The organism is Shewanella sp. 6_MG-2023 (assembly GCF_030547195.1).
Taxonomy (GTDB): Bacteria; Pseudomonadota; Gammaproteobacteria; order Enterobacterales; family Shewanellaceae; genus Shewanella.
The window spans coordinates 1-91,768 of record NZ_JAUOQU010000020.1; the positions used below are offsets into that span (position 1 = coordinate 1).

The 91,768-nt window shown below is 42.5% G+C and carries 72 protein-coding genes, 1 tRNA gene and 1 other RNA gene; 50 read left to right on the forward strand and 24 right to left on the reverse strand.

Annotation, left to right across the window (positions count from 1 at the left end; all coding sequences use genetic code 11):
* The 8 genes from Q4533_RS12555 (at position 1) to Q4533_RS12590 (ending at position 9,331) form a co-directional block, all read left to right on the forward strand.
* Positions 1–77, forward strand: a tRNA-Arg gene (locus Q4533_RS12555).
* Positions 78–836: 759 nt separating this feature from the next.
* Positions 837–1,085, forward strand: a complete 249-nt coding sequence (locus Q4533_RS12560) for an OadG family protein (protein ID WP_303446272.1) — start codon at positions 837–839, stop codon at positions 1,083–1,085.
* A gap of 17 nt (positions 1,086–1,102) precedes the next feature.
* Entirely contained in the window at positions 1,103–2,890 is a 1,788-nt protein-coding gene (oadA, locus tag Q4533_RS12565) for a sodium-extruding oxaloacetate decarboxylase subunit alpha (RefSeq protein WP_303502852.1), read from the forward strand.
* An 8-nt stretch (positions 2,891–2,898) separates the two neighbouring features.
* On the forward strand, positions 2,899–4,029 hold the full coding sequence (locus Q4533_RS12570) for a sodium ion-translocating decarboxylase subunit beta (RefSeq protein WP_102438094.1): 1,131 nt from the start codon (positions 2,899–2,901) through the stop codon (positions 4,027–4,029).
* A 725-nt stretch (positions 4,030–4,754) separates the two neighbouring features.
* Entirely contained in the window at positions 4,755–6,071 is a 1,317-nt protein-coding gene (locus tag Q4533_RS12575; protein ID WP_227006757.1) for a CmpA/NrtA family ABC transporter substrate-binding protein, read from the forward strand.
* A gap of 170 nt (positions 6,072–6,241) precedes the next feature.
* Complete coding sequence (locus tag Q4533_RS12580) at positions 6,242–7,150, forward strand: ABC transporter permease (protein ID WP_241901093.1); 909 nt, start codon at positions 6,242–6,244, stop codon at positions 7,148–7,150.
* Between the two features lie 38 nt (positions 7,151–7,188).
* Positions 7,189–8,031, forward strand: a complete 843-nt coding sequence (locus Q4533_RS12585; protein WP_102477193.1) for an ABC transporter ATP-binding protein — start codon at positions 7,189–7,191, stop codon at positions 8,029–8,031.
* 139 nt (positions 8,032–8,170) lie between these two features.
* On the forward strand, positions 8,171–9,331 hold the full coding sequence (locus Q4533_RS12590) for an alginate export family protein (RefSeq protein WP_303446298.1): 1,161 nt from the start codon (positions 8,171–8,173) through the stop codon (positions 9,329–9,331).
* A 108-nt stretch (positions 9,332–9,439) separates the two neighbouring features.
* On the opposite strand, the gene Q4533_RS12595 is transcribed toward Q4533_RS12590, so the two are convergent.
* Positions 9,440–10,687, reverse strand: a complete 1,248-nt coding sequence (locus Q4533_RS12595; RefSeq protein WP_102438103.1) for a dicarboxylate/amino acid:cation symporter — start codon at positions 10,685–10,687, stop codon at positions 9,440–9,442.
* A 362-nt stretch (positions 10,688–11,049) separates the two neighbouring features.
* Between Q4533_RS12595 and Q4533_RS12600 the strand changes: the two genes are divergently transcribed.
* The 6 genes from Q4533_RS12600 (at position 11,050) to Q4533_RS12625 (ending at position 19,151) form a co-directional block, all read left to right on the forward strand.
* The gene (locus Q4533_RS12600) at positions 11,050–11,472 is read left to right on the forward strand and encodes a YqaA family protein (RefSeq protein ID WP_102438105.1); all 423 of its coding nucleotides are present in this window, start codon (positions 11,050–11,052) and stop codon (positions 11,470–11,472) included.
* A 163-nt stretch (positions 11,473–11,635) separates the two neighbouring features.
* Positions 11,636–14,467 carry a pitrilysin family protein gene (locus Q4533_RS12605; RefSeq protein ID WP_102438107.1) on the forward strand — a complete coding sequence of 944 codons (2,832 nt, stop codon included), beginning with the start codon at positions 11,636–11,638 and terminating at the stop codon, positions 14,465–14,467.
* A 254-nt stretch (positions 14,468–14,721) separates the two neighbouring features.
* On the forward strand, positions 14,722–16,344 hold the full coding sequence (gene gshA, locus Q4533_RS12610; RefSeq protein WP_303502870.1) for a glutamate--cysteine ligase: 1,623 nt from the start codon (positions 14,722–14,724) through the stop codon (positions 16,342–16,344).
* Positions 16,344–16,772: a hypothetical protein gene (locus Q4533_RS12615; RefSeq protein ID WP_102438110.1), complete on the forward strand. Its 429-nt coding sequence runs from the start codon at positions 16,344–16,346 to the stop codon at positions 16,770–16,772. Before gshA ends, Q4533_RS12615 begins: the two co-directional genes overlap by 1 nt.
* Positions 16,773–17,077: 305 nt before the next feature.
* On the forward strand, positions 17,078–17,695 hold the full coding sequence (locus Q4533_RS12620) for a hypothetical protein (RefSeq protein ID WP_102438112.1): 618 nt from the start codon (positions 17,078–17,080) through the stop codon (positions 17,693–17,695).
* A 277-nt stretch (positions 17,696–17,972) separates the two neighbouring features.
* Entirely contained in the window at positions 17,973–19,151 is a 1,179-nt protein-coding gene (locus tag Q4533_RS12625) for a methyl-accepting chemotaxis protein (protein ID WP_102477195.1), read from the forward strand.
* Positions 19,152–19,242: 91 nt separating this feature from the next.
* Here Q4533_RS12625 and purK read toward each other — a convergent pair whose 3' ends face one another.
* On the reverse strand, positions 19,243–20,367 hold the full coding sequence (gene purK, locus Q4533_RS12630; protein WP_303502853.1) for a 5-(carboxyamino)imidazole ribonucleotide synthase: 1,125 nt from the start codon (positions 20,365–20,367) through the stop codon (positions 19,243–19,245).
* Positions 20,367–20,858, reverse strand: a complete 492-nt coding sequence (purE, locus tag Q4533_RS12635; protein ID WP_076542981.1) for a 5-(carboxyamino)imidazole ribonucleotide mutase — start codon at positions 20,856–20,858, stop codon at positions 20,367–20,369. Before purE ends, purK begins: the two co-directional genes overlap by 1 nt.
* A 409-nt stretch (positions 20,859–21,267) precedes the next feature.
* Here purE and Q4533_RS12640 point away from each other — a divergent pair, with 409 nt between their 5' ends.
* The 4 genes from Q4533_RS12640 to Q4533_RS12655 all read left to right on the forward strand — a co-directional run bounded on the left by Q4533_RS12640 (position 21,268) and on the right by Q4533_RS12655 (position 27,511).
* Positions 21,268–22,356, forward strand: coding sequence for a von Willebrand factor type A domain-containing protein (locus tag Q4533_RS12640; RefSeq protein ID WP_303502854.1), 1,089 nt, complete (start codon positions 21,268–21,270; stop codon positions 22,354–22,356).
* A 209-nt stretch (positions 22,357–22,565) separates the two neighbouring features.
* On the forward strand, positions 22,566–23,129 hold the full coding sequence (locus Q4533_RS12645) for a sigma-70 family RNA polymerase sigma factor (RefSeq protein ID WP_303502871.1): 564 nt from the start codon (positions 22,566–22,568) through the stop codon (positions 23,127–23,129).
* Complete coding sequence (locus Q4533_RS12650) at positions 23,122–23,985, forward strand: hypothetical protein (protein WP_303502855.1); 864 nt, start codon at positions 23,122–23,124, stop codon at positions 23,983–23,985. Before Q4533_RS12645 ends, Q4533_RS12650 begins: the two co-directional genes overlap by 8 nt.
* A gap of 241 nt (positions 23,986–24,226) precedes the next feature.
* Entirely contained in the window at positions 24,227–27,511 is a 3,285-nt protein-coding gene (locus Q4533_RS12655) for a S41 family peptidase (RefSeq protein WP_303502856.1), read from the forward strand.
* 107 nt (positions 27,512–27,618) lie between these two features.
* On the opposite strand, the gene Q4533_RS12660 is transcribed toward Q4533_RS12655, so the two are convergent.
* A complete protein-coding gene (locus tag Q4533_RS12660) occupies positions 27,619–28,062 on the reverse strand; it encodes an OsmC family protein (protein WP_102438126.1) in 444 nt (147 codons plus the stop codon).
* 411 nt (positions 28,063–28,473) lie between these two features.
* Here Q4533_RS12660 and Q4533_RS12665 point away from each other — a divergent pair, with 411 nt between their 5' ends.
* From Q4533_RS12665 to raiA, 3 genes are all read left to right on the forward strand, one after another.
* Positions 28,474–31,467 (forward strand): TonB-dependent receptor, encoded by a 2,994-nt coding sequence (locus tag Q4533_RS12665; protein WP_303502857.1) that lies wholly within the window; start codon positions 28,474–28,476, stop codon positions 31,465–31,467.
* 78 nt (positions 31,468–31,545) lie between these two features.
* The gene (locus Q4533_RS12670) at positions 31,546–35,874 is read left to right on the forward strand and encodes an alpha-1,6-glucosidase domain-containing protein (protein ID WP_303502858.1); all 4,329 of its coding nucleotides are present in this window, start codon (positions 31,546–31,548) and stop codon (positions 35,872–35,874) included.
* Between the two features lie 497 nt (positions 35,875–36,371).
* Positions 36,372–36,728 carry a ribosome-associated translation inhibitor RaiA gene (gene raiA / locus Q4533_RS12675; protein WP_102477203.1) on the forward strand — a complete coding sequence of 119 codons (357 nt, stop codon included), beginning with the start codon at positions 36,372–36,374 and terminating at the stop codon, positions 36,726–36,728.
* A 110-nt stretch (positions 36,729–36,838) separates the two neighbouring features.
* Here the strand turns inward: raiA and Q4533_RS12680 are convergent, their stop codons facing one another.
* On the reverse strand, positions 36,839–37,561 hold the full coding sequence (locus tag Q4533_RS12680) for a YebC/PmpR family DNA-binding transcriptional regulator (protein ID WP_102438132.1): 723 nt from the start codon (positions 37,559–37,561) through the stop codon (positions 36,839–36,841).
* Between the two features lie 326 nt (positions 37,562–37,887).
* Between Q4533_RS12680 and Q4533_RS12685 the strand changes: the two genes are divergently transcribed.
* Positions 37,888–38,151: a TIGR02922 family protein gene (locus Q4533_RS12685; RefSeq protein ID WP_102438134.1), complete on the forward strand. Its 264-nt coding sequence runs from the start codon at positions 37,888–37,890 to the stop codon at positions 38,149–38,151.
* A gap of 333 nt (positions 38,152–38,484) precedes the next feature.
* On the opposite strand, the gene Q4533_RS12690 is transcribed toward Q4533_RS12685, so the two are convergent.
* Positions 38,485–41,121, reverse strand: a complete 2,637-nt coding sequence (locus Q4533_RS12690; protein WP_303502859.1) for an EAL domain-containing protein — start codon at positions 41,119–41,121, stop codon at positions 38,485–38,487.
* A 498-nt stretch (positions 41,122–41,619) separates the two neighbouring features.
* Between Q4533_RS12690 and Q4533_RS12695 the strand changes: the two genes are divergently transcribed.
* Positions 41,620–41,961 (forward strand): zinc ribbon domain-containing protein YjdM, encoded by a 342-nt coding sequence (locus Q4533_RS12695; RefSeq protein ID WP_076542642.1) that lies wholly within the window; start codon positions 41,620–41,622, stop codon positions 41,959–41,961.
* Positions 41,962–42,137: 176 nt separating this feature from the next.
* On the opposite strand, the gene ssrA is transcribed toward Q4533_RS12695, so the two are convergent.
* Positions 42,138–42,492, reverse strand: a transfer-messenger RNA (tmRNA) gene (gene ssrA / locus Q4533_RS12700).
* 73 nt (positions 42,493–42,565) lie between these two features.
* Complete coding sequence (gene smpB, locus Q4533_RS12705) at positions 42,566–43,063, reverse strand: SsrA-binding protein SmpB (protein WP_076542647.1); 498 nt, start codon at positions 43,061–43,063, stop codon at positions 42,566–42,568.
* A 204-nt stretch (positions 43,064–43,267) separates the two neighbouring features.
* Here smpB and Q4533_RS12710 point away from each other — a divergent pair, with 204 nt between their 5' ends.
* The gene (locus Q4533_RS12710; protein WP_102440491.1) at positions 43,268–43,705 is read left to right on the forward strand and encodes a type II toxin-antitoxin system RatA family toxin; all 438 of its coding nucleotides are present in this window, start codon (positions 43,268–43,270) and stop codon (positions 43,703–43,705) included.
* Positions 43,695–44,030, forward strand: a complete 336-nt coding sequence (locus tag Q4533_RS12715; RefSeq protein WP_102440492.1) for an RnfH family protein — start codon at positions 43,695–43,697, stop codon at positions 44,028–44,030. Before Q4533_RS12710 ends, Q4533_RS12715 begins: the two co-directional genes overlap by 11 nt.
* Positions 44,031–44,134: 104 nt before the next feature.
* On the opposite strand, the gene Q4533_RS12720 is transcribed toward Q4533_RS12715, so the two are convergent.
* Complete coding sequence (locus tag Q4533_RS12720; protein ID WP_102440603.1) at positions 44,135–44,650, reverse strand: outer membrane protein assembly factor BamE; 516 nt, start codon at positions 44,648–44,650, stop codon at positions 44,135–44,137.
* A 322-nt stretch (positions 44,651–44,972) separates the two neighbouring features.
* On the opposite strand from Q4533_RS12720, the gene Q4533_RS12725 reads away from it, so the two are divergent.
* The 4 genes from Q4533_RS12725 to aceB all read left to right on the forward strand — a co-directional run bounded on the left by Q4533_RS12725 (position 44,973) and on the right by aceB (position 50,278).
* Positions 44,973–45,794, forward strand: coding sequence for an SAM-dependent methyltransferase (locus Q4533_RS12725; protein WP_102520548.1), 822 nt, complete (start codon positions 44,973–44,975; stop codon positions 45,792–45,794).
* Positions 45,795–45,884: 90 nt separating this feature from the next.
* A complete protein-coding gene (locus Q4533_RS12730; RefSeq protein ID WP_102477204.1) occupies positions 45,885–46,094 on the forward strand; it encodes a hypothetical protein in 210 nt (69 codons plus the stop codon).
* Between the two features lie 10 nt (positions 46,095–46,104).
* Positions 46,105–47,853: a GGDEF domain-containing protein gene (locus tag Q4533_RS12735; protein WP_303502860.1), complete on the forward strand. Its 1,749-nt coding sequence runs from the start codon at positions 46,105–46,107 to the stop codon at positions 47,851–47,853.
* Positions 47,854–48,640: 787 nt separating this feature from the next.
* Positions 48,641–50,278: a malate synthase A gene (gene aceB / locus Q4533_RS12740; RefSeq protein ID WP_102440609.1), complete on the forward strand. Its 1,638-nt coding sequence runs from the start codon at positions 48,641–48,643 to the stop codon at positions 50,276–50,278.
* 695 nt (positions 50,279–50,973) lie between these two features.
* Here the strand turns inward: aceB and Q4533_RS12745 are convergent.
* From Q4533_RS12745 to Q4533_RS12760, 4 genes are all read right to left on the reverse strand, one after another.
* Entirely contained in the window at positions 50,974–51,462 is a 489-nt protein-coding gene (locus Q4533_RS12745) for a nuclear transport factor 2 family protein (RefSeq protein WP_102440600.1), read from the reverse strand.
* Positions 51,463–51,531: 69 nt separating this feature from the next.
* On the reverse strand, positions 51,532–52,356 hold the full coding sequence (locus Q4533_RS12750) for a zinc-dependent peptidase (protein ID WP_102477205.1): 825 nt from the start codon (positions 52,354–52,356) through the stop codon (positions 51,532–51,534).
* Positions 52,357–52,509: 153 nt separating this feature from the next.
* The gene (locus Q4533_RS12755; RefSeq protein ID WP_133126441.1) at positions 52,510–52,908 is read right to left on the reverse strand and encodes a CopG family transcriptional regulator; all 399 of its coding nucleotides are present in this window, start codon (positions 52,906–52,908) and stop codon (positions 52,510–52,512) included.
* Entirely contained in the window at positions 52,868–53,614 is a 747-nt protein-coding gene (locus Q4533_RS12760) for an AAA family ATPase (RefSeq protein WP_076542673.1), read from the reverse strand. The genes Q4533_RS12755 and Q4533_RS12760 overlap by 41 nt, the downstream gene beginning before the upstream one ends.
* Before the next feature lie 444 nt (positions 53,615–54,058).
* Here Q4533_RS12760 and Q4533_RS12765 point away from each other — a divergent pair, with 444 nt between their 5' ends.
* The gene (locus tag Q4533_RS12765; protein WP_102440597.1) at positions 54,059–54,271 is read left to right on the forward strand and encodes a DUF3820 family protein; all 213 of its coding nucleotides are present in this window, start codon (positions 54,059–54,061) and stop codon (positions 54,269–54,271) included.
* 75 nt (positions 54,272–54,346) lie between these two features.
* Here Q4533_RS12765 and Q4533_RS12770 read toward each other — a convergent pair whose 3' ends face one another.
* The 4 genes from Q4533_RS12770 to Q4533_RS12785 all read right to left on the reverse strand — a co-directional run bounded on the left by Q4533_RS12770 (position 54,347) and on the right by Q4533_RS12785 (position 58,460).
* Positions 54,347–54,871: a GNAT family N-acetyltransferase gene (locus Q4533_RS12770; protein WP_102440596.1), complete on the reverse strand. Its 525-nt coding sequence runs from the start codon at positions 54,869–54,871 to the stop codon at positions 54,347–54,349.
* Positions 54,872–54,944: 73 nt separating this feature from the next.
* Positions 54,945–55,247 (reverse strand): NrfJ, encoded by a 303-nt coding sequence (locus Q4533_RS12775; protein WP_102440595.1) that lies wholly within the window; start codon positions 55,245–55,247, stop codon positions 54,945–54,947.
* Positions 55,248–55,407: 160 nt separating this feature from the next.
* Entirely contained in the window at positions 55,408–57,168 is a 1,761-nt protein-coding gene (locus Q4533_RS12780; RefSeq protein WP_102440594.1) for a bifunctional UDP-sugar hydrolase/5'-nucleotidase, read from the reverse strand.
* Positions 57,169–57,377: 209 nt separating this feature from the next.
* A complete protein-coding gene (locus Q4533_RS12785; RefSeq protein ID WP_102440593.1) occupies positions 57,378–58,460 on the reverse strand; it encodes a CNNM domain-containing protein in 1,083 nt (360 codons plus the stop codon).
* A gap of 159 nt (positions 58,461–58,619) precedes the next feature.
* On the opposite strand from Q4533_RS12785, the gene Q4533_RS12790 reads away from it, so the two are divergent.
* The 15 genes from Q4533_RS12790 (at position 58,620) to Q4533_RS12860 (ending at position 73,782) form a co-directional block, all read left to right on the forward strand.
* On the forward strand, positions 58,620–59,741 hold the full coding sequence (locus Q4533_RS12790) for a bifunctional tRNA (adenosine(37)-C2)-methyltransferase TrmG/ribosomal RNA large subunit methyltransferase RlmN (RefSeq protein ID WP_076542685.1): 1,122 nt from the start codon (positions 58,620–58,622) through the stop codon (positions 59,739–59,741).
* Between the two features lie 34 nt (positions 59,742–59,775).
* Entirely contained in the window at positions 59,776–60,558 is a 783-nt protein-coding gene (pilW, locus tag Q4533_RS12795) for a type IV pilus biogenesis/stability protein PilW (protein ID WP_102477209.1), read from the forward strand.
* Positions 60,558–61,541: a RodZ domain-containing protein gene (locus tag Q4533_RS12800; protein ID WP_303502861.1), complete on the forward strand. Its 984-nt coding sequence runs from the start codon at positions 60,558–60,560 to the stop codon at positions 61,539–61,541. The genes pilW and Q4533_RS12800 overlap by 1 nt, the downstream gene beginning before the upstream one ends.
* A gap of 52 nt (positions 61,542–61,593) precedes the next feature.
* Complete coding sequence (gene ispG / locus Q4533_RS12805) at positions 61,594–62,709, forward strand: flavodoxin-dependent (E)-4-hydroxy-3-methylbut-2-enyl-diphosphate synthase (RefSeq protein ID WP_076542693.1); 1,116 nt, start codon at positions 61,594–61,596, stop codon at positions 62,707–62,709.
* A 98-nt stretch (positions 62,710–62,807) separates the two neighbouring features.
* Complete coding sequence (gene hisS / locus Q4533_RS12810; protein WP_102440590.1) at positions 62,808–64,082, forward strand: histidine--tRNA ligase; 1,275 nt, start codon at positions 62,808–62,810, stop codon at positions 64,080–64,082.
* A gap of 52 nt (positions 64,083–64,134) precedes the next feature.
* Positions 64,135–64,752, forward strand: a complete 618-nt coding sequence (locus Q4533_RS12815; RefSeq protein WP_076542697.1) for a tetratricopeptide repeat protein — start codon at positions 64,135–64,137, stop codon at positions 64,750–64,752.
* A gap of 12 nt (positions 64,753–64,764) precedes the next feature.
* Entirely contained in the window at positions 64,765–65,952 is a 1,188-nt protein-coding gene (bamB, locus tag Q4533_RS12820) for an outer membrane protein assembly factor BamB (protein WP_076542699.1), read from the forward strand.
* A gap of 79 nt (positions 65,953–66,031) precedes the next feature.
* On the forward strand, positions 66,032–67,498 hold the full coding sequence (gene der / locus Q4533_RS12825; RefSeq protein WP_076542701.1) for a ribosome biogenesis GTPase Der: 1,467 nt from the start codon (positions 66,032–66,034) through the stop codon (positions 67,496–67,498).
* A gap of 214 nt (positions 67,499–67,712) precedes the next feature.
* Complete coding sequence (locus tag Q4533_RS12830; protein WP_303502862.1) at positions 67,713–68,279, forward strand: cytochrome b/b6 domain-containing protein; 567 nt, start codon at positions 67,713–67,715, stop codon at positions 68,277–68,279.
* A 333-nt stretch (positions 68,280–68,612) separates the two neighbouring features.
* Positions 68,613–69,092, forward strand: coding sequence for a TlpA disulfide reductase family protein (locus Q4533_RS12835; RefSeq protein WP_102440588.1), 480 nt, complete (start codon positions 68,613–68,615; stop codon positions 69,090–69,092).
* 4 nt (positions 69,093–69,096) lie between these two features.
* Positions 69,097–69,336 carry a DUF4266 domain-containing protein gene (locus tag Q4533_RS12840; RefSeq protein ID WP_102440587.1) on the forward strand — a complete coding sequence of 80 codons (240 nt, stop codon included), beginning with the start codon at positions 69,097–69,099 and terminating at the stop codon, positions 69,334–69,336.
* The gene (locus Q4533_RS12845; protein ID WP_102440586.1) at positions 69,327–70,637 is read left to right on the forward strand and encodes a DUF3570 domain-containing protein; all 1,311 of its coding nucleotides are present in this window, start codon (positions 69,327–69,329) and stop codon (positions 70,635–70,637) included. The genes Q4533_RS12840 and Q4533_RS12845 overlap by 10 nt, the downstream gene beginning before the upstream one ends.
* 153 nt (positions 70,638–70,790) lie before the next feature.
* A complete protein-coding gene (locus tag Q4533_RS12850) occupies positions 70,791–71,618 on the forward strand; it encodes an FAD:protein FMN transferase (RefSeq protein ID WP_303502872.1) in 828 nt (275 codons plus the stop codon).
* Positions 71,619–71,691: 73 nt separating this feature from the next.
* Positions 71,692–72,351, forward strand: a complete 660-nt coding sequence (locus Q4533_RS12855; protein WP_303502863.1) for a response regulator transcription factor — start codon at positions 71,692–71,694, stop codon at positions 72,349–72,351.
* Between the two features lie 33 nt (positions 72,352–72,384).
* The gene (locus Q4533_RS12860; RefSeq protein WP_303502864.1) at positions 72,385–73,782 is read left to right on the forward strand and encodes an ATP-binding protein; all 1,398 of its coding nucleotides are present in this window, start codon (positions 72,385–72,387) and stop codon (positions 73,780–73,782) included.
* A 153-nt stretch (positions 73,783–73,935) separates the two neighbouring features.
* On the opposite strand, the gene Q4533_RS12865 is transcribed toward Q4533_RS12860, so the two are convergent.
* The 4 genes from Q4533_RS12865 to Q4533_RS12880 form a co-directional block, all read right to left on the reverse strand.
* The gene (locus tag Q4533_RS12865; RefSeq protein WP_303502865.1) at positions 73,936–75,396 is read right to left on the reverse strand and encodes a DUF3300 domain-containing protein; all 1,461 of its coding nucleotides are present in this window, start codon (positions 75,394–75,396) and stop codon (positions 73,936–73,938) included.
* 127 nt (positions 75,397–75,523) lie between these two features.
* Complete coding sequence (locus tag Q4533_RS12870; RefSeq protein WP_303502866.1) at positions 75,524–76,900, reverse strand: ATP-binding protein; 1,377 nt, start codon at positions 76,898–76,900, stop codon at positions 75,524–75,526.
* Between the two features lie 7 nt (positions 76,901–76,907).
* Entirely contained in the window at positions 76,908–77,585 is a 678-nt protein-coding gene (locus Q4533_RS12875; RefSeq protein ID WP_102440581.1) for a response regulator transcription factor, read from the reverse strand.
* Positions 77,586–77,645: 60 nt separating this feature from the next.
* Positions 77,646–78,017, reverse strand: coding sequence for a PepSY domain-containing protein (locus tag Q4533_RS12880; RefSeq protein ID WP_133126440.1), 372 nt, complete (start codon positions 78,015–78,017; stop codon positions 77,646–77,648).
* Between the two features lie 232 nt (positions 78,018–78,249).
* Between Q4533_RS12880 and Q4533_RS12885 the strand changes: the two genes are divergently transcribed.
* Positions 78,250–79,161, forward strand: coding sequence for a choice-of-anchor H family protein (locus tag Q4533_RS12885; RefSeq protein WP_303502867.1), 912 nt, complete (start codon positions 78,250–78,252; stop codon positions 79,159–79,161).
* Positions 79,162–79,244: 83 nt separating this feature from the next.
* On the opposite strand, the gene xseA is transcribed toward Q4533_RS12885, so the two are convergent.
* Complete coding sequence (gene xseA, locus Q4533_RS12890) at positions 79,245–80,573, reverse strand: exodeoxyribonuclease VII large subunit (protein WP_303502868.1); 1,329 nt, start codon at positions 80,571–80,573, stop codon at positions 79,245–79,247.
* 121 nt (positions 80,574–80,694) lie between these two features.
* Here xseA and guaB point away from each other — a divergent pair, with 121 nt between their 5' ends.
* The 3 genes from guaB to tadA all read left to right on the forward strand — a co-directional run bounded on the left by guaB (position 80,695) and on the right by tadA (position 84,664).
* Entirely contained in the window at positions 80,695–82,167 is a 1,473-nt protein-coding gene (gene guaB / locus Q4533_RS12895; RefSeq protein ID WP_303502869.1) for an IMP dehydrogenase, read from the forward strand.
* A 116-nt stretch (positions 82,168–82,283) separates the two neighbouring features.
* Complete coding sequence (gene guaA, locus Q4533_RS12900) at positions 82,284–83,861, forward strand: glutamine-hydrolyzing GMP synthase (protein WP_076542725.1); 1,578 nt, start codon at positions 82,284–82,286, stop codon at positions 83,859–83,861.
* A gap of 128 nt (positions 83,862–83,989) precedes the next feature.
* Complete coding sequence (gene tadA / locus Q4533_RS12905; protein WP_102440607.1) at positions 83,990–84,664, forward strand: tRNA adenosine(34) deaminase TadA; 675 nt, start codon at positions 83,990–83,992, stop codon at positions 84,662–84,664.
* Between the two features lie 297 nt (positions 84,665–84,961).
* On the opposite strand, the gene mltF is transcribed toward tadA, so the two are convergent.
* Positions 84,962–86,419, reverse strand: coding sequence for a membrane-bound lytic murein transglycosylase MltF (mltF, locus tag Q4533_RS12910; protein ID WP_102477228.1), 1,458 nt, complete (start codon positions 86,417–86,419; stop codon positions 84,962–84,964).
* 369 nt (positions 86,420–86,788) lie between these two features.
* Here mltF and purL point away from each other — a divergent pair, with 369 nt between their 5' ends.
* The gene (purL, locus tag Q4533_RS12915; RefSeq protein ID WP_303502873.1) at positions 86,789–90,670 is read left to right on the forward strand and encodes a phosphoribosylformylglycinamidine synthase; all 3,882 of its coding nucleotides are present in this window, start codon (positions 86,789–86,791) and stop codon (positions 90,668–90,670) included.
* A 256-nt stretch (positions 90,671–90,926) separates the two neighbouring features.
* Here purL and Q4533_RS12920 read toward each other — a convergent pair whose 3' ends face one another.
* Positions 90,927–91,274, reverse strand: coding sequence for a hypothetical protein (locus Q4533_RS12920; protein ID WP_102440604.1), 348 nt, complete (start codon positions 91,272–91,274; stop codon positions 90,927–90,929).
* Positions 91,275–91,768: the final 494 nt, after the last annotated feature.

Here is a 91,768-nt window from a genome sequence, read left to right on the forward strand (position 1 = left end):
GCGGATGTAGCTCAGCTGGATAGAGTACCTGGCTACGAACCAGGCGGTCGGAGGTTCGAATCCTCCCATCCGCACCAGTATTAGAAAAAGCCCTGTAGTTATCTACAGGGCTTTTTTTATGCCTAAAATCCAGTCAGTCATATAAAGTGACTTTAAGTTTTCCTGCCAATATACCTACTTCACACTCACTCAAATGTCGCTAACCTGCTTTAGATCTTAAGTCAAAATGAACCACATCAAAATTTGGATAAATCCTTCAGTCATGCTGGTTAGTAGGTTCACTCTAGTTGATTAATTGTACTTAGCTTGGTTAATTAGTTTTGTATGCTTTTATTTTAACTACAACTTGATGATGAGCCATAAATTACAAAAACCACTACATATTTATGCTAAATAGAGCATCTGCACAATTTTGGTGAATATAGCTGTTCTTATTTCTGATATCTCTTTTTATATAGATCTTGTCATGACCTTATCATTTTCCTGATAAAGTAATCAAAAATGAAGATTCTTCATTATATGTGAACTATTTTTATCGAATTATCACCAAGGTGGGCTTAATCTTATTAACTTTGGTCTGACCAATTTACAAGGTGTTGGATTAATTGTTATAGATTGGTTATATTTTTCGTCGGTAAAAAATCACAGGGTAGTTTAATCGCTGAACTGGTGGATTTTAATGGAATAAAAACAGCTTATGCTGAATGAATAATTATTCCTTTTGTTGATGCCGCATCGTTTTGGTGCAATTTATTCAGCAGACGTTATTGACGTGTAAACATTGGAACTGATCCTGTGGGCAATTTTTAATTGCACATAATGACAAGAGAGGGTTTATGACATCATCAATATCCGAGCAATTATTGGATGCCTTGGGCATGATGATAATGGGGATGAGCTTAGTTTTTATATTTTTAAGCATATTAATTATCGGCATTAATCTTGTAGCTAGATTATGTCAGTCAGACATTCAGCCTGTTGTTGCTAATGCGCCTACACCTGCACCCGCAGCTGCGACATCAATTGATCCTAAGTTAATAGCAGCTATCACTTCTGCTATTCACCAGTATCGTGCCAAAGATTAAATCGTTTAGGAGTTATCATGAGCAAGCCTTTAGCGTTAACAGATGTAGTATTACGAGACGCCCATCAATCTATTTTAGCCACGCGCTTACGTTTAGACGATATGTTACCTATTGCACCTTTACTGGATAAAATTGGTTTTTGGTCTTTAGAGTCTTGGGGCGGTGCTACGTTTGATTCTTGTATTCGTTATTTAGGCGAAGACCCTTGGGATCGTATCAGAGAGCTGAAAAAGGCGATGCCAAATACACCACAGCAAATGCTATTGCGTGGTCAGAATTTATTAGGCTATCGTCATTACGCTGATGATGTGGTGACCCGCTTTGTTGAGCGTGCCCATACCAATGGTGTTGATGTTTTCAGAATTTTCGATGCCATGAATGATGTGCGTAACTTAGAAACTGCGGTTAAAGCAGTTAAGCAAGTCGGCGGTCATGCACAAGGTACGATTTCATTTACTAGCAGCCCAGTTCATAACGTAGATACTTGGGTTGATATGGCTAAAAACCTTGAAGACATGGGCTGTGACTCACTGTGCATCAAGGATATGGCAGGCTTACTTAAGCCAATGCAAGCTTATGACCTTATCAGCCGTTTAAAATCTCAAACTGACTTAACCGTTTCTATGCATTGTCATGCTACAACGGGTTTAAGTACTGCAACCTATCAAAAAGCCATTGAGGCTGGTGTTGATATTCTTGATACCGCGATTTCAACCATGAGCCAAACCTATGGCCATTCAGCTACTGAAACATTAGTTGCTATGGCAGAAGACTCGGGCCGCGCCACGGGTTACGACATGGCAGCATTAGAAGAAATTGCCGCTTACTTTAGAGAAGTACGTAAGAAATATGCCCGTTTTGAAGGGGCGCTTAAAGGCATTGATTCACGTATTCTTCGTGCACAAGTGCCAGGTGGCATGTTAACTAACATGGAAAACCAGCTCAAAGAGCAGGGCGCTGCAGATAAAATGGATGAGGTGTTAGAAGAGATCCCTCGTGTGCGTGAAGATCTTGGCTTTTTGCCATTGGTTACACCAACCTCGCAAATTGTCGGCACCCAGTCAGTGATTAATGTCTTAATGGGCGAGCGTTATAAAACCTTAGCTAAAGAAACCGAAGGTGTACTGAAAGGCGAATACGGTGCAACGCCGGCTCCGGTTAATGCCGAGCTGCAAGCACGGGTATTAAATGGCGCAGAGGCTATTACTTGTCGCCCTGCAGATTTAATTGAACCTGAATTAGATAAGCTTCGCCGCGAGCTTGCTGACATCGCTAAGAAAGACGGTATTACATTAGCCGCAGAAACTGATGATGATGTAATGACCTATGCCCTATTTAATCAAATTGGTCTTAAGTTCCTGACTAATCGCGGTAACCCTGATGCCTTTGAGCCAGTGCCAAGTGCTGATGATATGGCCGTGCCTGCGGCTAAAGCTGAAAAAGGCGCTGAAACCTACACTGTTAATGTGCAAGGACAAAGCTTTGTGGTTGAGGTAAGCGAAGGAGGCGATATCAGCCAGATCGTGCCGACATCAGCAGCACCTGCTGCCGTTGCTCCAACTGTTGCTGCTGCACCTGTGAGCGATGAAGTGAAAGCCACCATGAATGCACCGCTGTCGGGTAATATTTTTAAAGTATTGGTAAACGATGGCGATCACGTCAATGAAGGTGATGTGGTGTTAATCCTTGAAGCAATGAAAATGGAAACTGAAGTGCGCGCAGCAATAACAGGTTTCATCAAAAATATTTCAGTTAAGCAAGGTGATGCCGTTTCGGTTGGTTCACCATTGTTAGCATTAGCGTAGGAGATAGCATGGAAGGATTACTGGCCTTTTGGTCTGAGACAGGCATTGCTAACTTCGCTCTTGATCAATTATTTATGATGGCAATAGGCGGTTTATTACTGTATCTCGCAATAGCAAAAGGCTTCGAGCCATTACTATTATTGCCTATTGGGTTTGGTGCCATACTGGCGAATATTCCAAATGCGGGTTTCACTGAAGAAGGCGGCTTACTTTGGTACGCCTACCATGTGGGCATTGAGACCGGCATATTTCCATTACTGATTTTCATGGGCGTGGGGGCATTAACCGATTTTGGTGCATTAATCGCTAACCCAAAAACCTTATTGTTGGGCGCTGCAGCCCAATTCGGGATATTTGCGACTTTATTAGGTGCAATTGCTCTTAATGTGGTGCCGGGTTTTGAGTTCAGCATGACTGACGCCGCAGCCATTGCGATTATTGGTGGTGCAGATGGTCCAACTGCGATTTTCTTAGCCTCAAAACTAGCCCCTGATTTATTAGGTGCGATTGCTGTTGCAGCTTATTCATACATGGCATTAGTGCCGTTAATTCAGCCGCCAATTATGCGTCTATTAACCAATGAGTCAGAGCGTAGCATCAAAATGGAGCAGCTACGTGAAGTCAGTAAGAAAGAGAAAATTATCTTTCCCTTGATGGTTGTCGGTCTGACGATTTTGTTCCTACCAGCGGCGTCGCCTTTAGTGGGCATGTTCTGTTTAGGTAACTTAATGCGTGAGTCTGGCGTGGTTGATAGACTATCTTCTACCGCGCAAAACGAGCTTATCAATATTGTGACTATCTTTTTAGGTTTAGCTGTAGGCTCTAAATTACAGGCAGAACAGTTCTTACGCATTGAAACCTTGGGTATTCTTATTTTAGGTGCCGTGGCATTTAGTATTGGTACTGCTTCAGGGGTATTAATGGCGAAGTTCATGTCTAAGCTATCTGGTGGCAAAGTTAACCCATTGATTGGCGCAGCAGGAGTTTCTGCAGTGCCGATGGCGGCGCGCGTTGTTAACAAGGTAGGTCTTGAAGCTAATAACCAAAACTTCTTGCTGATGCATGCTATGGGGCCAAACGTGGCTGGTGTATTAGGTAGTGCTGTTGCTGCAGGTGTACTACTTGCGGTATTAGGCTAACCAGAGTTGTTTCAACAAGAGTAACCATCAGCTAATGCGTCTCAATTAGCTTAAGTTAGTGATTCAGATTAGTTACTCGCATTAGTTGCTAAATAAAAGCCACTTAATCACCAGATTAAGTGGCTTTTTTATATCGGTAGCTCAATTTCATTTGCTTATCTATCGGTTTAGTTATCGACACAGCCATGACTTAATCATTTACTCTGCGACTAACACAAACACAAACACAAACACAATCACAATCACAATCACATACACAATCACATACACAATCACATACACAATCACATACGCAATCACCTACACAGTCAGCAACTAAACCCCAAGTTCCGGTGCTAGTCTAAAGTTAAATGCTGCCCAAAAAAGTGCAACAGTATTTTATCTTGCACCGTTACGGACGCTTAGGGGCAATAGGTTTTTCAGTTGCAAACACATTTAATCATTTATAACAGTGGTTTACATTTGTGGCATGGTTACTGAATGGACTATGACAACAATACTCGTCATTGAGACTATTTATTGGTTTAATCTGCAGTTTGTTGAATATTTATGCAGAGCGACAAGATGGAACACATTAACGATAAAGCAAAGGCGCTTTAATTATTCCTTAGGGATAATTAAAGCGCCTTTTTTGTTTTAAGTCATTTTAAACTTAAAAGGGATAAACGATGAACTGGAAAACGTCTTTTAAACAGCTTGCGGTCGCGCTAAGTATTGGTGCAGCGATGCAAGTTAATGTTGCCACTGCAGAAGTAGGCTTTCCTGAAAAAGAAGAGCTGACATTTGGTTTTATTAAACTGACCGATATGGCGCCTATCGCTATCGCTTATGAAAATGGTTATTTCGAAGAAGAAGGCTTATACGTCACCATCGAAGCTCAAGCTAACTGGAAAGTGTTACTGGACGGCGTGATTGATGGCCGCTTAGATGGGGCGCATATGCTAGCAGGTCAGCCTATTGCAGCCACGATTGGTTATGGTACCAAAGCCCATATCATTACGCCTTTTTCAATGGATTTAAATGGTAATGCTATTACTGTATCCAATGATATTTGGGCGCAAATGAAGCCTAACATCGCTAAAAATGCTGATGGTAAACCGGTTCATCCCATTAAAGCAGACTCGCTCAAACCTGTGGTAGATAAATATAACGAGCAAGGTAAGCCCTTTAAAATGGGCATGGTATTTCCAGTCTCTACCCACAACTATGAACTACGTTATTGGTTAGCCGCTGGTGGTATTCACCCCGGTTTTTATGCGCCTCACAAAGGTGATACTTCAGGACAACTTGACGCTGAAGCTTACTTATCTGTTACGCCGCCACCGCAAATGCCATCAACCCTTGAAGCTGGCACCATCTATGGCTACTGCGTTGGTGAGCCTTGGAACCAACAAGCGGTATTTAAAGGCATCGGGGTGCCAGTGGTTACCGATTATGAAATTTGGAAAGATAACCCTGAAAAAGTATTTGGTATTACTGCAGAATTTGCTGAAAAGTATCCAAACACCACTATTCGCTTAACTAGAGCATTAATTAAAGCGGCTAAATGGTTAGACGAAAACAACAATGCTAACCGCCCAGCAGCTGTGAAAATCTTATCTCAATCTAACTATGTTGGCGCTGATTACGATGTGATTGCCAATAGCATGACGGGCACCTTTGAATATGAGAAAGGTGATAAGCGCGCGGTGCCTGATTTCAACGTGTTCTTTCGTTATAACGCAACCTACCCATATTACTCAGATGCGATTTGGTACTTAACCCAAATGCGTCGTTGGGGACAGATTTCAGATGATAAGCCTGATACTTGGTACAAAGAGATAGCTGCCAAGGTTTACCGTCCAGATATCTATGCAAAAGCGGCGCAATCGTTAATTGATGATAAAAGTATTGATGCCAAACATTTCCCTGACTTTGCTACTGAAACGGGCTTTAAAAAGCCGCAGCAACATTTTATTGATGACATTGTGTATGACGGTAGTGCACCGAATGCCTATATCAACAAGTTCAGTATCGGATTAAAACAAGGCGACAAACTGTAAGCCTGAGCTTAAGTACTTTATCTCGAGTTTTATGTCGAGTTTGATTCAGATTTTATGCAAGTAAGAGCTATCGAAGTGAGGATAGACCTATGACAACCATTGCAAGATTAGCGCAGAGACTCCCTATGGATAAGTCGGCTGTAACTTCGTTGTTAGCCAAATCAGCGGCAATGAGCAAAGCATTATTATTACCGCTCATCGGTATTACCGTGTTTTTGGTTATTTGGTCAATTACAGCCAATAATATTAATACATCCCTAGGTAAGTTTCCTGGTCCTGTGGCTGTTATAGGTCAGTTCGATGGGCTTTACCAAGAGCATAATGCCGAGCGAGAAAAGGCGGCGGCTTTTTATGAGCGCCAACAAGTTCGCAATAATGCAAGGCTGGCTGCCGATCCCAGTTATCAAGCGAAAACCAGAACGTATACCGGTAAGGAAACCTTCTTCGATCAGATAGTGACCTCACTTATCACGGTTATGTCTGGGTTTATACTAGCCGCCATTATTGCTATCCCCATGGGGATCTGGATGGGGTTAAGTAAAACCGTTAATGCAGCGGTTAATCCGATAGTGCAAATATTCAAACCTGTGTCACCACTGGCATGGTTGCCGTTGGTGACCATGGTGGTGAGCGCGTTATATGTGTCACCAGATCCTATGTTCTCTAAATCATTTATCAACTCCATGTTAACCGTCACCCTCTGTAGTCTGTGGCCGATGGTCATCAATACCTCAATAGGGGTGGCATCCATTGATTCTGACTTACTCAATGTCAGCCGGGTGCTGCGCTTATCACCGTTAACCCACGTACAAAAAATCGTGCTACCAGCATCAATACCACTGATTTTTACTGGCATGCGTTTATCCCTAGGAGTGGCATGGATGGTGTTAATTGCCGCAGAAATGTTGGCGCAAAACCCTGGGCTTGGAAAGTTTGTTTGGGATGAGTTCCAAAACGGCAGTTCAGAATCTCTGTCACGAATAATGGCGGCAGTGATTGTGATTGGCTTTATTGGCTTTTTGTTAGACCGTGGCGTACTGGCACTACAGCGCTGGTTCTCTTGGGATAAAAGTCACTAACTGGTTGAAGAGTTCGTTGAGGAATAAGGATAAATCTTATGAGTGTATTTTTAGACATTAGTAATATCGACATGGACTTTCCAACCCCAAATGGGCCGTTTAAGGCGCTAAAGGAAGTCAATTTAAAAATTAATAAAGGTGAGTTTGTCTCGCTTATTGGTCACTCGGGGTGTGGTAAATCAACCGTACTCAATATTGTGGCGGGGCTATATCAGGCCACCAAAGGTGGGGTGATTTTAAATAGTACTGAAGTCTCAGAGCCCGGCCCTGAGCGAGCTGTGGTGTTTCAAAACCACTCTTTATTGCCTTGGTTAACCTCATATCAAAATGTGGAATTAGCAGTAAAGCAGGTGTTTAAAGGCACTAAGTCAAAAGCTGAAATGAAGCAATGGATTGAATACAACCTGAGCCTAGTGCATATGGATCATGCGATGCACAAACTGCCCAGTGAAATATCTGGCGGCATGAAACAACGAGTGGGCATCGCCAGAGCCTTGGCAATGGAACCTGAAGTGCTATTGATGGATGAGCCTTTTGGGGCGCTCGATGCTTTGACCCGAGCCCATATGCAAGACTCGCTGATGGAAATTCAACTGGAGCTTAATAATACCGTCATCATGATCACCCATGACGTGGATGAAGCGGTATTGCTGTCAGACAACATTGTGATGATGACCAATGGCCCAGAAGCAACCGTGGGTGAAATTCTTACAGTTGATTTACCCCGCCCAAGAGATCGTCTGGCGCTAGCAGAAGATCCTGAATACAACCGTTTGCGGGCCGAAGTACTGAAGTTTCTTTATGAGAAACAGCGCAAAGTAGAGCCTATTAATATTAGTAAGTCATTAACTACATCAGATGAACAGGCTGAAGCGGTTTAACACTGATGCATGGAACAGTTTAGTTATAAATATAAAAGGAAAGATGATGAAACAGAAGCAACTCGCTGCACTGATTAATAGCAAATTAACCAAATCGATAGTAAGCCTTGCGGCGCCGCTATCATTAACCTTGTTGGCCATGGGCTCGGCTCATGCTGAAACGACCCAGTCCGTTGCTGATGCGGTCACCCAAGGCAGCGTTAAGGTCGACTTGAATTTGCGTTATGAAATGGTTGATCAAGATAATGCCTTAAAAGATGCTGATGGTTTAACCCTTCGCACTCGTCTGACTTATGCCACAGCTGATTACTATGGTTTTTCGTCCACCCTTGAGTTTGAAGATTCACGTGTGGTTGCCGGCGTTGATGATTACAACAATACCTTAGGTAAAAATCCGCAATATTCAGTGATTGCCGATCCAGAAACCACCGAGTTTGATCAATTCTTTTTAAAATATAACTATGAAGGCTTTACCGTTAAAGGTGGTCGCCAAGTCATTACCTTTGATAACCAACGCTTTGTGGGTCATGTGGGCTGGCGTCAAGATAGACAGACCTTCGATGGGGTGATGTTAGAGTACAAATTTAACGATGTATTTAAAATTGACTACGGCTATATCAGCCAGCGTAATCGTATCTTTGCACAGGAAAAAGATATCGATTCAAAAGATAACCTGATAAATGCTTCACTAAAAACCGATTTTGGTACCTTAAGTGGTTATGGGTATTTACTAGAAGAAGATAGCGCCATTGATAACGGCCTTGATACCTATGGTTTACGCTTTGCTGGTAATACCGATGTGGGTGATATCAAAGTATTGTATTCAGCAGAGTATGCCACCCAGGATTCTGATAACGCAGACTTGTCCTATTCAGCTGATTATATGAGCGTTGAGGCTGGAGTCGGTTTTTCGGCGATTACTATTAAAGTGGGTTATGAAGTATTGGGATCAGACGGCGGCGACTATGGTTTCCAAACACCTTTAGCGACCTTGCATGGCTTTAATGGTTGGTCAGATCAGTTTTTATCAACCCCTAAACAAGGCTTAGCCGATCTTTACGCCTCAATTGGCGGTAAGGTGATTGGCGGTAAATGGGCGCTGGTATATCACGATTTTGAGGCTGATGAATCATCGGCTTTAGTGGATGATTTAGGGTCTGAAATTAATGCAGTCTTCAGCGTGCCGGTGACAAAAAATTATACCTTAGGGATTAAATACGCCGCGTATTCAAAAGGCGATACTGCTGCAGGTAAAGTCGATACTGATAAACTGTGGTTATGGGCTAATGCTAAGTTCTAGCCGTAGCTTTTAAGCAGTTGGTCTGAACAGTTAACGCTTAAATAAAAACGGCTAACTCAGTTTGAGTTAGCCGTTTTTTAATAAATTTTCGCTGCTGAGCGACTCGATTTAAGCCGCTTGATTTAGCGCTTTTTCATCTGAATAAAACTGTTGCTCATCGAATTGGCCTTCGCTTTTGCCAACAACCACAGCTGTCATCATGTCACCAGTGACATTGGTTGCGGTGCGGATCATATCAATAACGCGGTCAATAGCGGCGATAAAGGCAATGCCTTCAAGGGGTAAACCAACCACGCCCAAGGTCACTGTTAGCATCACCATCGCACTACCTGGAACACCTGCTGTACCTACTGACGCCACAGTTGCCGTTACCGCAATGAGCATGTAGTCGGTCATATCCAGTGGAATACCGTAAATTTGCGCAATAAATATCGCCGCAATAGCAGGGTAAATACCGCCACAGCCATCCATGTTCATGGTAGCGCCTAACGGCAATACAAAGGCGCTATAGCGCTTTGATACACCCATAGACTCAGTACATTTACTACTTGCTGGTAAGGTGCCAAAACTTGATGCGGTGCTAAATGCCACTAGTTGAGCAGGCATGGCTTTACGGAAAAATTGTACAGGGCTTAGGCCGGCAGCAAACTTCACTAAACCACCATAAACAAAAATAATATGAATTAATGCAGCCACATAAATAGCCACAATAAACTTACCTAATGGCAGTAAAGTTGACAGGCCGTATTCACCAACAACCCATGCCATCAAGCCGAACACGCCGATAGGGGTAAGCTTTAATACCATACGGGTTAGTTCAAACATTACTTCTGAACCTGCTTCAATGGTGCGCTTAAGTGGCTCTGCCTTTTCACCAACGGCGTTAATTGCAATACCAACGAGCGCTGCAAACACAATAATTTGCAGGACTTTACCTTCAGCTAATGATGCAAAAGGGTTTACTGGGATCATATTAAGTAACACTTGGGCAAACCCTGGGATATCACGGTCGCGCACTTCTGAGGTCGCTAGTTCTAAACTGCCGCCCATATCAAATGAGCTACCAATGGCTAAACCAATAAACGATGCCATGGTGCCAGTAAACATGAACATGCCTAAGGTTTTAAAGCTTAAGCGCTTTAAATTAGCTTGTGAGCCTAATGAGGTAATACTGACAACGATGGCGCAAAAAACTAAAGGTGCAACCAACATTTTGATGGCGCTAATAAATAAATCACCTAAAGGTTTTAGTATTACTGCACTTTCGCCTAAAGCTACACCTGCAAGGATACCTAAGGCAAAGCCTGCGAGTACTTTTTGCCAAAAAGGAATGCGTTTCAAGGTTTGAAAAATCATCAAGGTTCCAACTATTTATTATGCTTGCCAGTCGTTACCAGCAAGAGGATTATTATTTCAATAACCTTATACAATCACACAAAAGGCCATTGAATAGTCATTGTAGCTATGTATTACGTTAGCGGTATAAACTGAGTTTAGCCATTGACTTCAGGCTATTTTAAGCCAGCCTAATTAGAGTCTTTTAGGTAATATTTTTCGAATTGTATTCAGCGAATATCGTCGGGACAAACCGTTTTTAATATAACTTATATCATTTTTTCAATTTGTTAATTACATATTGAAATTCAACAGCTTGTTAACTCGTTTTTATATTACGAGTTTAATGGCTAAAACACTATAGATATCATTAGGTAAAGTAAATGACTGCATTGTGGTTAATGTTCAGCGGGGCTTTTTTAGCGGCAACTTTGTTACCAGGAGGTTCAGAAGTTTTACTTGTAGCCTTACTTACGGATCAACCAGAAACCTGGCTTGCGCTGCTGGTGGCTGCCAGTGTTGGTAACACCTTAGGAGCAATAAGCAGTTACTATTTAGGCTATTTAGGTCGCTTTGCTAAGACGCCAGAGGATCTAGCGAGTAAGAAATACCAACATGGATTAAAATTAATTGAAAAATATGGCTATTGGGCGTTGCTGCTTTCTTGGTTGCCATTAATTGGCGATATTCTATGTTTACTCGCTGGCTGGTTAAAGCTACCTATTATCCCGTCTACTGTCATGATGTTAATTGGTAAAACGATTCGTTACTCATTAATAGTGGCTGCCTTTATGTTGGCATGGTAAAACAACTGTTATTGGTTTTTTTTATAAAACCCTATGGTGATCACTGTTGTTAGCTATCTGATTGGAGAGGATATTTTTATATGCGATTGAACCAACAAGGTATAAAACGACTCATAGCATCACATTGACTGATTTCATTGGCTAGATTTCAAGGAGTATATAAGTGAAGAAATGGATCTTGGCAGCAGCGATCTCTATCGCCATTAGTGGCTGCGCACATGAAGCAACAATTTCCCCTGCGTTACCTCAAGGGGTCACATTAGTTGAAACCGTCGCTCAAAGTGACTCTGTGGGTATTCCTTATAAGAAATATCAGCTAGAAAATGGTCTTACGGTGATTTTACATCAAGATACCTCAGACCCTCTCGTTCATGTTGACGTCACTTATCATGTGGGCTCAGCTCGTGAAGTGGCGGGGCGCAGTGGCTTTGCCCATTTATTTGAGCACATGATGTTTCAGGGCTCGCAAAATGTCGGCGATGAGCAGCATTTCAAAGTCGTTACTGAGGCTGGTGGCACCTTAAATGGCACCACCAATACCGATAGAACCAATTATTTTGAAACTGTACCCAGCAACCAGCTGGAAAAAATGCTCTGGCTTGAATCTGATCGTATGGGCTTTTTATTGCCAGCATTGACCAGTGAAAAATTTGAAGTCCAGCGTGAGACAGTTAAAAATGAACGCGCTCAGCGAATTGATAATCAACCTTATGGCCGTTTGAATGAGCGCTTTAACCAAGCAATGTATCCTGCTGGGCATCCGTATTCGTGGCCAGTGATAGGTTGGCCAGAAGATTTAGAACGTGCCAGTGTTGATGATGTGCGTAATTTCTTTAAGCGCTGGTATGGCCCTAATAACGCTACCTTAACCATTGGTGGTGATTTCGATGAAATGCAAACACTAGCCATGGTGAATAAGTATTTTGGTGAGCTAAAACGTGGTCCAGAGGTGTCAGCAGATCCTAAAACCCCAGTGGTCTTAGATAAAACCCGTTATATTTCAATGGAAGATAAAGTTCATTTGCCGCTGATTTATATGGGTTTCCCCACAGTATACGCTCGACATAAAGATGAGGCCGCGCTGGATTTATTAGCCAATATTCTCGGTGGCGGTAAAACCTCACTGCTATACAAAAACTTAGTCAAAGATGGTTATGCAGTACAAGCCTCGGTAGGTCATCCATGCCAAGAGTTAGCTTGTAGCTTAACCTTGTATGCACTGGCTAATCCCGCTTCGGGGGCAACGCTTGCGACGCTTGAGCAGAAAATTAATGACTCTATTAAGGAGTTTGAGCAGCGTGGCGTGACAGATGATGACTTACAAAAGGTTAAAGTACAGTTTGAAGCCGATACTATTTTTGGCATGCAAAGTGTAAAAGGTAAGGTATCAACTCTGGCCTACAATCAAACCTTTTTTGACAACCCTGACATGGTAGCCAGTGACTTGGCCCGTTATGCCAGTGTCACCAAAGATGATGTAATGCGGGTGTTTAATACGTATATCAAAGACAAACCTATGGTGGTCATGAGCGTTGTACCTGAAGGGGCAAAACAATTAATTGCCGCTGAAGATAACTTTACCCCAACCATGATGCCGGTAGCGCCAGAAGCCGTGAGCGGCGTCGATAACGTCAGACAAATTACCTCAAACTTTGATCGTACTATTATGCCAAAGGTGGGTGATGCGCCAGTACTAAAAGTGCCTGAGTTATGGAATGCTTCACTGACCAATGGTATTGAAGTCATGGGTACTGAGAGCCATGAAACTCCAACCGTTGAATTACTGATTTATCTTGAAGGCGGCCACCGCGTTGCGCCCCAAGGTAAAGCGGGCGTGGCGTCATTAACGGCATCTATGCTCAATGAATCAAGCGCTAAACGTTCAACTGAAGAACTAGCTGGCGCATTAGAAATGCTTGGCAGTAGTGTGTCCTTTGGTGCATCGGGCTCACAAAGCTATATTCAGCTTTCAAGTTTGACTGAAAATCTCGCGCCGACTTTAGCGATATTACAAGAGAAGCTATTTACCCCAGGTTTTGTTGAGGCTGACTTTCAGCGCCTTAAACAGCAGCAATTACAAGGTTTACAGCATCAAGAGTCAGATCCTAACTTTTTAGCGCGCCAAGGCTTTTCATCGTTACTTTATGGTGAAAACAGCCCGTTAAGCGTCAATGCTTCTGGCACCTTAGAAAGTGTTGCCGGATTAACCCTTGAGGATGTTAAACAGTTTTATCAGCAGCAGTATCGAGCGGGTAATGCCAAAATGGTGCTGGTATCTGATTTAAGCAAGCAACAAGTGCTGCCGTTATTAAGCCCGTTTGCAGCTTGGCAAGGCAGTGCCAGCTCGCCATTTGTATTACCGCAATTACCAGAGCTTGCTGGTGGCACCATTTACATTATTGATAAACCAGATGCGGCGCAGTCGGTTATTAATATTGGTAAGCGGGCGTTAACCTATGATGCAACAGGCGACTACTTTAAGTCTTACTTAATGAATTACCCATTAGGTGGCGCATTTAATAGCCGTATAAACCTCAATTTGCGGGAAGACAAAGGTTATACCTATGGTGCTCGCAGTGGTTTTAATGGTGATAGCTTAGTGGGGCGATTTATGGCTTCAGCCAGTGTCCGCACTGATGTGACTGCAGAGTCACTTATTGAGTTTATTAACGAGATTAATCTATATCAGCAGCAAGGTATGAGCGAAGAGGAGTTAACTTTTTTACGTAGCTCAATTTCACAAGGTAAAGCATTAGACTACGAAACGCCTTATCAAAAAGCGGGCTTCATGCGGATGATTCAGCGTTACCAACTTGATGACAACTTTACTGAGCAGCAGGCAAATATTGTTCAACAAGTTTCGCGTGCTGAGCTAAATGAGTTAGCTGCCACGCAATTAGACTTATCACAGATGGTGATGCTGATTGTGGGCGATAAAGCTGCTATTCTGCCTAAGTTGCAAGCTTTGGACTATCCTATAGTTGAAATAAAATAAGCATCGCAGTTGTTTTTAGGATAAAAAACCTTATATAGATCAGATATAGGGTTTGATAGCCATTTAAAAATGCTAGAATTTAGTAATTAACGGTGACAGGTTAACTGTTACCGTTTTTTATTTGTAAAACATAGTGAGTGTAGAATGGCTGAAAATGCTTTTTACTGTGAGCTCATATGTGTTTAATAACATGCTTTTAATTGGTTTAAAGAAATGTTAGTGCTAAATATCAGGTCTAGCAGTTTGAATGTCGCATAAGCGAGTCACTACAAGAGAACAGCAAATTGAATTCATTCAATGAAACAGTCGATTATCTATCAAATGCCCAAGGGCGTGAATCTTTACTCGGCATGGTACGAGGCATTGAGCGCGAAGCGCTGCGCATCGAAAGCACTGGCCACCTCGCGATGGATAGCCATCCGCAAAAGCTCGGCTCAGCCTTAACGCATTCTCGTATTACCACTGATTATAGTGAGTCTTTACTTGAGTTCATTACCCCGGTGAATACTAATATTGACACCTTACTTGAAGGGTTAACTCAAACTCACGCCTACAGTGTTAAAAACATGAATGGCCAGACGCTATGGCCTGTGAGCATGCCGTGTTATGTCGGCGATGAAAAAGATATTCCTATTGCCCGTTATGGCAGTTCTAATAACGGTCAAATGAAAACCTTATACCGTAAAGGCTTAACCCATAGATACGGCGCACTCATGCAAATTATTGCAGGGGTGCATTTCAATTTTTCAGTCTCTGAACAATTGTGGGATAGCTTATATGAACGCACTGATAAGTCAGTGTCGCGCTGTGAGTTCATCTCAGAGTCTTACTTTGGCATGATCCGTAATTATCGCCGTTTAGTTTGGGTATTACCGTATTTCTTTGGTTCATCTCCTGCGCTGTGTGGCTCGTTCATTAAAGATAAAAACGTCGGATTTGATTTTAAGAAAACCGGTAAGGGCACCTTATACCTGCCATATGCGACTTCACTTCGTATGAGCGATTTAGGTTACACCAATAAAGAGCAAGAACGCTTAAACATCAGTTACAACTCACTGCCTGAATATTTACAAGGGGTGGGCGAAGCCATTCGCATGCCTTCTGCCAGTTTTGAGAAAATCGGCGTTAAAGTCGATGGTGAATATCGTCAGCTCAATAGCAATGTGCTGCAAATTGAGAATGAGTTTTACTCGCCAATTCGTGCCAAGCGAGTCACCAAAGCAGGTGAGAAACCTTCAGAGGCATTGTCTCGCGCTGGAGTTGAATACATTGAAGTGCGTGCATTAGATGTAAACCCTTATAGCCCAATTGGTATTGATGCCAGTCAGGTAAGATTTTTAGACTTATTCTTGCTGTACTGCTTGCTGTCGTCATCAGAAAAAAGTGATTGCGCTGCAGAGCAGGAAATCGCCGCTAACTTGCAAGCTGTGGTAGTTGAAGGTCGAAAGCCTGGGCTTGAGCTAATTAAAAATGGTCAGTCAATTAGCCGCACTCAATGGCTGAATGACATATTTGAACCTCTGTCTCGCCTCGCTAAGTTGTTAGATGGTGATTCTGGTAATGCATACCAACAGGCATTATCGCAATGGCAAGCCGCTATCGACGATCCAAGTTTAACCCTATCGGGTCGCGTGCTGGACGATGTGGTTAATCAAGGTCAAGATCATAGCAGTTGGGTGAAAAAACTGGCGCTAGATTATCAGCAATATTTATCTGACTACCCATTATCCGCTGAGGTGGAAGCTGGCTATGTTGAAGAGTCGGCACTATCACTTGCTCAACAGCATATGGCGGAAGCGTTACCGAGTGTCGGCTTTGATGAGTTTTTAGCTGATTATTTTGCTGACTTATCCAAACCTGCCGCAGCGTGTCGTTAATGAAAAGGCTAGCTTTATCTGTGGTGGTGCTGGGTCTATTACAAGGCTGTGCATCATCAGTGGATGAGCAAGCTATCTGTGGCTCGGTGGCGAGTTATATAACCCCACCGACCTCGCAGAGTCTTTATCGCGTGGTGGTGACTCATCTTGATGGTAAGCCTGTTATCTCAAGGCCTTATTATAAATTAACCGCTGGAAAACATGAGTTTACCGTGGCAGAGCTCATTGAGTCGCCTGAGTTAAAAGTTAAGCTTGCTGCCCGTAAGCCTAAAAATATTGATGTTGATGTGAAAGCGCACCTGCAGCTTCATTTAGCGGCTGAATTTAATCAAGATAGAATTTATACTGGCGAGAATACCGATTACTGGCAACCCGTCATATGGCAGCAAGAGCCCCATGAATGTGAGTTTGCCAACCCCGATAATTAATGTGCCGCTTAGGCGCGATAAGTGTCCCCAATTAGGCAATAATTTAATGGTTTAGTTACTCATTTATTCCGATATTAAATGTTACCTTGATAGTCTTTTTAGAAAACCTTAGCCGCTGAACCTCCCTCTAGCCCAGCTTTATTGTCAGACTTGAGTTCAAGTATTTTTTGACTAATACCAATGGTCGCATTCTAGCGACAGATTAAGTTCTATTTTTTAACGCCGTGGTTTGCATCTAGTTTATTTTGATGTGAAAATCGAATCGCTTTAGTTAACTCCTGATATTGATTACTTTAAGGGCATTTATGACGTGGTTTTTTCGTGCTTTGGGCGCAATGTTTCTTTTACAGCTTACGGGCTGTGCAACTCCGCCACCTAAAGAGCCTGATAATTTATGCTCAATATTTCAAGAAAATCGCTCTTGGTATAAATCGGCGGTAAAAACGCGCGAAAAGTGGGGCGTACCAGTACATGTGCCTTTAGCTATGATGTTCCAAGAAAGCTCGTTTAAACATAATGCCGCGCCACCAATGGAATACTTTTGGGGCTTTATTCCTATTGGCCGCGCCAGTGATGCCTATGGCTATGCTCAAGCAAAAACCATGACATGGGATGACTATGTACGTGAAACCGGTAATTCATGGTCAAGTCGCAGTAATTTTGATGATGCGATGGATTTTATGGGCTGGTTTATCTATAAAACCCATGCCATTAATGGGGTGTCAAAATGGGATGCGAAAAATCAGTATTTGAATTATCACGAAGGTTGGGGCGGCTATAAACGTGGCAGCTATAAAGCTAAAGCATGGCTTGGACCTGTTGCTAATCGTGTTGATGCTCGCGCCAGAAATTACGCTGCTCAGTATCATACCTGTAAAGAAGATCTCGACTCTTCCTGGTTATGGCGGTTATTTTTCGGTTAATACGCATTAGTTATTGTCATTCTCATCAGCCTCGCATTCGCGGGGCTTTTACTTTCTCTTGGTTAGATCAGTTTTTATACTTAACCTTGTTCATAAATATTTAACAATTAACGCTAAACTTTTTGCAGCTTATTCCGATAGTAATAAAACCGCTTGTGACAATTTGTAACCCTTGAGGCTATATGGCTTTTGGGGGGGATCAATGTTAAGCACCGCTAGCGCTAAAAGCTCATGACGAGTTGCTAGAAAAATATAATCACTACTTTCGGAACTGTATATGCAATCTCACAATAATAATAAATTACAGGCAACACTGCTTTATCCGTTAATCTCGTTGGTGCTGGTGGCATTGGTCATCATTGCATTTTTACCTTCTCAAATTGATAAAACCACGCTGTTACTCATTGTCGCGCTATTAGGTGCGGCGCAAACGATAGTAGGTCTGTATTTATTTAAGCAGTTTTTACACACACGCTTGAGTCAACTGGCTGAGTATCTAAGTTTAGTTATTAGTACGAAAGCCGCCCCTAAAAAGCCGCTAATCGATAGTGGTAATGATTTACTGGCGAAAATCACCAACGACCTTAGTGGTTTTATTGAAGAACTGAAATTGGTTTTAGATGACATTAAGCAAGATGCCAATAATTTTCACCATGGCTCGCAGGAGTTGGCGCAGCAAATGAATTCGGCTGAATCATCCGTTGCCAAAAGCACTGCTGAAACCGAGCTTATTTCAAGCTCATTAGCAGACATAGTGAAAACGGCAGATGAGTTATCAATCAATGCCGACGAATTTAAATCAACCTCTACGGAAGTGAAGCAATTACTTGAGCTCGGTAATAATGATGCGTTAAGTAATCAAACTGCCATGACCACCTTTGCCAATGGCATTGAAAGTTTGGTATCTGATTTAGATTTATTAAACAGCGACAGCCAGAAAATTGGTAATGTTTTAGAAGTGATTAAAAGTATTGCCGAGCAAACCAACCTATTGGCGCTAAACGCTGCCATTGAGGCCGCTAGAGCCGGTGAGCAAGGCCGCGGTTTTGCGGTTGTGGCTGATGAGGTTCGCGCATTAGCTCATCGCACTCAGGAGTCGACGGTAGAAATTCAAACTATTGTTTTAGAGCTGCAAGCCAAAGCGGGTAATGCTGTTAATGCCATTAGCGACAGTCAAAGAGTGACTAATGAAAGCGTGCAACAATGCCTGCGGGTCACCCAAGCATTTACTGATATTGGCGGCGCATTTGAGCAACTTGATAGTGTTGCCAGTAATATGACCTACAGCATTCAAGGGCAGCAATCTTCCACTAACAGTATCAGTAGTCGAGCGCTGGAAATTACCCGTTTGAGTCATGAAGTGCAGCAGAGCTTAAAAGCGATTTCAGACCGCGCTTATAGGCAACAAACCAGCTCTGAGCATCTTGAGAAAGTACTCACTCGAGTGTGTATTTAAACCCTAGCTAAATCATTACTTGCAAATCAATAGTCCATAAAAAAGGAGCCTTAGCTCCTTTTTTATGGGTTACGATTAAGTGCCATTGATCTTAATCAGCGCTAAATTCATCTAAAACCCAGGCTAATGGCGCTTGATACAGCTGCGGCATCCATTGTTGTAGCTGACCAATACTGTCGGTTAGCATCGCGCTATTATGAACCGATAAGTTTAAGTGACCCACTTTACGACCGACGCGAACTTCTTTGTTGTACCAGAATAACTCAGCGTTGGGTAAGCTTAACCAGCGGTCATCTTTATCAACACCAATTAAGTTCACCATCACACATTGATGATTCACTTGTGGGGTATGTAAAGGTAATCCGCACAAGGCACGCAGGTGCAATTCAAACTGATTGATATGACAACCTGATTGAGTCCAGTGACCAGAGTTATGAACCCGAGGGGCTAACTCATTAATCAGTAATTCATCACCAACCCGGAAACATTCCATCGCCATCACTCCAACATACTCAAGCTTATGCATAATTTTACTTAGCATGGCTTCAGCTTGGGCTTGTAAGTGGTTTAAGCGCGATAATGGCGCAATCGATGCCATTAAAATACCGTCTTGATGGAGATTTAACGCTAGCGGGTAAAATAAGCATTCGCCGGTTTGGGTTCGTACGCCCACTAATGACACTTCTTCATCAAAATTAATCGCTTGCTCAGCAATGGCTTCATTACGCCAATCAGCAGGGATGGTGGTTGATTCAGCTTGTTTTAACCAGTGTTGACCTTTGCCGTCGTAGCCACCGGTGCGGCGCTTTAATAATACTCGCTCGCCATATTGCTGATGCAACTGCGCCGTTTGAGTATTATCGTCAACCAGCTCCCAAGGTGACGTTGGTACAGCTAACTCATCCAATAAGCTTTTTTGGGTAAAACGGTCTGCCAGCAGGCCAAAAACCGGGCCATTAATGAAATGCTTATGCTTGCTAAGTTGCAAGCTTAAGTTTGATTCAGGCCATTGCTCTCGTTCTGCGGTGATGACGTCAGTATCGCTAAGAGGTAAACGCTCATCTGATGGGGTCATAATATCAACCGGACGAACATTAATCGCTAAAGGCTGCCCAGCATGGGACAACATAGCGCCTAATTGACCATCACCTAAAACCCATACATTGTGCTGTGTAGCGTGGGTTTGATTTTTTTGCTCACCGTCCTGCTTAGCCATTAAGCTTCCCTCGGATCTGGATTTTCAAGGATTGAATTAGTTTGCTCTTCACGAAAAGCATCCAAACGCGCTGCAAGTTCACTGTCTTCAACCGCAAGAATTTGGCTAGCAAGTAAGCCGGCATTAAACGCCCCAGCAGTACCAATAGCAAGGGTACCAACTGCAATACCTTTAGGCATTTGTACGATAGACAGTAAGCTGTCCATGCCTGATAACGCTTTGCTTTGCACAGGCACACCCAGCACTGGAAGGCGGGTTTTTGAGGCAATCATACCGGGTAAATGTGCTGCACCACCGGCGCCGCCGATAATGACTTTAAAGCCTTTACCAGCAGCAGTGCTAGCAAAGTCCATGAGTTTGTCAGGAGTACGATGCGCTGAGACAACTTCAACGTGATATGGCACCTGCAGCTTATCCATAATTTCTGCGGCGGCTTCCATGGTCGGCCAATCACTCTTAGATCCCATAACTACGGCAACAAGGGCTTGCATGATAACTCCTTAACACACTTATTATATTAGAATAATTTTACTTATACCTGCATAGGGTACAGGCATTATAGGCTGCATTTTTGCGCCTATAAAAAAGGGGCTAGATAATATCATGTTGGCTCACATTTCGCTGCATTTCAGTGTTTTTTGGGGCTGAAACTCAGTTTGTGATTACGAATGCTTATACTGGCTTTTGGTAAACATCGAACAGCAATCGTGTACTGCAAGTTTTGGGTTATTGATAAGGTAAAAATTAACCCGTTAACGTTACGCATAATTAATGTGCTTTTGGGTTTATGGTATTGATTTATATTGTTTTGTTTTGGAGGTGATTAAATGTGAAAGATAAATAACCCTTTTTTAATCTGAGCACGTTAATAATAGTATTGTGGTTATTACGGAGTCATAGATGAGTAAATGTACAATTTATCAGGCGTGCAAACTAAGCCTATTGCTGCTTGTAAGCGTTAATGGGGTTGCTGAAACTCTAACATTACAGCCAAACTGCGTGGCTGCTCAGCAGGCTGTTGTGAGTCATGGCGGCAACATGGTTAGTGGTGAAACGCCATTATCCCTGCTGACATTTAATACGGATAGCAGCGGCTGTATCAGCGACTATAACAGGCTAAAGCACTTACTCAACCAGCAAATCTGGCCTGAAAAAAATACCATCCAAAGCCAGAATTTACTCAATGCATTTCAATATGACTTTAGTCAATATCAGCCATTATCTGAAAACTATCAGATACATACTGAACTGGCGCCATCGCCTTATAATAATGACACCTTGCTGCTGTTGATTAATATCAAACAGAGTGACAAGGCCACAGAGCCTGCAAAGCAAGGCTTAGCTTATTTACAAGCCAAGTTACGCTTCAATCCAAGGTTGATTACGGAATACCGACTGATTGGTTTTGAGCGAAATTATGGCAACCCCGTTAATAAACAAATGTCCAAAGGCCATGCTCGATTGCAGGCTCAATCAAGTGGCCAATATAGTGCCTTGTATGAGTTGCGCATCGATGATTCAGCTGCTTATAAATCACCAGCCCATAAACCAAGTGCTCAGCAGCGCTTTAGTGCCGATAACCTCGCCACATTGTCATTGCAGGACATGCGTATAACAAGCCAACAAGCTTTGCTTGGCCAGTTTGATATTGACATTGCTCAACAAGACAAATTCTTTCAACAAGCCAGTGATGAGTTTCGTTTTGCTGCAGCGGTGGCGGGTTTAGGGCAATTAATTAATCAAAGTAATTATGTTCATGGCTTTGATTATCATGAGTTAGTTAATATCGCTCTTGATGCTAAAGGGGCAGATAGCCAAGGTGAGCGCAGCGAGTTTATTGCCCTTGTTAAGCAGGCGATGCTAGTGTCTGTTACAAACAATGTCGGGATAAAAAAGCCCCATCAACGACAAGCTTATCCGATGCCGCAGCCTATTTATGATACTCCGCCAAAGCAGGGCAGCATTATTGGCAAGGCTATTTTTAACTAGCCTATTATTAACTCGGCTATTATTAACGAGCTCATTGTCGACAGGAGTATTAATGATAAGGTGCTGTGAATAATATAGCTCAATTGCAGAGTATTAATAGACAATCGCATTTACGCTGGGCAAACTGTTTAAAGTGATTAAAAACAGTCTATAAACCAAGGTTGCCGGCGGTGAAGGATAAAATAACTGCATTATCAGATGAGCAATTAATGTTGAATTATCAGCAAGGGGACTCGCTTGCTTTTGAGCAGCTGTATAGCAAACATAAAGGGCCTTTGTATCGCTATTTTGTGCGCCAAATCAACGATAAGCAATTAGCAGAAGATCTATACCAAGACACGTGGGGCAAGGTGATAAAAGCCGCCAGCAGTTATAAAGTCACAGCCAAGTTTACCACTTGGATTTATCGCATTGCCCATAACTTACTGATCGATCATGTGCGGGCGGTGAAACCACTCGATAAGCTTGCTGAAACCGCAGAAGAGGGCATGGATAGCTTTGATGCCAGCACACTGGATAGTTCTCATCGCAGTCGTCCTGATGAGCAACTGCTTGATAGCCAAAAAGGGCAATTATTAAAGACCTGTATTAGTAAATTGCCTCAATTACAACGAGAGGCTTTTTTGCTGAATATTGAATTGGGCTTAACAGCTACGGCAATCAGTGAGATTGCCGATGTAACCTTAGAGGCCACCAAAAGCCGCATTCGCTATGCCTATCAAAGTATTAAGCAATGTGTAGCGCTGAAATGGCAAGGGGCGGATCATGAGTGATTCTAAAGATAAAAGCTCAGTCAACGATAAGACTGATGAACAGTTTGTGGCTTTGCAGCAAGAAATTAAAACCCTGTATCAGCAGGATTTAGAAACGCCCCCCAAAGCGATGGATAAGGCTATCTTAGCCCAAGCTAAATTGAGCGCCGCTCCAGTTGAGCAGGCAAGAGCATCTCAAGGTTATTCAGCAGCCACAAATGTCGTGCAAGTGAGTTTTTGGCATAAGCATCGTTTAGGGCTGTCAACCGCGGCATCTGTAATGATCATTGCCAGCGTGATATTAGTTAATCCAAACTTTACCCAACATGCCAATATAGATGCGGGTGACAGTGTGCCAATGGCAACGAAAGCCACTGAAACGCCTATTTCAGCAACAGTAACGCCAACAACTATTTCAGCAACGCCAACGCCAATGACGGCAACGACAGTTGAGTCTGCCGCTGATGTGCTCCCAACTGTGACAACTAAAGTTATGCCTCAACAGCAGCGTGAATCTATGTCTGCGGCTCAATCACAACCACAATTACAATCACAACCAGAATCTCAGCCTCAAGCTCAATTACCAACGCCAGCACAAACTCGTTCAGCAGTTACTGTCATGAGCTCAGCTAACGACATTAACTCAGCTAACACGACTAGCGCAGCCAACGCAACTGGCGCAGCTAAGGCAACAAACTCCATTAATGCAATCAAGCATTTAGCTGAACTGTTAGATAACAAACAATTGGAGCAAGCTCAGGCATATTCGAAGGTTATTGAGCTGCAATTCCCTGAGATTATTCAGCAGCAGCATCCTCAATATCAGCAATACCAACAATTACAGCAGCGCTTAAGCTTGCAACAATCGATTCAATAATGGCACTAGTGCGCTAACAGTAACATTGGCTCTAGCTTGAAGATTTGTTGTCGAGCTAGGTGTCCAAAGCACCAAGGGTAACAACAAAAGTTGTTACCCTTTTTTTGCGGCGAATAAGTTAATTGTTACAATTTGTTAAACTTTTATCGCAATAAATACTGGGTTTTATACTGCTAAATCAGTTTAAGTTTGCTAGTTTGATTGCTTGAAAATAATAATATTTACAAGGACTTTTCTGACTATGAAACTTCGCCATTCTGTTAGCGCCTGTTTATTAGCTCTTGGGCTGTTAAGCACATCCGCTCTTGCGGTTAATTCAGACAATCAAGGCTATTACCGCGCGCCAGCGCTACATGATCAAACCTTGGTATTTACCGCCGAAGGCGATCTTTGGCTTAGTCAGTTAAATCAAACTTCAGCAACACGATTAACCACCCAAGCAGCAGAAGAAATCGATGCTGTGATTTCAAAAGATGGTAATTGGCTTGCCTATAGCGCGAACTATGATGGCGCTACTGAAGTGTATGTCATGCCGATCAAAGGCGGCGTTGCCAAGCGAGTAAGCTTTGAAAATAGTCGCGTCAGATTGCAAGGCTGGACAGCCAGCGGGGAGATTTTGTATGCCACCGATAATGCTAATGGACCGGCAAATTACTGGGTTCTTAAAACGGTAGATCCACAGACGCTGCAATTAACGGATTTACCCCTAGCAGATGCGATTGAAGGCACCATTGATGATGCGGGCGAGTATGTTTATTTTACTCAGTTTGGCCTGCAAACCAGTGGTGATAACGCCAAAGTTTATCGTGGCGGCGCTTTAGGTAAAATTTGGCGATTTAAATTGGGCAGTAATCAAGAGGCGCAAAAGCTGACAGCAGCTCATCAAGGCTCAGTAAGACAACCCATGCTGTGGCAAAATCGGCTTTATTTTATTAGCGACCAATCTGGCAATGATAATATTTGGTCGATGACGCTTGATGGTCAAGATGCTAAGCAACATACCCAATTTAGTGCTTGGCAAGTCAGAGATGCACAGTTAAATGATGGTCGAGTTGTGTTTCAGCATGGGGCAGATATTAAAGTCTTTAGCATTAATGATGGCAGTTCATCCTTAGTCGATATTAGCCTGACTTCAGATTTTCCCCATCGCCGTGAACATTGGTTAAAAGATCCAATGGCATTTGCTACCTCAGTGGAGTTAGCCGCCAGTGGCGATAAAGCGGTGATCACCGCTAGAAGCCATGTAGCCATAGCAAGTCATGATGGCCGCCGCTTAATCCAAGTGCAATCACCCGCTAACGCCCGCATTAGAAATGCGTTATTAAGTACGGATGGTGATTGGGTTTATGGCATCAGTGATGCATCAGGCGAGCAAGAGATCTGGCAATTCCCCGCTGATGGCAGTGCAGGGGCAAAACAACTCACTAAAGATGGCAGTAGCTTAAGAACCAGTCTGCATTTATCACCCAATGGCCGCTATATTGCCCATGATGACTACGATGGCAATGTGTGGTTACTGGATTTAAACAAAGGTAAAAATACTAAAATCATCACCCATGGTGAAGGGTTAGGAGAATATCCGGATATCGTTTGGTCTGGTGATAGCCAATTTATTGCCTTAACCAAATTGGAAATGGGTCAACAGCGCCCGCAAATCGTGCTGTATTCGGTTAATGATAATAAAGCCCAATCCATTACCAGTGATAAATACGAGTCACATTCACCTAGCTTTAGCCCTGACGGACAATGGTTATATTTTTTATCAGCGCGGCACTTTAAAGCGACTCCAGGTTCGCCTTGGGGTGATAGAAATATGGGACCGGTTTTTGATAAGCGCACTGAAATCTTTGCCATCGCATTAACTGAAAAGTCGGTATTTCCCTTCGTAAAACCAACCGAGCTCAATAGCAGTATCATTGCCGATGCCAAAGAGGCTAGAAGTCAGGCTGATAGTAATCAAAAAGTCAAAGTGGATTGGGATAATATCAGTCAAAGACTCTGGCAAGTTCCGGTGGCATCAGGCAATTATTCCAGCTTAACTGCCAGTAAAGATAAGCTATATTTGCTCGATACAGTGGCAGATAAAAGCAGCTTAAAACTGGTGAAGTTTGATAACTTGTCGCCTGAGGTAACCGAGTTTTCCGCTGATATCAGCGACTATCAACTTTCAGATGATGGTGAAAAATTACTGCTAAGAAAACAGGCTAATCCAAGTGAGCTGCATATTGTTGATGCTGGCGATAAAATAGCCACAGAGCTTAAAAACACTCAGGTTGATACCGCCCAGTGGCAGTTATCTATAGCGCCAATGCAAGAGTGGCAGCAGATATTTGAAGATGCCTGGTTAATGCACCGTGACTCCTTTTTCGACAAGAATATGCGCGGGGTTAATTGGCAGCAGGTGAAGCAAAAATATCAGCCGTTATTAGCCCGCTTAACCGATAGAAATGAGCTTAATGATTTGTTCAAGCAAATGATGGGCGAGCTTGATTCATTGCACTCGCAAGTGCGCGGTGGTGATATAGCTAAAAACGACACTGCCACAGGGGCAAGTTTAGGGGCACGGTTAGCGCAAACCTCAAAAGGGGTGCTGATTAACCATATTTATCGTAACGACCCAGAGCTACCAACGCAGGCATCACCGCTGGCCCGTATTGACGTTGACGCCGCAGAGGGCGACATCATCAAAGCCATTAATGGTAAGCCTGTCAGCAGTCTTGCTCAGGTTAGTCAACTACTGCGTAATCAAACCAATAAACAAGTGTTGTTGGAGTTAACTCGTGGTAAAAAAAGCCATCAAACGATTGTTGTGCCCCATGATAACCGCACCGATGCCAAGCTGCGTTATTTAGACTGGGTCACCAATAATGCCGCTAAAGTCAGCAGTGCCAGTAAAGGCAATATTGGTTATTTACATTTGTATGCCATGGGGGCTGGGGATATTGAAAGCTTTGCCCGTGAGTTTTATACCAATTATGACAAAGACGGTTTAATCATTGATGTGCGTCGTAATCGTGGCGGTAATATCGATAGCTGGATTATTGAAAAGTTACTGCGCCGTGCGTGGGCTTTTTGGCAGCCCACCCATGGCACTGCTAATACCAATATGCAGCAAACCTTTAGGGGTCACTTAGTGGTGCTCGCGGATCAAATGACTTATTCAGATGGCGAGACCTTTTCAGCAGGCATTAAAGCCTTAGGGTTAGCGCCGTTAATTGGTAAGCAAACTGCGGGTGCAGGGGTTTGGCTTTCAGGGCGCAACAGCCTAACGGATAAAGGTATGGCAAGAGTGGCGGAGTATCCACAATACGCTATTGATGGCAGTTGGATTGTTGAAGGCCACGGAGTTGAACCGGATATTGAGGTAGATAACTTACCTTTTGCCACATTCTCGGGCCAAGATGCCCAACTTGAAACCGCCATTCGTTATTTAAAAGATGAGCTGATCCAAAAGCCAATCGCGCCGTTAAAAGCTAAGCCAATTCCTGCAAGCGGATTTGCGGCAGATACTAAAGCGCAATTTTAAAGGCGCTAACTTGAGTTAAGCTTGGTAAATAAGTGTAAAAAAACCGATATCAAGTCAAGTTGATATCGGTTTTTTTATTTGTAAATACAGCCTTTAGCAGGTATTTATCAGCCGTTAATTGCTACTTCAGAATTAACACTATTGGCGATAAAGCAATTGGCGTGGGCTTTGTCATGGATTTTATTTATCACTTCCTGACTGACTTCAATGCCTTCTGCAAAAGTTACCACTGGATTTAAGGTCATTTTGGTGACTGACAGCTTACCGTTATCATTTTTGCCTAGTTCTGCTTTGGCATTATCAACATAGGTTTCAACTGTTAGGCGTTTTAAATGGGCAATGGCTAAAAAGGTTAGCATGTGGCAAGAGGATAAGGCCGCAAGCAAACTTTCTTCAGGATTCACTTTGGCTTCATTGCCTTTATATTCAGGCGCTGAAGAAGCGTGAACAACTTGACCTGTACCAAATTCGATTTGGTGATCCCGGTTAAACTCTGGCGCTTGATGATCAAAATGATCTGCTTGCCATTTTACCGTTAACTTAAAACCCATCATTTATCCTTTGTATACATTTTCAAACACTTAGTGAGTAATATTTTAATGTTGTCATTAGAAAGTTTACTCAAATAGTTTCGCTGAAAAAGTATTCTACCTGAGTGAGTGACGAAATCTACCTCCCCTTAGATATTTAATGAATAGCCTAGATCTAAAAGCGGAACTGTAGCCGCAGTGTAAATTTCAAGCAAGATAGTTTAATAGATTTTAGCATTTAACTTCATAAGCTTAGCTGCGATAGCCTTAATTTAAATGTTAACAGAATGTTATGAATACGTATGCAGTAAATTGAGACTAGCGCAAATCCATGACTAGTATATCGGGATAATAATGCCTGATATTCCATTAGTCTGAGTGGTATAACTGAATGTTGGGTGACTAAAAAGCCACTATGGTGAGGGAAACTCAATGTTCAATTGTAAACCTAGTGTTTTATCGCTAGCGCTAGCTGCTGCGGGGGTCGGATTAGCTTTTTCATCCGATATTGCGTTTGCTGCCGATGAAATCAATACAGAAAAAAACCAGGTCGCTGATGCGGTCAATAATAACACTACGACCGATAACAGTAGTGCTAGCAATGCTGTTGCAGATAATGCTGAAGCAAACAGTGTCGCAGAAGATACTGACATTGAAGTGATCAGTGTTACTGGCTACAGCCGTAGTTTGATCGATTCTCTTAACTCAAAACGCTATGGGGATACCGTTTCTGAGCAACTATCAGCAGATGACTTAGGTGCACTGCCTGATGTATCAATGGCCGATGCATTAACGCGATTACCGGGTATTTCAGCGGTACGAACAGGCGGTCAGGCGGCTGAGATTAATATTCGTGGTATGTCAGGCGACTTTGTTTTCTCAACCTTGAATGGGCGTGAGCAAGTATCCACCAGTGGTTCTCGTAGCATTGAGTTTGACCAATACCCTTCAGAGTTAATTAGTTCAGCAGCCGTTTATAAATCGCCAAAAGCTTCACTGATTGAAGGTGGTGTAGCAGGTACTGTTGAACTGACGACAGTCAGCCCATTAAGTAAAGAAAAACAACATAACTTTACCGCCAATGTACGTGGCATGTATAACGACCGCGCTGATGAAGTTTATGGTGCTGAAGAGTTCGGCCACCGCTTAAGTTTCTCATACCAAGGCAAGTTCCTAGAAGATACTCTAGGTGTGGCAGTGGGCTATGCCCGTCTTGAACAGCCAAGCGTCGCGACGCAATTTGTAGGTTTTGCTTATAATGGCTTGTTAGATGTTGATGGCTTAGAGAATGATACTAATGGCCCTGTTGGCGATGACGGTGACATGAGCAATGTTCATAAAGAATACCTAGGTGAAGGCTTCGAGTTACAACATTTAGGCGGTGTTGAAACCCGAAATGGCTACATGGGGGCTATTGAATGGGCACCGGTTGATAATTTTGTCCTTAAAGCTGATGCATTTATATCTCGCTTTGACACAGAAGCTTTTGCTCGTGGTTTTAGGGTAAAACTTGATGGTGAAAATGCCAATATTCATAACCCTGTATTAGATGGTAATGCGGTGGTTGGTGGTAATTTCGGGCGTAAATCAAAAGACAGTAATACTCGCGTTGAAATCGTCAACGATGACAATCAAGATTTTGATGAAGTAAACAGCTTTGGCATCAATGCTGATTGGCAAGTCACTGATAACTTAAATGTAAATTTAGATGTGTCGTTATCGTCAGCTAAAAGTGATTTCCGTAATGGTTTGCTATGGTCTAACGTTGCAGAAGATGCCACCATCGATTCACCCATATTTGATAATGATGTGGCAATTAACTATCTACTTAATGGTTTAAATCTACCTGATGTGGGTTTTAATCAGGCTGATGACTTTTCAAATATAGATAAAGTTATGGTGAGTAAATACGGTATTTACCCCTTTGTAAATGAGGATGAATTAACTGCATTTCGTTTAGATTTCACCTATGAACTTGAAAATGATTTTATCTCAAGTATAGAGTTTGGTGGTCGCTACTCTGATCGTACCTACTCAAATGATCGCTCGGTATTTGAATATGGTGCTGATAACGCTTTTTCTGAATCGCAACCACCACTAAGGTTAACTGATGAAATGGCCACAGTGGTCGACTGGGAAGGGGACTTTGGTTACTTCCCTTCATATCTAGCGATTGATGTAGATAAAGCCCTCAATGCATGGTTCCCTGATGGCACACCGCAACCTGTTCAAACTTGGGGTAATGCTGCTGGAGTCATTGACGCGAAAGGTTATGAAAATGGTTACTCATGGACCATGCTGCAAAGTGGGGAGGTATACGAAGAGGTCTTTTCCGGTTATGTGATGGCTAATATCGATCTAGAAATAGGCAGCTTGCCTATAACGGGTAACTTTGGCGTGCGTGTGGTTAACACTGACCAGTCTGCCACTATGCTTCAAAACGTTGAAGGAGAGGCTACATTAGGTGCGCAAAATATCACTGACGAAATTGGTATTATTAATCAATATTACGCGCCCACAGTTCAAGGTATTAGCTATACAGATTATTTGCCATCGATAAACCTTAATTTCAAATTAAATGATGAGTCCCAATTGCGCTTTGCGGCCGCGAAAGTGATGTCTCGCCCGCCAATTAATCGTCTTGCTGGGGACATTAGTGCAACGGTTTCAGATGATGGCGAAATCAATGGTTCCAGTACTAACAATCCTTTCTTAAAACCATTTTATGCCGATCAGTATGATTTATCTTATGAATACTACCTCGATGACGGTGCGATAGTTGCCGCAGTATTCTACAAAAATATTGACTCATTCATTGATACCATTGGTATCACTGATTTCGATTTTGCAGGGAATGGCTTTAATGTCCCAGAATACAAAGAGCTTGATAATAATTCCCGTGTACCCACCTATAACGGCACTTATACCACCGCAGTAAATAATGCTAACGGTGGCTACATCCGCGGCCTGGAATTAGCTTATACCCAAGTATTTTCAACCTTACCTGATGCTTGGTCAGGCTTAGGCTTTAATGCCAGTTATTCCTATACCGAATCAGAGGTTGAATCTATCACCAGTTTAGGTGGCGATACAACGATTCAATCATTAGCTGGATTATCTAATAACGTTGCTAATGCAACACTGTTCTATTCCTATGAAGGGTTTGAAACCCGAGTGAGTGCGCGTTATCGCGATGAGTTTGTGTCAGAACAAGTTGCCATTAATGAACAAGTGGTCAACTTTGATGGTGAAACAGTCATTGACTATCAAGCGTCTTATCAAGTCACAGATGGGTTAGGTGTGTTATTTCAAGTAAACAATTTAACCGATGAACCCACCAAAAGTTATTTTGGCACCCAGCAAAAAACAGGAACGATTCAATATTTTGGGCGTGAATATTATTTGGGGTTCACTTATGCAATGTAATCACTTGAAAGAAAATCGAGAGAATAAACACCAAGTATCACGTTTGATAAAAACATATTCAATGGGGAGAGCCCACTCATGATGAGTATTTCTAAAATAATAAAATTGACTGCGGTTGCAGCTAGTATCACTGCATTGACAGGCTGTGGTAGTGAATCATCAGAACCTGGTGAGGTATTATTGACTTGTAGTTCGCCAAACATTCCCAACTCTACAGGCACTGAATGTGTGGCTCCGCCAGCAAAAGTGTGTAAAGCACCGACTTTCCCTGATGCCAAAAATGAAGCTTGTATTGTTGGTTATAACGACAGTTTACCTTTACCTGTGGTTTTAGCTGGTGAAAATCAAGCTGTTCTATATTACAACCGCTTGAAGGATAATAATAACACCGAAACGAATCCGAATTATTCGGCATACAGGCTCCATACTTGGAATAACGATGCCTGTAATAGCTATGCCCCACCGTTTGACTCCACAGAATGGAGTAATGGCCACCTGTTTGATGGTGTTGATGAAAACTACGGTGCTTATTGGATCCTTAATCTTAAAGAAGGGTACTCAGAGTGTGCCCAATTTATTATCCATGATGGTGATACCAAGGCGTTATCTGCAGGTGATTTGTCGGTTAACCTCAAGGCTTATGAAGATTCTACTGCAATAGAGGCTCAATTTGATCGGGCTAATTTTACCATTGATGGCACTCCTGATGTCTATAACTTCCCTATATTGGATGTCGGTTTCTCTATTGAGGGGGCAAGTGCTCATTGGCTCGATCAAAATACTTTTGTATGGAATCAGTCAGCGGACGGAATCGCAAAATTTGTTATTCATCATTCTGATATTGCAGGAATTGCAGCTGACAATGATGGCAATATCAGTGGCACACAAGTTGAAGTTATGAGCAGTGAGCTAACTGATGCGCAAAAAGCCTTAGTACCGCATTTAGCGGATTGGCCTGCTTATGAAGCGAATTTTACTACAGAAGAAGCTAAGTCTATTGCTAAAAATCAGTTGGTTATGGTGGCTTATGATGGCGACGACAAACCTGTTGCAGCAACTCATGTTCAAGCCGCTAAAGTACTTGATGCACTGTACACCGCTGGTGAGAATGATGCTGATGAAGCTGACTTAGGCATAATCTATGATGGCAGTAACATCATGGCGAAAGTCTGGGCACCAACAGCTCAAACAGTGAATTTGAAAGTTTATGATGCAGCTAAAAACTTAACCCGTACTGAGTCGATGACCTTAGATGCTGAAACGGGGATTTGGTCATTTAGCGGTGATATGAGCTTAGACAGAATGTATTACCGTTACGAACTCATTGTTTTCCATCCTGTAACTAAAGCCATTGAAACACTTGAATCAACGGACCCTTATTCTCTGAATGTGTCAACCAATGGCCGCTATAGTCAATTTATTAACTTAAGTGATGATGACTTAAAACCTGATGGTTGGGATGACCACGAAGTCATGACGGTTGCCAATCCTGAAGATATCGTGATTTACGAAGGTCATGTTCGTGATTTTAGTGCTCGCGATGAAAGCACTAGCGCAGAAAACCGAGGTAAGTATTTAGCCTTTACTGAAGCGGGTAGTGCACCTGTTGAGCATCTACGTAAATTAGCTGAAAGTGGCGTGACTCATTTTCATTTATTGCCTGTCAATGATATCGCTACTGTTAATGAAGATCCGGCAGAGCGAGTTGATATCACAGACACTTTAGGCACCTTGTGTGACAAGATTGAAGACAGTGCAGATGCCTGTGTTACCCAAGATAAATCAGCCACAATTGAATCAATCCTAGCAGGAGCATTACCAGGCTCAAAAGATGCCCAAGCATTAGTTGAAGCTATGCGCGGCTATGACAGCTTTAACTGGGGGTATGACCCTCAGCATTTTATTGCCTCAGAAGGCAGTTATGCTAGCGATGCCGATGGCATTGCTCGAGTTAGAGAGTTACGTGAAATGAACTTAGCTTTACATGAGTTAGGGCTAAGAGTCGTGTTAGATGTGGTGTATAACCATACCAGTTCATCTGGGCTTTGGGATAACTCAGTGCTCGATAAAGTCGTGCCAGGTTATTACCACCGTTATAACGAAATTAGCGGTAACATTGAATCATCCACCTGTTGTGATAATACCGCCACTGAACATCGAATGATGGATAAGTTTGTCTCTGATTCAATGGTGATTTTAGCTGAGCAATATGGTTTTGATGGTTTCCGATTCGACGTGATGGGTCATATGCCTAAGAGCAGTATTTTAGCTGCCCGTGATGCCGTTCAAGCGGTTGATGCTGATAACTACTTCTATGGTGAAGGTTGGAACTTTGGTGAAGTCGCCGATAATCGATTGTTTGAACAGGCCACTCAAGCCAATATGGCAGGCAGTGAAGTCGGTACCTTTAATGACCGTATTCGTGAGGCCGTTCGAGGGGGGGCTTTATTTGCTTCTGAGCAAAAAGATGATTATTTGCGTGACCAAGATACGCTGCGCTTATCAATGGCAGGTAACTTACAAAACTACGTCTTAAAAGACTTTAACGGCAATACTGCCACAGGGAGTAGCTTTAGCTGGAACTCACAGCCAACAGCTTACACCTTAGATCCTGCAGACAGTATTAACTATGTATCAAAGCATGATAACGAAACCTTATGGGATATTTTACAGTATTCAAATGATATTGGTTTATCGTTAGATAGCCGCGTACGAGTGCAAAATATTGCTGCTACGATTCCATTAATGAGCCAAGGTATTCCATTTTTACAAATGGGTGGCGACATGTTGCGCTCGAAATCATTAGACCGAAATACTTATGATTCCGGCGATTGGTTTAACTGGGTCGACTTTACTAAAGGCAGTAATAACTGGAATGTCGGCTTACCGTTAGAGCAAGATAATGCTGCCAAAATGGAGCAAATTATTGCGCTTGCGGGTAATCCTAATTCAGCTGCCTCTATGTCTGAAATTGAGTTTGCTTCTAACGTCTTTAATGAGTTTTTATCTATACGTAAAACGAGCCCACTACTGCGTTTAACGACTGAGCAAGACATTATTGACCGTGTTGGTTTCCATAATATTGGCAAGAATCAAACTCAGGGCGTAATTGTGATGAGTATTGATGATGGTGCTGATTTAACTGATATAGACCCTTCAGTTGATGCCATGGTGGTGATGATCAACGGCAGTGAAAGTGAGCAGTCTCATACAGTGCCGACTGCATCTGGGTTTAGTTTGCATCCAAGTTTATCTATGTCGATTGACACCACAGTGCAAAGTGCCAACTTTAGTGAGGGGACTGAAGAGGGCACGTTTACTGTACCGGCTTATACCACAGCAGTGTTTGTGAAAAACCAAGGTGATACACAAGGTGCAGGTTTAAGTGCTAATGCTACAGCGGGTGCGCCAGATGTTGTGCCATATGGCAGCACTGAAGTATTTGTTCGTGGTGGCATGAATGGCTGGGGTGAAGTGGATAGCTTTACCTATATTGGTAGTGGTGAATATCGCGTTGCAATTACTTTAGCCGCGGGTGGCTATGACTTTAAAGTGGCATCCAGTGATTGGAGCACTGTGGACTTTGGCGGCGTGTCAGATGCCGAAGCGGGAGTTGATGAAGACGTAGCTGAGCCACTTGCTAGAGCGGGCGCAAATTTAAGCTTTACCGCAACACTTGATGGGACTTATGTGTTCTCACTTAATGCAGCAGATAAAGATAACCCAGTGCTAACCGTATACAACGAAGAGCCTTTCGTTGGCACTAGTGTTTATGTTCGTGGCGGCATGAATGGTTGGGGCGAAACCAATGAATTGGTTTACATGGGTGGCAGTATTTACCAAGCAGAAATATTGGTATCAGCAGCAAACCATGAATTTAAAGTTGCCTCAAGTGATTGGTCTACAGTTGATTACGGCAGTATAGATGATAATGGTGCAGTGACCTTAGATACTGCCAAAGCGTTAGCGGTTGCAGGGACGAATATGAGTCTCAACTTTGAAACTGAAGAAATGTACACTTTTACTTTTAATATGAGTAATCGTTTAGAGCCAATGCTAACTGTCAATAAAACAGAAATGTTTGGCACTAATACTGTGTATATTCGTGGCGGAATGAATGGCTGGGGTGAAGTTGATGCACTAACTTACCAAGGTTCTTCGGTTTACCATGTTGATATCGCTTTAGAGGCGGGCAATCATGAATTTAAGATTGCTACTGCAGATTGGTCTACTGTTGATTTTGGTGCTATTGCTGGCGAAGAAACGGTGTTAGAAGGTGAAATGCAGTCATTGGCATCCAAAGGGGCTAATATGAATTTTAATGCTGCAGATGCTGGCACATATCGATTTACGGTAACTGGCCCCAGTGCGAGCTCTCCCACTTTGTCGGTAACCAAAGTTAACTGACTTTAACGATAAACTTATCTCAAATGACCGATATAACAAAACCCAGCTTATGCTGGGTTTTTTATGAAATCCACTCCAGTGCTTAAAAGTGAGTGTAAAGCGTGAATTATCACTTTTAGTCATAGATTAACTTGAGGCCATGGACGCTTGAACTGTGCCTTAATTTAGCTTTTTTGGCTGATTTTTAAACTATTTTGAAGGTTAATTTTCTTAAAAAACAGCTAAATGCACAAATAAAGTGCAAACACGACAAAAGTTGCAGATTTTGTTTTAATTTTATGTCTATACTGAAGTTGTAAGACAAATGAATCGCTGCAAACAAAATAATTAACACTAGTATGAGGTGGTAGTGAGAAATTTTTGTAATGTTAACAAAAATTTATCCAACTTCCCTTGAGTTCTAGGACACAAGTCCTCAAATATACTGGTGTAAGAATAAAATTGCTTAAAGAAAGTGAAGTATATAGCGTCGCTATATTATTAAAGGATATTTATCTATGAAAATAAATCTTTCGGGTCACCATGTCGATGTTACTGATACTGTAAAAGAACACGTCAATCAAAAATTCACTAAAATAGCCAGTCATTTCCCAACGCTAATATCACTCGATATTATTATTTCAAAAGAGCACGGCGAGTTTGAAGTAGAAATTACCACGAACTATGAAGGTAGCCGAATCGCTGCCAAAGCGTCAGATCCCGTTATGTACCCAGCACTTACCCAAGCAGGTAAAAAACTTGATGCCGCACTCAAGCATCGAAAAGGACAATTAAAAGCAGATTTACATCAGAAGCCCGAGGTTACAGCACCTGAAATAGCTTATGAAAAAGTTCAAGAAATGGAATTAAAATAAGCGACTTGCCCTTATTTTAGCTACAAAGGTAAGCCATAAAAAAACGCAGTCTATTGACTGCGTTTTTATTGGGCTCATCCGCTTTAGGGCTGGCGTAAGAGCTGTTGCTGTTAGTCGTTAATCTCAGCATTGTGATAAACGTTTTGTACGTCATCACAGTCTTCTAAAGCAGCAATAAATTTATCGAAGGTTTCAACATCTTCACCGGTCACTTCGGTCATGGCCTGAGGTACAAATGTGATATGTTCAACTTCAAATTCGATGTCTGCATTATCTTCAGTTAATGCCACACGGACTTTATTGTATTCAGTGATTGGTGAGAAAACGCTGATCATGCCATCTTCTAACTCAACATCAGTCACGTCCACATCAGCCATCATCAGCAATTCTAAAACGGCTTCATCGTCATCACCAGGAAATACAAATACGGCTTGGTGGTCAAAACTGTGAGCAACAGTACCAGGTCCACCTAACTTAGCATCATTTTTAACGAAAGCTTGACGCACTTCAGTGAAAGTACGTTTCACATTGTCAGTTAAGCAATCTACGATGACTGAACATCCACCAGGGCCAAAACCTTCATAACGCGCGGTATCATAATCTTCACCGCCACCGCCTTTGGCTTTTTCAATAGCACGTTCGATAACATGAGTCGGTACTTGGTCTTTTTTCGCTCGTGCAATTAAGCTGCGTAATGCTAAGTTACCGTCAGGATCAACACCACCATTTTTAGCTGAAACATATATCTCTTTACCGTAGCGCGAGTATAAACGCGTTTTTTGGCCAGCGGTTTTAGCCATAGATTCTTTGCGGTTTTGGTATGCTCTTCCCATCTTAATCTCAGTCTTATATCGAAAAATTGTCGATGATTCTAGCAAAAATTATCGCAACTGTTTAGGGGCTGTATCTGTTTCAATGTTAATTTTACTGGTTTTTGCTCATTTTCTTGCCAGCAGCACAAAAATGACCGCTGTAGATATTAAAATTCCCCCTAATTTTTGAACAAAATCATCATTAAGCAGTGAGCTAGGTCAAATTAACAATACCTTTGTAAGTAATATGTTGTTCAGTTTCTCGATAAATCAATAATTCATGACTAGACTTATCATAAGGGAACTAATAGTCATGTTAGCCGCTTTATAAGGATGAGAGTGAACTTATGACAGAAGTAACGCAGCCGTTAGCCACAGTTGATAAAGATAATAAAGCGACAGTAACGGTATTATTTTATGATGCTCCGGCAGGTCTATCTATGAATAACACTGTACTGAAAGGGTTGCATGTCAGTGCCGCTGGAAGGGTAATATTGCCCGATGAGTTTCGAGAGGGTAAGTCGATTATTGCCGTGCTTGATGGTGAGTGCACAGTGCTTAACACCTTGGGCGAGCGAGTTTATTCTCAACAAAAAATGATTGGTAACTAACTAATTTTTTATAATCAAACAGCAACTAACATCATTAAATAAAACTAGGGCGACTATATTTAGTCGCCCTAGTTTTATTTAATGGCCACGGTTTTGTGTTTCACACTAATCTGATGCCATGTTGTCTGAGCGAGTTTAATTGCAACCAGACTCATAAAAACACAGCTCATCGCTGATTGAGCCGGCTTGGTGAGTGACAACATACCGCAACTGAGTAGCGGTATTTTTTGTTAGTGATTAGCACTTACTTCTAACTCCTAACTCCTAACTCCTAACTCCTAACTCCTTAGTGATTAGTGATTAGTGATTAGTGCTTGCAGATAGTGCTGAGGGTTAACTAAATACTGGCTCAATAACGCTATTTGTCAGCTGTTTTTTTACTGGGCGCGGTAAGCCTAATGCTGCCTCAATTGTTGGCTGGGGTTTACCCAGTAAATAGCCTTGGGCGTAATCAATTTGGTAGTGCTTGACCATATTTAGCACCTTGTCAGAATCCACAAATTCAGCCACGGTTTGAATATGCATTTTGCGAGCAAACTCAGATACGGTTTCAACTAAATGTTGGGCTTTTTTATCATGATCTAGGTGACGGATAAGCGAGCCATCAATCTTAATGATATCCACATCTAAGCTGAGTAAATGACTAAAGTTAGAATAACCAGCTCCAAAGTCATCAATGGCTATTTTACAGCCAAAAGGTTTTACTTTTGCAATGAAGTCTTTTACTAATTGGTAGTTGGTGATCTCATCACTTTCAAGTAATTCAAAGGTTAATCTTTGCGCCACCCCAGAGTATTGCTTCAGTAAATTAAGCAGCTGATTCACTTGTTCAGGTAGGGCAATATCATCGATAGAGATATTGACTGAAAACTCGTAGGGCTGTAGATGAAATAATGCAAAAGATTTTGTTAGCATACTCTGCATCAATAGTGGGTAAATACGCGATTGCACGGCGGTTTTCATAAACATTGCAGGCGTTAAATAATCGCCATCAGCTTGTTTTATTCGCATTAAACATTCAAATTTCGGGGCGCTATTGCCATCCAGTGGCTGGATTAATTGTACAAAGGGCACTACGGCATCATTTTGTATTGCCAGCGCCAACATACGGCTTTGCTGCATGTTGTGTTCAAAAGCTTGTGGGTTGACCATTGATAAAGAAAACAGCTGATAACGCTGAAACTGTTTAAGGGCAATTCTTCTGGCTAAATCAGCATGTTGATGCAGTTGTGAGTAATTACTATCAATACAGTGGGCTCCACCGGCGCTGAGGTTAACATATACCTCGTTGCCATCTATGGTGATGGCATGTTGAGTGACATCATCAATAATGGCTTCTGCTAGTTGTTGTAAGTGCAGATCTTCAACTTGATTGCTAAGGGTGACGACAAACTCGTTAGCGCCGGTTTTGTAAACCGTGTGCTGACTAGCGGCAGCGACGATCCGCTTGGCAATAACTTTGATAGTCGCATCGCCAGTTTTTACCCCGTAAAAATCATTTATTTGGCCAAACTGATTAATGTTAAAGGCAATTAAAGAGTGCGCAGTTTTGCCTGCTAAATCTGCGTAAAGCTTTTTGCGGTTAGGCAAGCCTGTAAGATTATTAAAATAAGCCTCGGTATACAGATTAGTATTTTGCTGCTCAATTTTATTAAAACTGGTGACCAAGGACTGACGCATTAATTCGAAGTCTTCGGCCAGTTGTTGAATTTCATCTTGGCTATTTATGTAAAGTTTTTGGTTTAAATTACCCTTAACGATTCTTTGGGTCCAACTGGTCAGTATTAGAATGTCTTTGGTGACAATTTTACCGACGCGCATAAACAACCAGCTAGCGACAGCAATCAGCCCCAGCAAAAGCAACAACTGAAAAAACAGTATATTTAATAGTTCAGTGCCATAAAGCTTTACTTGAATCGACGCACCATAAAAGCCTTTTAATTGACCTCGGTAGACAATAGGCTGCATCAACTGGCTAAAACCTAGTACCCATTCAGCTTGTTGGGTACGGGAGGTTTCTATTTTACGCATATTACGTGGGCGTTTTTTTACCTGTAATTGCCCAGTAAGCGCTTGTTGTTGTGCCTTGGGAATTAATTGCGCCCATAAGCCCTTCATAAAGTAATCTTCAGAGCTAGCAAAGCCAAGTTTTGAGGCTCTATCTTGTTGGATGGTTTCATTCTGACGGCGGTGATGCAAACTGACTAATTGGCCGTTTTTATCCAGCACCGCAAAATCAGACAAGGTAATTTGAAATAAGCTGTTTTGTTTTTTATCGATGCGGGTAGTCGCTTGAGAAAAAAAACGCTCAATGGTCGCTGAGATTTGTTGTTGCTGGCTTGCTATGTTGTCAAAATCAATTTGTTCACTGGCTAGCAGTAAGTGCATGTTATGCAAGGTGTCACTAACCGAAAGCTTTATCAATTGGCGGCTTTGATGCAGTTGATAGCCAAAAAACACCACTTGTACACAAATAAGGATCAACATGTTGCTGATCATCAGTTTACGGTGAAAGGGCATTTTTAAATGCAGTAACCAATATAAAAAAGGCTCTAATACACAAAATAGTAAAAATGCCCCCACAATCGATAGAGTAAATAGCTGCACTGTGGTGGCAATCTTGGGCCAGTCAAACACGTGTAACACAGAGTTGGTATCACCCCAAGGGTTACTGGCTGTGTTAGGGGTATTCGGGTCTAAAATCCAAATCGGTGTCGGCTGTCCATCGAGATGCAGCACCAGTTTATATTCAATGTCACCGGGATGAATGGAAAGATCATATTGCCACTGGTTAGCAGAGACTTGCTGCATTTGATAATAAGGGTCGTCACTATACCAGTCAGAAAAACTGCCACTGACAAAAACCTTATTCACTTTAGCATCAGGGCTAAGACCATAATCTTGATTGAGGGCGTCAGAGAGCGGCAAGGTTAGCGTGATGCGATAAGGGCTTAACGCATCTGTAGTCATTGCATTAATTAGCCAAGTTTGAATCGGCCACAAACAGACTAGTGCAACCAAAATGCCCAGCCTCATTTTCCATTTATGTAAATAATGAGCAACTATACTCACAGACACGACCTTGTATCTTAAAAAAGTAACTACAGATGACTATATTACTTAGCCTTTGGTAAGCAATATGAGCTGCAATTTCACAGAGGTCAACAAATAGCAGTATAAAAAATGCCTTAAACAGTGTTCGGAAAAATCACCAATGATCGCAAGCCCTTATGAGGCCAGAGTTTGGGCTTAAAATAACTGATGTAACATGTTTAACACACTTGTATGAAAAATAACACCTTGGCCAGTTCAGTCTCACATCAAGGTGCTAATTTGTGAAGCTCAGCAAATAAGCTGTCTAGCAGATATAGCTTATTTTGCGTATAATAACCGCTATCTGTTTCTGCAATAAAAGTGCTATTTAAGCCACTTAAAGGCAGACAATCATTCATTTAAAGAGAACTCACCATGAGCAATATCCCACCATGTCCAAAATGTGAATCAGCCTACGTATACGAAGATGGCTCACAACTAGTTTGTCCAGAATGTGCTCATGAATGGAACCCAAACGAAGAAATCGTTGATCCAGATGCAATCATCCTAAAAGATGCAGTAGGTAACCTACTTGCAGAAGAAGACAAAGTGACGCTGATTAAAGACCTTAAAGTAAAAGGTTCTTCATTAGTGCTTAAAGTTGGTACTAAAGCGGTTATCAAACGTTTTGTTGATGCTGACCATGATATTGACTGTAAAGTTGATGGTCACGGCCAAATGATGCTCAAATCAAAGTTTGTTAGAAAGCAAAACTAAATCGCTTTTTAATTGAGTTTGATAAAAACCTGCCAAGTGCAGGTTTTTTTATGGCCGGCAGTTCAGTTGCCACCGCCTCATTGGAATCGAGAAAGTTATTGATTGGGATTGATAAAAGTTGTTTGAACTAGCCAAAGAAAAAGGGCTTAACCTTGCGGTTAAGCCCTTTTAGAATTTGGTGGAGGCGGCGGGATTTGAACCCGCGTCCAGAAAGCCTACATCCAAGGCGCTACATGTTTAGTCTCTCTTTTGGTTAACCAAGTACACTCCGAAAGACAGGATTGCAATTGGCGAGTCCGATACTATTTCGCGGTTCACCCTCGGACGGAGTTCCCTCGCTATCAAATGTAATATGACCATCTTGAATCCCTGCCCATTTGAGAGACGTGGGTAAGATGGCTAGCTAGCCTAAGCTGCTAGAGAGTAGTTAGAGTCGTTAGCAACTATAACAGTGCGGCTTTTTACGAGGCCAACCGCCCCTCGACATGCTCCCAGGGTTTCGTGAATCCTGTCGAATCCAGAATCGCCCCCAAAGTTTGTTGATTGTATCGGGTAAATACTAAAATACCTAATGTATTTGACCACAGTTACAATCGTTTGTTCATTATCCGTCCAGTCTCGACTTCTTCATTACTCGAGATTGTTCAACTTTCCACTCACGTTCTTTAGTGTCTTGGCGTTTATCGTGATCTTTTTTACCTTTACCGAGTCCTATTTCCACCTTTACCCAAGCGCTTTTGCGCCAGTAAAGTGACAATGGCACTAAGGTGTAGCCTTGACGCTCAATTAAGCCTTCAAGTTTATCAATTTCACTGCGCTTTAATAACAGCTTTTTAGTACGCACTGGGTCGCAAACTACATGGGTGGTTGCAGTGTTAAGTGGCTGAATGGTACAGCCATGCATAAAGGCTTCACCGTTTTTAATAAAAACGTAGCAATCTGCGAGGGTCACTTTACCCATACGCAAAGATTTTACTTCCCAGCCTTGAAGCTCTAAACCGGCTTCGACTTTTTCTTCGATTTTAAATTCAAAGGTGGCGCGCTTATTACGTGTAATCGTAGCGGGCGGATTCTTTGATTTTTTTGAATTCTTTTTTACCATAATCGCGTGTGATACCCGCTGTTATCCCATTTAAAAACTCTGCTTACTCGTTGACGTGTGGCAGAGATGGGGGAGAGAGAAAACTAATCTGTGGATTATACCCAAACGGCTTAAAGATGCGAGTACATTCATCAAGCTGTAATGGATGCGTTTTCTTGGGAGCATGTTAAAATCGACTCATTGTTAATATGAGTGTTGTTTTTCATGCCAAAAATTTCAAAAAGTGTACTGGTTCGATTTAGTGCAATGCAGATGTATGATCTGGTTAATGATGTGGAGTCATATCATGCATTTTTACCCGGCTGTGTGGGTGGGAAAGTGCTGGAGTTTGATGGACAAACTATGGTGGCGTCGGTTGATGTCTCTAAAGCTGGGATCCGTAAAACCTTCACCACTCGTAACCAAGTGGTGCCAGGTAAAACGATTGAGTTAAGGCTTGAGAATGGCCCTTTTAAACATTTAGACGGTTTATGGCGCTTTACCGAGTTAACGGACGATGCCTGTAAAGTTGAATTTGATTTAAATTTCGATTTTTCAAATCCATTAGCTGATTTGGCCTTTGGCAAAGTGTTTAAAGATCTGATGAATTCAATGGTGACGGCATTCACTGAAAGAGCCAAGGTGATTTACAATGACAAATGATGTTGAAACATTTGCGGTGGATGTGATTTATGCGCTGCCGACTCAGCAAAAAATTATTAGCGTGAATGTGCTGCCTGGCACCACATTTATTGAGGCGGTAAAGCAAAGCAATATTGTCAGCTTTTTTCCAGAAATTGATTTAGCCAAGGTGAAGCTAGGGGTGTTTAGCCGTCAGGTCAAGCATGATGAAGTATTGGTGTCCGGTCAACGAATAGAAATATATCGGCCATTAATTGCAGATCCTAAAGATGTGCGTCGCAAGCGTGCTGAAAAAGCCAAAGAAGAAGGCCGCAGCAATAAGATAACGGGTGCAAAAGTTAACTGATTTGAACTAAAAGCGGTCATGTATTACTGCTATTACATAAATAAAAACGGAGAGAATGAAACATTCTCTCCGTTTTTATTTTTATTGCTTAAATCTGTTTTTCATTACTGCTCATCTTGCTGCGGTACATCATTTTCAGTTTCTAAGCGCTCTTCTTCAACAAGTGGGTGAATATCGCCCCTCATCGCTTTAGGTTCTTGCTCAGGTAGTAATGGTGCAACAACTGGGGCTGACACTGTTGGCAATGCCCCTTCGTTTAAAGGCGTATTAAAGTCATCACTGAGTTCATAGTCGCCTTCAACTTTGGTGAGTAAGTCGCCATCAAAGTATAAAATAAGTTCTTTATGAGTCACTTTAGCGTTACGGCCACTTTTAAAGTGATAAACGTAATACCAAATATTGTCTGCGAAACTATCACGCAACACTGGGCGACCTAAGATGTATTCAGCCTGCTCTTTAGTCATGTCGATACGCAGTTTTTCAACTTGCTGTAACTCCATGTAGTTACCTTGCGGTATATCTGGCTTGTAAATTAAGTAGTCAAAAACGCTACATGCACTTAGTGATACAGAAAGCGCAACGGCGCCTAAAAGGGTAAGACTTTGTTTTTTATTTATCATTGTCTGCGCTATTTCCTAAAAATCTGACGCCATCATACCCAAGGCTTCCCTATGCTGACAAGTGGCTATTGATACTTCATTACTACTTCAATGACGGTTATGACTCATTAGTGACTCAGTTAGTTCCCCAAATTTGACCAATGATGATTTTATTGGCGCTAAATATGTTGTGTAAATGTTTAAAAGAGGTGGTAATAGCGCTGCTATTTATATAAGTTTGATAGTAACTGGAGTTATTTTTAAATGCCGTGTGCCGCCATGGTAATGCTAGGGCATTTAGTGCAGAAAACTCTTAACCTTTTTTTGAAAAAAATTGAGCACAATGTCATTAACAAGAGTTGAACCGGGTGAGACTGGACGTTTAGTTTTTGTAGGGACGGGACTGCAACTTGCCGGCCATATCAGTAAATTAAGTCAAAGTTATATTGAGAATGCAGATATTGTATTTTCTATTGTGCCCGATGGTTTTGCTAACCGTTGGCTTGAAAGCTTAAATGGCAATCATATCTCATTACAGTGCCATTATGCTCAAGAGGGTGAAGTGAAGAATCGCCGCGACAGCTATGCTGAGATGGTTGAGGCGATTTTGCAGCAAGTTCGTCAGGATAAGCTGGTGGTGGTAGCCTTATATGGTCACCCTGGGGTATTTTCTTGTGTATCTCATTTAGCCATTAAGCAAGCGGTTAACGAAGGCTATGAGGCGAATATGCTGCCGGGTATTTCCGCTGAAGCATGTTTGTGGGCAGATTTAGGCATTGACCCCGGCTCTAATGGTCATCAAAGCTTTGAAGCAACACAATTTATGCTTTACCAGCATCATCCAGATCCTGCGACTTACTTGCTATTATGGCAAATCGCTTTGGCTGGTGAGCATACTTTGACCGAGTTTAGTACTGATCAACACCGCTTGGAGATTTTGGTTGATCACTTAAGCCAATGGTACCCACTTGATCACCAAGTTATTATATATGAAGCGGCAAACTTGCCAATTCAATCTCCAAGAATTGACCAAATTCCTTTAAAGGATTTGCCGTTTGCGCCATTAAGTATGATCAGTACTTTATTAATCCCACCTTCAATGCCGCTGAAGTTAAATCAGCTGATGATGAAAAAATTAGGGATTAATGCCAATGATATTGGTTAACAGAATACGGGTTATTGTGGACAATAACCGCGCTTGATAGCTGTACTAATCAATAGTGATAACAACCTTGAAGACAAATAAGGAAATAACATGTCAAATTTAACCGAGTTTTTTACTCAATTAAGCTCAGATGCCAAGTTGTTAGAGGCTTATAAGAAAGATCCTCGCGGCGTTATGCAGGCCAATGGTTTATCAGATAAAGACATTGACGCTGTGATGTCAGGGGATATGGCGCAAGTTAAATCCTTGGTGGGTGATGTTGAACTGAAATCAATTTTACTCGTCCATCACTTATCGTAATCTTAGCCTCATGCTAAAAGCGCTTAATCGGTTACTTTGCTCCACGTTATTCATTTTCTGCGCAGCAGTGAGTGCCGATGACGTCAGCGCTGACGATATTGACCAAAAATTAGATCTGCTAGATGTATCAATACTTAAAGATATTGATACCTCTAGCGCCAGCATTAATGAACTGTTTGGTTTGTTTGATAGTCTAAGTCGAGCGCAAAAAATAAGGCTTTATATTTTTGAGTCGGTACGGCTTATTCTTGCCGGAAAATATGAAAGTGCCTTACAGACTTTAGATAAGACTCTATTACTCAACCCGAACGATGAGCAATTAACGAATATTTATGCTTATAAAATTTCTGCTAGTATTCCTTTAAAGCGCTATGAAGATGCTTTTAGCCTACTGGAGAAAAGCCTAGCACGCATTGACAGCTTTCAAGATAACTCGATTAAAATCAGTTCCTATGTCAGGCTAATGAATACCTATCTAGATTTAGATAAATATGACGAGGTACTTAGGCTTTCGAAGATTGTTTTTATGTTAAATAAAGGCCAAGATAGCAAATCCCATTGCTATGCCATGGTACTGACATCTGCCGCGCAATTATCATTGAACCAAATCCCTTATCTAGAACAATTACAATTATTTGCAGATACCCAAGATTATTGTCAGCAAAATAATTTCCCGTTAATTGTAGCTATGGCCATTAAAAGCAAGGCTATAGTTGAGTTTGAACACCATCATTATCAAACCGCAGAAGTGTTATTTCTTAAAGCGTTAGCAGCTTATCAACCGTTTAATTTTGAGTTAGAAATTAATAATATTTACGCTTATTTAAGTGAAGTTTATTTTCAGTTACAACAATTTCAACAGGCGGTTGAGTATGCCGAATTGGTCGATAAACTGACTAACGAGCCTAATAATTATAAGGCTAAGCAGCGTGCTTATAATGTGCTTTCAATGGTGGCCAGTAAACGTGGTCAATTTAAAGTTGCTTATCAATATCATGTGCAAGCCCATGCCATAGGGATGCTGTTAATTAATGATAAAAAGGTCAAAGAAACGGCATACCAAGTTGCAAAATTCGATAATGCAGAAAAGACTCGCCAGTTAAATAAACTGGCACAAGATCAAGAAATGCTAGCGAAAGAGCGCAGCATTATGAATAACGAAAAAAGCGCTTCGTTTATGTTTTCTACCGTCTTGACGGGCACGGTAGCATTTTTGAGTTTGTTGCTTGCCACCGCATGGATGCAAAGAAATCAATTTCGTAAACAAGCTCAAATTGATTTACTCACCGGCTTGTTAAATCGTGGTACTGGCGAAGAAAAAGCCGAAGATGAATTTGTCCAAGTGCTTGCCCGTGGCGGACAATATAGCGTTATAGTGATTGATTTAGACTTTTTTAAACAGATTAACGACACCTTTGGCCACGGCACTGGGGATTGGGCACTGAAAAAGGTTGCTGAGGTGATAACGGCGAATACCCGTAGTACAGATATCGTCAGTCGAATGGGTGGTGAAGAGTTTGCTATTTTTATGCCTTTTACCACAATTGAATTAGCAGTTGAGTTAGCGAAAAAAATACGATTTGATATTGAGTCGATTGATACTCGTTTTTCTGGTCATCAATTTACAATTACCGCAAGTTTTGGGGTTAGCCAAATAACGGCAGATGATCTAAGCCTTGATCCCATCATTAACCGTGCAGATACAGCCTTATATAAAGCAAAATCTGAAGGTCGAAATAAAGTGGTTTATTTATCATAGCTACCTGCTTTGGGCGTTTTTATCTGCACCAATATGGCTTCTGTATTTGCAAGCTTTGACCTTCCTTAGTGCAAAAATGCTTTAAATTGTGACTGTTTTTAACTTTTTATAAAAAAAGATGCATTTTTTTTCGACTAAACCAATAACTTTTGTGATGTTGATCCGGTTACAACTCCACCAGTCTAGAGTATATATTCTATACGGCCTATTTTGTTTACGTAAACGTCAAATTAAAACAGTTGTTTAAATTTGGCTGTGGTTAAGCATATTATAACTCAATGATTTTAATTATTTTAATGGCTTTACCTCAGGGTATGTTCAAAACAAAATGCTATTTCTACTTTAGTAGAAAACTGCCTTAAGGCTGTACATAATTATTTGCGACATGTAATTAAAGTACTTGTGTAATTACCTTTTTGTGCTGTTGGTAAATTGGTTGGACAAGTTACCAACTAAAACCAATTAAATGTTGTTTTAATTTTTATCTGTTTTAAATCAGTGTCTTGTTGTGTTTTTGCTGTTGATGTTACCAATTGTTGGGTTGCTGTTTGGCTTGTTGAGGATGTTATTTGGTTGTTGCAAATGCAAACGTTTCTGGTTAGGTTTTAGTACGAAACAAACATTTGATGGTTAAAAAGTAGCAGGGTTTGTTTTTAGATATGTGGAAGTAAGTTGTCTGTTTATAAACACTGATAGAGGTGTACAGATAAATACGCTTACTGACCACCATTTAACTTTTAAAAACGAATTATTGCTCAAGGGGCTAAATATGACAGCAGAACAACTAATGGCTAAATATGCTAAATCACAGCCAAGTGCTGAAACTGATTTACCAACAAGCTCAGAGCTTGCTTTGATTGGCCCAGAAGTCCCTGGCCAAGAGGTTATCTTCAATGATGGCTCACTGTCATTATTGGCTAGTTTATGTGGTGCTTTTGCTGCTGAAGTTCCTGAGTTGCTATCACAGCGAAAATTAAAGCAGCAACGCATTGATGATGGTCAATTACCTGGCTTCTTACCTGAAACCCGCGCTATTCGAGATGGTGAGTGGGCGATTAGAGGGATACCTGAAGATCTTACTGACCGTAGAGTTGAAATTACTGGCCCCGTAGATCGCAAAATGATTATTAATGCGCTGAATGCCAACGTAAAAGTATTCATGGCAGATTTTGAAGACTCACTAGCACCAAGCTGGGAAAAAGTCGTTCAAGGTCAAATTAACTTACGTGATGCAGTGCGAGGCGATATTAGCTTTACTGCTGAGGCAACAGGCAAACATTACAGTTTAGATGAAGATCCTGCAGTACTTATCTGTCGAGTACGTGGATTACACCTTAAAGAAAAGCACGTTGAGTTCAAGGGCGAGTCTATTCCAGGTGGTCTGTTCGACTTCGCGATGTATTTTTATCACAACTACCATCAATTATTAGCTAATGGCAGCGGCCCTTACTTTTATCTTCCTAAGCTTGAAAGTCATGTTGAAGCGCGCTGGTGGGCAAAAGTGTTCGCATTCGTTGAAGAACGTTTTTGTTTAAAGCCAGGCACAATAAAATGTACCTGCCTAATTGAAACGCTGCCGGCAGTATTCGAAATGGACGAGATTTTATATGAACTACGTTCAAATATTGTGGCATTAAATTGTGGCCGCTGGGATTACATTTTCAGCTATATCAAAACCTTGAACAAACATGCTGACCGTGTTTTACCAGATCGCCAAGCAGTCACTATGGATACGCCTTTTTTAAGTGCTTATTCACGTCTACTGATTAAAACCTGTCACAAGCGTGGCGCATTAGCTATGGGCGGCATGGCAGCATTAATTCCGGCTAAAACAGCCGAAGAAAATGAAATTATTTTGCAAAAAGTAAAAGGTGATAAAGAGCTTGAAGCGCGTAATGGACATGACGGTACTTGGGTGGCACACCCTGGTTTAGCCGATACCGCCATGGCGATTTTCAATGATTATATTGGCGCCGGAACTAACCAGTTGCACATTACCCGTGATGTCGATGCACCGATATTAGCCGAAGAGCTGCTGACACCTTGTGATGGTGAACGTACCGAAGCGGGCATGCGTTTAAACATTCGTATCGCAGTGCAATATATCGAAGCGTGGATCCAAGGTAATGGTTGCGTTCCTATCTACGGATTGATGGAAGATGCCGCTACAGCAGAAATCTCACGCACCTCGATCTGGCAGTGGATCCAACATGAAAAGTCACTTTCTAATGGCAAGTTAGTCACTAAAGACTTATTCAAAACCATGCTGGCTGAAGAGCTAATTAATGTCGAGCAAGAGCTAGGGCAGCAAAGGTTTACCAGTGGTCAGTTTACTAAAGCGGCCAGTCTGTTTGAGGAAATTACCACCTCTGATGAGTTGGTCGATTTCTTAACACTACCGGGTTATGAGTTATTAACAGCTTAAATTCAGTAGACGTATTACAAAAGTTTAATTTATAACGGCTGAGAAAGGTTATAGATTCGTGTCGCATCAACAAGAAGTGGGCACAGGTTACTTTGACCAAGTGACAAGCTGTATTCAAGGCGGTTAATCTTCAGTGAGGGCATTGACCGGCTTTACCGAAGAAGAGCTGTTTTAATACCACTTCTGTAACAGTTTAGCTGCCATGCAGCTGATGTCCCCCGATGTAGTTCACCTACAGGCTACATCGGGTTTTATCCAGTATTTGGAATTTTAGCGCAAGCTAGTTGTCGTTCTTAATGCGAGGATTTTTACTTCCTACCCAGTAAGTTTTCAACCATTTGCTTGTGTTGCGGCTCTTATGAGCCGTTTTTTTTTGCTTAAAATTTATAGCGAAATCACAGCTGATTCAGTTAAACCTTCTAGTTATGTTATTGATTAATATCAATCCAAAGCGGCTAAAGGATTAGTGAGTCATTATCGAAGGCACCTAATGCTAGAGTAAATAACATAGACACTAATAGGGGGGAGTTTTGTTGCTGTATTCTTTTGCTTATGGACTTTTTTGACTGATAGCTCGTTAAACTCATATCTTGAGAAACTAATCGATTGTTTGGCTTAAGCGCTCAAGTAAGCAAAGCCAGCGTAGCTAAGTTGCTGGCTTAGGTTTTTAATCAATATTAACTTATCGATAGAGGTTATTTAGCTTGTTTCTTTGCGCCTATCAACTGCGCCACGGCTTTGGCATTGTCGTTAGGCACTGCAATACTTAAATGATATTGAATAATTTTCCAGCCATCATCAGTTAATTGTAGTGCACCTGTACCGCGACATAGACCATAACTGGCGCTTTCAAGTAATTCATCAAAAACAATGGTGTTATCAAACTGCAGTAGCTGGCGTGAGCTGACTTCATAATGCCAACCATCTGTAGGTCTGGCATAACCGGCAAATTGTTGCATATCCCAGCGCTCTGTGGCATCAGTGCCTAAAAACACCGCTTGCTGGTGATATAGCGAAAAGTAACTGTCCCAGTTCGCCTGGCTGGCATTTTGGTGTAGTTGGTCGAGAATGCTATTAGCTTGTTGCTTTGACTCGTCAGAGAGTGCCTCTTGAGCTGCTAGGGGTAAAGAAGACATTAAACATAAACTAGTGGTTAATAATAATCTTAAGATGGCTTTGTGCATGAAAATTCCTTGTCTGCTAAATGCTGGCTGGTAATGATAGCCGCGAAAATCAATGACTCAATGCTGATCTTAATGCCAATTGATTGGGTCTAGCTGATAAAACTGACTCAGTTCTTTATAAAGCAATTGATGCTGTTGGTAAAACGCTAACGGTTTCTCGAAAAAGGTTTCACTAATGACGGCAAAAAACTCAGCAGGATTGGTCGCACCATAGTAGTTAAACAGCGAGGGTAATTGATGCTGGGCACAATATTGCAGCGCTTTAAACTCACGACCGAGTGTTGCTGACCAAGTGGCATAATCGGTGAACTCTTTTAATGGCGGTGCGCCATTGGCATTGCCGTTTTCCTGATCTAGCTGATGAGCAAACTCATGAATAACCACATTTTGACCATCAAATGGCGCTGCAGCGCCGTCCAAAGTACTTTTCCACGACAAGATGATCTTGCCATTACCCCAGGACTCTCCCAGTAACACATTACGTTCATTAGAGGATACGCCGGCAAAGTCGGTGTTATTTTTTTCAACAATAAACGCATAGGGATACACTAAAATTTGTTTTAACTTGGGGTAAAAATTGGTTTTTCGATTGAGTAATAACAAGCAGGCTTGCGCGGCAATGGTCACTCTTACTTCGTCGGTAATGTTGAAGCCATCACAGCCGACAAATTGTTTTTCATCAATAAAAATCTGGATTAACTTTTTTAGTTGTAGCTGCAGATCTGTGGGCAATGCATGAAAATAGGGTAAGCGACGCTTAAGGATTTGCCGCCATGCTTTAGGGAAAGGCCTTGTCATAAGCTGTTGCCTGCGCTTTTCAGTGCGTTGAGACTTAGTCATAATCAACGCGATGGCAGTTACCGCAACGGTGACAAGTAAAAACACTGCAAACATTCAGCTCTCCCAGATTATATTAGCTTGTCATTATGTTATTGGGTGAATTTGCGCCAAATTCAAGTGGCTGATTTTTATTGAGACAAAAAAAACTGGCAAACGACCAAGGTTGCTGCCAGAAAGAAGGGGAGGGAGTTTATTTTTATAGTTGATTTAACGTATTTGCAGTCGTTGCTCTATTTGCTGTTGTTCTTCAAGTGATAATGAAAAATGCTGTTTAATCAATATTCTAATTAACTTTGACTTTGCCGATTGGCTGCTTTGACTTAAGCAGTTTAATTGCTCAATTGCCGCTTCACTTAAGGTAAATGTTGCCCGTCTAAATGGTTTAGGTTTTTCATTTATGGGTTCATTCGCTTCAGCTTGGGTGGTTAATTCCCATAGTTGCTGCATCGCCTGTTGGTTTGAATCTGCATTTTTACAGGCGCTCGACTGCTGTGGTTTGCCCATAGCGTAAAGATTTGCTGCCTCAATAAAGTCATCAACTGACATTTGCGGCAAAAAAGGCGTACTACATGGCGTAACGGTTTTCTTCAGATCGGCCAGGCCCATAACTTCCCCCTAATTGCGTTACATTATCGTTATTATTTCGCTGCCTGATTAGCTGTTTGGCATCGCTTACTTCTAGCAATTCACAAGCAATATTACGGATTTCAACCGCGGCTTTTCCATTGGGGTCTATTTCAATGACTGACAAGCCAGACTCTTCACTGTCGTCATAAATATTTCGGCTGTAAGTAATCGCATCAAGCACGTTAATATCGTAAGTTTTACATACCTCTTTAGCTTCGAGTATTCGACCTGCTTGGTTAGGCAAACTTGGACACTGAGTTACCACAAAAGAGGCTTTCATGGTGGGATTAATCATTTTGCAGGTAGCGACAATATCATCCATGTGACTGACCGTTTTTAGGTCTCTACGCTTGGGTCTTAGGGGCATTAAGGCGTGAGAGGCCACTGATAATGTAGCGCGCAGGGCTAAATTGTCTTGGCCGCCGCAGTCAACGAGTACATAATCATAATGTTTCTCAAGACTGAGTAAGTCGTTACGGATTTTTCCGTACAATTGGACGCAATTTATTGCTGGTAATTCAGGGTTGTTATTGCGCGCTTGTATCCAATCTGATGTAGTTCTTTGCGGGTCGCAATCGACCATGATAATACTGGCTGTGGCTTCTTTAGCGAGAAATACTGCGATATTTTGGGCTAAGCAGCTTTTACCACTACCGCCTTTTTCACCACCGACTAAGATAATCATCAAAACATCTCCTGATGTGGTATAACGCCATTGGATTGTCAATCATTATTGATTCGCTTGGTTATAAAAGGTTGATTTTTTTGTTGGCGCTTTATGTTGTACTTGTTATTAACTTTATGTTGCTATGACTTGGTCGTCAATGTGCTATAAATTGACGGTTTTAGTGGCTTTGACAGGCGTTTGTTTTTTGACAAAATAGCGGCTAATGGCGATTTTTTGACTGTGTTAACCTTATGAGCTATTCACTAGAATTTTAGTAATAAATTGAATTGCTTAAGTTGATTATTTGATAAATTAATGACCAGAAAAGTGGCTAGTGTTGCCAACCGCTAAATGTAAATGACTCTTATCTATAACTAAACTTTGCTTTTGTATTTATCGCTATTCCAAAATGTTATATTGCTATTGTTAACTAAATCTCCTGAACAAAAAGACTTTGACACTATGAATGAAAAATTATTATTAGAAGCCATTAACCAAACCATGCCATTTGGTAAATATGCTGGACGAAAGTTACTGGAATTACCCGAGCCATACCTGGTGTGGTTTCATAGTAAAGGTTTTCCTGAGGGGAAGTTAGGCGAGCAATTGGCATTGATGTATGAAGTAAAACTTAATGGTTTAGAGCAGATGCTGCAGCCGTTATTAACAAAGTAAATCCACTGGTTAACGTGTTTGTAAGACTTGTCTTTATCAGTTGATATCTTGCCTTGTGCTGCTGAGGATTAAGATTTAAGTGAGCGGCTTGCTTAAATAGAAACTATTAATCACCTGCTGTTGACTGATTTGGTAGCTTGGCTGGATCAGTGTAAACCCTTGCTTGATGAAAAATGCTTTTGATAAGTATGACGCATCAACATTCAATTCTGCGTAGCCTTGGCTGAGAGCCCACTTTTCTAAGGTTTCATAAAGCTGACATGCTAGCCCTTGTTGCTGATAGGCGGGGGCGATATACAAACTATCAATATAACCGCGGCTTTTAAAATGGGTTTCGACATTGATAACCCCAATAACCTTTGGCTGCTGACTTGCTAAAGTATCGGCTTTGTTTGTTGCCAGCATTAACCAAGATTGCGATCGCGTCAGCCGTAATTGCCAATGTTTTGCTGAGCGCGGTTTAGTTGACCATGCGGCTAACTGGGCTTGAGAGTATCGTCGGTGTGAGATTTGTCGAACACTTTGATGAACTAGCTCACTGACTTGCTGAGCAAAAGCAGGCCTGAAGGTGATAATTGAATATTGCGCTGTTTGAGTCATGGCTGCTTGATATCAGATAAAAAATCGGCTAATGAGAATTAGCCGATTATGGGGTATTTATTGCTAAAGCGAGTTATTTTTTCTCGATTTTGCCAACAAATAATAATTTATCAAAGGTTTTGTTTAATGTGCTGCTGGTGAAATCTTGCATCCACATTTGCTCATTCATGATCACAGTGTCACCTTTAGTGATCGCAACTTGTGGGCCAGCAGCCCAAAAAGTTTTATCTTCTGCTTTAACTTGAACATAGGTATAACCACCGCTGTTCATCGTTTCTACTACTTCACCTTGGTGCATAATACCAGCAGCCCATGCTGATGATACGCCTAATGCTAATGTTGCTGCTGCAGCTAATTTGATCAGTTTTGCTTTCATGAATACGTTCCCTATTTGATTAGGCTAAATTTTGCAATGATTCAGGTCATGAATCTACATAAAGATAGTTTATTAAATCATGAAGCGCACACAGGGTCTGTGATCCGCGGCAGATTTGTGAATACTAAATTACTACACAAGGCAAAATTTAAACTCAATATTACCTGTGGCTAATATAGTAAACATTAGGCTGTAATGGGTTTTCGATTAAGTTTCCATGCTGGGTAACAAAATCAACAAAGGCTTCAGGTAACGTCATGGTATCTAAGTCTTGTTGCCAATGGGCTTTTAGTAATGCGTCATAACCTTCTTTACCTAAGGCGGTATAGGCCGAAGACACCCCAATATAGAGCTTTTCAGGATCAATTGCCGACCATAAACCGTCTTGATATAACTCAACGGAGGTAATACGTTGATGCATCGCTAAGGTGCCATCATAGAAATAGCGGATACCATAAGTGTAGGGGAAGCTACCAGCGCCAGTGCCAGTTACCCCATTATTGGTGGCGGCATTAATGGCCGACTCCAGCACTTCATAAAGGTATTTGCCTTGAATTTGATATTTCACTAATGGCAACTCAAAAGGCAAAATCCGCCCTAATACATCCGCCATTGATAAGCTGCCTTTATTTAATGACTGCCGAACGCCACCGGCATTATGTAAGGCAAAATCGAGTTTTTCACCTGAATGCTTAGTGGCTTTAAACATACTTCTACAAACCCAAGGGGCAATTTCACTGCCATGGGGAAAGTGCTTACTGGGTAAACGGGTATGAATGAAATCATGGGGTATGTAAGCAAGCACTTGCTCTTCTAGCGCATTTAGCGCTGGGCGGTATTGCTCCATTATAGTGTTATGAATGCTTTCACAGGCCTGATCACCACGGATAGCAGGGTGGCTGATAAGCTTGGTTTTTACGCTATTTATTTGCTGCTCTGTGGGCAAAGTATTGAGGTTAGTAAGCTGATTATCTTGCTTAGGATTAAACAGCACTTCTAATTCATCATCAATCATAAAGTAGTTATTACCATTTATGGCAATACAGGCGCCAGAGCGATCAAAAGTGATATTAGCTAAGCCTAAGACTTCAGCGTATTTACTGGCATGGATGATAGGGGTGTTATTTACCCGCTCAGCATAGGGTGTGTGGCTAAGACCTAGTTCATCGAATTGACCTTGTAAGGTATGTGAGTGCCCACCAACTATGACGCTGATCCCAGATACTTTTTCTGCTAACTCTCGGTCTTGATCTAGCCCTAAATGGCTGAGGACAATAATATGCTGTATGCCTTGCTGCTGCAGACTGGCAATGGTATTAGCCGTCGTGTCAATGGCATTGATAAAATGGGTATCAGGATCGGGGCGAGCAATCAGCGGCATCTGATCCAGCGTAATCCCGACAATGGCGATGTGAGTATCATAAAACGGCTTAACTAGCACCTTGGCACATTGGGTCTGATTGTCGTAATCATAAAGCATAGGGTGACCACTTAGGCGGCCTTCTTTATCGGTTAACTCTTGGCTGAGATCCATATTGCCAGCTAACACCGGAAATTCGATACGATTTAAAAAAGCCAGTACTGGGCTATTACCTGCATCTATTTCATGATTACCTAACACCATAGCATCGGGTTTGAGCATATTGAGTAGGTGCGCGTTAGCCGCGCCTTGAAATTCTCTAAAATATAAGGTGCCTTGAAAGCTATCGCCGCCATGCAAAAACAAAAACTCATGGTTATGTTGAGCAGCTTGTTGCCTTGCTGATTCAATTTGATGGCCTAAACGGGCGTAGCCACCTGTTTTCGTGTTGACGTGATAATGCTGTTGCTCGACCGATAAGGAAAATTGAACACTGCTAGGCTCAAAATTAGAATGAGTATCGTTAATATGAGCAAGGCTAAGGCGATAGTTATTGGGCATCTTTTACTCTAATACAGAAAAAGGAGGCTGTTCCTGATCCGGCGTTTAATGAACTTAATGGGTGACTGATTTTTGTAGCTGTTTACTTTAGTCGTTGTTTACTTTAGTTGCTGCTAATGCATAGCCGTTAAACCAAGGCTGTGGTTATATTAACTAAATTAAAAAGGGAGCTTAAGCTCCCTTAAATCTATAGCTATAAAGCTAGAGTATTATTGCGGTGGGGTTTGAGATTGCTTGGTAAACTCACCGTCATCAGATAATACAATGCCTTTATGCTTCATGCGGCTACTCCACAATTTACGCGCTAATTGCTGCATATCGGTGACAGGATCGTTTGAATCGACAATTTCTAGTCCCAGTAAAGACTCAACAATATCTTCTAAGGTGACAATACCTTCACCAGAACCATACTCATCGACAATCATAGCGATTTTAGTATTTCGCTTAATCATCAATTCAAATATCGGTAAAATCTTGGCGGTTTCAGGAATAACCAGCAGGTTTTTCTTCAATACACCAATGGATTCTTTCTGGGTGTAACGTTCTGCTTGAATGATATTATTACGGTTAACATAACCAATAATATTATCAGGGTCGTCTTCATATACAGGAATACGGGTAAAGGGTTTAGCTAAAAACTGCTGCACAAATTGCCCTTGGGTCAGAGTCACCGGTAATTTAAACATCACGGTTCGCGGTGTCATAATCGCTGAAACGGGCATTTCTTTAACCGATAACATTTGCGTTAAAATGGCAGACTCTTGTTTATCAAGTTCACCTGATTGTCGCCCAATTTCGGCCATCGCACTCATTTCTTGACGAATATACTGCCCTTCGTCGCCTTTACCCATTAATTTGGTGACTTTTGAAGACATCCAGATTAGTGGTTTGGTAATACGCTCTAACCACACTAAAACTAGCGACACTGATGGCGCTAATGAACGCCAATAGTTTGCACCTAAGGTTTTAGGAATGATTTCTGAGAAAAATAAGATGAGAAAGGTCAGTACCCCGGAAAATACCCCTAGCATTTCATCGCCAAAGACCTTTGCCGCTTGAGCACCAGCAACAGCTGCGCCTACGGTATGGGAAATGGTGTTGAGAGTCAGGATAGAAACCAGTGGTGATTCCACGTTTTCTTTCTGTTTATTAAGCCGATCGGCAGCTTTACGATTCGTTTTAGCCAAAGTGGCAATATAACTAGGCGTAACAGACAGTAGTACCGCCTCAAATACACTACAAAGAAAAGAGATTGCAATGGCGATAAATACTATAATGATAAGGGTTATCATAAAGGTGGAATTACACCTCCAAATGGCAGACCAATATTAGTCCGAGGAAATTCTAGCATAGTCTCTAAGCTTTGTTGCTACTTCTATAGCCAAATTTTGTTAGGATCTGTATAATTCGCCGCCCGCAAGCAAGTTTTAGGTTTTTTGAGGTTACACAACATGAGTGAAAAAAAGATCAATTTATTGGATCTTGATCGAAAATCGATGAGAGCGCTATTCGCAGAAATGGGCGAAAAACCGTTCCGAGCCGATCAATTGATGAAATGGCTTTATCACTTTGGTGTTAGCGACTTCGAAGAAATGAACAATATTAACAAGGCACTGCGCGCTAAGTTAGCTCGAAAGTGTGAAATTGTTGCCCCTGAGATTGCTAGCTTTCAAAAGTCATCTGATGGGACCATTAAGTTTGCGATCAATGTTGGTCAAGGCCAAGAAGTCGAGACTGTTTACATCCCTGAAGAAGACCGTGCAACCCTGTGTGTATCATCACAAGTGGGCTGTGCATTGGAATGTACTTTCTGCTCAACAGGGCAGCAAGGCTTCAACCGTAACCTCTCAGTGGCTGAAATCATCGGTCAAGTATGGCGTGTATCAGAATTTTTAGGTTTCCATAAAGACACTGGCGATCGTCCAATCACTAACGTTGTTATGATGGGAATGGGTGAGCCACTATTAAACTTAGCCAATGTGATCCCTGCAATGGACATCATGTTAGATGACTTTGGTTTTAGTCTGTCTAAGCGTCGTGTGACCTTATCGACTTCAGGTGTCGTGCCTGCGTTAGACAAATTAGGTGACGTGATCGATGTGGCTTTAGCGGTGAGTATTCATGCGCCAAATGATGAGCTGCGTGATGTATTGGTGCCGGTAAACAAGAAATACCCGCTAGAAGAATTTTTAGCTGGGATTCGTCGTTACCTAGAAAAGTCCAATGCTAACCGCGGACGTGTTACAGTCGAATACGTGATGCTTGATCATATCAATGACAGTACAGATCAAGCCCATGAATTAGCCAAGCTAATGAAAGACACGCCGTGTAAGATTAACTTAATTCCGTTTAATCCTTATCCTGGTTCGCCATATGGTCGCTCTTCTAATTCTAGAATTGACCGTTTTTCTAAAGTATTAATGGAATACGGCTTAACGGTTATTGTGCGTAAAACCCGTGGTGATGATATTGATGCGGCTTGTGGACAATTAGCCGGTGATATTCGTGATCGCACTAAACGTTTAGCAAAAAAACAAATGCAACAAAATCAGATTTCGGTCACAATGGATTAACTCATTGTTTGTATAGATTAATAGGCGTTGGAATATGCATGGATTGCCAAAGTTTTTGATTGTAGTCGCGATGGCATTACCTCTAACGGGTTGTGTCACTGAGCGCACTTATAGCGGTACTGATATTCCTGTTGCCGAAAGAACCTTAGATAAGCAAGCCGCAGCTATTGAGCGAATGCAGCTGGGACTGACTTATTTAAATCGAGGCAATATTGAACAAGCTAAATTTAATTTAAATCGTGCGGTTGAATATGCACCGCAGTTAAGTTCAGTGCATATCGCGATGGCGTATTATTACCAAACGGTAGGTGATACTGTACGTACAGAGGCGGCTTACCGTAAAGCCATTGCCGCGCCAGATGCAGGTGGTGATGCGAAAAATAACTTTGGCGTGTTTCTTTGCCAGCAAGATAAATTCGCACAAGCTGAAGAAATGCTATTAGCCGCGATTGAAACCAAACAATACACTCGCACCGCTTCAAGCTACGAAAACTTAGGCGTGTGTAGTATGTCTGCAGGTGACACCGAAAAAGCCAAGGGCTATTTTGAAGATGCGCTGCGATATGATCCAAGACGACAATCAACCTTGAAAGAATTGATTGAGCTTGCGATAGTAGAAAATGATTATCAAGCCGCTAAAGCGAATTTAACGCGTCTTCACCGTGTGGCACAACAAACACCAGAAAGCTTAGCATTAGGTATTAAAATTTCCCGTGAGTTAGCGGATGATGAAGCGGTAAAACGCTACGGAATTACTTTAATTGCCAAATATCCTGCTTCAGAACAAGCGAAAGAATACAGGGCTAATTTGCATTAATGACAAATAAAATTACAGAGATAGAAACAGATAATAATCTCGAGCAAGCTGAATTACTCGAAACTGTTTCAACAGCGGGTATGCTGCTACGCACCGCCCGCGAAAAAAAGGGTGTCTCGATAGATGCTGTGGCATTACAGCTGCATTTGCGTCCCAGTGTTATTGAAGATATTGAAAATGATATTTTTGATAATATTGCTTCAGCAACCTATGCCCGTGGCTACGCTAAAAACTTTGCCAAGTACGTTGAAGCAGATGTTAATGCCGTTCAACAATGTTTAGCCCAGCAACTTCCTGATGAAACTGCTGCTATGCAAAGCTTTTCTCGCAAAACTACCCGCGAAGCCCGTGACAGCCGTCTCACCTTAGTTACTTATCTCATCGTAGCGATATTACTTGCGCTATTATTGTTGTGGTGGGTACAAAAAGACTCAATGCTAACGGGAGTTGATTTATCAAAGCCGACAGCAGAAGAAGTCGCAGCTGCTAATGTGGCGCAGCAAACACAAGACTTATTAGAGCCAGAAATCGATCCTAAACTGGCTTATCGGGAACCCGTTGCCAGCGAGGTAATCTCAGCACAAAGTCAAAACGATGACGCAGTTCAAGTGAGCAGTAATGTTCAGGAGAGTAACCGTGTTATTAAGCCAGCAACGGCGACTGACACACTTGACTCTGTTGCTGTGTCACCAGCAATAACAACTGCAGTTGATACTGTAGTAATCACTGCTGATGTGATTGAAACTGATACTATATCGCTTAGCTTTAGTGATGATTGCTGGGTTAACATTATCGATGCCGATGGTAAAACATTGGTTGATGGCGTTAAGGGCTCAGCTAGAGTCGTTGAAGTCACCGGCAAGGCACCTTTTAAAGTGATATTGGGTGCGCCGCAAGTTGTCACCATGAGCTTTAATAATGAAAATGTCAGCCTTGCTGAGTTTTCTGACCGTGTGGCCAAGTTAACCCTGCCTAAAGCCTAGTCTTTAAAGCTTAGTGTTAACTCAATTTTGGTAAGTAGTAGAGCAACAGATTATGTATAACGAATCTCCAATCATCCGCCGTCCTTCTAGCCGCATTTATGTAGGGGATGTTCCGATCGGCGATGGTGCACCAATTGCGGTGCAATCGATGACAAATACTAAAACCACTGATGTCGACGCCACAGTTGCACAAATTTTGGCCCTTGAAAAAGTCGGTGCAGACATAGTGCGAGTCTCAGTACCAACAATGGATGCCGCTGAAGCGTTTAAGCTTATCAAGCAGCGCGTTAGTGTACCTTTAGTTGCCGATATTCATTTTGATTACCGTATCGCACTTAAAGTGGCTGAATACGGTGTTGATTGTTTGCGGATTAACCCCGGCAACATTGGTAATGAAGAACGTATTCGCAATGTAGTTGAATGTGCGCGTGATAAAAATATTCCAATTCGCATTGGTGTTAATGGCGGTTCATTAGAAAAAGATCTGATGGACAAGTATCATGAGCCAACACCAGAAGCATTGCTTGAATCAGCCATGCGTCATGTGGATATTTTAGACCGTCTAAACTTTGACCAGTTTAAAGTCAGTGTAAAAGCTTCAGACGTATTTTTAGCGGTTGAATCATACCGTTTACTCGCCAAGCAAATTAAGCAGCCATTGCATTTAGGCATTACTGAAGCAGGCGGCGCTCGTGCGGGTTCGGTTAAATCAGCAGTGGGCTTAGGCATGTTACTGGCTGAAGGTATTGGTGATACTTTACGTATCTCATTAGCGGCAGATCCAGTCGAAGAAATTAAAGTCGGTTTTGATATCTTAAAATCATTACGTATTCGCAGCCGCGGCATTAACTTTATTGCCTGTCCGTCTTGTTCACGCCAAGAGTTTGATGTGATTAACACTGTCAATGCGTTAGAAATGCGCCTTGAAGATATCACCACCCCAATGGATGTGTCGATTATCGGCTGTGTGGTCAATGGCCCAGGTGAAGCGTTAGTTTCAGATATTGGTTTAACCGGTAGCCACGGAAAAAGTGGTTATTATGATGACGGTAAACGTCAAAAAGAGCGCTTTGATAACAACAATATAGTGGATTCACTGGAAGCAAAAATTCGCGCAAAAGCAGCGATAATGCAAAACCGAATCGATATCAAAGACGCAACAGAATAAGTTAGTTTTAGATAAAAACACACTTACCAGCAGTGGTAGGTGTTTTTTTGTGTAAGGCATATGATTAATTAATTAGCTAAAAATTAGGCGAATTAAACGTGGCAAAACAGATCCAAGCAATCCGTGGAATGAACGACATTCTGCCAACTCAAAGCCCTTTATGGCAACAAGTCGAAGCGGTTATTCGCTCTACTGTTAGTGCCTATGGTTACAGTGAAATCCGTACTCCTATTGTTGAAAGTACTGATTTATTCAAGCGCTCAATTGGTGAAGTCACCGATATCGTTGAAAAAGAAATGTATACCTTTGCTGATCGCAATGAAGACAGTTTAACATTGCGCCCAGAAGGCACAGCATCGACTGTTCGTGCGGGAAATGAGCATGGTTTACTTTACAACCAAGAGCAACGTTTATGGTACATGGGACCTATGTTCCGTCATGAACGTCCTCAAAAAGGTCGTTACCGTCAATTCCACCAATTTGGTGTTGAAGTGTACGGCATTGCAAGTGCGGACATTGATGCGGAAGTATTGATGTTATCTGCAAGATTATGGGATTCATTTGGCATTAAAGACCACGTTAAACTGGAACTTAATACCTTAGGTGATCCTGCTGAACGTGCTACTTACCGTGATGCATTAATTGCATTTTTAGAGCAGCACAAAGAGCAATTAGATGAAGACTCACAGCGCCGTATGTATTCAAACCCGCTACGAGTATTGGATTCTAAATCGCCACAGGTTCAAGCCTTGCTAGCTGATGCGCCAGAGTTAATGGATTATTTAGGTGAAGAATCAAAAACACATTTTTCAACCTTATGTGAACTCTTAGACGCTGTCGGCATCCAATACACAATTAATCCTCGTCTTGTGCGTGGTTTAGATTACTATAACCGCACCGTTTTTGAGTGGGTAACGGATAGCTTAGGCTCTCAAGGAACGGTACTTGCTGGTGGTCGTTATGATGGTCTGGTTGGTCAATTGGGTGGTAAAGATACCCCTGCAGTAGGTTTTGCAATGGGACTTGAGCGTATTGTCTTACTACTGCAAACCCTTGAGCTTGATAAAGATGTCGCGCCAGTTGTCGATGTTTATGTCACGGCAATGGGCGAAAACTGCTTAGTTGAAGCAATTAAAATTGCCCAAGAGTTGCGTCAAAGCCTGCCAGCGCTTAAAGTCATGAGTCATTGTGGCGGCGGTAACTTTAAAAAGCAGATGAAACGTGCTGATAAAAGCGGTGCGCAGTACGCCCTGATCATTGGTGAAAACGAAATTGCCAATAACCAAGTTGCAATTAAGCCACTGAGAAATAAGAACGAACAACTTTTAGTTGCCCGAGAAGAGTTGGCGACTACGATAAAATCATTATTTTAATATTAGCCCTTAGCTAATAAAAAACAGAACTGAATAGAAAGGGGAAGTGCGCGTGGAAATTTATAGCACAGAAGAACAACAAGTAGATGCTATTAAGCAGTTCTGGAAAGATTACGGCAGCTCAATCATTGTGGGTGCAGTCGTAGGTCTAGGTGGATTGTACGGTTGGAATTATTACTCTGACGTAAAAATTGAAAAATCGGAAGCTGCATCAGAAGCATTTCAACGCATTACTGCTAACAGCGACAGCAGTGCAGTACAAGCAGCTATCGCTGAGTTTGGTGCACAGCACGATCAAAAAGGTTACCAAGCCTTGCTTGAACTCATGTCAGCTAAAGCTGCTGTCGATGCAGGCGAGTTAGATAAAGCAGAAGCGGCTTTTACTAAAATCATTGCTGCAAAACCGGGTGCTGCTTTAGAGTCTTTAGCGACGTTACGTCTATCTCGCGTGCAAGCAGAGCAAGGTAACATCGGCACTGCAATTGCGACATTAGAGCAAATTACCGATGAAGCATTTAATGCTCAACGTGATGAGTTAAAAGGCGATTTACTTGTGCGTCAAGGTGACATGGATAGTGCACGTTCAGCTTACCAAGCTGCTGTTGATAACGGCGGTTCGTTAACCAGTCCTGCATTACAAATGAAGCTAGACAATTTAAACAAGGCATAAGGAATTAGCCGAATGAAGTCTTTATGCAAAACTTTGCTAGCAGCGGGCTTAAGCGTCGCATTGCTATCTGCTTGTTCTTCAAATGATAATGAAGAAGAAGTTGTTACTGAACTAACTGAAATTCAAGCAACTGTTTTTCCAGAAGTAAACTGGCATGCCAAGGTTGGGGGCGGAGTCGGTGACTTTTATTCTCAACTTAAACCGGCTATTCGATATGACCATGTATATGTGGCCGATCGCAACGGTGAGGTCGTCGCCTTTGAAGAAGCAACAGGCAAAGTGGCTTGGCGTAAAGACTTAGCTTCAGAATTTAAACATACTGAGCTGGCGAAAACGAAAGAGGCACGCATTGCCGCAGGCGTTACCGCTGGCCGTAATAAAGTCTTTATTGGCGGCGAGTCTGGTTTATTGGTGGCATTAGATGCTCAAACCGGTGAGACCGTATGGTCAGCAGTTGCAAGCGGTGAGCTGTTATCGGCTCCAACTGTGTCTGAAGATTCAGTTGGCGTGCATACCAGTGATGGTAACTTTGAAGCATTTGATATTGATGACGGTGCTAAACTGTGGACCCATGAGATGCAACTGCCAAATCTAACGCTACGCGGCACTAGCTCAGCAGCTTATGATTCAGGTGGTTTCTTCCTTGGCACTGCTGATGGTAAAATAGCGGTTATTGTCAAAAACAATGGACAAGTGGCTTGGGAGCAGGCGGTATTTAACCCAACCGGTGGTAACGAGTTTACTCGTATGGCCGATGTGGACATGACACCGTTAATTTTGGGCGATAATTTATACGCGGTAAGTTACAATGGTAACTTAGTGTCTATGGAGCTAAGAACGGGTCGTGTTGTATGGACGCGTAAGTATTCAAGCTTCAATGAATTAGCGACAGCAGGGGTTGGACTATACTTAGTCGATGACCACAGCCGAATTTATTCAGTAGATAGACGTAACGGTCTTGAATTATGGAGTAACTCTACGTTAATGAATCGTAGTTTAACTTCACCTGCCGTTATAGGCTCTTATATTGTTGTAGGTGACTTTGAAGGTTACTTACATTTTATTGACCGCAACTCTGGCGAAGTCGCTGGACGTGTTGAGGTTGATAGTGATGGTTTATTCTCACAACCAGTAGTGGTTGGAGATAAAATTTATGTGCAAGGTCGTAGCGGCAAAATCGCGACGATTGTACTGCCATAAATTGAATAGCAAACCTTATTAGAGCCCCTGGAAGTGTGTTCCGGGGGCTTTTTATTTTAAAGTTTTTAGAGGCAAAATCATGATCCCTGTAGTGGCCCTTGTGGGGCGACCTAATGTTGGTAAGTCAACTTTATTTAATCGCCTTACTCGCACAAGAGATGCGCTTGTCGCCGATTTTCCTGGTTTAACTCGTGACCGTAAATATGGACGTGCGTTTTTAGCTGGTTATGAATTCATTGTGGTTGATACTGGTGGTATCGATGGCACTGAAGAAGGGATTGAAACTAAGATGGCTGAACAATCGCTAGCGGCGATTGAAGAAGCAGATGTGGTGCTATTTTTAACTGATGCTCGTGCAGGCTTAACAGCAGCTGATTTAGCGATTGCTGAGCATTTACGTAGCCGTGATAAAACTACCTTTGTTGTTGCTAACAAAGTTGATGGTATTGATGCTGATTCAGCCTGTGCTGAGTTTTGGTCATTAGGTTTAGGTGAAGTTTATCAAATGGCAGCTGCGCAAGGTCGCGGTGTTACCAATATGATTGAATACTCTTTAGCGCCTTATGCTGAAGCTATGGGTATTACTCGCCAAGAAGACGGTGAAGAAGTTGAAGATGTACGTGAGTACACTGAAGAAGAAGCCGAAGCTGAACAAGAGCGCCTGCAAAACTTACCGATTAAGCTTGCTATTATTGGTAAGCCTAACGTAGGTAAATCAACGCTAACTAACCGTATTTTAGGTGAAGAGCGTGTGGTTGTTTATGATGCACCAGGTACGACTCGTGACAGTATTTATATTCCAATGGAACGTGAAGGTCGTCAATACGTATTAATTGATACTGCTGGTGTGCGTCGCCGCGCGAAAGTACATGAAGTTATTGAGAAGTTTTCAGTGATTAAAACCCTGAAAGCAGTTGAAGATTCTAACGTTGTCTTGTTAGTGATCGACGCTCAAGACGGTATTACAGAGCAAGATCTTGGTTTGCTTGGTTTTGCGCTTAATGCTGGTCGTGCAATTGTACTTGCTGTGAATAAATGGGATGGTCTTGACCAAGCATTTAAAGAAAGCGTTAAAAGTGAGTTAGATCGCCGCTTAGGCTTTATCGACTTTGCCCGCATTCACTTTATTTCAGCGCTTCATGGCACAGGTGTTGGTCATTTATACGAGTCAATTGAAGAAGCCTATGACAGTGCAACGCGCCGCGTAAGTACTTCAATGCTGACCCGCGTTATGCAAATGTCACAAGATGATCATCAGCCACCATTAGTACATGGTCGCCGAGTGAAGCTTAAGTATGCCCATGCTGGTGGTTATAACCCACCAATCGTTGTGGTGCATGGTAATCAGGTAAGTAAGTTACCTGATTCATACAAGCGCTACATGATGAACTACTTCCGTCGTTCATTGAAAGTTGTGGGTACGCCAATTCAAATGCGCTTTCAAGAGGGAGCTAATCCATTTGAAGGCCGCCATGAAAAGCTAACCATTAGTCAAGAGCGTCGCCGTAAACGCGCAATGAGCCACATTAATAGCCGCAAAAAATAAATTATTTTCTGTGAGTTAACCAAAACCTGAATGACTGCAAAGTGATTCAGGTTTTTTTATGTCTCTGATTTACTGGTGTTTGAACTGAGGAGTTTGAACCGAGGTTATTGACAGTTATTGGTTTGGTAAGGTGAAACTTGAAATGATCTAGCATAAGCGAATGTTAAGTCTTACCACTTATAGTCATAATTCACTTTCAATCACTGAGGTTTTTATGAGTACTCGCCGCCATTTTCCTGCTATCCATCGTCTTTTGCATTGGGGGCTTGCGCTGTCAATGTTGGTGATGCTGTTAACCATCTTACTGCGTTTAGGCTGGATGGAAAAAAATCATATGGCTGAGATGATCCAGCAAGGATTATTGCAGCTTGATTTACTTATCAGTGATAAACAAGCCGTCATTATTGCTAAAAGCATTCGTAATGTGATGTTTAAGTGGCATCTTTATTTTGGCTATGCGGTGGCTGTTTTTGTGTCGCTGCGCTTTATCTACATGGCAAAATGCGGTTTACAATACCCTAGCGCATTCAGTAAACAGGCTAGCGGCCGTGAAAAATTTCAAGCGTGGGTATATTGGCTATTTTATCTGGGTATTGCGTTATCGGTCTCCACAGGCTTGTTGATTGAATTTGGCCCAGAGTCAATTGAACACCAAGCTGAAACCGTGCATAAACTTGCCTTGTGGTATTTTATTCCGTTTATCAGTTTGCATTTGGCCGGAATAATACTGGCCGAATTTACCCACGATAAGGGCTTAGTCTCGAGAATCATCGGCGGGTAAACACAGTCACCAGTTGTGTTGAACTAAGCCTATTGAGCAGCGTATCAGCGGTTGTTCTAGCTATTGCTTCAAGACCGCGTCATGGCGTTAGTGCTAGCGCGGTGATTATTAGTCCTCATTAACCAACTCTTGTTCGCTATCCTATACTCGTCAGACCTTGTTAACGGGTTAATCTTTACCTATTTAACTCTCCAACCTAACACTCTGTTAAACTAACTCGTCACAATGCTTAATAAAACCTTAAGATTGAAGATTTAACTTAGATGATATTGAATCATTAAAAATTAGTCATTCATGACTCCTCAAAAATTAAAACTAACAAAGCGAGACTCCATGAAGCGATCATTACTAGCGAGTTTGTTACTCACATTGGCCTTTAGCGGCCCATTATTTGCCGCGCCTTCACTTGAGCATACTGTACTAACCAAAGATGGCACCGAAACTAGCTTGAAAGAGTTTGCTGGCAAGGTGGTGTATGTGGATTTTTGGGCATCATGGTGCGGTCCATGTCGAAAGTCTTTTCCTTGGATGAACCAGATGCAGGCCAAATACCAGCAGCAAGGCTTTGAAGTGGTTGCTATCAATCTTGATGTTGATACTGAGTTAGCCCATGAGTTCCTCACTAAAATCCCCGCTAATTTTAATTTACGCTTTAATCCAGAAGGGGATGTGGCAAGGGAGTTTGATTTACCTGGTATGCCAAGTAGCTATTTATTTAACCGCCAAGGCGAATTAGTTCAGCGTCATGTTGGTTTTTTTGACAAGAACAAGCCTGCTTATGAACATGAAATTCAACTGTTATTAAAGGAATAAGCCAATGAAAAAATCGAGTTTTAAGCAATACATTAAGCTGTTATTGGCCTTGTCGATTATCAGCAGTTTAGCGGGCTGTTCGAGTTTAGGTGTAGAGCCGTGGGAGAAGGATCAATTTGCCCGCGCTGATATGGCACTTAATAATGAAAAGTTAGATTTAGCATTGGATGACCATATTTACTTCAGTAAAGAAGGCACCAGTGGCGGACGCTCATTAGCTGGCGGAGGTTGTGGATGCAACTAACTTCGAAACTAACGCCGAAACAAAGCATCGCTAGCGCATTGGCCATGGCTAGCTGCAGTTTGTTGTCACAACAAGCTAGCGCGCAAGAGCCTGTACCGGCAAATGATGATTGGAAGGTCGATGCCGCCATTATGTATTACGGTGAGCAAGACCGTGTACAAGCCGTTGAAGCTATTGGTAATGTGCAAAAAGCCTTTGGCGAAGATTCGCTGCTAGATATGAAAATCGTTGTCGACAGCTTAACCGGCGCTTCAGCCTCTGGCGCTGTAGCACAATCCATCAGCCAAACCTTTACTCGACCTTCAGGTAAGGGAGAGTATACGGTCGCCCCAGGTGAAACGCCCCTTGATGATACGTTCCAAGATACCCGGGTGCAGTTAAGTGCCAATTGGCAGGAAATTTTAAATCCTGACTGGACGGTTAACTTAGGTGTTTATGGTTCTAAAGAATATGATTATTTATCATTAGGCTTAAATGCGGGTGTGGAGCGCAGTTTTAACAAAAACAACACCACCCTTGCCTTATCGGGTGCCTATACGAATGATACTGTTGATCCTGTGGGCGGACGTCCTGTGGCGTTATCAGAAATGGTATTTCGCGGTGATTATGATGGTGATGATGCCTTTCAAGCTGCATTTGACGCCACTCGATTAGACGGTGATGACACCAAGCAAACCGCTGATGTCATGCTAGGTGTGACCCAAATCTTGAATCGTAACTGGTTAATGCAAGCCAACTACGGTTTTTCAAGTGTGTCGGGCTATATGACCGATCCCTATAAAATTCTCAGTATGGTCGATGGTAATGGTGAGTCCCATGGTTATCGCTACGAAAACCGCCCAGACTCGCGCACTAAGCACAGTGTTTTCTTGTTAGCAAAAGGCGCATTGGACTCAGGGGTGATTGATTTCTCTTATCGCTACAATACTGATGACTGGGATATTCAAGCGCACACTTTAGAAACCCATTATCGCTATTACTTTACTCCAAGCTTATATGGCCAGCTGCATTTGCGTTATTACCAGCAGCAAGCTGCTGAGTTTTATCAGCCATTTTTGCGTACAGAAGCAGCATTACCTGAGTATGCCAGTGCGGATTATCGCATTGGTGACATGTCAGCATATACGGTAGGGCTTAAGTTTGGCCATCGCTTATCTGGCGGCCATGAACTTAGCTATCGTATTGAGTATTATCAGCAAAACCCTGAAAACAACGGCACAGATATCCCTGGTGAGTTAAATAATCAGGATTTATTTCCATCGGTGAAAGCAATCGTAGCTCAAATAAGCTATTCGTTTTAAATAAATAGTCTTAAGATAAATAAACGCAAAACATCAGAGTTATTGAAATTGTTAAATAAAGCCGCTGTTACATCACAAGCCGCTACATCTAAGGCCCCACAGGTCGCGACGCTTACACGTCGCCCTTGGGGCTTTTTAGGTTCATTTAGCGCCATGGCAAGTCCATGTGAAATGTTAATGCGACTAGATGATGAGAAGATTGCCCAGCAGATGTTAAATATCGCTGTGGCTGAAGCCAAACGAATAGAGCGTAAATATAGCCGTTTTTTACAAGGTAATATTGTTTGGCAACTCAACAATGCCCAAGGGCAGGCGGTTAACATTGATGCTGAAACGGCGCATTTACTGCAATTTGCCCAGCAATGTTATCAATTAAGTGACGGCGCTTTTGATATCAGCGCAGGTCCTTTAATGAAGTTGTGGCGCTTTGATGGTAGTCATCAAGTGCCACCAGCTAGTGCGATTAAATCGGCATTAAAGCTAGTGGATTTTAGCGCCATTGATTTTACTGACAGCCAATTGACTATGCCTGCAGCAATGAGTTTAGATTTTGGTGGCATAGGCAAAGAGTATGCGGTGGATAGTACAGCGCAATTACTCAGCAAGCGTTGGCCTGATATCTCTGTGTTAGTTAATTTTGGTGGCGATATTGCCTGTCCCATCCTTAACCCCAATGGCTGGCAAGTGGGGATTGAAAACCCGCAGCAATTGGATAATGCCGCGGCGCTGTTAACCATACGCCAAGGCGCATTAGCCACTAGCGGCACCACTCGGCGCTACATTGAAGTGGATCAAAAACGCTATGGCCACATTATTAATCCTCGAACAGGTTATCCTGTGGAGCAAGCGCCGCTTTCAGTGACGGTATTAGGGCCAAATAGCGTTACCGCGGGAATGCTATCGACCATGGCAATGTTAAAAGGCGCAGCTGCTGAAGCCTTTTTGAGTGGGCAAGGTGTTGACTTCAAAGTGTTTAGATAAGCTTAAATCGCGCTTTAATTGCTATAAAAGCAATACATAAGAACAATATATAAGAACAATAAAGGAATAACCGATGCGGGTATTGTTAGTCGAAGACAATCAGTTATTAGCACAAGGCGTGGTTTTGAATTTGGCTAAAGAAGGGATCCAAGTGGATCACTTATGTTCTTATAACCAAGCATTAGCGGCGCTGGATAATGAAGATTTTAGCGCCATTATTCTTGATTTAGGTTTGCCTGATGGCAATGGCGAAGATTTATTAAAGCACTGGCGTAAAGCGGGAGTATCTTTGCCGATTATTGTGCTGACCGCCAATACGGATTTTGATACTCGCTTAAACTGTTTAGATATTGGCGCAGATGATTATCTCAGTAAACCGTTTGATGTGCGGGAATTAGTTGCCAGACTGCGAGCTATTGTTCGCCGCCAACACGGCTTAGATAACAATCAATTTAGTTTCGGCGCATTGACCATCGATTTCAGTTGTTGTGAAGTGCATTTTCGAGAGCAATTAATCAATCTGCCACGGCGGGAATATCAATTGTTATTGGAGTTTGCCCAATCAGCAGGGCGAGTACTAACCCGCAGCCAGCTTGAGCAATTAACCTATGGTTGGGATGAAGTCGGCAGTAATTCCATTGAAGTGCATATTCATCATTTACGTAAAAAAATGGCCCCAGAACTGATTAAAACTGTTAGGGGCATTGGCTATATTTTAGCTGAAATTCAATAAGCATTAATGGTCAGTAGATCATAAAAGGATATTATGTTTTCGTTACGTTTCTCCCTTAGTTTATTGATGTTAGTCGGTATCTTACTGACCGTATCCGTTGCCAGTGTGCTGAGTAGCCGCGATGCCATGTACGAGATAGAAGAGCTATTTGATGCTGAAATGGTACAAACCGCTAAAGTGCTGGATTTGTTTTATGTCAAAAGGCTTACTGCCGCCAAAGTAGCAAGCTTAATTGAGCAACCTATTCGCTTTCATGTGTCAGAGTCTGACATAGAAACCTTTGCCGAGCAGTCTACGGTAGAAACTCTATCCTACGAGCGAAAGCTGTCATTTCAATTATTTACCGCAGCAGGTGAGTTACTTGCATACTCAGATAATACTGGCGAGCAACCGCTAACGGATTTTAACCACGGCTATGCCTATCAGGCAGTCGGTGAGCACACCTGGCATGTGTACAGCTTGTTTTCAACGGCGCAACAGGTGTGGATTGTGACTGCACAGCGTGATGATGTGCGCCAAGAGTTGGTGGATAAAATTAACGCCAATAGCTGGCGATCGCCACTGATTATTGCGCCGATCATGTTGCTGATTATGCTATTGGTGACTTACTACTTATTTAAACCCATCAAACTACTTGAACGTCACTTAGCTTATCGCAGTGCTCAAGATCTAGCGCCAATTAATATCCACTTACCGTCAGAACTTATTTCAATTCAGCAGTCGCTTAATAGTTATTTAGCCCGTATCGCCGATATGATGATCCGCGAACGACGCTTTAGTGCTGATGCGGCCCACGAGTTAAAGACCCCCTTAGCCATCATTAAACTTCATGGTGATGGTTTAGAAAGCGTGATTAATTCATCAACCGATGAAAGCTTAAAGCAACAAGCAATGCCTTATACTCAAGCCATGGGGCAGGGAATTAAGCGTATGAGTCATACTGTTGAGCAACTGTTATTACTCTCAAGGGTTGATGCCATTGAAGCGATTAATAAGGCTGAATGCGACTTACAAAGCCTAATTGATAATGTGATTAATCAGTTAGTACATATTGTGGCCGATTATCAGTGGCAGCTTGATATTCCTAAGGGACTTACCGTTAAAGCTGATAGCTTTTATCTTGAATTAGTATTAAAAAATATTATCGAAAATGCCTGTAAATACAGCCCTAAAGAATCGGTTATTAGCATTCGCGCTGAGCAAGATGCTAACCAATGCGTCATTAATATCATTGATCAAGGTATAGGCATGTCTGCAAGCGAAATTGATTTAGCCAAGAACCGTTTTTATCGGGTTGATGAAAATGTATCCCAAGGTGCAGGGCTAGGGTTATCCATTTGTCAGCTAATTATTATGCTGCATCAAGGTGATATGAGTTTTCATCAAGCTAAGCCTCAAGGGCTAAAGGTCAACATTGTGTTACCCAATTAAACTAACTTATTTAATCTTGGGATAGAAAAAGCCTGAGTCACAGTGAATGTGATTCAGGCTTTTTATTTATTTCAGACTCAGTTTTTGCCTCAACTTCTGGTTCAGCTTTTGACTCAACTTCTGGCCCAGCTTTTGACTAAGCCAAAGCGCAGTTTATTTCACTCGCTGTTTAGACGACGAGTGATGACTGCTTGAGCGACTACCACCACGGTTGTTGTGGGATGTATTACTCGCTCTTTGCTGCGGCTTGATGCTGTGGTTTTGGGCGCTACGGTTGTTATTCACTCGCGCAGTTTGGTTATAGTGCTTGCTACTTTGCTGTTTATTAACAGTCGGTCTGCTGGTCGCTTGTCTATTAGTAACCTGCCTGTTTGTCGCTTGTCTGCTGCTCGGTTGCTTGGTCGCTTTTTGGCTTTGATTAGCCTTATTTGAACGGTTTGGCTGTGATTTATTTGCCGTTCTCAGCGCTTTATCCTGCTGGCCATTATGCATTTTATTCGTATTACTTGGTCTAGTGCTCGGTCTAGTACTGGGCTTAGTGCTGGGTCTTGAGCTATAGCTCGGCTTAGCATTATGATTATTTTTTAATGCTTTATTCACACGTTGCTGCTTTGCTATATGGCTTGGCTTAGAGTTATGTAGCTGTGCTGGCTTACCTTTATGACCAGGTTTTTGAGCATGAGCCAGCTTGTGGCTGTTATTGTAACGGGCACGATCATACTTATGGCTTACTCTCGGCGCTTTATAAGCAACCCCGCGGCGATGAGCTGGTTTGTGCTTCCAGCGGTGTGAGCCTTGGCTATAGGCAATCTTATGGGGCTTACGATAGTAACGAGTCTTATGATGATTAATCACCACCACGCGTCTATTTGACCAATGCACCGCGCCAAAGAAGTAGTTAAAGTTGATATAAACACTTGGTCCCCAATAAATTGGGCGGTTCGGGCGGTAATGCACATAAGATGGATAACGCCAATATACTGGTGGGTATGCATTCCAGCGCCAGCTACCGTAAACAATTCTTGGATCGTAATAGGGAACATAAACCACTTCCGTACGGGCAGGCTCAATAATGATCTGCTTTTCTTCACGGGTGATGGTCATGTTTTCCATATCATCAAAACTATTGGCTTCATCTGCTTGATGGCGCAATGTTTGAATGCTGGCTAATACCGTTTCTTCATCTTGCAGAAATGCTTCACCTAACTCCTGAGTCCAATCAAGATCTTCATTAAGCTTTTCAAGCACAGTGGGAAAGGCCACCAATGCCATGACGCTAGGGTCCCAATCCTGTTGCTCGGCTTGCTGCATTTTCTGTTCGCTATCAAGCTGACTATTTTCTTGCTGCCAGCGATGGGCTTGTACTACCTCTAGAGGGTAGGTAGACGCAATCAGAATATGGGTTAACAAACTATCTGGATATAAGGCTATAGGAGCAAGCATTTGCGCCAGCTGCGCTTCAGACAGCTGCTCAGCATCTTGACTGTAGGCTTGATCGCTTACCAGTGTTTGTGCGCCACTGTCTGTGGCCGCGAATGCCGCAGGAGAAAGCATAATGCACACGGCAACTAGGCTTGTTCTGATGCGATTAAACGTCGTATTCATTAATATCATATCGTCTCCAACTCCTTTTTGATAAAGGCAGTTTTTGAATGTTAGATATAGGATAACGAAGTGAAAATGAACACAAGATGAAAGCAGGGAATTTATTTCGAGTGAATTAAGCGGCTAATGGTAAAAGCTAGTCATTAAATGTGATGGTGAATTTAGCGCCGCCATAAGTGTCAGATGCACCGACGCTTAATTGCCCCTGATAACTTTCGACAATATCACGCACTATGGCTAAGCCAATACCGTGACCTTGTTGGTAGGTATCGGCTCTGATGCCACGTTCAAAAATCCCTTGCTGCTGCTCAGGGCTTAGGCCTTTGCCGTCATCTTCAATGATAAAGTGTAATTGGTTATCGGTTTGAACTACGCTAAGGCAAACTTGGGCCTTAGCGGCTTTACAGGCGTTGTCTAACAGGTTGCCAAGCATTTCACTTAAGTCAGCTTCTTCACCTTTAAATAGTATGTTGGCTTGGGCTTGGTAATCGATATCAAGGTGTTGCTGTTGGTATATTTTACTTAAGGTTCTGATTAACTTGCTGGCGACATCATCCACTTTAACCCCTAAATGCCAAGGCTTATTACCGCTAGTTTTGGCTTTATTGAGCTGATAGCTAATGATGTTATTGATATTGCTGGCTTGCTCTTTGGAGTCGGCACTTAAGTCTTTTTGGCTTTGCAGCACAGCTAGCGGGGTTTTTAAGCTATGGGCTAGATCGGCTAAGGCATTTTTATAACGCTGCCTTTGCTGTTGCTCAGTTTTTAATAGCACATTGAGCTGTTTTGCCACCGCGTTGAGCTCTATTGGGTAGTTTTGCTCAATGCGAGTTTGCTCACCTTGCTCGACTAACGTGAGCTCTTGAGTAAAACGGTTTAACGGTTTTAATGTCCATAGCAACCATATGGCCTGTATCAAGGCTAGTACCACCATTAACACTGCTAACCATGTCCATAGAGTGTTGCTAAACTCACTAATTTGCCTTTGAAAATCTGCGTCATCTTTAATGATATGAACCGTTATTTGTAGCGGTTTTTCATCTGTTTCAAAAGAAACGGTGAAGTTATATACCACATGATTATTGGGTTCATTACTAATGTCATCATCAAAGATGATTTGAGTAAGCTTGCCTTCGCCCATGGCCGGTATTGGTAATTGAGGCAGGGTTAAGCCTAAAAAAGATTCTGATGACCATACTTCATTAACGCCAGAGGGAGAATTTGAAGTGATAAGTGCATACAAACCCGAGCCGACAATATTAAATTGATTTTCCAATAAGTAATTGGGCATCACCACCTTATTGTCTTTGACTTCTGCCACTGCCAGCACCGAATACACATAGGCTTTTAACTGGTTATTAATCGATTGGGCGATTTGATGTTTAAAGGCATTATTAACCGCCGCGCCAATGAGAGGCAGTAACACCACAATTAACACTAAGCCACTGAGCATCAACCTTACTTTTAAGGAGTTAAAGAGTGCGAGTCGAGGCAAAGTTAATGGCTTTTTCATCAGAAGGTTATTTACTTAGCTGGCGTAGGCGATAACCTTGGCCACGCAAAGTTTCAATTAATTTATATTGGTTATCGGGGTCGAGCTTTTTACGTAAGCGGCGGATAAACACTTCAATGACGTTGGAATCCAAGTCAAAATCCTGATCGTAAATATGTTCAATTAAGGTGGGTTTAGAAATCACTTCACCCTGATGCATCATAAAATATTCAAACAGTTTGAATTCGGAGCTACTTAAAATAACCGACTGCTGTAAATGCGTTAACGCTAAGGTGCGGGTATTAAGACTAAAAGGGCCATTACTGATCACCGGACTTGCTTGCCCAGCTGAGCGGCGGATTAATGCATTGAGACGGGCGACTAACTCTTCAGGCTGAAAAGGTTTAGTGAGGTAATCATCTGCGCCAGAATCTAACCCCAGTACTTTATCTTGCCAGCCATCTCTGGCGGTTAAAATCAAAATCGGATAATCGATTTGTTTTTCACGCAGCTGGGTAATTAAGCTCAGGCCATCTATTTTAGGTAACCCCACATCGATGATAGCGGCATCATATTGATATTCAGAGGCTTGAAACAATCCGTCTTCGCCATCAGATGAAATATCGACGCTGTAATTAGCCCCTTGAAGGTGCTCAGTGAGATTGCGTTGTAAGCCTAAATCATCTTCAACTAATAATATTCTCATGCCTAGCCTCTTGAATTTAGTTGCTAAAAATTAAGCTTTGGCAACGATGGCGGTTAAAGATTAGTTTCTTGAAACTGAACCTGAACGGGCATTGACGGTGGCGTAAAACACCATGCCTTTATTTGACAGTAGCTTAACCCGATAGCCAGGAGAGCCGTTCACTGAGGTTGATTGCACCGACAGCACTTTAGCCGAGTATTGCCTTTTAGCCAGTTGCGCAGCCTGCTGTGAGCTATTAACCGCTAACTTTTTCGACTGGTTGGTTTTTTTTTGATTGGGCGCATGCTGATTGGGCGATTGATGGGCACGCTGATGGATGCCTTGTTGACTCCAATTGCCTGAAACTGGCGCAGCCTGAACTAATCCGATACTGAGAAAACTCAATATTAAGATAGTCAGGGGAATGCGTAATTTCGTTGTTACTTTGCTCATTTGCCAAGTCCAATTGAATATTTATCTTTGAAATCAGTCATCAGTGTAAAAGATCTGCTGCAATATAGAAATAGCGCTTCGCTATCAAAACTGCCTATCTCACAGCAGTAGTTTTAATCATTATCTAATGGCTTTGATGAATTCTAGCTGAACGTGTTCAGCTTATATTCATTTTCAATGCACTTAAATAGAAAGCAGGTTTCACCAAGCGCATTGAAAACAAGGATTGATTATGATGACTTTATCTATTTCAAAATGGTCGCTGACGGCAGTAGTGCTTTTATCGATGAGCGGTTTTGTACACACTGCTGTCGCCTCTGAAGCGGCTGCTTTGTCAAATGTGGCTGCTTTATCAAATCAAGTGCAGGCAAAAGTATTAGTGAGTAGTGAAGGGCGACAATTAACTGCCTCAGAAAAGCCAAACCAAGTGAAGGTTGACCCGCAGCGCATTAACGCATTGGTAAATAATGCCAAGCAGCTTGAGCCTGCGCTAGCCGTTGAGCGTTCAGTGCGCATCAAGCAGTTATCGCAGTTATCTAAACAAACCACATCACAAGTAGCGCCTAAAAATACCTTAACCAATAATGCCATAACCAAAACTGCCTCTATGATGTATGTGCAGCCGGGGCTTAGGGATTTTACGATTTATCAGGCCTACAGTCATTTATATGATGATTTTGATGAAGATGGTTTTTATCAAACTTTTACCGTGACCTTTGATGCTGATGTTTACGGCTTTAGTGTCGGCGAGCCTGCTAATGTTTATGCTGAATTGTATTTAAGCCGAAATGGCGGCCCGTGGCAGCATTATTACTCCACCGATATTTTTACCATTTATGGCGAAGCTGAAGATGACAGTTATGAGGTGCTAACCACCTTAGCCCAAGGGTATAAAACCGATTACTATGACGTACTGATTGATTTATATGAGGTGGGTTATGAGGATATTGTTGCCACCATCAGTAGTGAAGAGGCTGATAGCTTATATGCCTTGCCGTTAGAAAGTAGCGATAGAGATACGGTTTATATTGAAGAAGAAATCATTGAAACTGAAGTGATAGTCAGTGGCGGTAGTACCTCAGGTGTCATGTTAATCTTAGCTGTAGGTTTGCTAATAATGAGACGAAAAAGTATGACGTCATGAGCTTATTAACTCACCACCGTGACTCTTATTAATTAACAGCGTCGCGGTGGTTATTCATTTCTACTTCACTGTTACTTCACTATTTATTTAACTAGGGACTCAATCTCACCATGATGTAGCTGAGTAACCAGTAAGTCACCTGAGCTTACTTGGTTCGCCTGTTCAACTACCTTGCCATCACTGTCTTTAGTAATACTGTAACCACGGCTTAAGGTGGCTAACGGGCTTACGGTTTCCAGCTTATGAGCGCTGTAACTGAGTTGCTTACTGGCGTTATCAACTCGGCTTTTCATCGCTTCTTTTAAGCGATTACTTAGATAAGTCATTTTGTTTTGCTCAAGGGTGAGTTTGTGCACTGGCGATTGCTGCTGCAAACGGCTTTTTAATTGTTGTTGCCTCATTTGGGCGCGGGCCAGTTTGTGCTGCAACGCAGACTCAAGCTTTAACTGCATTTCATCAAAACGTTGTTCAAGCTGTTGTAGTTGCCTTTTAGGATCTTGTCTTTGCAGCTGGTGGCTTAATTCAGCAAGTTGGGTGCTTTGATGCAATATGTAATGACGATAGGCTTGCCTTAAACGCGCGAAAGTTGCAGTCAATTTTTGGCTTTTATTGCCTTTATCATCAGATAACAACTCAGCCCCTGCCGATGGCGTCGGCGCTCTTACATCAGCAACATAGTCACTGATGGTGGTATCAATTTCATGGCCCACAGCGCTCACTACGGGCAATGCACTGTTATAAATCGCGTGGGCTAAGTCTTCATCGTTAAAGCACCATAGATCTTCCAGTGAACCGCCACCACGGGTGAGTAGCAGCACATCAACCTCAAGACGTTTGTTGGCGGTAGTGATGGCATCGATAATTAATTTACTGGCAGTAGCACCTTGTACTTGAGTGGGGTAAACCACCACTTCAATGGACGGATCGCGCCGCGATAACACATGCACTACATCGCGAATGGCTGCACCAGTAGCTGAGGTAATCACACCTATTCGTTGGATATTTTGTGGAATAGGGCGCTTAGTTTCTGTTGCAAATAAGCCTTCTGCGGCTAATTTTAGCTTAAGCGCCTCATATTGCTGTGCTAGCAATCCATCACCCGCAGGCAACATCGACTCTAATAGTAATTGATAATCGCCGCGGGGCTCGTAAACACTGATGGCGCCTTTAACTAAAACCTGTTGTCCATTAACCGGTCTAAAGGCGACTGATTGATTACGACCTTTAAACATCGCACAACGAATTTGTGAGCGACTGTCCTTTAAAGTCATATACCAATGACCTGAATTTGGGGAAACAAAGTTCGAGATTTCGGCCTCTAGCCAGACCTTACCAAGCTCTCCTTCAAGCAGCTGGCGGACTTCACCGTTTAATCGCGAAACGGAGTAAACATTATTTTTTGAGCTTTTCATCAATTTAGGCCACCCAATCGGAACTTTTGACTATTTTCCATTTACCAACCCCAATATGCAAGGTATAATCCCGCCGCAATATTTACCCTTTCTAAACCCTACACTTTCTGGGAGATGTTGCATGTTAAGATTAAGAAATGACGCACTAACATTTGATGATGTACTACTGGTGCCTGCTCACTCAACCGTCCTCCCAAATACCGCTGTTCTAAAAACACGTCTGACTAGAAAAATAGAATTAAACACCCCAATTGTTTCTGCAGCTATGGATACCGTAACTGAAGCTCGCTTAGCGATCGCGATGGCACAAGAAGGTGGTTTAGGTTTTATTCATAAAAATATGACCATTGAGCAGCAAGCTGAAGAAGTTCGTAAAGTTAAAATTTACGAAGCGGGTATTGTTCAGCAACCTGTTACAGTTAATCCATCAACAACCTTAGCTGACGTTAAGCAATTAACTGAGCGCAATGGTTTTGCTGGTTACCCAGTGGTTAATGACGCAAGTGAACTTGTGGGTATTATCACTGGCCGTGATGTGCGCTTTGTCACTGACTGGACCATGACTGTTGAACAAGTTATGACCCCAAAAGATCGTCTTGTGACGGTTCAAGAAGGCACTAAATTAGATGAAGTACAAACATTAATGCATTCTCACCGCGTTGAGAAAGTGCTAGTGGTTGACGTTAACTTCAAGCTTAAAGGCCTTATCACAGTTAAAGATTTCCAAAAAGCTGAACGTAAACCAAATGCATGTAAAGACGAGTTAGGTCGTTTACGTGTAGGTGCAGCCGTTGGCGCTGGTGCAGGTAACGAAGAGCGTATTGCTGCATTGGTTAAAGCCGGTGTTGACGTATTATTGATTGACTCATCTCATGGTCACTCAGAAGGCGTATTGCAACGTATTCGTGATACTCGCGCATCATTCCCTGACTTACAAATTGTTGGCGGTAACGTTGCAACAGCTGAAGGCGCATTAGCCCTAGTTGAAGCTGGCGTTGATGCGGTTAAAGTGGGTATTGGCCCAGGGTCAATCTGTACTACGCGTATCGTAACCGGTGTTGGCGTGCCGCAAATTACTGCAGTATCTGACGCAGCAGCGGCAGTTAAGCATCTTGATATTCCGGTTATTGCCGATGGCGGTATTCGTTTTTCAGGTGATTTAGCTAAAGCATTGGCAGCGGGTGCATCTTGCATCATGGCAGGTTCAATGTTTGCTGGTACTGATGAAGCGCCGGGCGAAACTGAGCTATACAATGGTCGTGCTTATAAGTCATACCGCGGTATGGGCTCTTTAGGTGCGATGACTCAAACTCAAGGTTCATCAGATCGCTATTTCCAAAGTGACAATGCTGCTGACAAATTAGTACCAGAAGGTATTGAAGGTCGCGTTGCTTACAAAGGTAAATTGAAAGAGATTATTCACCAGCATATGGGCGGCTTACGTTCATGTATGGGTCTTACTGGTTGTGCAACCATTAAAGAATTAAATGAAAAAGCTGAGTTCGTTAGAATTACTTCAGCAGGCATGGGCGAGTCTCATGTGCACGATGTCACCATCAGTAAAGAAGCGCCGAACTATCGTAGCGGCACTTAATAATTAATAAGGCGCTCATTTATTTGAGCGCCTTTTTTCAATTTCATTATGTATTTGAAATTATGCATTTGAGATTGAAGCAAACCTACTAGATCAAACCAGATATAAGGTAACCCATGAGCAACATTCATGAGCATAAAATCCTGATCCTAGATTTTGGATCGCAATACACGCAGTTAATCGCCCGCCGTATTCGTGAAATCGGTGTTTATTGTGAGCTTTGGGCTTGGGATGTATCTGAAGAGCAAATTAAAGGTTTTGCTCCTAACGGCATCATTTTAGCTGGTGGCCCTGAAAGCGTTACCGCTGCTAACTCACCACGAGCACCAGAATATGTGTTCAATGCTGGCGTACCTGTTTTAGGTATTTGTTACGGCATGCAAACCATGTCTGAGCAGCTTGGCGGCAAAGTGATCCAAGGCGTTGGCGAAGGCGAGTTCGGTTACGCGCAGGTTGAACTGCAAACGGAATCAGCCTTATTCAAAAGCATTGAAGATGCCATCAGTGAAACAGGCAAGCCATTACTGGATGTATGGATGAGCCACGGCGATAAAGTATCTGAAATCCCAGAAGGTTTTGTTACTGTCGCTAAAACTGACACTTGCCCATACGCTGCAATGGCCAATGAAGATAAGCATTTCTACGGGGTGCAATTTCACCCAGAAGTGACCCACACTCGTCAAGGTAAGCGCATGCTTGAGCACTTCGCGCTAGAGATCTGTGGCTGTCCTGCTAACTGGAAACCATCATCAATTATTGAAGATGCTATTGAAAAACTGAAAAAACAAATCGGTAACGATGAAGTAATTTTAGGTTTGTCAGGTGGTGTAGATTCATCGGTTGTGGCCATGCTATTGCACCGCGCAATAGGCGACAAACTGACCTGTGTATTTGTTGATAACGGTCTGCTACGTTTAAACGAAGCCAACCAAGTCATGGAAATGTTTGGCGATCACTTCGGACTGAATATTGTTCACGTTAATGCTGAGCACCGTTTCTTAGAGCAAATGGCTGGCGAAGCAGAGCCAGAAGCTAAACGTAAAATCATTGGCCGCGTTTTCGTTGAGATTTTCGATGAAGAGTCAAAGAAATGCGTTAATGCAAAATGGTTAGCACAAGGCACGATTTACCCTGATGTAATTGAATCTGCAGGCAGCGCCACAGGCAAAGCCCATGTGATTAAGTCGCACCATAACGTTGGCGGTTTGCCAGATGATATGGAAATGGGACTAGTTGAGCCATTACGTGAGTTATTTAAAGATGAAGTGCGTAAAATTGGTTTAGAGCTTGGTCTGCCATACGACATGCTTTACCGTCATCCGTTCCCAGGACCGGGTCTGGGTGTGCGCGTTTTAGGTGAGGTGAAAAAAGAGTACTGTGACTTACTGCGTTTAGCGGATGCTATCTTCATTGAAGAGCTGCACAAAGCTGACCTTTACAACAAAGTCAGCCAAGCATTTACCGTATTCCTACCTGTTCGTTCTGTCGGCGTTATGGGCGATGGTCGTAAATATGATTGGGTAGTATCGCTGCGCGCAGTTGAAACTATCGACTTTATGACAGCCCACTGGGCACATTTACCTTATGACTTCTTAGGTCGTGTATCTAACCGCATTATTAATGAAATCGATGGTATTTCACGTGTGGTTTACGATATTTCAGGTAAGCCACCGGCAACCATTGAATGGGAATAACCCATTTAGATATTGCTGAATAAACAAAAAGGCGCTTCGGCGTCTTTTTTGTTTTAAACTATCTAATTCAATCTAACTGTTTTACAGCTATTTTTTACAACTAAAGCTTTATGAATTATCGAGCCCCCATGCCAACATCTACTGACATTGCAGATCCTATCATTGATGCCGATCTTGAAACCAAGCCTGAAACTGAGCCTAGCTCTGAGCCAGTGAATAAACTGGTTAATAAGCAGATCAATCAACTCGGTCAATTAGTTGAAACCGAGCTGACCGCTGAACAAACAGCTATTGATGAAAAGTGGATGCGAGTAGCAATGGCGCAAGCCAGGTTAGCAGAAGCCAAAGGAGAGGTGCCCGTGGGCGCAGTCTTGGTTAAAGATGATGAGTTGCTTGCTAGTGGCTTTAATTTAAGTATTTGCGAGCATAACCCCACAGCCCATGCTGAAATTGAATGTATTCGCGCCGCAGGGCAGGTGCTTGAAAACTACCGCATGTTAGACACTAGCTTGTATGTCACCCTAGAGCCTTGTTCCATGTGCGCTGGCGCTATGGTGCATAGCCGAATAAAACGAGTGGTATTTGGCGCAGATGATTTAAAAACCGGCGCCGCTGGCAGTGTGGTTAATTTAGTTCAACATGCTGATTTTAATCATCAGCTAGAGGTGACGTCTGGGGTATTAGCGAGCGAGTGTGCTGGGCAATTAAGTGCTTTTTTTAAACGTCGCAGAGAAGAAAAAAAAGCACTTAAAAAGTTACTGAAACAGCAATCAGACTTGTTGCTGCAAAAAGGCGAAAAATAATTTCTGGCGGTTAAGCATTTTACGTTGTTTAAGCTTGATAGCATTACGGCGACGAGCGCTGTTATTAGTGTTTCTTCTCATGTTAAGCCTTACTACATTGGTGAGGTTTTATATTAGTTAAAGCGAGCATAAATCACTTTCGAAAACAAACCATCGCTGCCCGGTTCGCTGTAAATCTAAAACTGGGTTAGCTCACAATCCCCATTTGCTAATTCGTATCCCTTACTTGCATTCACTAGCATAAAGGTGATGGTTAAAAAGTTACCCTAGACAGTGTAAAGCCAGTAAGTGACGTTTTTATTGCGCCGCTGATTTTACAATATCTTCTGGATTTTTATCATCATTGGCTGAAGTCTTAGCTTGGCCTGTGGTGTCATTTTCTGCTTGTTGCTGCATAAGTTCAAGCTGTTTATTTTGACTATCGACCCACACTAAGGTGTCGTAATATCGGCGGATGTTTTCCACATAGTGAACCGCTTCATTACCACGAGCATAACCATAACGAGTATGTTGATAATATTTGCGTTGTTGCAGCAGTGGCAAGACCTCTTTGACATCTCGCCATGCACTGGGATCTTTACCCATCCCTTGGGCTATTTTGCGGGCATCCTCCACATGACCTAAACCCACATTATAGGAGGCAAGGGCAAACCAAATACGCTGACTGTCAGGGATTGATGCTGGTAAACGATCGATCATTTTTTGCAAATAAATTGCGCCACCGCGAATGCTTTGTTCTGCATCGAGGCGGTTATCCACCCCCACAGAGCTTGCCGTTGGCTGGGTGAGCATCATCATGCCGCGAACGCCAGTGGGTGAGCGCGCTTTAGGGTTCCAATGGGACTCTTGATAACCGGCGGCGGCCACTTTACGCCAGTCGAGATCGCCAGCATGTTTTTCAAATAAGGCTTGGTATTCAGGTAGCACATTATCAATAGCGCGAATAAACGCGCGAGTATCAACATAGTCAAAGCGCTTAACATGGCCAAAATACTTTTCATTTAAATGCTCAAGGGTGCCATTCCGTTTTTGCTGATGCCAAAACGACAATAACGAGCCCATTAAGCGGTCGCTGCCATTGGGGCGCAATAACCATACAACGTCAGTTTTATCATCTAGGACGATACTGCCCCGTAACTCAGGTAAATAGCGTTGATTTATTCGTAGACTTTTAGAGTCTGCCACCGTATAAAGCAACTCGCCTTTCGCCACCAAAGAAAACAATTCTTCGTTGTCTTTGTCATACACTTGCTGCCATTTAAGGTTTGGGTGTGATTGCTGCAAGCTGGTTAATGTATCCACCGCCGCAGACTCAGAGATGACATAAATATCACCGCTCAGATTATCAAGATTTCTTGGCTTTTGAGTGCCGGTTTTATAAATCAATACTTGATTGACCTCATATAAAGCTGGCCCCAGTAAAAATTGTTCACGACGGTTTTGGGTAGTGGTAATTGCGGCGGCAACAATATCGATTTCATCATTTCGCAGAGCGGCGAATAACTGCTGCCTGTGGGTGTAAGGCACCATTTCTAATGGCACATCAAGATACGCTGCAAACTTTGCCGCCATTTCATAATCAAAACCACTCTCGCCAAGATCTGAGTTGAGGTAGGTTTGCGAGCCGTAAAGCGTCCCTACCTTTAAGACGGTACGTTTGGGGGAGGTTTCAACAAATTCAGTGACTTCAAACCTAGGTGGCTCACAGGCCACCAGTAAAAAGCTGAATGAAATAATCGTTAAAAGTTTGGTCATATCCATCTGTAAGCTATTGGTATTAGGCACTGTGCACTATTCAATGTTGAGCCTGAAAATATAATACCGTTTTAAAAAATGTCAGCGCTTTAGATATTTTAGCAGTAGTTTGCTATTTCACCTAGAAACCGGCTCAAGCTGAGTAAAATATACGTTTGAATTGATTAAAGAAAACCAAATGACAATTGGCTTTTAATCGCGAATTAACGCTTAAATTTTAAGCGCTTTTATGTGTTATTTAAATTGATTGTTTTCGTTAACGGGAAACACTGTTCTCACGCGCCTTGGTGGGTGATTTATAGGGTGTGATTCCCTATAATAGCGCCAATTCTTACCCTGCCATTATAATTAATAAGGTGAATTGACGTGATTGAGATCATTCGCGGAGCCCCAGCACTTTCAGCTTTTAGAGTTCAAAAGCTTATGGAGGCCTGTGAAACAGCAGCGCTTCCTGTTGAGCAAATCTATGCTGAGTATGTCCATTTAGCCGATTTAAGTGACAAGCTTGATGATAAAGAATATCAGCAACTTGAAACCATTCTAACCTACGGACCTGCAATTGAATCTCATACTCCAGAAGGATCATTGATATTTGTAACACCTCGCCCTGGAACGATTTCTCCTTGGTCATCTAAAGCAACTGACATCGCCCAAAATTGTGGTTTAGGCAAAGTAAAACGCCTAGAACGCGGTATTGCCTACTATGTTGCAGGAGCATCATTAACAGCGCAGCAGTTAGAGCAAGTGAAAGGCTTAATCCACGACCGTATGGTTGAAGTGATTTTACCTGAGTTTGCCGCAGCATCAGTATTGTTTGAACGCACTGAGCCATTGCCCTTCAAAAGCATCAATATTTTAGCTGAAGGTCGCCGCGCCCTTGAAGTGGCAAACGTGCAATTAGGCCTAGCGCTAGCAGAAGATGAAATCGACTACTTAGTTGATAACTTTGTGCGCTTAAACCGTAATCCTAACGACATCGAGCTAATGATGTTTGCTCAAGCAAACTCAGAGCATTGTCGTCACAAGATTTTCAATGCAGACTGGACTATCGATGGTGAAGTTCAGCCTAAATCATTATTCAAAATGATTAAAAACACCTTCGAAGTCACCCCAGACAACGTGTTATCAGCTTATAAAGATAATGCCGCTGTCATGACAGGCTCTGTTGCCGGTCGATTCTTCCCTGATCAAGATGGCGTTTATAACTATCACACCGAGCCAATGCACGTGTTGATGAAGGTTGAAACCCACAATCACCCAACAGCAATTAGCCCCTATCCGGGCGCTGCCACAGGATCAGGCGGTGAGATCCGTGATGAAGGCGCAACCGGTCGCGGTTCAAAACCTAAAGCAGGTTTAACAGGCTTTAGCGTATCAAACCTTAAAATCCCAGGCTTTGTGCAGCCATGGGAAGGCGACTACGGCAAACCTAGCCGTATTGTAACGCCACTTGAAATCATGACTGAAGGCCCATTAGGCGGCGCAGCATTTAATAACGAATTTGGTCGTCCAGCCCTTGTGGGTTACTTCCGTACTTACGAGCAAGAAGTTGCCAGCCATAACGGTGTTGAAGTACGCGGTTACCACAAGCCAATCATGCTTGCTGGTGGTTTAGGTAATATTCGTGAAGATCATGTTCAAAAAGGCGAAATTACTGTTGGCGCTAAGCTGATTGTACTTGGCGGCCCTGCAATGAACATTGGTTTAGGCGGCGGCGCTGCGTCATCAATGGCCTCTGGTCAATCAAGCGAAGACTTAGATTTTGCTTCTGTACAACGTGAAAACCCAGAAATGGAACGTCGTTGTCAGGAAGTGATCGACCGTTGCTGGCAGATGGGTGACGATAACCCAATTCAATTTATTCACGATGTGGGCGCGGGCGGTTTATCAAATGCCTTCCCTGAGCTGGTGAATGATGCCGACAGAGGCGCATTGTTTAATTTACGTAACGTACCATCTGATGAGCCGGGCATGAGCCCACTTGAGATCTGGTGTAACGAATCTCAAGAACGTTATGTTCTGTCTGTGGCACCTGAGAATTTAGAAACCTTCAAGAAAATTTGTGAGCGTGAACGTGCGCCGTTTTCTGTGGTAGGTGATGCAACTGAAGAGCAGCACCTCACCCTTGAAGATAGCCACTTTGACAACAAGCCAATTGATTTACCCCTTGAGGTTTTATTAGGTAAAGCACCTAAAATGAGCCGCGATGTGGTCACTGCCAATGCTGAGTTTTCAGCGCTCGAAACCGCTAATATTGACCTTAAAGAAGCGGTATCGCGCATCTTGCATTTACCAACTGTGGCCGATAAGTCTTTCCTTATCACCATTGGTGACCGCTCGGTAACAGGTTTAGTTAACCGTGACCAAATGGTTGGACCTTGGCAGGTTCCTGTTGCTGATTGTGCCGTAACTGCAGCAAGTTATGACAGCTACGCCGGTGAAGCCATGTCTATTGGTGAACGTACTCCATTAGCATTACTTGATTTTGGCGCTTCAGCTCGTATGGCCGTCGCCGAGTCAATCTTAAACATTGCGGGTACTGATATTGGTTCATTCAAGCATATTAAATTATCAGCTAACTGGATGTCGGCAGCAGGTCACCCAGGTGAAGATGCCGGTCTTTATGAAGCAGTAAAAGCAGTGGGTGAAGAGCTTTGTCCTGAACTTGAGTTAACTATCCCAGTGGGTAAAGACTCAATGTCGATGAAAACTGCGTGGAACGAAGCCGGTGAAGATAAAGCTGTTACTTCACCAATGTCACTGGTTATCACTGCATTCGGTGTGGTCAAAGACATTCGCAACACTGTGACTCCAGAGCTTCGCACTGATAAAGGCGATACAGAACTGTTACTGATTGATTTGGCTAATGGTCAAAACCGTTTAGGCGGTTCTTGTTTAGCGCAAGTTTACAGCCAGTTAGGTGATGTGGCGCCAGACTTAGATGATGCAGCAAGCTTACGTAGCTTCTTTGAAGTGATTCAGCCATTAGTCGCTGCTCAAAAAGTCATTGCTTATCATGACCGCAGTGACGGCGGTTTATTCACGACACTAGTGGAAATGGCATTTGCGGGTAATACCGGCCTTAATATTGATTTAGCAGCACTTAAAGGCACAGACCTTGAGCGCTTGTTTAATGAAGAGTTAGGCGCGGTTATTCAGGTGTCTAAAGCTGATTCAGCTAACATTCAAGCTCAGTTCGCTGCCGTGGGCGTGTCTTGCCAATATATTGCCAAGCTAACCCAAGATGATCAAATCACTATCGTTGATAGCCAGACGCCAGTATTTAGTGACAGCCGCGTAGCACTGCGCACCATGTGGTCTGAAACCACTTATCGCATGCAGTCACTACGTGACAATCCTGAATGTGCTAAAGAAGAGTTTGAACTTAAGCAGCAAGCCAAAGACCCAGGTCTTACAGTTGATTTACGCTTTAACCCAAGCGAAGACGTTGCCGCGCCATTTATCTTAAAAGGTGTCGCACCTAAGATGGCGATTATCCGTGAGCAAGGGGTTAACTCCCACGTTGAAATGGCAGCAGCCTTTGATCGCGCAGGTTTCGAAAGCCGCGACGTGCATATGTCTGACATCTTATCTGGTCGCATTAACCTAGAAGAATTCCAAGGCCTAGTGGCTTGTGGTGGATTCTCTTACGGTGATGTACTGGGCGCAGGTGAAGGTTGGGCTAAGTCAATCTTATTTAACGACCGTGCTCGCAGTGAGTTCTCACAGTTCTTTGAACGTGATGGCACGCTAGCATTAGGTGTATGTAACGGTTGTCAGATGTTATCTAACCTGAAAGAAATCATTCCAGGAAGTGAGCATTGGCCACACTTTGTCCGTAACCGTTCGGAGCGTTTTGAAGCACGTGCGAGTTTGGTTGAAGTACAAAAGAGCCCATCAATCTTCTTTGAAGGTATGGAAGGTTCACGTATGCCAATCGCAGTATCACACGGTGAAGGCCGCGCTGAGTTTAAGTCAGTTGAAGCCTTAGCCGCCGCTGAAGCGACAGGCACAGTGGCACTGCGTTACGTTGACGGTAATGGCGCTATAGCAACCCAATACCCACAAAACCCCAATGGTTCGCCAAATGCGATTACCGCATTAACTACCACTGATGGCCGAGTGACGATTATGATGCCGCATCCAGAACGAGTATTCAGAACCGTTGCCAACTCATGGCATCCAGATGAATGGGGCGAAGACAGCCCATGGATGCGTATGTTCCGCAATGCACGGGTTAAGTTAGGTTAAGCTTCACTTAACCTAGATTGAGTTAACAGCAAAAAGGCGACCAAATGGTCGCCTTTTTATTGGATGGGACTTGTGTGGAGAGTATTGCTAACTCATTTCTGGATAGAAACGCGTTAGACATTTAACTCTATCTGTGAGTTTCAGATTAAAATTTCGATGAATTAACGCCCACGTTAAGGGGCTAAAAATTTGTTTGCTAAAATGTGTAGCGAAGCGAAACCGAGCAAACTGTTAGCAGTCCCGCTTTAAATTCTTGTTATATTTCGTCGTCAACGAACGGTGTACCTACTGTGTCATTGAGAACTGTATGACACTCCACAGAGAACCAACTATTAAAAAGTTTCATATTTCTAGTTTTTGGCCACAGAGATTCATCAGTATACCACCCACTTAATTCGTCAATGAATAGTAAATCTAAGTTTAACTTAATCCATCGTTGTAATGACTCGGGATCATCAGAGTCTTCGTTTGAGATAAGATAAACATTTAAATCTTCGTTAGCTGAATCTAGTGTCAACCCTGGGGAGTTATATGGATCTGCTTTATTAACCCAATCAACTGCGGGTTGTTTATATCTTAATATTAAGGCTGCACGATTGAGCACATGTTCTCCTAGAAATATAACGCCCAGCATGGGCATGAACTAATGAGGTGAAAGTCCTCTGTAGGAAGATCACCGTTACTCTTTCTAAAAGAGAATAACATACTGTTATTAAACGTTAACTACTAGCGAATGGCAAGGGCTTATCCGCGAGGATTGGTCTGGAGGAAGCCGCTAGCACTTTTTTATCGGCAACAGGCGAGCTGATGAACAAGAACATCATATGAGGCGTAGGCTAGAGATGAGTTGGCAGGGTCTGCCCCGCGAAGCAAGGGCACAAGACGACGAAATCACGTGATCTAATGGCCACCGTAAATGATGCAGCAGTGCAAAGAAAGTTCATGCTCCTTCTCTACCAATAAAGAGTGGGGTGATCTGCTTAACTCGCGATCGCGAAGTTTTTGTACAAGCTAACCAGTAAGGCTCTGGTTTATAAGTGCCTTGGCTTTTCAGCGTCATCGACTGAAAAGAGCGAACCAGATGAAAACCGATAGCGC

Bases quoted from the DNA above. Each gene is read 5' to 3' on its own strand.
- Q4533_RS12560 (WP_303446272.1), top strand. From the start codon at position 837: ATGACATCATCAATATCCGAGCAATTATTGGATGCCTTGGGCATGATG.
- oadA (WP_303502852.1), top strand. From the start codon at position 1,103: ATGAGCAAGCCTTTAGCGTTAACAGATGTAGTATTACGAGACGCCCAT.
- Q4533_RS12570 (WP_102438094.1), top strand. From the start codon at position 2,899: ATGGAAGGATTACTGGCCTTTTGGTCTGAGACAGGCATTGCTAACTTC.
- Q4533_RS12575 (WP_227006757.1), top strand. From the start codon at position 4,755: ATGCAAGTTAATGTTGCCACTGCAGAAGTAGGCTTTCCTGAAAAAGAA.
- Q4533_RS12580 (WP_241901093.1), top strand. From the start codon at position 6,242: ATGAGCAAAGCATTATTATTACCGCTCATCGGTATTACCGTGTTTTTG.
- Q4533_RS12585 (WP_102477193.1), top strand. From the start codon at position 7,189: ATGAGTGTATTTTTAGACATTAGTAATATCGACATGGACTTTCCAACC.
- Q4533_RS12590 (WP_303446298.1), top strand. From the start codon at position 8,171: ATGGGCTCGGCTCATGCTGAAACGACCCAGTCCGTTGCTGATGCGGTC.
- Q4533_RS12595 (WP_102438103.1), bottom strand. From the start codon at position 10,687: ATGATTTTTCAAACCTTGAAACGCATTCCTTTTTGGCAAAAAGTACTC.
- Q4533_RS12600 (WP_102438105.1), top strand. From the start codon at position 11,050: ATGACTGCATTGTGGTTAATGTTCAGCGGGGCTTTTTTAGCGGCAACT.
- Q4533_RS12615 (WP_102438110.1), top strand. From the start codon at position 16,344: ATGAAAAGGCTAGCTTTATCTGTGGTGGTGCTGGGTCTATTACAAGGC.
- Q4533_RS12620 (WP_102438112.1), top strand. From the start codon at position 17,078: ATGACGTGGTTTTTTCGTGCTTTGGGCGCAATGTTTCTTTTACAGCTT.
- Q4533_RS12625 (WP_102477195.1), top strand. From the start codon at position 17,973: ATGCAATCTCACAATAATAATAAATTACAGGCAACACTGCTTTATCCG.
- purK (WP_303502853.1), bottom strand. From the start codon at position 20,367: ATGGCTAAGCAGGACGGTGAGCAAAAAAATCAAACCCACGCTACACAG.
- purE (WP_076542981.1), bottom strand. From the start codon at position 20,858: ATGCAAGCCCTTGTTGCCGTAGTTATGGGATCTAAGAGTGATTGGCCG.
- Q4533_RS12640 (WP_303502854.1), top strand. From the start codon at position 21,268: ATGAGTAAATGTACAATTTATCAGGCGTGCAAACTAAGCCTATTGCTG.
- Q4533_RS12645 (WP_303502871.1), top strand. From the start codon at position 22,566: ATGTTGAATTATCAGCAAGGGGACTCGCTTGCTTTTGAGCAGCTGTAT.
- Q4533_RS12650 (WP_303502855.1), top strand. From the start codon at position 23,122: ATGAGTGATTCTAAAGATAAAAGCTCAGTCAACGATAAGACTGATGAA.
- Q4533_RS12655 (WP_303502856.1), top strand. From the start codon at position 24,227: ATGAAACTTCGCCATTCTGTTAGCGCCTGTTTATTAGCTCTTGGGCTG.
- Q4533_RS12660 (WP_102438126.1), bottom strand. From the start codon at position 28,062: ATGGGTTTTAAGTTAACGGTAAAATGGCAAGCAGATCATTTTGATCAT.
- Q4533_RS12665 (WP_303502857.1), top strand. From the start codon at position 28,474: ATGTTCAATTGTAAACCTAGTGTTTTATCGCTAGCGCTAGCTGCTGCG.
- Q4533_RS12670 (WP_303502858.1), top strand. From the start codon at position 31,546: ATGATGAGTATTTCTAAAATAATAAAATTGACTGCGGTTGCAGCTAGT.
- raiA (WP_102477203.1), top strand. From the start codon at position 36,372: ATGAAAATAAATCTTTCGGGTCACCATGTCGATGTTACTGATACTGTA.
- Q4533_RS12680 (WP_102438132.1), bottom strand. From the start codon at position 37,561: ATGGGAAGAGCATACCAAAACCGCAAAGAATCTATGGCTAAAACCGCT.
- Q4533_RS12685 (WP_102438134.1), top strand. From the start codon at position 37,888: ATGACAGAAGTAACGCAGCCGTTAGCCACAGTTGATAAAGATAATAAA.
- Q4533_RS12690 (WP_303502859.1), bottom strand. From the start codon at position 41,121: ATGACTACAGATGCGTTAAGCCCTTATCGCATCACGCTAACCTTGCCG.
- Q4533_RS12695 (WP_076542642.1), top strand. From the start codon at position 41,620: ATGAGCAATATCCCACCATGTCCAAAATGTGAATCAGCCTACGTATAC.
- smpB (WP_076542647.1), bottom strand. From the start codon at position 43,063: ATGGTAAAAAAGAATTCAAAAAAATCAAAGAATCCGCCCGCTACGATT.
- Q4533_RS12710 (WP_102440491.1), top strand. From the start codon at position 43,268: ATGCCAAAAATTTCAAAAAGTGTACTGGTTCGATTTAGTGCAATGCAG.
- Q4533_RS12715 (WP_102440492.1), top strand. From the start codon at position 43,695: ATGACAAATGATGTTGAAACATTTGCGGTGGATGTGATTTATGCGCTG.
- Q4533_RS12720 (WP_102440603.1), bottom strand. From the start codon at position 44,650: ATGATAAATAAAAAACAAAGTCTTACCCTTTTAGGCGCCGTTGCGCTT.
- Q4533_RS12725 (WP_102520548.1), top strand. From the start codon at position 44,973: ATGTCATTAACAAGAGTTGAACCGGGTGAGACTGGACGTTTAGTTTTT.
- Q4533_RS12730 (WP_102477204.1), top strand. From the start codon at position 45,885: ATGTCAAATTTAACCGAGTTTTTTACTCAATTAAGCTCAGATGCCAAG.
- Q4533_RS12735 (WP_303502860.1), top strand. From the start codon at position 46,105: ATGCTAAAAGCGCTTAATCGGTTACTTTGCTCCACGTTATTCATTTTC.
- aceB (WP_102440609.1), top strand. From the start codon at position 48,641: ATGGCTAAATATGCTAAATCACAGCCAAGTGCTGAAACTGATTTACCA.
- Q4533_RS12745 (WP_102440600.1), bottom strand. From the start codon at position 51,462: ATGCACAAAGCCATCTTAAGATTATTATTAACCACTAGTTTATGTTTA.
- Q4533_RS12750 (WP_102477205.1), bottom strand. From the start codon at position 52,356: ATGTTTGCAGTGTTTTTACTTGTCACCGTTGCGGTAACTGCCATCGCG.
- Q4533_RS12755 (WP_133126441.1), bottom strand. From the start codon at position 52,908: ATGGGCCTGGCCGATCTGAAGAAAACCGTTACGCCATGTAGTACGCCT.
- Q4533_RS12760 (WP_076542673.1), bottom strand. From the start codon at position 53,614: ATGATTATCTTAGTCGGTGGTGAAAAAGGCGGTAGTGGTAAAAGCTGC.
- Q4533_RS12765 (WP_102440597.1), top strand. From the start codon at position 54,059: ATGAATGAAAAATTATTATTAGAAGCCATTAACCAAACCATGCCATTT.
- Q4533_RS12770 (WP_102440596.1), bottom strand. From the start codon at position 54,871: ATGACTCAAACAGCGCAATATTCAATTATCACCTTCAGGCCTGCTTTT.
- Q4533_RS12775 (WP_102440595.1), bottom strand. From the start codon at position 55,247: ATGAAAGCAAAACTGATCAAATTAGCTGCAGCAGCAACATTAGCATTA.
- Q4533_RS12780 (WP_102440594.1), bottom strand. From the start codon at position 57,168: ATGCCCAATAACTATCGCCTTAGCCTTGCTCATATTAACGATACTCAT.
- Q4533_RS12785 (WP_102440593.1), bottom strand. From the start codon at position 58,460: ATGATAACCCTTATCATTATAGTATTTATCGCCATTGCAATCTCTTTT.
- Q4533_RS12790 (WP_076542685.1), top strand. From the start codon at position 58,620: ATGAGTGAAAAAAAGATCAATTTATTGGATCTTGATCGAAAATCGATG.
- pilW (WP_102477209.1), top strand. From the start codon at position 59,776: ATGCATGGATTGCCAAAGTTTTTGATTGTAGTCGCGATGGCATTACCT.
- Q4533_RS12800 (WP_303502861.1), top strand. From the start codon at position 60,558: ATGACAAATAAAATTACAGAGATAGAAACAGATAATAATCTCGAGCAA.
- ispG (WP_076542693.1), top strand. From the start codon at position 61,594: ATGTATAACGAATCTCCAATCATCCGCCGTCCTTCTAGCCGCATTTAT.
- bamB (WP_076542699.1), top strand. From the start codon at position 64,765: ATGAAGTCTTTATGCAAAACTTTGCTAGCAGCGGGCTTAAGCGTCGCA.
- der (WP_076542701.1), top strand. From the start codon at position 66,032: ATGATCCCTGTAGTGGCCCTTGTGGGGCGACCTAATGTTGGTAAGTCA.
- Q4533_RS12830 (WP_303502862.1), top strand. From the start codon at position 67,713: ATGAGTACTCGCCGCCATTTTCCTGCTATCCATCGTCTTTTGCATTGG.
- Q4533_RS12835 (WP_102440588.1), top strand. From the start codon at position 68,613: ATGAAGCGATCATTACTAGCGAGTTTGTTACTCACATTGGCCTTTAGC.
- Q4533_RS12840 (WP_102440587.1), top strand. From the start codon at position 69,097: ATGAAAAAATCGAGTTTTAAGCAATACATTAAGCTGTTATTGGCCTTG.
- Q4533_RS12845 (WP_102440586.1), top strand. From the start codon at position 69,327: ATGCAACTAACTTCGAAACTAACGCCGAAACAAAGCATCGCTAGCGCA.
- Q4533_RS12850 (WP_303502872.1), top strand. From the start codon at position 70,791: ATGGCAAGTCCATGTGAAATGTTAATGCGACTAGATGATGAGAAGATT.
- Q4533_RS12855 (WP_303502863.1), top strand. From the start codon at position 71,692: ATGCGGGTATTGTTAGTCGAAGACAATCAGTTATTAGCACAAGGCGTG.
- Q4533_RS12860 (WP_303502864.1), top strand. From the start codon at position 72,385: ATGTTTTCGTTACGTTTCTCCCTTAGTTTATTGATGTTAGTCGGTATC.
- Q4533_RS12865 (WP_303502865.1), bottom strand. From the start codon at position 75,396: ATGATATTAATGAATACGACGTTTAATCGCATCAGAACAAGCCTAGTT.
- Q4533_RS12870 (WP_303502866.1), bottom strand. From the start codon at position 76,900: ATGAAAAAGCCATTAACTTTGCCTCGACTCGCACTCTTTAACTCCTTA.
- Q4533_RS12875 (WP_102440581.1), bottom strand. From the start codon at position 77,585: ATGAGAATATTATTAGTTGAAGATGATTTAGGCTTACAACGCAATCTC.
- Q4533_RS12880 (WP_133126440.1), bottom strand. From the start codon at position 78,017: ATGAGCAAAGTAACAACGAAATTACGCATTCCCCTGACTATCTTAATA.
- Q4533_RS12885 (WP_303502867.1), top strand. From the start codon at position 78,250: ATGATGACTTTATCTATTTCAAAATGGTCGCTGACGGCAGTAGTGCTT.
- xseA (WP_303502868.1), bottom strand. From the start codon at position 80,573: ATGAAAAGCTCAAAAAATAATGTTTACTCCGTTTCGCGATTAAACGGT.
- guaB (WP_303502869.1), top strand. From the start codon at position 80,695: ATGTTAAGATTAAGAAATGACGCACTAACATTTGATGATGTACTACTG.
- guaA (WP_076542725.1), top strand. From the start codon at position 82,284: ATGAGCAACATTCATGAGCATAAAATCCTGATCCTAGATTTTGGATCG.
- tadA (WP_102440607.1), top strand. From the start codon at position 83,990: ATGCCAACATCTACTGACATTGCAGATCCTATCATTGATGCCGATCTT.
- mltF (WP_102477228.1), bottom strand. From the start codon at position 86,419: ATGACCAAACTTTTAACGATTATTTCATTCAGCTTTTTACTGGTGGCC.